General features: G+C 74.7%; 74 protein-coding genes, 3 pseudogenes and 2 riboswitches (2 of these 79 cut by a window edge). Of the genes and pseudogenes, 47 read left to right on the forward strand and 30 right to left on the reverse strand.

Annotated features, from left to right (window positions below):
- Positions 1–1,753: the 5' portion of a BTAD domain-containing putative transcriptional regulator gene (locus AB0O01_RS02560; protein WP_365310201.1), read on the reverse strand. Its footprint begins 1,490 nt before the window's first position; only the first 1,753 of its 3,243 coding nucleotides appear in the window; it begins with the start codon at positions 1,751–1,753; its stop codon lies beyond the left edge, outside the window.
- A 453-nt stretch (positions 1,754–2,206) separates the two neighbouring features.
- On the opposite strand from AB0O01_RS02560, the gene AB0O01_RS02565 reads away from it, so the two are divergent.
- The 4 genes from AB0O01_RS02565 (at position 2,207) to AB0O01_RS02580 (ending at position 5,544) form a co-directional block, all read left to right on the forward strand.
- Positions 2,207–2,857, forward strand: coding sequence for a M15 family metallopeptidase (locus AB0O01_RS02565; protein ID WP_365310203.1), 651 nt, complete (start codon positions 2,207–2,209; stop codon positions 2,855–2,857).
- Positions 2,858–2,926: 69 nt separating this feature from the next.
- Entirely contained in the window at positions 2,927–3,700 is a 774-nt protein-coding gene (locus tag AB0O01_RS02570) for a sigma-70 family RNA polymerase sigma factor (protein ID WP_365310205.1), read from the forward strand.
- A 139-nt stretch (positions 3,701–3,839) separates the two neighbouring features.
- The gene (locus AB0O01_RS02575) at positions 3,840–4,718 is read left to right on the forward strand and encodes an NlpC/P60 family protein (protein WP_365310207.1); all 879 of its coding nucleotides are present in this window, start codon (positions 3,840–3,842) and stop codon (positions 4,716–4,718) included.
- 55 nt (positions 4,719–4,773) lie between these two features.
- A complete protein-coding gene (locus AB0O01_RS02580) occupies positions 4,774–5,544 on the forward strand; it encodes a M23 family metallopeptidase (RefSeq protein WP_365310209.1) in 771 nt (256 codons plus the stop codon).
- A 103-nt stretch (positions 5,545–5,647) separates the two neighbouring features.
- Here AB0O01_RS02580 and AB0O01_RS02585 read toward each other — a convergent pair whose 3' ends face one another.
- Positions 5,648–6,037, reverse strand: a complete 390-nt coding sequence (locus AB0O01_RS02585) for a hypothetical protein (protein ID WP_365310211.1) — start codon at positions 6,035–6,037, stop codon at positions 5,648–5,650.
- 295 nt (positions 6,038–6,332) lie between these two features.
- Here AB0O01_RS02585 and AB0O01_RS02590 point away from each other — a divergent pair, with 295 nt between their 5' ends.
- Together AB0O01_RS02590 and AB0O01_RS02595 are read left to right on the forward strand one after the other, a co-directional pair.
- Positions 6,333–7,613 (forward strand): hypothetical protein, encoded by a 1,281-nt coding sequence (locus AB0O01_RS02590; protein ID WP_365310213.1) that lies wholly within the window; start codon positions 6,333–6,335, stop codon positions 7,611–7,613.
- 317 nt (positions 7,614–7,930) lie between these two features.
- On the forward strand, positions 7,931–9,097 hold the full coding sequence (locus AB0O01_RS02595; RefSeq protein WP_365310483.1) for a cytochrome P450: 1,167 nt from the start codon (positions 7,931–7,933) through the stop codon (positions 9,095–9,097).
- Positions 9,098–9,104: 7 nt separating this feature from the next.
- Here AB0O01_RS02595 and AB0O01_RS02600 read toward each other — a convergent pair whose 3' ends face one another.
- The 4 genes from AB0O01_RS02600 to AB0O01_RS02615 form a co-directional block, all read right to left on the reverse strand.
- On the reverse strand, positions 9,105–9,713 hold the full coding sequence (locus AB0O01_RS02600; protein WP_365310215.1) for a hypothetical protein: 609 nt from the start codon (positions 9,711–9,713) through the stop codon (positions 9,105–9,107).
- Positions 9,714–9,884: 171 nt separating this feature from the next.
- Positions 9,885–10,424, reverse strand: a complete 540-nt coding sequence (locus tag AB0O01_RS02605; protein ID WP_365310217.1) for a hypothetical protein — start codon at positions 10,422–10,424, stop codon at positions 9,885–9,887.
- Positions 10,421–11,875 carry a HAMP domain-containing sensor histidine kinase gene (locus AB0O01_RS02610; protein ID WP_365310485.1) on the reverse strand — a complete coding sequence of 485 codons (1,455 nt, stop codon included), beginning with the start codon at positions 11,873–11,875 and terminating at the stop codon, positions 10,421–10,423. The genes AB0O01_RS02605 and AB0O01_RS02610 overlap by 4 nt, the downstream gene beginning before the upstream one ends.
- Before the next feature lie 95 nt (positions 11,876–11,970).
- A complete protein-coding gene (locus tag AB0O01_RS02615) occupies positions 11,971–12,654 on the reverse strand; it encodes a response regulator transcription factor (protein ID WP_365310219.1) in 684 nt (227 codons plus the stop codon).
- 134 nt (positions 12,655–12,788) lie between these two features.
- On the opposite strand from AB0O01_RS02615, the gene AB0O01_RS02620 reads away from it, so the two are divergent.
- The 4 genes from AB0O01_RS02620 to AB0O01_RS02635 are packed head-to-tail and all read left to right on the forward strand — an operon-like array spanning position 12,789 to position 16,485.
- A complete protein-coding gene (locus tag AB0O01_RS02620; protein WP_365310221.1) occupies positions 12,789–13,430 on the forward strand; it encodes a hypothetical protein in 642 nt (213 codons plus the stop codon).
- Entirely contained in the window at positions 13,431–14,492 is a 1,062-nt protein-coding gene (locus tag AB0O01_RS02625) for a peptidoglycan-binding protein (RefSeq protein ID WP_365310223.1), read from the forward strand.
- Positions 14,489–15,250, forward strand: coding sequence for an ABC transporter ATP-binding protein (locus AB0O01_RS02630; RefSeq protein ID WP_365310227.1), 762 nt, complete (start codon positions 14,489–14,491; stop codon positions 15,248–15,250). The genes AB0O01_RS02625 and AB0O01_RS02630 overlap by 4 nt, the downstream gene beginning before the upstream one ends.
- Positions 15,247–16,485, forward strand: coding sequence for an ABC transporter permease (locus AB0O01_RS02635; RefSeq protein WP_365310229.1), 1,239 nt, complete (start codon positions 15,247–15,249; stop codon positions 16,483–16,485). Before AB0O01_RS02630 ends, AB0O01_RS02635 begins: the two co-directional genes overlap by 4 nt.
- An 18-nt stretch (positions 16,486–16,503) precedes the next feature.
- On the opposite strand, the gene AB0O01_RS02640 is transcribed toward AB0O01_RS02635, so the two are convergent.
- The 3 genes from AB0O01_RS02640 to AB0O01_RS02650 all read right to left on the reverse strand — a co-directional run bounded on the left by AB0O01_RS02640 (position 16,504) and on the right by AB0O01_RS02650 (position 18,458).
- The gene (locus AB0O01_RS02640) at positions 16,504–17,343 is read right to left on the reverse strand and encodes a (2Fe-2S)-binding protein (RefSeq protein ID WP_365310231.1); all 840 of its coding nucleotides are present in this window, start codon (positions 17,341–17,343) and stop codon (positions 16,504–16,506) included.
- The gene (locus AB0O01_RS02645) at positions 17,340–17,759 is read right to left on the reverse strand and encodes a (2Fe-2S) ferredoxin domain-containing protein (RefSeq protein WP_365310233.1); all 420 of its coding nucleotides are present in this window, start codon (positions 17,757–17,759) and stop codon (positions 17,340–17,342) included. Before AB0O01_RS02645 ends, AB0O01_RS02640 begins: the two co-directional genes overlap by 4 nt.
- Positions 17,760–17,821: 62 nt before the next feature.
- Positions 17,822–17,921, reverse strand: a riboswitch (cobalamin riboswitch).
- A gap of 192 nt (positions 17,922–18,113) precedes the next feature.
- Entirely contained in the window at positions 18,114–18,458 is a 345-nt protein-coding gene (locus AB0O01_RS02650; RefSeq protein ID WP_365310235.1) for a hypothetical protein, read from the reverse strand.
- Positions 18,459–18,887: 429 nt separating this feature from the next.
- Between AB0O01_RS02650 and AB0O01_RS02655 the strand changes: the two genes are divergently transcribed.
- From AB0O01_RS02655 to AB0O01_RS02690, 8 genes and pseudogenes are all read left to right on the forward strand, one after another.
- Positions 18,888–19,838: a hypothetical protein gene (locus tag AB0O01_RS02655; protein WP_365310238.1), complete on the forward strand. Its 951-nt coding sequence runs from the start codon at positions 18,888–18,890 to the stop codon at positions 19,836–19,838.
- Positions 19,835–20,857, forward strand: a complete 1,023-nt coding sequence (locus tag AB0O01_RS02660; protein ID WP_365310240.1) for a cysteine synthase family protein — start codon at positions 19,835–19,837, stop codon at positions 20,855–20,857. Before AB0O01_RS02655 ends, AB0O01_RS02660 begins: the two co-directional genes overlap by 4 nt.
- Positions 20,854–22,071, forward strand: a pseudogene (locus tag AB0O01_RS02665) (ATP-grasp domain-containing protein); the annotation flags it as partial. The gene AB0O01_RS02660 and the pseudogene AB0O01_RS02665, both read left to right, overlap by 4 nt.
- A gap of 425 nt (positions 22,072–22,496) precedes the next feature.
- Positions 22,497–23,852, forward strand: coding sequence for an MFS transporter (locus tag AB0O01_RS02670; protein WP_365310242.1), 1,356 nt, complete (start codon positions 22,497–22,499; stop codon positions 23,850–23,852).
- Entirely contained in the window at positions 23,849–24,598 is a 750-nt protein-coding gene (locus tag AB0O01_RS02675) for a class I SAM-dependent methyltransferase (protein WP_365310244.1), read from the forward strand. The genes AB0O01_RS02670 and AB0O01_RS02675 overlap by 4 nt, the downstream gene beginning before the upstream one ends.
- An 89-nt stretch (positions 24,599–24,687) precedes the next feature.
- A riboswitch (cobalamin riboswitch) is annotated at positions 24,688–24,814 on the forward strand.
- A gap of 96 nt (positions 24,815–24,910) precedes the next feature.
- Positions 24,911–25,921, forward strand: a complete 1,011-nt coding sequence (locus AB0O01_RS02680; RefSeq protein ID WP_365310246.1) for an ABC transporter substrate-binding protein — start codon at positions 24,911–24,913, stop codon at positions 25,919–25,921.
- Positions 25,922–25,923: 2 nt separating this feature from the next.
- Positions 25,924–27,000: an iron ABC transporter permease gene (locus AB0O01_RS02685; RefSeq protein ID WP_365310487.1), complete on the forward strand. Its 1,077-nt coding sequence runs from the start codon at positions 25,924–25,926 to the stop codon at positions 26,998–27,000.
- Positions 26,997–27,773, forward strand: coding sequence for an ABC transporter ATP-binding protein (locus AB0O01_RS02690; RefSeq protein ID WP_365310248.1), 777 nt, complete (start codon positions 26,997–26,999; stop codon positions 27,771–27,773). The genes AB0O01_RS02685 and AB0O01_RS02690 overlap by 4 nt, the downstream gene beginning before the upstream one ends.
- A 201-nt stretch (positions 27,774–27,974) precedes the next feature.
- Here the strand turns inward: AB0O01_RS02690 and AB0O01_RS02695 are convergent, their stop codons facing one another.
- The 4 genes and pseudogenes from AB0O01_RS02695 to AB0O01_RS02710 all read right to left on the reverse strand — a co-directional run bounded on the left by AB0O01_RS02695 (position 27,975) and on the right by AB0O01_RS02710 (position 32,629).
- Positions 27,975–28,925: a Ppx/GppA family phosphatase gene (locus tag AB0O01_RS02695; RefSeq protein WP_365310250.1), complete on the reverse strand. Its 951-nt coding sequence runs from the start codon at positions 28,923–28,925 to the stop codon at positions 27,975–27,977.
- A 103-nt stretch (positions 28,926–29,028) separates the two neighbouring features.
- Complete coding sequence (locus AB0O01_RS02700; protein WP_365310489.1) at positions 29,029–30,717, reverse strand: VanW family protein; 1,689 nt, start codon at positions 30,715–30,717, stop codon at positions 29,029–29,031.
- Positions 30,718–31,304: 587 nt separating this feature from the next.
- A pseudogene (locus AB0O01_RS02705) lies at positions 31,305–31,661 on the reverse strand (GntR family transcriptional regulator); the annotation flags it as partial.
- 2 nt (positions 31,662–31,663) lie between these two features.
- Positions 31,664–32,629, reverse strand: a complete 966-nt coding sequence (locus AB0O01_RS02710; RefSeq protein ID WP_365310252.1) for a DUF1648 domain-containing protein — start codon at positions 32,627–32,629, stop codon at positions 31,664–31,666.
- A gap of 351 nt (positions 32,630–32,980) precedes the next feature.
- Here AB0O01_RS02710 and AB0O01_RS02715 point away from each other — a divergent pair, with 351 nt between their 5' ends.
- Positions 32,981–37,234, forward strand: a complete 4,254-nt coding sequence (locus AB0O01_RS02715; RefSeq protein ID WP_365310254.1) for a molybdopterin-dependent oxidoreductase — start codon at positions 32,981–32,983, stop codon at positions 37,232–37,234.
- 21 nt (positions 37,235–37,255) lie between these two features.
- Here the strand turns inward: AB0O01_RS02715 and AB0O01_RS02720 are convergent, their stop codons facing one another.
- Both AB0O01_RS02720 and AB0O01_RS02725 read right to left on the reverse strand, forming a co-directional pair.
- Positions 37,256–38,401: a hypothetical protein gene (locus tag AB0O01_RS02720; protein ID WP_365310256.1), complete on the reverse strand. Its 1,146-nt coding sequence runs from the start codon at positions 38,399–38,401 to the stop codon at positions 37,256–37,258.
- A complete protein-coding gene (locus tag AB0O01_RS02725) occupies positions 38,283–39,380 on the reverse strand; it encodes an EamA family transporter (RefSeq protein WP_365310259.1) in 1,098 nt (365 codons plus the stop codon). The genes AB0O01_RS02720 and AB0O01_RS02725 overlap by 119 nt, the downstream gene beginning before the upstream one ends.
- Before the next feature lie 64 nt (positions 39,381–39,444).
- Between AB0O01_RS02725 and AB0O01_RS02730 the strand changes: the two genes are divergently transcribed.
- The 8 genes from AB0O01_RS02730 to AB0O01_RS02765 all read left to right on the forward strand — a co-directional run bounded on the left by AB0O01_RS02730 (position 39,445) and on the right by AB0O01_RS02765 (position 51,253).
- Positions 39,445–40,002: a MarR family transcriptional regulator gene (locus tag AB0O01_RS02730; RefSeq protein ID WP_365310261.1), complete on the forward strand. Its 558-nt coding sequence runs from the start codon at positions 39,445–39,447 to the stop codon at positions 40,000–40,002.
- Positions 40,003–40,749: 747 nt separating this feature from the next.
- A complete protein-coding gene (locus AB0O01_RS02735; RefSeq protein ID WP_365310263.1) occupies positions 40,750–41,949 on the forward strand; it encodes an acyl-CoA dehydrogenase family protein in 1,200 nt (399 codons plus the stop codon).
- A 76-nt stretch (positions 41,950–42,025) separates the two neighbouring features.
- On the forward strand, positions 42,026–43,717 hold the full coding sequence (locus AB0O01_RS02740; protein ID WP_365310265.1) for an ABC transporter substrate-binding protein: 1,692 nt from the start codon (positions 42,026–42,028) through the stop codon (positions 43,715–43,717).
- On the forward strand, positions 43,714–44,661 hold the full coding sequence (locus tag AB0O01_RS02745; RefSeq protein WP_365310268.1) for an ABC transporter permease: 948 nt from the start codon (positions 43,714–43,716) through the stop codon (positions 44,659–44,661). The genes AB0O01_RS02740 and AB0O01_RS02745 overlap by 4 nt, the downstream gene beginning before the upstream one ends.
- Positions 44,662–44,663: 2 nt before the next feature.
- Positions 44,664–45,551: an ABC transporter permease gene (locus tag AB0O01_RS02750; RefSeq protein ID WP_365310270.1), complete on the forward strand. Its 888-nt coding sequence runs from the start codon at positions 44,664–44,666 to the stop codon at positions 45,549–45,551.
- On the forward strand, positions 45,548–47,392 hold the full coding sequence (locus tag AB0O01_RS02755; RefSeq protein ID WP_365310272.1) for an ABC transporter ATP-binding protein: 1,845 nt from the start codon (positions 45,548–45,550) through the stop codon (positions 47,390–47,392). Before AB0O01_RS02750 ends, AB0O01_RS02755 begins: the two co-directional genes overlap by 4 nt.
- Positions 47,389–48,297, forward strand: a complete 909-nt coding sequence (locus tag AB0O01_RS02760; protein WP_365310274.1) for an alpha/beta fold hydrolase — start codon at positions 47,389–47,391, stop codon at positions 48,295–48,297. Before AB0O01_RS02755 ends, AB0O01_RS02760 begins: the two co-directional genes overlap by 4 nt.
- 130 nt (positions 48,298–48,427) lie before the next feature.
- Positions 48,428–51,253 (forward strand): LuxR C-terminal-related transcriptional regulator, encoded by a 2,826-nt coding sequence (locus AB0O01_RS02765; RefSeq protein ID WP_365310276.1) that lies wholly within the window; start codon positions 48,428–48,430, stop codon positions 51,251–51,253.
- A 233-nt stretch (positions 51,254–51,486) separates the two neighbouring features.
- Here the strand turns inward: AB0O01_RS02765 and AB0O01_RS02770 are convergent, their stop codons facing one another.
- From AB0O01_RS02770 to AB0O01_RS02785, 4 genes and pseudogenes are all read right to left on the reverse strand, one after another.
- A complete protein-coding gene (locus AB0O01_RS02770; protein WP_365310278.1) occupies positions 51,487–52,629 on the reverse strand; it encodes an LLM class flavin-dependent oxidoreductase in 1,143 nt (380 codons plus the stop codon).
- A 56-nt stretch (positions 52,630–52,685) separates the two neighbouring features.
- Positions 52,686–56,612 (reverse strand): annotated as a pseudogene (locus AB0O01_RS02775) (beta-ketoacyl synthase N-terminal-like domain-containing protein); the annotation flags it as partial.
- 16 nt (positions 56,613–56,628) lie between these two features.
- Positions 56,629–65,430 (reverse strand): type I polyketide synthase, encoded by an 8,802-nt coding sequence (locus AB0O01_RS02780; RefSeq protein ID WP_365310281.1) that lies wholly within the window; start codon positions 65,428–65,430, stop codon positions 56,629–56,631.
- A 167-nt stretch (positions 65,431–65,597) separates the two neighbouring features.
- A complete protein-coding gene (locus AB0O01_RS02785; protein WP_365310283.1) occupies positions 65,598–73,718 on the reverse strand; it encodes a type I polyketide synthase in 8,121 nt (2,706 codons plus the stop codon).
- A gap of 370 nt (positions 73,719–74,088) precedes the next feature.
- Between AB0O01_RS02785 and ccrA the strand changes: the two genes are divergently transcribed.
- From ccrA to AB0O01_RS02800, 3 genes are all read left to right on the forward strand, one after another.
- Positions 74,089–75,441 carry a crotonyl-CoA carboxylase/reductase gene (ccrA, locus tag AB0O01_RS02790; protein ID WP_365310285.1) on the forward strand — a complete coding sequence of 451 codons (1,353 nt, stop codon included), beginning with the start codon at positions 74,089–74,091 and terminating at the stop codon, positions 75,439–75,441.
- 69 nt (positions 75,442–75,510) lie between these two features.
- Positions 75,511–77,403: a fatty acyl-AMP ligase gene (locus tag AB0O01_RS02795; protein ID WP_365310287.1), complete on the forward strand. Its 1,893-nt coding sequence runs from the start codon at positions 75,511–75,513 to the stop codon at positions 77,401–77,403.
- Positions 77,404–77,441: 38 nt separating this feature from the next.
- Entirely contained in the window at positions 77,442–78,434 is a 993-nt protein-coding gene (locus tag AB0O01_RS02800; protein ID WP_365310491.1) for a beta-ketoacyl-ACP synthase III, read from the forward strand.
- Between the two features lie 29 nt (positions 78,435–78,463).
- On the opposite strand, the gene AB0O01_RS02805 is transcribed toward AB0O01_RS02800, so the two are convergent.
- Positions 78,464–79,309: an SDR family NAD(P)-dependent oxidoreductase gene (locus AB0O01_RS02805; protein WP_365310289.1), complete on the reverse strand. Its 846-nt coding sequence runs from the start codon at positions 79,307–79,309 to the stop codon at positions 78,464–78,466.
- Positions 79,310–79,554: 245 nt separating this feature from the next.
- Between AB0O01_RS02805 and AB0O01_RS02810 the strand changes: the two genes are divergently transcribed.
- The 3 genes from AB0O01_RS02810 to AB0O01_RS02820 all read left to right on the forward strand — a co-directional run bounded on the left by AB0O01_RS02810 (position 79,555) and on the right by AB0O01_RS02820 (position 82,522).
- Positions 79,555–80,766, forward strand: coding sequence for a transposase (locus AB0O01_RS02810; protein WP_365310291.1), 1,212 nt, complete (start codon positions 79,555–79,557; stop codon positions 80,764–80,766).
- A gap of 219 nt (positions 80,767–80,985) precedes the next feature.
- The gene (locus AB0O01_RS02815) at positions 80,986–81,819 is read left to right on the forward strand and encodes a methyltransferase domain-containing protein (protein ID WP_365310293.1); all 834 of its coding nucleotides are present in this window, start codon (positions 80,986–80,988) and stop codon (positions 81,817–81,819) included.
- Between the two features lie 58 nt (positions 81,820–81,877).
- A complete protein-coding gene (locus AB0O01_RS02820; protein ID WP_365310295.1) occupies positions 81,878–82,522 on the forward strand; it encodes a nucleoside/nucleotide kinase family protein in 645 nt (214 codons plus the stop codon).
- Positions 82,523–82,551: 29 nt separating this feature from the next.
- Here the strand turns inward: AB0O01_RS02820 and AB0O01_RS02825 are convergent, their stop codons facing one another.
- From AB0O01_RS02825 to AB0O01_RS02845, 5 genes are all read right to left on the reverse strand, one after another.
- Positions 82,552–83,799, reverse strand: coding sequence for a glucuronyl hydrolase (locus AB0O01_RS02825; RefSeq protein ID WP_365310297.1), 1,248 nt, complete (start codon positions 83,797–83,799; stop codon positions 82,552–82,554).
- Between the two features lie 153 nt (positions 83,800–83,952).
- Positions 83,953–85,386, reverse strand: a complete 1,434-nt coding sequence (locus tag AB0O01_RS02830; protein ID WP_365310299.1) for a dihydrolipoamide acetyltransferase family protein — start codon at positions 85,384–85,386, stop codon at positions 83,953–83,955.
- A gap of 15 nt (positions 85,387–85,401) precedes the next feature.
- Complete coding sequence (locus AB0O01_RS02835; RefSeq protein WP_365310301.1) at positions 85,402–86,370, reverse strand: alpha-ketoacid dehydrogenase subunit beta; 969 nt, start codon at positions 86,368–86,370, stop codon at positions 85,402–85,404.
- Positions 86,367–87,566 carry a thiamine pyrophosphate-dependent enzyme gene (locus AB0O01_RS02840; RefSeq protein ID WP_365310303.1) on the reverse strand — a complete coding sequence of 400 codons (1,200 nt, stop codon included), beginning with the start codon at positions 87,564–87,566 and terminating at the stop codon, positions 86,367–86,369. Before AB0O01_RS02840 ends, AB0O01_RS02835 begins: the two co-directional genes overlap by 4 nt.
- A 281-nt stretch (positions 87,567–87,847) precedes the next feature.
- Positions 87,848–89,002 (reverse strand): acyl-CoA dehydrogenase family protein, encoded by a 1,155-nt coding sequence (locus tag AB0O01_RS02845; RefSeq protein ID WP_365310305.1) that lies wholly within the window; start codon positions 89,000–89,002, stop codon positions 87,848–87,850.
- A gap of 206 nt (positions 89,003–89,208) precedes the next feature.
- On the opposite strand from AB0O01_RS02845, the gene AB0O01_RS02850 reads away from it, so the two are divergent.
- The 8 genes from AB0O01_RS02850 to AB0O01_RS02885 all read left to right on the forward strand — a co-directional run bounded on the left by AB0O01_RS02850 (position 89,209) and on the right by AB0O01_RS02885 (position 97,877).
- Positions 89,209–89,658: an Lrp/AsnC family transcriptional regulator gene (locus tag AB0O01_RS02850; protein WP_365310307.1), complete on the forward strand. Its 450-nt coding sequence runs from the start codon at positions 89,209–89,211 to the stop codon at positions 89,656–89,658.
- Positions 89,659–90,000: 342 nt separating this feature from the next.
- A complete protein-coding gene (locus AB0O01_RS02855; RefSeq protein WP_365310309.1) occupies positions 90,001–90,810 on the forward strand; it encodes a class II aldolase/adducin family protein in 810 nt (269 codons plus the stop codon).
- A 91-nt stretch (positions 90,811–90,901) separates the two neighbouring features.
- Positions 90,902–91,309: a RidA family protein gene (locus tag AB0O01_RS02860; RefSeq protein WP_365310311.1), complete on the forward strand. Its 408-nt coding sequence runs from the start codon at positions 90,902–90,904 to the stop codon at positions 91,307–91,309.
- Positions 91,310–91,376: 67 nt separating this feature from the next.
- Positions 91,377–92,303 carry an alpha/beta hydrolase gene (locus AB0O01_RS02865; protein WP_365310313.1) on the forward strand — a complete coding sequence of 309 codons (927 nt, stop codon included), beginning with the start codon at positions 91,377–91,379 and terminating at the stop codon, positions 92,301–92,303.
- Positions 92,304–92,599: 296 nt separating this feature from the next.
- Positions 92,600–93,571, forward strand: coding sequence for a cation diffusion facilitator family transporter (locus AB0O01_RS02870; protein WP_365310315.1), 972 nt, complete (start codon positions 92,600–92,602; stop codon positions 93,569–93,571).
- A gap of 130 nt (positions 93,572–93,701) precedes the next feature.
- Positions 93,702–95,462 (forward strand): ABC transporter ATP-binding protein, encoded by a 1,761-nt coding sequence (locus AB0O01_RS02875; RefSeq protein WP_365310317.1) that lies wholly within the window; start codon positions 93,702–93,704, stop codon positions 95,460–95,462.
- Positions 95,459–97,219, forward strand: coding sequence for an ABC transporter ATP-binding protein (locus tag AB0O01_RS02880; RefSeq protein ID WP_365310319.1), 1,761 nt, complete (start codon positions 95,459–95,461; stop codon positions 97,217–97,219). The genes AB0O01_RS02875 and AB0O01_RS02880 overlap by 4 nt, the downstream gene beginning before the upstream one ends.
- A gap of 67 nt (positions 97,220–97,286) precedes the next feature.
- Positions 97,287–97,877, forward strand: a complete 591-nt coding sequence (locus tag AB0O01_RS02885; RefSeq protein ID WP_365310321.1) for a cupin domain-containing protein — start codon at positions 97,287–97,289, stop codon at positions 97,875–97,877.
- A gap of 15 nt (positions 97,878–97,892) precedes the next feature.
- Here the strand turns inward: AB0O01_RS02885 and AB0O01_RS02890 are convergent, their stop codons facing one another.
- Both AB0O01_RS02890 and AB0O01_RS02895 read right to left on the reverse strand, forming a co-directional pair.
- Complete coding sequence (locus AB0O01_RS02890) at positions 97,893–98,588, reverse strand: alpha/beta fold hydrolase (RefSeq protein ID WP_365310323.1); 696 nt, start codon at positions 98,586–98,588, stop codon at positions 97,893–97,895.
- A gap of 204 nt (positions 98,589–98,792) precedes the next feature.
- A complete protein-coding gene (locus AB0O01_RS02895) occupies positions 98,793–101,858 on the reverse strand; it encodes a family 16 glycoside hydrolase (protein WP_365310325.1) in 3,066 nt (1,021 codons plus the stop codon).
- 379 nt (positions 101,859–102,237) lie between these two features.
- Between AB0O01_RS02895 and AB0O01_RS02900 the strand changes: the two genes are divergently transcribed.
- The 4 genes from AB0O01_RS02900 to AB0O01_RS02915 all read left to right on the forward strand — a co-directional run bounded on the left by AB0O01_RS02900 (position 102,238) and on the right by AB0O01_RS02915 (position 109,668).
- Positions 102,238–103,116 (forward strand): hypothetical protein, encoded by an 879-nt coding sequence (locus tag AB0O01_RS02900; RefSeq protein WP_365310327.1) that lies wholly within the window; start codon positions 102,238–102,240, stop codon positions 103,114–103,116.
- Positions 103,116–105,251 (forward strand): bifunctional serine/threonine-protein kinase/ABC transporter substrate-binding protein, encoded by a 2,136-nt coding sequence (locus tag AB0O01_RS02905; RefSeq protein WP_365310329.1) that lies wholly within the window; start codon positions 103,116–103,118, stop codon positions 105,249–105,251. Before AB0O01_RS02900 ends, AB0O01_RS02905 begins: the two co-directional genes overlap by 1 nt.
- Positions 105,252–105,317: 66 nt before the next feature.
- Positions 105,318–108,020, forward strand: a complete 2,703-nt coding sequence (locus AB0O01_RS02910; RefSeq protein ID WP_365310331.1) for a bifunctional serine/threonine-protein kinase/ABC transporter substrate-binding protein — start codon at positions 105,318–105,320, stop codon at positions 108,018–108,020.
- A 118-nt stretch (positions 108,021–108,138) separates the two neighbouring features.
- Entirely contained in the window at positions 108,139–109,668 is a 1,530-nt protein-coding gene (locus AB0O01_RS02915) for an alpha/beta fold hydrolase (protein WP_365310333.1), read from the forward strand.
- 152 nt (positions 109,669–109,820) lie between these two features.
- On the opposite strand, the gene AB0O01_RS02920 is transcribed toward AB0O01_RS02915, so the two are convergent.
- The 3 genes from AB0O01_RS02920 to AB0O01_RS02930 all read right to left on the reverse strand — a co-directional run bounded on the left by AB0O01_RS02920 (position 109,821) and on the right by AB0O01_RS02930 (position 113,455).
- Complete coding sequence (locus AB0O01_RS02920; RefSeq protein WP_365310335.1) at positions 109,821–112,208, reverse strand: excinuclease ABC subunit UvrA; 2,388 nt, start codon at positions 112,206–112,208, stop codon at positions 109,821–109,823.
- A 376-nt stretch (positions 112,209–112,584) separates the two neighbouring features.
- The gene (locus AB0O01_RS02925) at positions 112,585–113,001 is read right to left on the reverse strand and encodes a VOC family protein (RefSeq protein WP_365310337.1); all 417 of its coding nucleotides are present in this window, start codon (positions 112,999–113,001) and stop codon (positions 112,585–112,587) included.
- 10 nt (positions 113,002–113,011) lie between these two features.
- Complete coding sequence (locus AB0O01_RS02930; RefSeq protein ID WP_365310339.1) at positions 113,012–113,455, reverse strand: helix-turn-helix transcriptional regulator; 444 nt, start codon at positions 113,453–113,455, stop codon at positions 113,012–113,014.
- A 282-nt stretch (positions 113,456–113,737) separates the two neighbouring features.
- Between AB0O01_RS02930 and AB0O01_RS02935 the strand changes: the two genes are divergently transcribed.
- Both AB0O01_RS02935 and AB0O01_RS02940 read left to right on the forward strand, forming a co-directional pair.
- Positions 113,738–115,234 (forward strand): hypothetical protein, encoded by a 1,497-nt coding sequence (locus AB0O01_RS02935; RefSeq protein ID WP_365310341.1) that lies wholly within the window; start codon positions 113,738–113,740, stop codon positions 115,232–115,234.
- 80 nt (positions 115,235–115,314) lie between these two features.
- Positions 115,315–115,343 carry the 5' portion of an AAA family ATPase gene (locus AB0O01_RS02940; protein ID WP_365310343.1) on the forward strand. It continues 1,207 nt past the right edge of the window, so the window shows 29 of its 1,236 coding nt (coding positions 1–29); its start codon is at positions 115,315–115,317; its stop codon lies beyond the right edge, outside the window.

The following is a 115,343-nucleotide window of genomic DNA, read 5'->3' on the forward strand; positions in this document are numbered from 1 at the left end:
CCACGGCGTCCTCCGCCGCGTGTTCGCCGATGCCGAGGAGCGGTCCGGCGATCCAGGCCGCGAAGTCGGGCAGGTCCATCAGGGCCAGCCGGCGCAGGGCGCGCTGTTCCTGGGCGTCGAGGTCGGCGTAGCCGAGGCCGAGGCTCGCGCGGACCTCCAGGTCGCCCGCCCGGAGTTCGTCGAGGCGGCGGCGCTCGTCGCCGAGCCGGGCGGCGAGCCGGGCCGGGGTCCAGTGCGGGCGGGCGGCGAGCCGGGCACCGGCGATACGGACCGCGAGCGGCAGCCGGCCGCAGAGGGTGACGATCTCGGCGGCCCGGTCCCGTTCCAGGGTGGGACGGGTGGGGCCCGCGACCCGGGCGAGCAGATCCAGCGCCTCGGCCTCGGAGGGGACCCCCAGGTCGAGATGGGCGGCGCCCTCCAGGGCCATCAGCCGGCGGCGGCCGGTGACCAGGACGGCCGAGCCGCCGCCGGGTGGCAGCAGCGGGCGCAGCCGGGCCTCGCTGACGGCGTTGTCGAGGATGAGCAGGACGCGGCGGCGGGCGATGTGCGTGCGGTAGAGGCCGAGGAGGTCCTCCTCGTCGCGGGCCGGGGTGTCGGGGTCGATGCCGAGGGCGCGCAGCAGCCGGGCCAGGGCGTCGGCCGTCCGTACCGGTTCGGAGTCGGCGGCGCGCAGGTCGACGAAGAGCTGTCCGTCGGGGAAGAGGTCGGCGGCGCGGTGGCCGACGTGGACGGCGAGGGCGGTCTTGCCGGTGCCGGAGCGGCCGGAGATCACGCCGACCGGCGGGGCGGTGCGGCGCGGGTCGCGGACCTGTTCGAGGAGGGTGGTGGCCCAGGCGATCTGTTCGCCGCGCCCTATGAAGTCGGCCACGTCGGGCGGGAGCTGGGAGGGGACGGCGGGGCGGGCGGCGGGGCCGCCGGAGGGCCGGGCGGGGTCCTCGGACGGACCGGCCTGGGCGGGGACGCGGTCGGCGGTACGGGTGGGGCGGGGTGCGGCGGCCGTACCGAGCACGGCGGTGTCGGCGCGGAGCACGGCGTGGTGCAGGGCGCGCAGTTCGGGGCCGGGGTCGACGCCGAGTTCGCTGCGGAGCAGGCGGCGGCCCTCCTCGTAGCAGCGCAGGGCGTCGGCGGCGCGGCCGGTGCGGAACAGGGCGGTCATCAACTGGCCGCGCGGGCGTTCGCGCAGCGGGTGCGCGGCGACATGGGCGACGAGTTCGGCGACCAGGTCGGAGCGGCGGTCCAGGTCGAGTTCGGCGGCGAAGCGGAACTCCTCCGCTTCCAGGCGGAGTTCGGTCAGCCGCAGCGCCTCCACCCGGGCGAAGCCCTGGCCCAGCCCCTCCAGGGCGTCCCGGCCGTGCCACAGACGCAGGGCGGTGTGCAGGGTGTCGACGGCTTCCTCGGAGCGTCCGGCGCGGGCCGCGTCCCGTCCGGCGGCGCAGGCGGCGGCGAAGCGGCGGGCGTCCACGGCGGCGGGCGGGAACTCGGCGACATAGCCCGGGGAGCGGGTGCGGACGGCGTCGGCACCCTCCCAGCCGGCCAGGGCGCGGCGCAGTCCGGAGATGTGGGAGGCGACGAGGGCGCGGGCGGTGGCGGGCGGCTCTTCCTCCCAGACGAGATCCACCAGCCGTCCGGCGGAGAGCAGTTCTCCCAGATGGACGACGAGTGCGGCGAATATGGCGGTCGGTTTCGCACCGCCCAGCGGAATTCTCCGGCCGCCGCTCCACACCTCGACCGGCCCCAGCAGGCGAACGTCCACCGTGTCCCCCGACTTCACGTTCCCGCACGTCGGGGACAACATACCGGCCGGTGTGCACGGGCATGCCGAACACCGCGCCGCCGGTTTTCGGGTGGCGGCGCGGCCGGGACACGAAGTGGCCGAAAAGCGCTGGGTGTCCGGTGCTAATTCCTCCTCATTCGAAAAGGAGACTGTCCGATTTCCACGGTCCGGACGTTGACGGGACGATCGGGAACGGCACTCCGTATGAGCGAGTCGCGCAATCGGCCGGAAAGTCCGTGCGCGGCCAGAAAGCGTCCCCGCGAGGAGGCGCCCCCGCGAGGATTCCCCTCCGCACGGATTCCCCTCCGCGCGGAATCGCCCCCACGCGGAATCGCCCCCGCGGAATCGCCTCTGCACGGAAGCGCGGAGTCTTGGAAGGGCCCTACAGAGCTTCTGCATCGTTCTTGCAGAGCGCCCCGGCACGCTGTGAGCGTGACGGACATCATCCTGCTCTCGGATCCCCGGGTGGCCGCGACCGCGGTCGCCGACACCGGTGAACCCCTGGTCGACGTACGGGCGACCGCGGCGCTGCGGGTCGACGCGCGGAAGGCGGACGGCGACGGCTCCTACGCCCGGGTCCGGGCCGATGTGCTGCGCCGGCTGCTGCTCGCCCAGGGCGCGCTGCCCTCCGGCGTCCATCTGCTGCTGGTGGAGGGCTTCCGGCCGCCCGCGCTGCAACGCCGCTACTTCGAGGAGTACTCCGCGACCCTGCGCGCCGCGCACCCGCAGGCCGGGCCCGCCCGGATCCGCGAGCTGGCCAGCGCCTACATATCGCCGCCGGAGGTCGCCCCGCACGTCAGCGGCGGCGCGGTGGATCTGACGCTGTGCGCCGCCGACGGCACCGAACTCCCGCTCGGCACCGAGGTGAACGCCACGCCCGAGGAGAGCGGGGGACGCTGCCGCACCGGGGCGCCGGGCCTGGACGCCGGGGCCCGCGCCAACCGGGCGGTGCTCGGCCGGGCGATGACGGCCGCCGGGTTCGTCAACTATCCGACCGAGTGGTGGCACTGGTCGTACGGGGACCGCTACTGGGCGCTGCTCACCGCGGCACCCGCCGCCCGTTACGGACCCACCGACCACTAGCGGTCGGCCACTGGCACGGCACCACGGCCGGACCAGACAAGTACAGGCACGACAACCGGGGGAAACACCATGGAGAACACCTGCGTCGCGACGGCCATGACCATGCCGTCACCGACCACCGACCCGGCCGATCTGACCGGACCGGCCGCCGCGCGCCCACCCGGCGGACCGGCACCCCGCACCGCCGGGGCGGGCGCCGCCGCCGAACTGACCGACCCGATGACCGCAGCCGAGTTCGACGAGGCGTTCACCGCGGTGATGCCCCGGCTGCGGCGCCGGCTGCTGGCGCTGACAGGGAATCCGCACGACGCCGACGACCTGGTGCAGGAGACCTATCTGCGGCTGTCGCGCCGGGCCCGCTCCCGCACCCTGGTACGGCAGCAGCAGCCGTACGCGTACACCTGTGCGGCGGCGCTGAATCTGCTGCGTGATCTGTGGCGGCACCCCTCGCGCCAGGAGCGCTGCACGGACCGGCTGCCCGAGCGCGGCTGGGACGGCGGGTTCGCCCGGCGGGAGGCCGAGGCCGTGGCGACCGCGCTGCTGCGGGGGCTGTCGGCGAAGGAGGCGGCGGCCGTGATCCTGGTCGACATCGAGGGCCTCACGCACGACGCGGCGGCGCTGCGGCTCGGCGCCCACCGGGGCACGGTGCAGCGCAACCGGATGCGCGGACTCGCCAAGATCCGGGCCACCCTCCACGCATACGAACCGGCCGCCCCGGCCGTCTCCCCTGCGCAGGGCGCGGAGCCCGGCCCGACGGCGCGGACCGGACGGGCCGGGCGGGCTGGACAGGCCGGGCGGCCCGCGCCGGACACCCGGACCGGACCGACCACCCGTTCCCGGTGAACCGGACCGGACCGACCGACCACCCGTTCCCGGTGAACCGGCGCGCTCTTCCGGCCGGCGCGCCCTTTCGGCCGGCGCACTCCGCCGTGCCCCGCCGCGTCAACCCTTCGGCACTCGAACCACTTCAGGGGGAACCCGAATGCGCCGCACCACCCGTCGTATGGCGACGGCCATGGCCTCAGGGCTGCTGCTCGCCACCGCTCTGACCGGTACCGCCACGGCCACCGCCACCGAGGTCACTTCCGCCGCCGCTGCCGCTGCCGCTGACTGCCGCCCGCTGGCGGACGCCTCCGCGCAGGCACAAGCCATCATCGACGCCGCCTGCTCCCAGATCGGGGTGCCCTACTCCTGGGGCGGCGGTTCGATCCACGGGCCGACGTACGGTCAGGACTATCCCGGGGGCGGGCCGGGCGCCCACGACAGCCAGGTCAAGGGCTTCGACTGCTCGCACCTGATGCAGTACGCGGCCTGGCAGGGCGCCGGGATCGCGCTCCCGGAGGGGTCCTGGAACCAGGCCCGCTGGAGCGGGGCCACCGCCCGCTTCACCCGGGACCAGGGCCTCGGCCCCCTGGAGCCGGGCGATCTGCTGCTCTGGGCGAAGAACCCGGCCGACCTCGGCAGCGTCCATCACATCGCCCTCTACCTCGGCGGCGGCAGGATGGTCGAGGCCCGCGAGTCGGGCACCCCGGTGATGGTGAGCGACGTACGGCTCAACGCGCAGTTCGCGGGGGCCCTGCGGATCACCGGGGGCGAGGAGCCGCCCGCCGGTACCAAGAGGTTCATGACCTGGGGCACCGGGGTCGGTCTGCGGCCCGAGGCGAACACCCGGAAACCGGTGGTGGGGCGGCTGCCCGGACCCACCGCGGTGGACGTGCAGTGCCAGGCCCGCGGCGAACTGGTCAACGCCGAGGGTTACAGCAACGACGCCTGGTCGTATCTGCCGGCGTACCGGGCCTGGATCTCCAACATCTACATCGACGACCCGGCGGCCTGGCTGCCCGGCGTCCCCACCTGCTGACCGCACCGCGCACCGCACCGCACCGCATCCCACCCTGTTCGGAGGAGCTTTCGTCATGCGTGTACACCAGCGTTTCCTGTCCCTCGGGCTGCTCGCCGCCGCTGTGGCCGCGACGGCTCTCGTCCCGCTCACCGCCGGTACCGCCCAGGCCGCCCCCGCGGCCCCGTCCGGCTACGCCGGGTCCTGCCCGACGGCCGGAACGGTCACCCAGTGGTGGCACTCCGGCCACGACGGCGTCGACATCGCCAACAACCGCGGTACGCCGATCCACTCGACCGGCCCCGGTACGGTCATCGTCTCCGGTCCCGCCAGCGGCTACGGCCAGTGGATCCGGATCCGCCACGACGACGGCACGGTCACCGAGTACGGGCACATGTACGAGCGGCTGGTCTCGGTGAACCAGCGGGTGAGCAGTGGTCAGCTCATCGCGCGGATGGGGTCGGAGGGCGACTCCTCCGGCAACCATCTGCACTTCGAGGCGCACAGCTCCACCTCCAGCACCCGGGGCATGGACCCCAAGCCGTATCTCGCGGAGCGCGGGGTGGGGCTGCCGTGCACCCCGGGCAGCGGGACGCCCGGCACCAACTTCACCACCTGGGGCACCGGGGTGCGGGTCCGCGCCGACGTCAGGCTGAACGCGGCCGTGGTGCGCACGCTGACCGGGCCCACGCCGGTCTTCGTGGAGTGCCAGAAGCGCGGCGATGTGGTCAACGCCGAGGGCTACAGCAATGACGCCTGGGCGTACATCCCGGCGCTCGGCGGCTACATCAGCAACATCTACATCGACCACCCGTCGGCCTGGCTGCCCGGGGTGCGGGAGTGCTGAGCAGAGTTGAGCTGAGCTGAGCTGACGGAAGGGTGACGAGCCCACCCGGGGCCGGACGGCGACGACCCGTCCGGCCCCGGGTGCTGCGGGGTGGGGCGCCGGTTCAGTTCGCGCAGACGCCTACCGAGTCGGAGGGGTCCTGGCCGATGTTGACGTTGCCGCCCCAGACATAGACATCGCGGTACGGGCCGCCGGAGCCGATGACCGAGTCGTGGACGGTGCCGCGGTACCAGACGTCGGTGGTGTAGCCCCCGGCGGTGACGCGCTGCCCCCGGACGTAGCAGACCCCGTCCAGGTAGTACCGGTCGGTGGTGGGGCCGGTGTTGAGGACGGGTGTGTTCTGGGTGTTCGGCGCGGTACGCAGGTTGCTGTGGGTCTGGAGCGAGACATAGAACCCGGCGACGCCCGCGTGGGCGGTGGCGGCGAGGGCCGTGAGAGCGGCGGCGCCGACGGCGAGGGCGGTGGTGGCGCGGCGGAACGCGGTACGTGCCATGGGTGGGTGCTCCCTCTGGGGCGGGCCCGGGACCGGGCTGCGGACGGTACGGGGACGGACCCCGCCGGGCCGTCCGGGCACGGGCGGCGACGGCGTGCGGTCCGCACCCCGGGGACGGGCGGGGTGGGGCGGTCGTATGAGGGGGCCGTGGGCGGAGGCTTCATCCCGGGAATCGGTCTCTTCCGGGACGGGGGGCACCGGCCTCATACGGCGGGCCCGGTGCCCCCGTCCCGGGGACGGTGCGGGCACCACACCTCCCGCCCGCACCTCCCCCACCGACCCAGGGACGACGACCATGACCATGAGAATGCCGGGCGGGCCGAGCCTGCCGAGGGCGCTGAGGATGCCGAACATGCCGAGGGTGCTGAGGATGCCGGGCGGGACGAGGGTGCTGAGCGGCGCACGGGGTGTGCTGCGGGCGGCCGTGTGCGCCACCGTCCTCGCGGCCCTCGTCGGCGCCACCGTCTCCCCTGCCGTCCCTGCCTCCCCTGCCGCCCCTGCCTCCGCCGGGTCACCGGCGCCCGCGCGCGCGGCGCGGGCCGAGGTCCCGGCCGGGGTGACGGCGGGCGTCGCCGTCTTCGACCGGCGGACCGGCACCTTCACCGAACAGCTCAACCCGGGCGGTCGGTTCCGGTCGGCGTCGGTGGTGAAGCTGCTGATCGCCCTGGATCTGCTCTGGGGCCGCTCCCCCGACACCCTCCCGGCCGCCGACCGGGCCCGGATGGACAGCATGCTGCGCGGCAGCGACGACAGCGCGGCCAGCACCTTCTGGGCGGCCAACGGCGGTGGCGCGATCGTCGACCGGATGGTGGCGCGGCTCGGTCTGACCGACACCGCGCGCCCACCGGCCACCCACCCCGGTTACTGGGGCTACACCGCGCTGTCGGCCCGCGACACGGTCACGGTCTACCGGTACATCCTGGACACCGCCCCGGCGGCCGTCCGCGACCATCTGATGACCGCCCTGCGCGGCTCCACCCGCTGTGCCACCGACGGCTACGACCAGCACTTCGGCATCCCGGGCTCCTTCGAGCGCCCCTGGGCGGTCAAACAGGGCTGGTCGGGCTTCAGCTCGGGCGGCTGCACGACGACGGCGAACGCGACGGCCCGCACCGGCACCGGGACTCAGGCGTCCGAGGTGTCCGGTGCCGCGGACGTCGATCTCACCCGCCCCGCCCTGCACACCACCGGCGTCGTCGGCGCGGGCGACCGGACCATCGTCGCCGTCCTCACCCTGCACCCGGCCGGCACCGCCTACGGCCGCGCCCACACCGACATCGGGCGCCTGACCCGGTCGCTGAACGTCCCCGGCGCCACCCGCCCGTCCGGCACCTGGGTCGGCACCTGGGGCAGCGGCGTACGGGTGCGCTCGGGGACGACCACGGCGTCCGGCGCGCTGACCACCCTGCCCGCCGGGGCCGAGGTGCTGGTCGGCTGCCAGCGGCGCGGCCAGCAGGTGAGCGTTCCCCCGTACACCAATGACTGGTGGGCGTATCTCCCGCAGTACGGGGGCTATATGACGAACGTCTATCTGAGCGCGCCGGAGAACCAGGTGCCCGGAGTGCCGGTCTGCTGATCCCCTGATCCCCTGATCCCCGGCGCGGGCGGCGGGGGCGGCGCGTGGCCGGTTCTCCGCGCGCCCCCGGCACCTCCGCTTTCCCCCTCGCCGGGACGGGCAGGAACCTCCCAGCACGGCCCACCAAGGAGAGGGAGGTGCCGCTCGTGGGCGGCGACGACGGCGAGTTGGGCGGAACCGGTGCCACCGGAGCGGAGGCCCAGACGGACGGGGCGGAGGCAGCCGGGGCGGAGGCGAACCGGTCGGACGCGAACGGGGCGGAGCGGGGGTTCGGGTTCCGGCGGATCGAGCGCGGGGTGCCGTCCGCCGCGTGCCCGGTGGCGCACGGCGGGGACGGGGTCTGGGTGGTGCGCGGCTACGACGAGGCGCGTGCCGTCCTGCGCAGCACGGCGACCGTGCAGGCGGGGCTGGGCGTGGAGATGGTGTCGCGGTTGCCGTCGCGCGTCCGGCGGCCGGTGCTCTACCGGGACGGGCCCGAGCACCGTGAGCACCGGCGGCAGACGGCGCGGTTCTTCACCCCGCGCCGGGTCGACGAGCATTACCGGGAGACGATGGTCCAGGTCGCCGAGGAGCAGATCGGGCGGCTGCGCGCGGACGGCCGGGCCCGGCTTTCCGATCTGAGCTTCGAGCTGGCGGTGCAGGTGGCCTGCGCGGTCATCGGGCTGACCGACAGCCGCCCCGGGATCAAGGAGCGCCTGAACCGCTTCTTCCCGGAGCGGTTCGGCACCCCGGGCCTGACCAGTCTGCACGGCGTGTACTGGACAGTGCGCCAGAACACCAACTGGATGCGGATGTACGCCGGGGACGTCCGGCCCGCGGTACGCGCCCGGCGCCGGGTCCGGCGGGACGATCTGATCTCGCATCTCCTCGACGAGGGCTGCTCGACCACCGAGATCCTCGGCGAGTGCATCACCTTCGCGGCGGCGGGGATGGTGACCACCCGGGAGTTCATCAGCGTGGCGGCCTGGCATCTCTTCTCCGAGCCCGGGTTGCTGGCGCACTACCGGGCGGCGGACGAGCCGGGGCGGCTGGCGGTGCTCGGGGAGATCCTGCGGCTGGAGCCGGTCGTGGGCCTGCTCAGCCGCCGCACCACCGAGCCGCTGGACCTGCCCGGCGCCGACGGCGAGCGGGTGACGGTACCGGCCGGTGACCGGATCGACATCCTGCTCGACCACGCCAACGTCGACGAGCGGACCGTGGGTTCCCGGCCGCGCTGTCTGCGTCCGGGCCGGGCCATGGGGGACGGCGCCGGGGCACCGGGGCTGGCCTTCGGCGACGGCCCGCACAAGTGCCCGGGGCTGCATGTCGCGCTGCTGGAGACGGATGTCTTCCTGAGCCGGCTCCTGGCGCTGCCCGGCGTCCGGATGGCGAGCCCGCCGTCGATCGGCTGGATCGACGGCATCGGCAGCTATGAGCTGCGGGACTGTGTGGTGGAGGTGGAGATGGAGGTGGAGGTGGAGGTGGAGGTGGACGAGCGGGGGTGACGGGGGTTCAGGCCCGGGGCCCGCCGTCCCCGTCCCGCTCGCGGAGATGGCGCCAGACCCTCTCGCCGCGCGGTGAGAGCCGGTAGCCGGTGTCGAGGCTCTCGGTCAGACCGTGTTCCTTGAGGCGGCGGACGTCCGCCTTGAAGGGGAGGGTGTCGCGGTCGGCGCGGGCGGCGAGGTCGGCGGCCCGGGTGGCGGGGTGGTCGTGGAGGAGGCCGAGGACGGTCCGGGTCCAGGGGCCACGGGTGCTGCGGGCGTCGATGCCGTCGAGTACGGCGACGATCTCGGCGAGTGCCTCCGGGCCGAGGGCGGTGTCCTCGCGCAGGGCGGTGCGCGGATCGGCACCGGCCGGGCGGAGGGTGACGCGGTACAGGCGCCGGTCGTCGCCCGCGCGCTGGTCGGCGAGGAGGGCGGCCCGGTCCGGGTAGCCCGCGCGGCGGGCGTCGCGGGCGGTGACGGCGTCGGGGGCGACCGGTTCGACGGCCGTGACCTCGATCAGCCCGACGGCGGTGCGCAGCCGGGTCCCGGGGCGCACGGCGGGTCTGCGCCAACTGCGGAAGGCGAGATCGGCCGCACCGGAGGCGATCCTGTCGAGGGCTTCCCGGGTGAACAGCATCGACCGCTCCCGTCCGTGCCGTGCCTTTGGTGGGGAGGGTACGCCGGGGCGGGGTGGGGCGCCTGCCGTGCGGAGGGCGCGAGCCGGGCGCGCGGCGGCGGGCTCTCATCGAGGTATGCGGACAGCATCCGCTACGGGCGCGAGCCGGCGGGCTCCGAGCACGATCCCGACTCAGCCCCGGCCCAGGAAATCCGAGCAGATGTGGGTCGGTGCCGGGCCGGACCAGGGGCGTATCGTCACCCGGATGTCGTCGGTGCGGGTCGTGCCGCTGGGGTCGGCCATGGCGCGGGCGCGGGCCAGGCTGCACACGAGCTGGCCGGTGAGGTTGCGGTCCCGCAGGGAGGCGGGGTCGAGGGCGGGCGCCCCGATGTCGAGGGTGACCGTGCGGTCCCCGGTGCTCAGCTCGAAGGTGCCGCTCTCCAGCAGGGTGGTGAGGCCGGAGGCCCGTTCCGCCGGGGTGGGGCCGCTCATGAGGTACTTGAGGACACCGAGGAGGTCGTCGGGGTCGGCGGAGACGGGGATGTCGGGGCGGGAGACGGCTTCCAGGCGGCCGGACTGGGAGACGAAGTACAGCCGCAGCCCCTTGGTCAGTCCCCCGGCGGGATCGCCGCCGTCGAGGACGCCGGTGGGCTGGACTCCGCAGGCGCTGAGCGTGGCGGCGGCGAGGAGGGCCGTCCAGGCGGGGCGCGTGCGTCGGCGGGTCCGGGTCATGGGGTGGTCTCCTCGGCCGGGTGGAGCCAGGGCAGGTGGAGGGTGAAGACGGCACCGCCGCCGGGCCGGTCGGCGGCCTCGACGGTGCCGCCGTGCAGCCGGGCGTTCTCCAGGGCGATGGCGGTGCCCAGTCCGCTGCCCTCGGAGCGGGCGCGGGCGCTGTCGGCCTTGTAGAACCGGTCGAAGACCCGGGCGAGGACCTCGGGCGGCAGACCGGGGCCCTCGTCGGTGACGGTGAGGGTGACGCGGCCCAGGTCCCGGTCGGCGGTGAGGGTGACGGTCACCGGGTCGGCGCCGTGCCGCAGGGCGTTGCCGACGAGGTTGGCGACGGTGACATCGACGCGGACCCGGTCGACCGAGGCGCGCACGCCGTCGGGGAGGGCGGTGCGGACGCGGTCGGTCCAGCCGCGCAGGGAGAGCGTGGCGCGGACGGCTTCGGCGAGGTCGGTGTCCGCGAGGTGGAGGCGGGCGGCGCCGGAGTCGAAGCGGGACATCTCCATCAGGTCGTCGACGAGGCGGGTGAGCCGGGCGGTCTCGGCGCTGACCGTGCGGGCGGCGTGGGCCGCGTCCGGGGGCAGTCCGGCGGCCTCCTCGTCCAGCACGGTGACGACCATGGTCATCGCGGCGAGCGGGGTGCGCAGTTCGTGGGAGACATCGGCGACGAAGCGTTTGGCGCGGGCCTCCTGGTCGCGGAGTTCGCCGACCGAGCGTTCCAGGGCGTCGGCGGTGTCGTTGAAGTCGGCGGCCAGCAGGGCGAGTTCGTCGTTGCCGCGGACATGGGCGCGGGTGCCGAGGTCGCCGGTGGCGTGGCGGCGGGTGGCGCGGCCCAGTTCCCGGACGGGGCGCAGCACGGTACGGGCGGCGAGCAGGGCGAGGAGCACGGCGAGCAGGACGACGGGGGCGAGTCCGTCGCGGACGGCGGCGAGCAGACCGGCGGTGTCGTCGCGTTCCGCGTGCAGCGAGGTGATGGCGTAGACGTCGAGGCCGGAGGGGGCGCCGGTGTCGAGGGTGACGGGGGTGCCGAGGACGAGGTAGGGGCCGCCGCGCCACTCCACGCGCTGGAAGCTCAGCCGGTTGCGGGTGCGGACGGCCTCGCGCAGGGCGGGGCCGACGCGGGTGCGGTCGGCGCGGGCGTCGGAGGCGGCGGTCAGGGTGCGGTACTCGGCGACGACGACGGCGCCCCGGCCGAGGCCGTCGGCGAGGGTGGTGGCGAGGCGGGTGAGGGAGACCTCGTCGGGCGGGATGTCGAAGTCGGCGGCCACCTGCTCGATGCGCTGGCGGAAGTCGTCGCGGACGGCGTCCTGTTTACGCTGGAGCACGGCTGTCCGGTATTCGCGGTAGGCGAGCGCGGTCGCGGTCACCGCGCTGACGGCGGCGACCAGGACGAACGCGACGACGAGCCGGACCCGCAGCCCGCCGAGGCTCCGGCGGCGACGCGTGCAGGGCCGCACGGCACCGCCGCGCCCCGAGCCCTCCCGGCCCCTCTCGCGCGCCTTCTCGCGCCCCCTCCCCCACCCCCTCTTCACGGTCCTCCTCTTCACGGTCCTCACACCGGCCCGAACCGGTAGCCGAACCCGCGCACGGTCTGGATGTAGCGGGGCCTGGCGGGCACGTCCTCGATCTTGGCGCGGAGGCGGCCGATCGCCGCGTCGACCAGGCGGGAGTCGCCGAGGAAGCCGTGGTCCCAGACCGAGCGCAGGAGTTGCTCGCGGGTGAAGACCCGTCCGGCGGAGGCGGACAGCTCCAGCAGGACCCGCAGTTCGGTCGGGGGCAGGGCTATCCGGGTGCCGCGCTTGGTCACGGTGAGTCCGGCGCGGTCGATGACCAGCCCGCCGTGGTGCTCGCCGGGTGCCCCGCGGGTGGGTTCGGCGCGGCGCAGGGCGGCGCGGATCCGGGCCTCCAGCACGGGCGCGGTGACCGGTTTGACGACATAGTCGTCGGCGCCCGCCTCCAGGCCGCGCACGATGTCGGTGTCGTCGCCGCGGGCGGTGAGCATGATGACCGGGACGGTCGAGCCGGTGGCGCGCAGGCGCCGGCACACCTCGAAGCCGTCGATGCCGGGCAGCATCAGATCGAGCACGGCGATCTCGGCGGTGGCGGGGTCGGCGAGCAGGGCGAGCCCGGCCTCGCCGGAGGCGGCGGTACGGACCTCGTAGCCGTGCCGGCGCAGTACGAGTTCCATGCCGTCGCGCACGGAGACGTCATCCTCGATCAGCAGCACATGGGGCATGCAGCCGATTATGCGGGACGGTTTGCGCTGCTCAGAGCCCTGGTGGGGGGCCGGGGCGGTCGGGCGGCGCATTGTTACGCGTTCATCATGCGGCGATGGACGGGTCACCATGTGCGGGGCCGACGGTGGGGCGCATGACCACTCACCACACCTTCCACCGGCGCCCCCGGCTGCGGCTGGCCGCGGCGCTGGCGGTGCCGCTGTTCGCCTTCTCGGCCGCGTGCGGCGCCGGGGACGACGGGGCGGGGGGCGAGCCGATCGCCTCCGCCCCCGGCGAACCCGCCGGCGGGGGCGGCGGCCGGACCTCCGCCCCGTCGTCCCCGCCCGCCGCCGACAAGGGGGCGTTCTACGACGCGCAGATGACCTACGTCGAGTGCATGCGGACCAAGGGCGGCGTCAAGGACTTCCCCGATCCCCGGCTGAGCGGCTATCTCGACTGGGCGAAGATCGACGAGGTCGCAGACCCGGACGGCCGGGGCGAGGAGTACAAGGGCGGCAAGGACGCGGTGTGCTTCCCGGAGCTGTCCGAGGCGATGGCGCTGGAGCCGCCGCGCGATCCGCAGCGCGACTTCGAGTCGATGCTGGCGCACGCGAAGTGCATGCGGGACAACGGGGTCTCCCGGTTCACCAATCCCACGATGTCCGGCGGCGGGGTCATCCCCGGCGGCGACCCCAGCCCCGGCAGCCCGGTCATCGACCCGGACTCACCCGCGTACCGGGAGGCGCGCGCGGCCTGCAAGGACGAGCTGCTCGAAGGTCTGGACGGGATGCAGTAGATGCGGCACCGGAGGGGAGTGGGGATCGCGGGCGCCGCGGTGACGGTGGCGGCGCTGGGCGCGGTCGCGTACGGCGGGCGCGGCGGCGACGGACCGGACGCCGGGGGCGCGCTGCCGCCGGACACGGTCGCCGTCACCCGGACCGATCTGGAGCGGGCGAAGACGGTGGACGGCCGGATCGACTTCGCGCAGCGCCGCCCGGTCAGGGCGCCGGTGGAGGGCACGGTGACGGTGGCCGCGCGGGAGGGCACCACCGTCCGCCGGGGCCAGGCGCTGTACGAACTGAACGACAAACCGGTCACGCTGCTCTACGGCCCGGTACCGGCGTTCCGCGAGATGAGGGCCGGTGACCGGGGCAGTGACGTCCTCCAGTTGGAGCGCAACCTCGTCGCCCTCGGGTACGGGCGGGGGCTGTACGTCGATCCGCGCTACGACGAGGCCACGGCGGCGGCCGTCGAGCGCTGGCAGAGGGACCTGAACCGGACGCCGACCGGCCGGGTGGGCGCGGGCGATGTGGTGTTCCAGCCGGAGGAGGTCACCGTGGTGCGGGCGGACGCGGCACTCGCCGACCGGGTCGGCCCGGACACCGCCGTCCTGACCGTGGCGTCCACCCGGCCCGTCGTCCGGGCGCTGCTCGACCAGGCCGACGGGCCGCTCGCCGCGCGCGGGACGCGGGTGGAGGTGACCCTGCCCGGCGGGTCGGCGGAGCCGGGGGAGGTCGCGGGGACGGCCCGGCCGGAGGATCCGGAGGCCGCGGAGGCGCAGAACGGCATCACCGTGGAGATCGCCCTCGACGGCGGGGCCGACGCCGTCGAGGGCGAGGACACCGGGGTGAGCGCGAGCGTGCGGTTCGTCGGCGAGCGCCGCGAGGACGTGCTCGTGGTGCCGGTGGAGGCGATCGTCGCGCTGCGCGGCGCGGACGGCGGCTACGGCCTCCAGGTCGTGGCGGGCGGCACCGCGCGGATGGTGCGGGTCACCACCGGGATGACGGCCGACGGGCTGATCGAGGTGAGCGGTCCCGGGATCGCGGAGGGCACGGAGGTCGGGGTGGCCCGCTCATGAACGCCGCTCCCGCTCCCGCCCCGGTCGTGGAACTGCGCGGGGTCACCAAGGCGTACCCGGGCGGGGTGCACGCCCTGCGCGGGGTGAGCCTCGCCGTCGGGGCCGGTGAACTTCTCGCCGTCGTGGGCCCGTCGGGCTCCGGCAAGTCGACGCTGCTCCAGGTCGTCGGCACCCTGGACCGGCCCACCTCGGGCACGGTCCGGGTCGCCGGGCACGAGGTGGGCGCGCTCACCGACGCCCAGGTGTCGGCGCTGCGCGCCCGGCACATCGGGTTCGTCTTCCAGCACTTCCATCTCGCCGAGGGCGCGAGCGCGCTCGACAATGTGGCGGACGGGCTGCTGTACGCGGGTGTCCCGCGCGGGGCGCGCCGGGCTCGGGCCCGGACCGCGCTGGACCGCGTCGGCCTCGGCCACCGGCTCGGGCACCGCCCGTCCCGGTTGTCGGGCGGCGAGAAGCAGCGGGTGGCCATCGCGCGGGCGCTGGTCGGGGCGCCGCGCCTGCTGCTGGCCGACGAGCCGACGGGCGCCCTGGACAGTGCGTCCGGCCGGACGGTGATGGGGCTGCTGCGCGAACTGAACGCGGCCGGTACCACGGTCTGTGTCATCACCCATGACCCGGGCATCGCGGAGTCGCTGCCGCGCCGGATCCGGATGAGGGACGGCGAGATCGTCTCCGACACCGGCGCCGAAATTGTCTCCGACACCGGCGCCGAGATCGCCTCCGGCACCGGCGTCGAGGCTTCGGGGGAGGTCCGGTGACCGGGATTCGGGACCGTGCGCACCCGGCACCGCCTACGCCGCCGCCCCCGCCGCCCGAGCCGTCCCGTCTCCTCCCGGCCGATGTGCTGCGGCTGGGGGCGGTGGGGCTGCGGGCCCGGCGCTCCCGGGTGGTGCTGTCCGCGCTGGGCATCGCGCTCGGGATCGCCACGATGGTGGCGGTGGTGGGGCTGTCCGAGTCCAGCAGGGCGGATCTGATGGCCCGACTGGACCGGCTCGGCACCAATCTGCTGACCGCCGAGGTGGTCCCGGACACCGGGGGCCGGGAGGTGCGGCTGCCGAAGTCGGCGGTGGCGATGGTGGAGCGGATCGGGCCGGTCGAGCACGCCACCGCGACCGGTCAGGTCGACGCCCGGATCCGGCGCAGCGCGGTGGTGCCGCCGGAGCGGACGGCGGGGGTGACCGCGCAGGCGGCCCGCACGGATCTGCTGGCGGCGCTGGGCGCCCGGGTGGCGCGGGGCGTCTGGCTGGACCGGGCGAGCGAGCGGCTCCCGGTGACCGTCCTCGGGGCGCTGGCCGCCGAACGGCTCGGGGTGACCGCGCCGGGCGAGACGATCGTGATGAACGACGAGCGGATGGTCGTCGTCGGCATCCTGGAGCCGGTGGAACTGGTGCCGACGCTGGACCGGGTGGCCCTGGTCGGCTTCCCGGCGGCCGAGGAGTACTTCGGCTTCGACGGGCATCCCTCGATGGTGTTCGAACGGTCGCCGGACGCGACGGTCGACGACGTGCGGGAGGTGCTGGCACGCACGGTGAGTCCCGGCGCGGAGGGGTACATCAAGGTGTCCCGCCCCTCGGACGCGCTCGCCGCGAAGGCGGCCACCGACCGGGGCCTGACCGCCCTGATGCTGGGCCTGGGCGCGGTGGCGCTGCTGGTGGGCGGGGTCGGGGTGGCCAACACCATGGTGATCTCGGTGCTGGAGCGCCGCCCGGAGATCGGGCTGCGCCGGGCGCTGGGGGCCACCCGGGGCGCGGTGCGGGCGCAGTTCCTGATGGAGTCGCTGCTGCTGTCGGCGCTGGGCGGGGCGGCGGGCGCGCTGCTGGGCACGGCCGCCACCTACGGCTTCGCGCTCGCCCAGGGCTGGCGGCCGGTGGTCCCGCTCTGGGCCCCGGCGGGCGGTCTCGCCGCGACCCTGCTGATCGGGGCCGTGGCGGGTCTGTACCCGGCGGTGCGGGCGTCACGGCTGCATCCGACGGAGGCGCTGAAGGGGACATGACCTCCGGTCCGGCGGGGCTCAGCCACCCAGGCAGCAGTCACCGCACTTCGCGCCGGCCGGGGCGCGGTAGTAGAGGCAGCAACTGCGGCGGCGGAACGCCAGGTCGGGCCCGGTGAAGCGGCCCGTCCCGGCGAGCGGTTCCCGGGCGAGCAGCTCCCCGGCGAGGGCGGTGAGCCCGGCCCGCCGTTCGGGGTGGGCGGCCAGCAGGGCGCGGGCGGCCTCGGCCAGCGCGGACCCGGAGTTGCCGTCCAGCAGCCGGGGCGCGACCTTGATGTCCAGTCCGGCGGCGAACGCCCGCAGCGGGGCTGCCACTTGGTCGCCGAGGGCGGCGACGGGGTCGGGCAGTTGGTCGGCGTACCAGCCGGAGGGCCGCGCCAGGCGCAGTCCGGGCCCGTCGTCGGCCCGCTGCACGGAGATGAGGTCGAGGACGATGCCGTGCAGCAGGGCGCAGGCCAGCGCCGGGGACCACAGCCGGGCGGCGTGACCGAGGTGGGCGATGGAGACGCCGACGCGAGGTTCCCCGGTCCGGTGGCGGTCGGCGACCGCGCGCGCCAGATCGGCGAAGCCCCGGTCGTAGGACTCCTGGACGGGGTGCCAGCCGGTGGCGGGACCTCCGGTGGGGAGGCGGAAGAACCTGCCGAGGACGGAGACACGGGCGAGGGCGCGGACGACGGTTTCGGCGGGGGCGGAGGCGGAGGGGGGCGGGTCGAAGACGGGGGCGGGGGTGTGCGGGGCCGGGCCGTAGGCAGGGGCGTGGGCACAGGGGGGCGAGCCGGAAGCAGAGGCGCAGGCGCAGGGGGTCGAGCCGGAAGCAGGTGCGCAGGCGCAAGGAGCCGGGCCGGAATCAGCGGCGTTCACTCCTCCCCCGCCTCCCCGGCGGACGCCGTCGCCCCGCGGCGCGGTGGGTGGAAGACGTACAGGTCCAGGATCGGTGGGAGCGGGGTGACTCCGGGCCCGCCGGAGCGGACCCAGGTGAGGATGTCCTCCGTGGCGTCGGGGTCGTTCACCAGGCCCAGCCACACCGGGCGGCCCCCCGCCGCACGGCCCTCGGCGGACGGCTGGACGACCACCACATTGGCCTGGTCGCACACATCGAGGCAGTCGGAGATCCGGACCGGGGCGCCGGAGCGCAACCGGGCGGTCTGGGCGGCGTGGTCGACGCCGGTCACCTTGGGGCTGCCGCAGCAGCAGTCGCGGCAGACGACGATCCGGCAGGGCGCCGGTCGCGCGGGGTCGGTGGTGCGGGACGGCCGCTCGGCCGGTGTCGTGGCCACGCCACGCCCTCCCTCTCTCCGGGGAGATCCGCCCCGGGGTTCGTCGAGGAGGCGACAGCGTCGGGTGTCTGGCTGCCGGAGCGGGCACCCGGCGGCGGGTGGGCCGGGGTGCGCGCTGCGGTCACAGTGGCGGGACCGCGCCGGATTCTCACCGGCTTCCCCGGACCGCCGTCGCCTGGTTCGCGATCATCATCGCATCCGGGCGGGCGGTGTCCCAGAGGGCCTCGGGGCGCGGGGCGGCCGGAAGGTGATTCCCGGGCGGTGGTGACGGCCGCGGTGCCGTGGCACACCGGCGCCCCGGCGCAGGGCGCGGCACCCCTGGAGCGGATGCCGCGCCGACCGGGGCGAGGGGTCTCAGATCCGTGCCGACCGGGTCGGCCAGAGGGTCCGGGCCGGGGGCGCAGTGGGGCCCAGTTCGCCGACGGCCACTCCGGTCAGGGTGGCTCCGCCGCCGGCCCGTACCGCCGCCACCACCGCCTGGTGCAGGGCGCGGCTGTGCTCCTCGGTCGGGCAGCGCACCGGGCTGCCGACCAGGGTGAACCAGTCGGAGGTCCCCGTGTACTGGACGGTCACGTCGACCTCGGTGCCGTCCCAGGTGGTGTGCACGGTGAGATCGCCCTGGACGACTCCCGACTCGTCGGTGTCCACACCGCCCCGGCCGCTGAAGACGCCGGGGGTGGTCCACGATGCCCAGGCCATGGCCTCAGCCTCCTTCTCGGTCGCCCCCTGCCCTCCAGTGTGCTCCCGATCGGCGGGTAAGAGGTGGATCTCACCTGTGGCCGTTACCCGGCGGGTACGGGGGCACGTGTCGCCGCCCCTTGCCCCGGAATGGACTAGTCCAATCCCGATGACCGGGGCCCGTTCCGGACAATCCACACCCACCGCCCCACATGCCCCGCACGTCACACACTCCCCATGAGTACCACGGTGACCAGCCACATCACCGAAACCGACAACCTCACCGTCCTCGCCCGCATCAGGACAACCGACCGCATCAGGACAACCCTCCGATGCACTCCTGACGCAGCCGTATCACCCCGCTTACGCTCGTGAGAGCCGCCCGGCGTACGTCCGCCGCACCTCGCTCCCGGTCGCGGTCAGGGCTCGGACCAGGAGGGGGAACCCCAGGTGACCACGCGAGTGCCCGTCGCCGGGGCGGATCCGTCCCGGTCGGCGCCCGGCCCGGCCGGGGACGAGCAGGAGGCCCGGCGGCCGGTGACCCGTACCGTCTCCGGGGTCTGTCACGGCACGCTGGGCGAGCTGTACCAGGGGCCGCTGGCGGCCGGGCCTGCGCCGGACATCGCGCTGGTGTCGTTCCCCGTCGACCGGCACTCCTGGGTGCACTTCACCCCGGACCCCGCCGCCCCGGACGGGCCGGTCGCACTCGGGGCGAAGGCCACCGCCGCGGCCGGGCTGTTCCTGGACCGGTTCGGGCTGGTCCTGCCGCGTGGCCGCTGGAGCGCCCACTCCGATCTGCGGGTCGGGGTGGGGATGGCGAGTTCGACCGCGGACATCGTGGCGACCCTGCGCTGTCTGTTCCGGCTCTTCGCCCTGCCCTACGACCTGGAGGCGGTGCTCGCGGTACTGGCCCGGATCGAGCGCGCCGACAGCGTGTTCCTGGACGAGTTCGCGCTCCATCTCAGCGCCCGGCACCGGGTGGTGCGCCGCCTCGGGACCGGACTCGGCTTCCACACCGCCTACATCACCGAGCCCGGCACCGTGGACACCGCCGCGGTCACCGAGCCGCTGCTCGCCCACTACCGGCGCCGGGGCGCCGCGTACGAGCGCTGTCTCGACGCTCTGCTGAAAGGGTTCTCCTCCGGTGATCCCGGGGCGGTGGCGCGGGCGGCGACCGCCAGTGCCGCGCTGTCCCAGGAGGTGCTGCCCAAGGGGTCCTTCGACGCCGTGCTCGCGCACCGGGAGCGGTTCGGCGCCGACGGGGTCTTCGTCGCCCACACCGGCTGTCTGATCGGCTATCTCTTCGCACACCGCCCCGGCCCCGACCTCAAGTCGGACCTGTCCGCGTTCTTCCACTCGCTCGGCCACCAGTGCTCATTCGCCCAAGGAGGCTACGGGTGATCCACCCCCACATCGCCGACGCCCTGAAGGTTCCCGACCTGGTACGGCTCACCGACGGCCTGGTGCTGATCCGGTTCGAGTCGATGAAGATCTACTCGGCGCTCGCCGCCGTCCGCCGCCTGCTGGAGCGGGGCACGATCCGCCCCGGCCAGACCCTCCTCGACAGCTCCAGCGGGATCTACGCGTACGCCCTGGCGCTGGCCTGCCACCGCTACGGACTGCACTGCCACATCGTCGCCTCCACCACCGTCGACACCACCACCCGCGCCCAGTTGGAGGTGCTCGGCGCCACCGTCGAACAGGTGCGGCCGTCCCGGAACCTGAAGCTGGACCAGGAGCTGAGGGTGCGGCGGGTGCGGGAGATCCTCGCCGCCCGGCCCGGCACCCACTGGATGCGCCAGTACCACGACGACGTCCACTACCTCGGCTACCAGGAGGTCGCCGACCGGATCCGCGCCGCCTTCCCGGACCGGCCGCTGAGCGTGGTCGGCGGGGTCGGCTCGGGGGCGTCCACCGGTGGGATCACGGAACGGCTGCGGGCCTTCGACCCGGCGGTGCGGCTGGTCGGCGTCCAGCCGTTCGGCAGTGTCACCTTCGGCAGCCAGGACCATCACGACCCGGAGGCGATCATCGCCGGGATCGGCTCGTCCATCGTCTTCGACAATGTCCGCCACCATCTCTACGACGCCCTGCACTGGCTGGACTTCACCCACGCCATGGCCGGGGCGGTCGCCCTGCTGCGCGACCACGCCGTGTTCGCGGGCCTGTCCACCGGCGCCGGGTATCTGGCCGCCGGGCACGAGGCGCGCCGCCACCCCGACCGGCTGCATCTGGTGATCGGCGCCGACACCGGGCACCGCTATGTGGAGCGGGTCTTCGCGCGGCACCGGGAGGCGCTGGCCCCGGCCGCGCTGAAACCCGTCGAGATCACGCACCCCGAGGAGCTGGCCATGCCGTGGTCCACCATGGCCTGGCAGCGCACCCCCTGCCCCGCCGCGTGGAAGGAGCGGGCGGCATGAGCGTCGTCCTGCTGGAGTCCCTCACCTTCGGACTCGGTCATCTGGTCCGCGCCGCCGACGCGCTCGGCGAGCGGCTGGTCCTGCTCACCCGGGACCCCGCCTACTACGCCTGGGAGCTGGAGCAACTGCCGCCCGGCGCGCTGGACGTGGTGGAGACCGACACCTTCGATGTGGAGGGCGTGGCCGGGCGGCTGCGCGCGGTGCCGGAGCTGCGCGGGCTGATCAGCTCCACCGACACCTGGATGCTGGTCGGTGCCGAACTCGCCGCCCGTTTCGCCCTCCCCGGCCTCGACCCGGACGTCCTGCGGCTGACCCGCGACAAGGCGGCCGTCCGCACGCTGCTGCACACGGCCGGGCTGTCCCGGGGCCGGGCGGTCACGGCGGACGCGGGGGACCTGCGGGAAGCGGTTCTCAAGGAGATCGGGCTGCCCGCCGTGCTCAAGGACTCGGCGGGCACCGGCAGCCAGAACGTGTGGCTGGTGCGGGACGAGGCCGAACTGGACACCGCGCTCGCCGCGTCGGCCGGGGCGGCGGAGCGGCGGGCGCTGAAGGGGCGGATCTTCGCGGAGCCGTACGTCGGCGGGCCGGTCTACAGCGCCGAGACCCTCACCTGGGCGGGCCGGACCCGGCTGCTCGGGGTGTCCAGCCGGCTGATGTCGCCGGAGCCGTACTTCCGGGAGGAGATCACGGCGTTCCCGGTGGCGTTCCCCGAGGCACGGCGGACGGCGCTGGAGGGGTGGCTCGACGCGCTGCTGGCCGCCGTCGGCTACACCGACCGGTTCGCGCATGTGGAGTTCGTGCTGACCGACGACGGGCCGGAGCTGGTGGAGATCAACCCCCGCATCGGCGGCGCCCTGGTCGGCGAGGGGCTGTGCCGGGCGCTGGGGGTCAATGTGTACGAGGCGATGGTCGAGGCCGCGCTCGGCCGGCGCCCCGGGCTGATGGACGCCGACCCGCCCGGCGGTCCCGCGGTCGCGTTCGTGCTGGGCTATCCGGCGGCGCCCGGGGTGTTCACGGGGGTCGCGGGGCTGGAGCGGCTGGCGGCGCTGCCGGGGGCTCCCGCCTGGTACCCGGTGAAGGCGGTCGGCGACCCGGTCGAGCACCTCGCGGACAGCCGGGGCTACGCCGGGATCGTGTACGCGGAGGCGGAGACGGCGGAACTGGCCACCCACCGGGCGGTGGCCGCCGCGAACGGGGTACGGGTGCTGACGGAGGCGTTCCCGGGTCCGGGTTCCGGATCCGGTCCGGGTCAAGGTCAAGGTCCGGGTGCGGGTGCGGGTGCGGGTCCGGGTCTGGGTTCCGGTCCAGGTCCGGGTTCCGGCCCCGGCTCCGGTCTGGGTTCCGGCCCCGGTTCGGGTCAAGGCCCCGGTTCCGGTCCGGGTCAAGGTCCAGGTCCAGGTGCGGGTCCGGGTCTGGGTTCCGGCCCCGGCTCCGGTCCGGGTTCCGGCCCCGGTTCGGGTCAGGGCCCCGGCCCCGGCTCCGGTCCGGGTCAAGGTCCAGGTCCGGGTTCCCGTCCCGGTTCCGGTCCGGGTCCCGGTCAAGGTCCCGGTTCCGGTCAAGGTCCGGGTCCAAGTCCCGGTCCAGGCACCGCTCCCAGTTCCGGGCCCAGTTCCGGGCCCGGTTCCCGGGTGGCCGGCGGATGAGTGCGGTGGTTCCGGGTGGGCGGTGGCTCGCCGCCCTCTCCGGGCCCCTGCGTTTCCTCCTGCTCAGCTCGTTCCTGATCCCGCTCGGCAGTTTCATGGTGCTGCCGTTCATGTCGGTGTTCCTGCACGAGCGGCTGGGGATGGGGCTCGGCACGGTCGGGGTGGTGCTCGCGGCGGCGGCGCTGGTGCAGTTCTCCGGCGGGATCGCGGGCGGGGCGCTGGCCGACCGGATCGGGCTGCGCCGCACGATGCTGTGGGCGCTGGTGATCCGCACGGCCGGGTTCCTCGGCATGCTGGCGGCGCTGCGCTGGCCGCCGCTGGCGGTCCCGGCGCTCATCCTGACCTGCTGCGGGGCGGCGCTGTATCTGCCCGCCAACAAGGCGTATCTGGTGCACGGGGTGGCCGAGGAGCGCCGACCGGCGTTCCTGTCGGCGGGCAACGCGGCACTCAACGCCGGGATGGCGGTCGGTCCGCTGGTCGCCGGGCCGTTCGTGCTGTCGGCGCCGGGCGGGCTGTTCGTCGCGGTGACCGCGCTGTTCGCGCTGGTCACCCTCGGGCACACGCGGCTCCCCGCGGTCGGCGAGGGGCGGCCGGGCGGGGTGCCGGGCGGGCTCCTGACCGGGATCGCGGCCCTCCCCTTCGCCGCCAACGTCCTCGCCTTCTACCTCTACTTCCACTTCCAGCACTTCCTGGCGGTGTACGCGGTCGAGCGGGCGTCGACCGAGTTCTACAGCCTGGTGCTGCTGCTGTGCTTCGCCCTGGTGATCGTCGTCCAGCCGCTCGCGTCGGACCTGATCCGCCGGATGCCGTACGCGCTCGCCCTCGCGGTCGGGTTCGCCGGGCTGGCGGGCGGGCTCGCGGTGCTGGCGGTCGGCAGCCGTCCGGCGCTGCTGGCGGGCGGGGCACTGATCACGCTGGGCGACATCGTGCTGTTCCTCAAGAACGACCTGGAGGCGCTGGCCCGCAGCCCACGCTCCGACGCGGTGGTCTTCGGCCAGCAGCGGCTGGCGGCCGGGCTCGGCGCGGGCGCGAGCGGGGTGGTCGGCGGCCAGCTCTACGGACTCGGCGAACAGGCCGGGAACCCTGGCGCGTTCTGGCTGCTGGCCGCCGCCCAGTGCCTGCTGCTGCCCCCGCTCCTGCTGACCCTGCGCCGCCGCCCCCGGCCCACCGGGGCGATCCCCACCCCCACCAAGGGGACCCGGGCCCCCGCCACGGCCCAGGAGGCCCAGACCCCCTCCCCCACCAAGGGGACCCGGACCCAGGAGACCCGGACCCAGGAGATCCAGGCCCAGGAGACCCGGGCCCAGGGGACCGAGTCCCCCACCCCCACCAAGGAGACCGAACCCTCATGACCCGGACCGGCGGCTTCCAGGACGACGACTTCTGGTCGGAGTTCCATGACTTCCTCTTCTCCGAACAGCGCCGCACCCAGGCCGCCGAACTCGTCGCGGACTCCCCGCTGCTGGCCTTCCCGCCCGGCTCGCGCGTCCTGGACCTGTGCTGCGGTGCCGGGGTGTTCACCGTGCCGCTGGCCCTGGCCGGTCACGCCGTGACCGGGGTGGACCGCAGCGCGCCCCTGCTGGACCGGGCCCGCGCGCGGGCGGCGGAGGCGGGCGCCGAGGTCACCCATGTCCGTGCCGACGCCCGCGCGTACTCCGCGCCCGGCGCCTTCGACGTCGTCCTCAATCTGTTCACCTCGTTCGGCTACTTCGAGGACCCGGCGGACAACGCGCGGGTGCTGCGCACCCTGTACGACTGCCTGGTGCCGGGCGGCACGCTGGTGCTGGACCTCGCGGGCAAGGAACTGCTGGCCCGCCGGGTGACGCCGCCGAAGGTGGTGCGGCGCGGGGAGGATCTGATGGTGCAGACGGACACCGTGCTGGACGACTGGGCGCGGCTGCGCAGCGACTGGGTGCTGGTGCGGGGCGAGCGGGTGACGCGGGCGACCCTGGTGTGGTTCGTGTACAGCGCGGTGGAGCTGCGGCGGCTGGCCGAGGAGGCCGGGTTCGGCCGGGTGGAGATCTTCGGCGGCTTCGACGGCCGCCCTTACGACGAGGAGGCGGAGCGGCTGGTGCTGCGGGCGGTCCGCGAGGCGTAAGGGGTCCGGTGGGGCGCGGGGTGTGACATGCCCGACCTTTGACCAGGGCCGGACGGAACGTAGGATCACGAGGTCAACACCGCGACGGGAATCAGGAAGCCGGTGCGAGTCCGGCACGGTCCCGCCACTGTGACCGGGGAGTGCACCCTTCGGCATGCCACTGCGCGCGGCGCGGGAAGGCGGGGGGAGAACGTCGATCCGGGAGTCAGGACACTGGCCTGTCGCGGGCCCGTTCCGAGGAGCGCGGACTCCCCAGGAGGCTTCACCGTGTACGACGGCCCGTTCCGTCCCCCGCTGTCCACCCCTGCCCGTATGCCTGCCCGTATGCCCGCCCGGGTCGCGGCGCTCGCCCTGTCGGCGGTGCTGCTCGCCACCGGCTGCGGCGCCTCCGGCGAGCAGGCCACCGATCCGAAACCGTCCGGCACCTCGGCCGCTTCGGCCGCCGGTTTCCCCCTCACCGTCGAGAACTGCGGGGTGACGACGACCTACGACGCGCCGCCCGAGCGGGTCGTCACCATCCACCAGCACCCGGCGGAACTGCTGCTCGCGCTGGGCCTGAAGGACCGGATGGCCGGCACCGCGTTCCCCGACTCGGCGGTGCTGCCCGAACTGCGGGCCGACTTCGAGGCGATCCCGGAACTGGCCGAGAAGGAACCGTCGTTCGAGACGGTCCTGGAGGCCGAACCCGACCTGGTCTACGGCGGCTACGGCAGCGCCTTCGCCGACAACGAGGGCCGCTCCCGGAAGGCGTTCACCGACGCGGGCATCGACACCTACCTCAACCGCGAGTACTGCGCCGAGAACCAGTCGGTGACCATGAAGGACACCTACGACGAGATCCGCACCGTCGGCGACATCTTCGGGGTGCCGGAGCGGGCGGACGACCTGATAGCCGAGCTGGAGGGCCGGGTGGCGAAGGCGACCGCGGCCGTGCGGGGCGCGGATCCGGTGCCGGTGTTCGTGTACGACAGCGGCGACAAGTCGGCGTTCACGGCGGGCGGCAAGGGGCTGGGCAGCGAGCTGATCCGGCTGGCGGGCGGCGAGAACGTCTTCGCCGACCTGGACGAGGTCTTCGGGGACGTCTCCTGGGAGCAGGTCGTCGAGCGCAGGCCCGAGGTCATCGCGATCTACGACTACGCCGGGGCCGGGAGCGTCGAGCGGAAGAAGGAGTTCCTGCTGGCGCAGCCCGCCCTCGCGGACGTACCGGCCATCAAGAACCGGCGCTTCACGGTGCTGCCGCTGACCGCCGCCCTGGTCGGCATCCGGTCGGCGTACGCGGTCGAGGACCTGGCGCCCGCGCTGCACCCGGAGCGCTTCGAGTGACGGTGCCCGTCGCCGACCGGGCCGGGGCGACGGGGCGGCGGCTGACCCTCGCCGGGACGCTGCTCGCCCTCACCCTGCTCCTGCTGGTCTCCCTGACGGCGGGGCTGGCGATCGGCTCGGTGCGGGTCCCGCCGGGGCAGGTGTGGGGGATCGTCACCCACGCGCTGGGCGCGGGCTGGGTCGAGCCGGACTGGTCCGGGGCCCGGGAGACCATCGTGCTGGACGTGCGGGCGCCGCGGGTGCTGCTGGGCGCGGTGGTCGGCGCGGGGCTCGCGGTGGTGGGAACGGCGATGCAGGCCCTGCTGCGCAATCCGCTGGCCGAGCCCTATCTCCTCGGGGTGTCCTCGGGGGCGTCGCTGGGGGCGGTCATGGTGATCGTGTTCGGACTGACCGTGCTGGGGCCGGTGTCGCTGTCGGGGGCGGCCTTCGCGGGCGCCCTGGGGTCACTGCTGCTGGTGTACGCCACCGCCCGCACCGGCGGCCGGATCACCTCCGTACGGCTGGTGCTGGCCGGGGTGGCCATCGCGGCGGTGCTCACCGCGGCGATGAATCTGCTGCTGCTCACCGCCGACCGGGGCAACCAGGCGCGCGAGGTGCTGGCCTGGACGCTGGGCGGGCTCGGCGGGGTCAACTGGAACACGCTGTGGCTGCCGTCCGCCGCGCTGGGCCTGGGGATCGCGGTGCTGCTGGCGCAGGCCAGGAATCTGAATCTGCTGCTGGCGGGTGAGGAGGCGGCGACCACGATGGGGCTGGACGTGGCCCGGTTCCGGGCCCGGATGTTCGTGCTGCTGTCGCTGGTCACCGGGGTGCTGGTGGCAGCGGCCGGGCCGATCGGCTTCGTCGGCCTGATGCTGCCGCACGCGGTGCGGCTGCTGGTGGGCGGCGACCACCGCCGGGTGCTGCCCACGGCCGCGCTGGGCGGGGCGGTGTTCCTGGTCTGGGCCGATGTGGCGGCCCGGACGGTGGCCGCGCCGCTGGAGATCCCGGTCGGGGTACTCACGGCGCTGTGCGGCGGACCGTTCTTCCTGTGGCTGATGCGCCGGGACGCCCGGCGCGGTACGGATCGAGGAGGGGCATGAGCCCGGCCGAACTCGTCGTGGACACGGTCACGCTCAGCGCGGGCGCCCGGCGGCTGGTGGAGGAGGTGTCGCTGCGCGCCGGGCAGGGCGAGGTGATCGGCCTGGTCGGCCCGAACGGCAGCGGCAAGTCCAGTCTGCTGCGGGCCGTGTACCGGGTGCTGCGCCCGGCCTCGGGCACGGTCCGGGTGGACGGGGCGGACGCCTGGACGCTGCCGGTGCGGCGGCTGGCCCGGACGGTGGCGGCGGTGGTGCAGGAGGCGGGCGCCGACTTCGATCTGACGGTGCGTGAGGTGGTCGCGATGGGCCGCACCCCGCACAAACGCCTCCTGGACGGCGACACCGGGGACGATCTGCGCCTGATCGCCGACGCGCTCGACACCGTGGACGCCGCCGCGCTCGCCGACCGGCCCTTCGACCAGCTCTCCGGCGGTGAGCGGCAGCGGGTGCTGATCGCCCGCGCGCTCGCCCAGCAGCCGGCGCTGCTGGTGCTGGACGAGCCGACCAACCATCTCGACATCCGCCACCAGCTCGCCGTCCTCGCCGCGCTGCGGGACCTGCCCGCCACGGTCCTGGTCGCCCTGCACGACCTCAACCTGGCCGCGTACTACTGCGACCGCCTCTACGTCCTCCACGAGGGCCGCGTCACGGCCTCCGGCCCACCCACCGAGGTCCTCACCCCCCACCTCCTGGCCAAGGTGTACGGCGTACAAACCGAGGTAACCATCCACCCCCGAACCAATTCCCCCCAGGTGACCTTCCTACCGACAACATGAACCCACCCCCCAACCATGGGCCCGGCAACCTGCACACCTGAGAGGGCCCGGCAACCTGCGCACCTGAGGGGCGCGGGGAACTGCGCGAAGAGCGACCCCAACCCGCACCCACCCACTCCACCCAGCCACCCCCCACCCAGGGGCGCGGGGAACTGCGCAAAACCCCCACAACCCGCACCTACCCACCCACCCGGAGCCCCCCTACCCGGTAAAAGAATCCCCCCACCACTCCGGCCCATCCTCCAAGTACCGCAACAAAATCCCCTCCCGCAGCGCCCACGGGCACACCGCGAGCGTCTTCAGCCCGCTGAGCTTCATCGCCGTGTGCCCCACGATCGCCCCGGCCAGACTCTGCCGCGCCCGCGGAGCCGAGATCCCGGGCAGTTCCCCACGTTCACCGGCGGGCAGCGCCCCCAGCCGGTCGATGGCGGAGCGCAACGCACCGCGGGCCACCTCCCGCTGGACGAACGGACCGTGGCGCCCCGGCGCGGCCCCGCACAGCCGGGCCAGTTGCTGGAAGGTCCGTGAGGTGCCGACGGCGGTGTGCGGATGCTCCCAGCGGATCCGTGCCCCGGCGTCGCGCAGTTGGTGGCGCACCTCGCGGCGCAGGGCGAGGATGTCGGCCGGGGCGGGCGGGTCGGTGTGGGCGAGGAAGTCGTCGGTGAGCCGTCGCGCGCCGAGCGGCAGGGAGATCGCGAAGTCCGGCGTGCGGCCCCGGCCGAAGGCCACTTCGAGGGTGCCGCCGCCGATGTCGAACAGGGCCAGCGGCCCGGCCCGCCAGCCCATCCAGCGCCGGACGGCGAGGAAGGTCAGCTCGGCCTCCAGTTCGCCGGGCAGGACGCGCAGACCGACCTCGGCGCGGTCCCGGACGGCGGCGAGCACCTCGGCGCGGTCGGGGGCGTTGCGGACGACGGCGGTGGCGAAGGCCAGCGGGCGCGGGGCGCCCCAGCGGGCGGCGGTCCGGGCGGCCCTGGCCACGGACTGCACGAGCTGTTCGGTGGCCGCCTCCCCGAGCGCCCCGCCCGTCCCGACCTGTTCGGACAGGCGCAGCTTCCATTTCGCGGTGTGCACGGGGAGCGGTACCCCGTCCTTGGTGTCCGCGACGACCAGCCGCACGGTGTTCGAACCCGCGTCAATCACACTCAGCCTCATCGGCGTTGCGTACCCGGAGCGGCTGCGGTGATGCGTGCACCTGTGCGGTTTTGACGCGCTCTGCCCGGAACCGGCCCGGGGCGGGGCCGGTTCCGGGCGGGTGTCAGGCGTCGCAGGTGACCTCGTCACGGGGCGTGTAGCGGGTGTTGAAGGTCTCCCGCTTGACCTCCTGGCCGCCGTTCTTGAAGACCCGGTCGACGGCGACATCGAACCCTTCGAGCGGGGTCTGCGGGACGCACTGGTCGGCGGCGCCCTCGCGGGTGCCGGGCTCGACCACGTTGGTGCGGGGGCCGGTGACCGACTCGACCTCGTCGTACTTCTTGGTGCCGTAGAAGCTGACGGTGATGGAGGTGTTGGTGGCCTTGGCGTCGATGTACAGCGCGTTGCCGGAGTCGTTGCGGAACTTCAGGTCGAGGCTGCCCCAGGCGACGGTGGCCTCGCGGCCCTCGGGGTAGCGCTCGATGTAGAAGGAGTGGGCCCCGTACTCGACCGGGTCGACGCCGGCGAAGAAGACGGCGTTGAAGACGGTGGTGGCGACGGCGGAGACACCGCCGCCCGCGGCCCGCTCGAACCGGTCGTTGTTGATGATGATGCCCTCGACGAAGCCGTTGGCCTCGGTGCGCTCGCCGACCGTGCCGTTCATGCTCCAGGTGTCGCCGGGCAGGACGACCGATCCGTCGATCAGCTCGGCGGCGCGGCCGATGTTGGTGATGCGGTACGCCTCGGGCTCGAAGTTGACGGTGAAGGTGGACATCTGCTCCTTGATGCCCAGCTCGTCGAGGTTGTCGGCGGACAGCTCGGGCTCGACCTCCTTGACGGCGACGGCGCCGGTGCGGGCGGTGGAGCCGGACTTGGTGAGCAGCGGCTGTACGGCGTCCTTGAGGGCCTGGGCGGTGACCTCCTGGCCGGACTGGCCGCCGGAGGCCACGACGACCCGGCCGCCCTCCAGGCGCAGCTTGGCGTTCTCGGGCTTGTCGGTGGCCTGGGCGAGGCCGCTGGCGACCGCGGGGTCGGCGAGGAGTCCGGCGCCGTCGAGGGTGGGGACGAGCTTGTTCGCCTTGTCGGGCTTCACGCTGAGGTGCTCGCCGAGCACGGCCGGGGTGATCTCGACGCGTCCGGCGCCGGTGGTGAGGGTGACGGGGCCGGACATCGCGGGTTCGGCGAACTCGTTGAGGAGCCGGTCGACCTCGGCCGTGCCGACCTTGGGGTCGGTGGTGTCCACGGGGAGCCGGACGGGTTCGGCGACGGCGCCGGGGGTGACGGAGGAGAGGGGGCCGACGGCGTCGTCCACATTGAGCCGGCGGCCGGTGACCGGCTCGACCTGGGTGGTCTCGCCCTGCTCGAAGCCGACGGAGCCTTCGCGGGCCTTGCGGTCGTGCTTCTTCGCCAGGTCGGTGAGGGCGGCGCGGGTCTTGTCCCGGTCGACGGCGACGACGGGTTCGACATCGCGGTCGGCGCTGGTGAAGAGGCGGCCGATCACGGTGAACGGGTCGTTGCCCGAGCGGGCGGCCTCGGTGACGGTCTCCTCGCTGTTCAGGGTGAGACCGGCGGTGCGGGCGTCGACGGTCGCGGACTCGTCGCCGACCCGCACGGGTATCGGCTCGGCCCACTGCTCCGCGAGGCCCTTCTCCAGCGCCGCGCGCGCCTCGGCGCGGTTCATTCCGCCGATGTCGACGCCGCTCACCCGGACCCCGTCCGGGACGTCGTCACCGGCGGTGAGCAGGCCCACGAGGTAGAGCCCGCCGAAGCCGACCCCGGCCGCCGCTCCCGTGACGAGCGCGGCCCGGCCTATTCGGCGGCGGGCGGCCCGTGAGGCGTCGGCGGTGCCGTCGGTGTCGGCGGGCTGGCCGGCGGGGGCTGAGCGAAGCACGGGCTCTCCTCGTCTGTGGCGGTCACGGCGGCGGGTGGTCGGGGGTCGCCGTCGCGGCGCCCGGCCCTCTCCGGAGAGACGGCCGGGCGCGGGTGATGATATGAGAATCTATGTGGTGATTCCGTAAGCTCCCTCACCGGCCCCCTGGAAACCGGCCACCGCACCGGTCACCTGGGGCCTCCTGGGACACGTCCCCCACCGGTCCCCGCCTGGGACTTCTGGGACACCGCGCGCCCCGTGCCGCGGCGGCACCCGGCGGCACCTCGCGGTTTCCGGGGCCGGTCTCCGCGGCCCCGCGTCGGCCTCCGGCAGCCCCCGGCGACATCGGGCCGGTCTCCGTCGCCCCCACGGCGCTCCCTGCCACCTCACCGGTCCCCCGGTCACCGGTCACGGGCCGCCGTGCCGACGCCGTCGGCAGCACTGGAGCCGCTGGAACTGCGGGCACCACCGGCCCCGTCGGCCCCCTCGGCACCCCCGCCCGCCCCGTCGCCCCGGCCGGAGGCCCCCGTGCCGCCCAGTCCCGCCCGTACGACCGTCAGGAACTCCTCGTCGCTGAGGCCCAGCTCCCGGGCCTGGCCGATCAGGGCGCGCACGCCCTCGGTGAGCCGGGCCCGGCCCGGGGCGTCGGGCGCCGCGGTGATCACCGCCCCGCGCCCCCGGCGCAGCTCGATCAGGGACTCGTCGCGCAGCCGCTGGTAGCCGCGCAGGACGGTGTGGACATTGACCCCCAGCGACTCGGCGACCTCGCGGGCGGGCGGCAGCCGCTCCCCCGGGACCGCCGTGCCGTCGGCGATGGCCCCGCGCACACAGGCGGCGATCTGCTCGCCCAGCGGCACCGGCGAGCCGGGCCGTACCCGGAACAGCATCCCTAGTCACGCTCCCCGGCACGTCCTCCGGCACGCCGCTCGACCAGCGCGTTGAGCAGCGCGGCGGCGGTGGCCGGGTCGTCGACGGTGACGACGTACTCGCGTCCGGCGGTGGTGCGGACCGCGAGCGCGTCCCCGGAGCGCAGGACCACTCCGCGCCGGTCCGGCCGTATCCGGTAGCCCCAGCCGCCGAAGTCGCCGACGGCGTCGACACGGACGGACGCGGCGCCGGTGATCCCGGTGAGGGGGACGGTGAGGCGGGGCCGGGGCAGCAGGGTGGAGGCGACCGTGACGCCTCTGCGGTCGACGGTGACCCGGATCGCGGCGAAGGCGGCGCAGGCCAGGCCCAGGACGATCAGTGCGGCGCCCAGCGGCCAGGGCCCGAGCAGCAGCGCGAGGGGACCGCCGAGCGCGACGGCGAGGGCGGGGAGGAGCAGCGGGCGGGACAGGACCGTACGGCTCCAGGCCGCCGTCTCCCCGTCGGCCAGCGGCAGCGGGGGGACCGGCGCGGCGGGGGCGCGGTCCGGTCCGGCGTCGACCAGCCGCCAGGCGACGGCGGCGGTGGTGAGGCCCGCGAGGAGGAGCACGGCCAGGTGCCACAGGGGCAGCCGGGCGGCGGCCGGGTCGGGGGCGTCCAGGTTGACCAGGACGGTGACGACCAGCGGATAGCCGAGGGTGACGGCCGTACCGGCGCCGATGGCCGCGGTCAGCCGGGCCTTCGCGCCGCTGTCGGCGGCTGCGGTGAGCACGGTGAAGAGCACGCCCAGCGCGATGAGCAGACCGCCGCCGGACCAGAGGGCGGCGGTGCGGCTCATGAAGCCGTCGGCGCCGCCGCGGCCGGAGAAGTGGGTGGCGAGTTCGCCGGGCAGCCGGTCGTACCCGGCGAGGAACACCCCGAGGTAGGCGGCGGTGGCCAGGCCGAAGGGGACGGCGGGCAGGGCCGCGGGGCGGCGGAGGGTGGCGGTCATGGGACTCCCGTCCTGGTGAGGGCGGTGTGCGGGTCGCGTTTCCGCGCGGAGCGTGTCTCTGCGGATCGCGTTTCTGCGGAGCGAGGTGCCCCGCCGCAAGTTGTTCGCATTGAAGTAGAACAATATAAGCACAGGGACAGGGGGCGGGTCGAGCCCCGGCCGTGATCGCCTCTCCACCTGATCACCTCTCCACCTGATCGTCTCTTTCGCCTCCTCGCCTCCTCGCCTCACAGCCCCGTCCGGCGCCAGGTGCGCGCGCCGTAACCCCCGTCGTTCCCGGTGCGTGACGGAACGGAAATTCGCTCTCCGTACGGTGCCGGGGACGGCGTACGCAGCGCATGTGGGGGTTCAGTGGGAGCCGGTTCGGCCAGGGACAGTGTCCGTACGGTCTGCTCGTACTGCGGGGTCGGCTGCGGGGTCGTGCTGGAGCTGGACCGGGACCCCGCCGACGGGCGGCGCCGGGTGGCGCGGGCGAGCGGGGACCGGGCGCACCCGGCCAACGCGGGACGGCTGTGCACCAAGGGCGCGACCGGTGCCGACCTGATGGCGGCGCCGGGCCGGCTCGGCACCGCGCTGACCCGGCCCGAGCGGGGCGCCGAGCCGGTCGCGGCGGACGTCGGCGAGGCCGTCGCCCTGGTCGCGGGGCAACTGCGGGCGATCCTGGACGCGCACGGGCCGGACGCGCTGGCCCTGTATGTGTCCGGGCAGATGTCGCTGGAGGCGCAGTATCTGGCGAACAAGCTGGCCAAGGGGTTTCTGCGGACCCAGCACATCGAGTCGAACTCCCGGTTGTGCATGGCGTCGGCCGGGACCGGCTACAAGCTGTCGCTGGGCGCGGACGGGCCGCCCGGCTCGTACCAGGACTTCGATGACGCGGATGTGTTCCTGGTGATCGGCTCGAACATGGCCGACTGCCACCCCATTCTCTTTCTGCGGATGATGGACCGGGTGAAGTCGGCCGGGGCCCGGCTGATCGTGGTCGACCCCCGGCGCAGCGCCACCGCCGACAAGGCCGACCTCCATCTCCCGGTCCGCCCCGGCACCGATCTCGCCCTCCTGAACGGGCTGCTGCATCTGCTGGTCGCGGGCGGGCACACCGACGACGGCTTCATCGCCGAGTTCACCGAGGGATGGGACGCGCTGCCCGGCTTCCTGGACGACTACCCGCCCGCCCGGGTCGCGGAGATCACCGGTGTCCCCGAGGCCGATCTGCGGCGGGCCGCCGAGTGGATCGGCACCGCCGGGAACTGGATGAGCTGCTGGACCATGGGCCTCAACCAGTCCACGCACGGCACCTGGAACACCAACGCCCTGGTCAATCTGCATCTGGCGACCGGCGCGATCTGCCGTCCGGGCAGCGGCCCGTTCTCGCTCACCGGCCAGCCCAACGCGATGGGCGGACGCGAGATGGGCTACATGGGACCCGGGCTGCCCGGTCAGCGGTCCGTGCTGGCGGCGGACGAACGGGCCTTCGTGGAGGAGCTGTGGGGCGTCCCGGCCGGGTCGCTGCGCGCCGAGGCGGGGCGGGGCACGGTCGAGATGTTCGAGCGGATGGCCGCCGGGGACATCAGGGCGTGCTGGATCATCTGCACCAATCCGGTGGCGTCGGTCGCCAACCGCGCGACCGTCGTCGCGGGTCTGGAGGCCGCCGAACTGGTGATCACCCAGGACGTGTTCGCCGACACGGAGACCAACGCGTACGCGGATGTCGTGCTGCCGGCCACGCTGTGGGCGGAGTCGGAGGGGGTGATGGTCAACTCCGAGCGGAATCTGACCCTCGTCCCGGGTGCCGTCGACCCGCCGGGGCAGGCGCTGCCGGACTGGCGGCTGATCGCCGAGGTGGCCTGCGCGATGGGGTACGCCGAGGCGTTCACCTACACCTGCGCCGAGGAGGTCTTCGAGGAGCTGAAGCGGGCCTGGAACCCGAAGACCGGCTGGGATCTGCGCGGGGTGACCTACGACCGGCTGCGCGCCACCCCCGTACAGTGGCCGGCCCCGGCCCCCGACGGCCCGGACCGCAACCCGGTCCGCTACCTCAACGACGGAATCAGCCAGACCCTGCTGGAGCGTTCCGACGGCAGCCGCCCCCGGCTGGCCTTCCCGACCCCCGACGGACGGGCCCGGTTCTTCGCCCGCCCGCATCTCCCGCCCGCCGAACTCCCCGACAACGCCTACCCGTTCGTCCTGAACACCGGCCGTCTCCAGCACCAGTGGCACACGCTGACGAAGACCGGGAAGGTCGCCAAGTTGAACAGGCTCAACCCCGGCCCGTTCGTGGAGATCCATCCCGAGGACGCCGCCGCGCTGGGCGTGAGCGAGGGCGACCCGCTGGAGATCGCCTCCCGGCGGGGCCGGGCCGTGCTGCCCGCCGTGATCACCGACCGGGTGCGGCCCGGCGACTGCTTCGCGCCCTTCCACTGGAACGACCTGTTCGGCGAGCACCTCAGCATCAACGCCGTCACCAGCGACGCCGTCGACCCGCTGTCCTTCCAGCCCGAGTTCAAGGTGTGCGCGGTCGCCCTGACGCCGATACCCATGACGGCCGTGGCACCCCGCCCGGCGCACCCGGCGCGGACGACACCGCTCACCGCGACAGCGCCCCCGGCGACCACCGGCGCCGCCTTCCCCGTCCCCCTCCCCGCGCTCGCCGAGCTGTTCGGCATCGCCGGGGAGGCGCCCGCGCCGCTGAGCGAGCCCGAGCGGCGGTATCTGTCCGGGTACCTCTCCGGACTCGTCGCCGCTCCCCCCGACGGGCGGGTCCCCGTCCTCCCGCCGGGCGCGCCCCTCGCACCGGACCACGCCCTGTGGGTCGACGGTGTCCTGGCGGGCCTGTACTCCCGGGCCGCGGACACCCCCGTACCCGAGGAGGCGCCCGCGCCGCCCGCGCGCCGGCTGCTGGTCCTCTGGGCCTCCCAGACGGGCACGGCCGAGGAGTTCGCGGCCGGGGCCGCCGCCCGGCTCGCCGTGACCGGCCGGACCGCCGAGCTGCTGCCGATGGAGGAGGCGGCCCCGGCCCTCCTCACGGGCGGCGGTCCCGGCACGGATCTCCTCCTCATCACCAGCACCTTCGGCGACGGCGACGCCCCCGACAACGGCTCGGCGTTCTGGCGGGCCCTGTCCGCGCCGGACGCGCCCCGCCTGGACGGCACCCGTTACGCGGTACTCGCCTTCGGCGACTCCGGGTACGCCGACTTCTGCGGTCACGGACGGCGGCTGGACGAACGCCTCGACGCCCTCGGCGCCACCCGGCTGGTCCCCCGCGCCGACTGCGAACCGGACTTCGAGGAGACGGCGGGGCACTGGCTGACCGAGGTACTCACCGCGCTCACCCCACTCACCGGGCCCACCCTGCCCACCGGGCCCACCGAGCCCGTCGCACCCATCACGGACCCCGGCACCCCGCCGCCCGCGCCACCACCCACCCCCGGCACATCCGCACGCCCCATCGGACCCACCGGACCCACCGGACCCGCGGCTCCCACCACCCCCACCAAGTCCTCCCCCTTCGCCACCCTCCTCGTGGGCAACCGCCTCCTGAGCCTGCCCGGCTCGGGCAAGGAGGTCCGGCAGTTCGCCTTCGACACCCGCGACGGCGAACTCCCCTACGACGCCGGGGACGCCCTCGGCGTCTGGCCGGTGAACGGCCCCGGACTGGTCGCCGAGTGGCTCGCGCTCACCGGCCTGGACCCCGACGAGCCGGTCGACCTGGGCGGCCCCGCCCCCCTGCCCCTCGAAGAGGCGCTGCGCACCCGCCTGGACATCACCCGGGTCGGCGCCGGGCTGCTGCGGTTCGTGACCGAACGGACCGGCAACCACGCCCTCAAACGGCTGCTGCGCCCCGACAACAAGGACGCGCTGGCGCAGTGGAGCTGGGGCCGCCAGGCCGCCGATGTCCTCGCCGAGTTCCCGGTCCGCGCCCCGGCGGCCGAGTGGGCGGGGGTGCTGCGGCGCCTGACACCCCGGCTGTACTCGATCTCGTCCAGCCCGCTCGCCCACCCCGGCGAGGTACGGCTCACCGTGTCCGTCGTCCGCTACGACGGCAGCCGGGGGCGGGTACGGGCCGGGGTCTGCTCGGCGTACCTCGCCGATCACGCGGACGACGGGCCGGTCCAGGTGTTCGTCCAGCGCGCACCGCACTTCCGGCCGCCTGCCGACCCCGCCGCACCCATGATCATGGTCGGGCCGGGGACGGGGGTGGCGCCCTTCATCGGTTTCCTGGAGGAGCGCCGGGCCCTCGGGCACTCCGGCCCCAACTGGCTCTTCTTCGGCGAACAGCGCCGGGCCACCGACTTCTACTACCGCGAGGAACTGGAGGGGTACCGGAACTCCGGCCATCTGGACCGCCTCGACCTCGCCTTCTCCCGGGACCAGCGCACCAAGGTCTACGTCCAGGACCGGATGCGCGAGCACGGCCCCCGCCTGTGGCAGTGGCTCCGCGACGGCGCCCGCTTCTACGTCTGCGGGGACGCCGGGCGGATGGCCAAGGACGTCGACCGGGCCCTGCGGGACATCGTCGCCGCCCACGGCGGCATGGACCCGGACGAGGCATCGGCGTACGTCCGCCGCCTGGCGGCGGACAAGCGGTATGCGCGGGACGTCTACTGAGCGGACCGGGGAACGGCGTCCCTACGGGACTTCTCCGGCGTTGGCCCGCTCGACGCGGGTGAGGAGCAGGTCGGCGAGGCCGAGGACACGGGTGGTCCGCCGCCCCGTCGGATCGTCCAGTTGGTGCGCGACGCCGATGAAGGGCCCTTCCCGGAAGAGCAGCGACCGGTTGACATACCGCGCCGTCGGCACGGCCCCGGTGTCCCCCGGGTCCATGGCGAGACCCTGGCTCTCCTCGCCCCGCCGCGCCAACTCCACCTTGACGAACGTCGGCACCCGGACCTGTTCGATGTCCTCGACGATGTCGGCGTACGCGCGGTGGGCGGCGGCGGGGTCGGGGAACGCCAGGACCAGGAACTCGGCGCGGTTCTCCCCCTCGTTCTCGCCCCGGGCGAAGGTCACCACGCCGACCGCCGTGGCGGTCCGCTCGCACTCCGGGGCCCTCTCGCACAGGGAGAGCCCGGCCGCCGACGCCCGGACCTCGGGCCGGTCGGCCCAGGGGTACTCCCCGGCGTCCAGGCTGGCGCGGTCCGGCAGGATCCGGCGGACGGTCTCGGGCGTGGGCGGCAGCGCGGCGGCGGGGGCGGGGGCGGCGGAACTCACGGAGGCCGAACCCGCGGGGGCGGGGTCCGCAGGCGCGGACCCCGGTGGCGCGGACCCCGGTGGCGCGGACCCCGGTGGCGCGGCGGACGGTGAGTCCTCCGTGGTGTCGAGCAGCCGCACCCCTCCGTAGACCGCGAGCACGACCACGAGCAGGGCCAGGACGATGACCGCGCCGAGCGTCGTCCGCCCGGCGGAGGTGTTGTTGACGGTCAGCGGGCCCAGCGCGATCTGGGTGCGGGCCACCCTGCTGCCGGTGATCACCACACTGCCCGTGGCCCGGACCTCCGGTGCGCGCAGATGCAGGGCCAGGGTGCGAGCGAGACCGGGGTCCGAGGTGACCTCCTCCCGGAGCACCGCCTCGGCCTCCTCGCGCGCGGCGGGGTCGTCCGGCCCGGCGTCCAGCCCGGTCAGGGCCGCCCGGCCGCGCTCCGATGCCCCGAGCCGCTCACGCACCACCTGGGCGACCGCCGCCCCCGCCTGCTCCCCCACTCCGGTCGCCGCACCGGTCACGGCCGCCGCCAGCACCCCGACCGCGATCGTGGCCAGCTCCCCCGGGTCCACCATGTCCTCCCCCGTCGCTCCCGGCGATACGGAGGCCATGGTCGCCCCTGACGGCACCGGCGGCACAGGGTTCGGACGGAGTGTCCCGGACATTCTCCCGGTGGGGCGGCCGGGTCAACTCGCGGGACGGGAACGGCCGTTGTCGGGGTGCCCCCAGCAGGACGCCCCCCAGTACCAGCGCCAGCCCGCACATCTGCTGTGCCGTCAGATCGTCTCCGGCGACGGCCGTGCCCAGCAGGACCCCGGTGACCGGATTGAGGAGCCCTATCAGTCCGACCGTGCCCGCGGGCAGCCGGCGCAGACCGGTGAACCAGGCGACGAAGGCCAGCGCGGTGGCGATCAGGGCGACATAGGCGAACGCCAGGAGGGCCGGGGCGGAGAGGGCGGGCGGCGGGCCCTCCACGACGGCGGCGACCGGGAGGAGCAGGATCCCTCCGGCGGTGAGCTGCCAGGCGGTGGCGGCGAGCACATCGGCGCCGTCGCTCCAGCGCTTGGCGAGGAGGTGCCCGAAGGACGACACCAGGACGGCGGCGGCCGAGGCCGCGATCCCCGCGAGACGCGCGCCGCCCTCCCCGGTGAGCAGCATCAGGGCGACCCCGCCGAGCCCGATCACGGCGCCGAGCAGATGGGCGCCCCGGGGCCGTTCGGCGACCAGGGGCCAGGCGATGAGCATCATCGTCAGCGGGGACACCGCCATCACCGTGGCGGCGACACTCGTCGGGAGCAGTTGGGACGCGGCGTAGACGAGGACGAAGAAGACGCTCATGTTGAGCAGGCCGAGGATCGCCGACCGCCACCACCAGGCCCCGCGCGGGCGCCGCCGGGCCACCGCCAGCAGCACCAGTCCTGCGGGCAGCGCGCGCAGCGCGGAGCCGAGCAGCGGGCGGTCCGCCGGGAGGTACTCATGCGTGACGTAGTAGTTCGTCCCCCAGGCCACCGGGGCCACGGCGGTCAGGGCGACCCAGCGCAGATTTCCTTCCATGGAAGGTACTATAGCTTCCCAGGAAGCTATCGAGCCGTGGAGAGACGAAGGGCGGCAGGGAGCCATGGACAGGGATCCGGCGGCGGGCGCGCCGCTCGACCAGGTGGGCCGTATCCAGGCCGAGTGGGGCCGGGAGCGGCCCGATCTGGACGTGGGGCCGCAGGGTGTGATCGGGCGGCTGCACCGGCTGGCCGGGCGGCTCACCGCCGAACTGACCCTGGTGTACGGGAGATACGGGCTGAGCGAGGGCGAGTTCGACGTGCTGTGCGCCCTGCGCCGGGCCGGGGAGCCGTACGAGCGGGCGCCGGGCGAGCTGGCCGCGCACACCATGGTCACCACGGGGGCGATGACCAAGCGGATCGACCGGCTGGAGCGGGCCGGGCTGGTCACCCGGCGGCGGGCCGCCGACGATCAGCGCGGGCGGATCGTCGCCCTGACCCGCCCCGGCCGCGAGCTGATCGACCGGGCCTTCGGCGAGCACATGCGCAATGAGCACCGCCTGCTGGAGCTGCTCACACCGGTCGAGGCGGCGGCCCTGGAGGCGCTCCTCAGGGAGTGGCTCGGCCGCCTGGACGACCCCCCGGGCGACCGGACCCCGGACCCCGGGACCCCGGGCCGCTAGGACTCCTCCCCCGGCACGCTCCACACCCGCACCCGCAGCGACCCCCGTCCATGCACCCCCTCCCGGCACCCTTGATCAAAACTGGGAACACCCACCGCCCATGGCCCGCACCGGAGGCGCACAAGGGACATACCACAGGAAACCACTCCCCCGAGCGTCGACCGAAGCGGGCATGCGGGCCCGGTCCGGCCCCGGAAGGGCGCTCGGCGGGCCATCGATCGCGCGGTGCGATCAGCCGTGATCAGAAATCGGCATTGGACGTGACAGGTGATCATCCTGCATGCTCACAAGCATGTTCGGGCCTGAGACTGCGACGGATTTCGGCCGGTGTGCCGCCGATGCGCTCCGCCTTGGCCGCGGTGATCTTCTGCTGCCCTGTCTGACGCAGTGCCGCGTCGTGGACTTCGGCAGGGTCAAGTCCACGAGCTGTCGCTGATCCCTCTCGCCTTCTTCGCCTTCCTCTCCTTTCCTCACTCTGCTCCCCGCCTCCGGTCGCGCCGCCCTGCCACGGTGAGCCCGACCGCGCGGGGCGGCTCGCGGGCCACCGCCCGCGCTCTCTGACACGGTTCTCCCGCCGCTCCCCCACGGTCGCGCCCGGCCCCGGCCGGGCGCCTCCGGTGGGCCGTGTCGTCGTCCCCCGCTCCGCTCACCCCCGGTGGCCGGAGCGTCACCCGACACCAAGGACACGCCCATGCCTGTGGCCCCCGCGCCCGCCGTCCCGACCCGCCTCGCTCCCGCGGGGGCGTCATGACCGCCACCACCCCCGCCCCGGCCGCCTCCCCCGATGTGGAGGCGCCCCGGCTGCCCGGCTTCGACCTCGGCCGGCTCGACGAGGTGAGCGCGGCGCTCGCGGCCCGTGCCCCCGAGTACGACCGCAGCGGCGCCTTTCCCCGCGCATCCCTCCAACTGGTCCATGACGCGGGGCTGCTGACCGCCGGTGTCGATGCCCGGTACGGGGGTCCGGGCGGATCGTTCACCGACATCACCAGGATTCTGCTGGCGCTGGGGCGCGGGGACCCCTCGGTCGCGCTGATCGCCGGGATGACGATCGTCCCGCATCTCCTCCAGACCCGCGGTCCCTGGCCCGAGGAGCTGTACCGGCGGGTGCTGGCGGAGTCCGCGCTGCGCCCGACACTGCTCAACCACGCGCGGGCCGAACCCGAACTGGGCTCCTCCACCCGGGGCCTGCCCGCGACCACCGCCCGGCGCACCGCGCACGGCTGGTCGGTGACCGGCCGCAAGCGGTATGTCACCGGCTCCGAGGGGCTGAGCTACTTCCTGGTGTGGGCGGCGACGGACGAGCCGGAGCCGCGCGTCGGGACGTTCATCGTCCCGGCCGGTACCCCCGGCATCGAGGTCGTGCCGACCTGGCACCAGCTCGGTATGCGCGCCACCGGCAGCCACGAGGTGCAGTTCACGGATGTCGAGATCCCCGCCGACCACATCCACGAACTCGCCCCGCCCGGCGCCGGTCCCGCCCCGGGCACCCTGCCCGGCAGTGTGACGCTGCTGCTGTCGTCGGCCCTGTACCTCGGGGTCGCGCGGGCCGCGCAGAGCGCCGTGCACTCCTTCGCCCACACCCGGGTGCCGTCCGCGCTGGGCCGTCCGCTGGCCACCACCGGGCGCTTCGAGCGCGGGGCGGGCGAGATCGAGACCCTGCTGACCACTGCCGAGCAGCTCATCTTCGGTGTCGCCGGGCAGGTCGACCGGGGTGAGAGCGTCCGCGGCCTCGACGCGCTCGCCGCCAAGGTGGTCGTCGTCCGGCATGTCACCCGTGCCGTCGAGACGGGGCTGCGGCTGCTCGGCAATCCGGGGCTGGCCCAGGACAACCCGCTGGAGCGGCACTTCCGTGACATCCAGTCGGCCGGGGTGCACGCCCCCGGCGAGGACGCCGTGCTGCCGCTGGTCGGCGCGGCGGCCCTGGCGGTGGGGCCGCCCGATGCCTGACCCCGGCCCACTCCCGCCCCCGACCCCGTACCCCGTCGATCCGTCGCCCGGCCCCGCTCACCCCAGAGGTACCGCCATGCGCCCGCGTTCCCGCCCCGCCCCCTCCTCTCGTCCGTCCCGTCGCGTCCGTCCGGTCCGGCGGATCGCGGCGGCGGTCGCCGGACTGCTGCTGCTCACCGCCTGCTCGTCGGGCGGTGGCAGCGGCGGCGGCTCCGGCTCGGACACCCCGGTCCGGGGCGGCACGCTCACCACCGCCGTCGACACCGAACCGGTCTCGTGGGACGTGCACGCCAGCACCCAGGACATCACCGCCGAGATCCAGCGGCAGGTGGTGGACTCCCTGGTCGCCCAGGACTCCGCCGGGAAGTTCCACCCCTGGCTGGCCACCGAGTGGGAGGTGTCGGACGACTACCGGACGTACACCTTCGAGCTGCGCGACGATGTGACCTTCACCGACGGGACGGCCTTCGACGCCGCCGCGGTGAAGGCCAACTTCGACCACATCGTGGCCGACTCCACCAAGTCGCTGTACGCGGTCAATCTGCTCGGCCCCTACACCGGCACCGAGGTCGTCGGCACCCACACCGCGAAGGTCAGCTTCTCCGAGCCGTTCGCCCCGTTCCTCCAGGCCGCCTCCACGCCCTATCTGGGCTTCTACTCCCCCGACACCCTGAAGTCGGACGCGGGCAAGCTGGCGGCGGGCGGGCCGGTCAATGTCGGCAGCGGGCCGTTCCTGTTCAGCGAGTACACCAAGGGCCAGTCGGCGGTGCTGACCCGCAACCCCGACTACGACTGGGCGCCCGCCACCGCCGCCCACACCGGCCCCGCCCATCTCGACAAGCTGGAGTTCCGCTTCCTGCCCACCGCCTCGGTCCGCTCCGGCGCGCTGACCAGCGGCCAGGTCCAGGTCGCCAAGGCCATCCCGCCGCAGAACGTGTCCACGGTCAAGGCGGCCTCCGGCTTCGAACTGCTCACCCGGCAGAACCCGGGCGGCAACTACAACCTGTGGCTCAACGGCTCCCTCGCCCCCTTCGACGACCAGCGGGTCCGTGAGGCCGTGCAGCGCGGCATCGACATCGACACCAATGTCGAGACGGTCACCTTCGGCCAGTACCCGCGCGCGTGGTCCCCGATCAGCCCCACCACCCCCTACTACGACAAGACGCTGGAGGGGAGCTGGCCGCACGACCCGGAACTCGCCGGGCAACTGCTGGACGAGGCGGGCTGGACCGCGCGGGACGCCGACGGCTACCGCACCAAGGGCGGCAAGCGGCTGACGATCGAATGGCCCCAGTTGTCCATCCAGGCCACCCGCGAGGGGCGTGACGTGCTCGGGCAGGCCGTCCAGGCGGACCTCAAGAAGATCGGCGTCGAGGTGCAGCGCCCCAGCCTCGACCTCGGCACCTACAACACCGAGGTGTACGGCGGGCAGGCGCACATCGTCGATCTGAGCTGGCCCCGGTTCAGCCCGGACGTGCTCTGGCTGTTCCTGAACTCCGGCAGCGCCCCGGCCGAGGGCGGCATCAACGCCACCTTCGTCCAGGACGACCAGCTCGACGCCTGGACCGACGAGGGCCGGGCCACGCTGGACGAGCAGGTGCACGCCGAGGTCTATCCCGAGGTGCAGCAGCGGGCCATCGACCTCGCCCTGGTCGTGCCGGTCTACACCCAGGTCTCCCTGGTCGGCACCGCCACCGCCGTGGGCGGTCTGACGTTCAGCGCCAGCAACTGGCTGACGTACTACGACGCCTGGCTGGACGAACGGTGAAGCGGCTCCCGGCGGCCCGTCTCGCGCGGGCCGCGGTGACCCGGCTGGGCTCGGCGGTCGCCGTGCTCGCCGGTGCCGCCACCCTCGCCTTCCTGGCGCTGCGGCTCATCCCCGGCGACCCGGTGTCCGTGCTGCTGGGGCCGTCCACCGCGGGCACCCCGGAGGTACGGGCGGAGATCCGCCGGGAGTACGGCTTCGATCTGCCGGTCGCCGAGCAGTACGTCCGGTATCTGGGGCGGCTGGTGACCGGCGACCTCGGCGAGTCCTACCAGCTCCAGCGCCCGGTGTGGGAGCTGATCAGGGATCAGCTCGTGCCGACCCTCCAACTGGCGTCCGCCGCGCTGCTGCTGGCCGCGGTCCTCGCGGTGCTGTCCGCGGTGGCCACGGCGGGACGGCGGCCGGGGCTGCGGGCGGTGGCGTCGGTGGCGGAGCTGGTCGCGGCCTCCACCCCGGCCTACTGGGTGGGGATCGTGCTGCTGACGGTGTTCTCGTTCCGGCTCCCGGTGTTCCCGGTGGCCGGGGCCGACGGGTTCGCCGCGCTGGTGCTGCCGGCGGTGACCCTGGCGCTGCCGCTGACCGGGGTCATGGCACAGGTGCTGCGGGAGGGACTGGAGGCGGCGCTCGGCCAGCCGTTCGTGGTCACCGCCCGTTCCCGGGGCGCCGGCCAGTGGGCGGTGCGGCTGCGGCACGCGCTGCGGCACGCGGCCGTACCGCTGCTCACCCTCACGGGCTGGCTGACCGGTTCGCTGATCGGCGGGGCGGTGCTGGTGGAGACGGTGTTCGGGCGGCCCGGCATCGGCTCGCTGGTGCTCCAGGCCGTCACCGCCAAGGACATGCCGGTGGTGATCGGTGTGGTGCTGCTGTCGGCGCTGGTGTTCGTCGTGATCTCCACCGTGGTGGATCTGCTGTACCCCGTTGTCGACCCACGGCTCAGGAGCGCGTGACCATGGCCACCACCCTCGTCCCCGAACTCGGCCCGAAACCCGCCGCCGCCGTGTCCGCCCCGGCACGGCGGCGGCGCCAGCCCGGACCGCCGGTGAGCGTGCTGCTCGCGGGCGCGCTGCTGCTGCTGGTGCTGCTGGTGGCGGTGGCGCCCGGCCTGTTCACCAGCGGCTCGCCCACCGCGACCGATCCCCCGGCCGCGCTGCGCGGCCCCGGCGCCGGAGCCTGGCTCGGCACCGACCAGCTCGGCCGCGACCTCTACACCCGCATCCTGTACGGGGCCCGCCCCTCACTCCTGCTGGGGTTCGGCTCCACGGTGCTGTCGGTCGTGCTGGGCGCGGCGTTCGGGCTGGCGGCGGCGCTGGGCGGGCGGGTCGCCGACCAGGTGCTGATGCGGCTGGCGGATGCCCTGCTGGCGCTGCCCGCGCTGCTGCTGGCGCTGCTGATCGTGGCGGTGCTGGGGGCGGGCACGGTCAATGTGATGCTGGCGATCGGGATCGCGTTCGTCCCCGGGTACGCCCGGCTGGTGCGGGCGGAGGCGCTGGTGGTGCGGCGCTCGGGGTATGTGGAGTCGGCGGTGGCGCTGGGGCTGCCGCGGCGGACGATCGTGCTGCGCCATGTGCTGCCGAACGCGCTGGCGCCGCTGCTGACGCTGGCGGCCGTCGGGTTCGGCACCGCGCTGATCTCGGCGTCGGGGCTGAGCTTCCTGGGGCTGGGTCCGGCGGCGCCCTCGCCCGAGTGGGGGGCGCTGCTGTCCGCCGGGCGGGACTTCCTCCAGACGGCGTGGTGGATCGGGGTGTTCCCGGGGGCGGCGGTCACGGTGACCGTCATCGCCGTGAACGTGGTGGGCCGTCATGTCCAGGAGCGCTTCACCCGGAGGTCGGCGCGATGAGTACCGAGACCGCGGTCGCGCGGGAGCCGTTGCTGAGCGTCGAGGGCCTGGACGTGACGTTCGGGCGCGGTGACGGTGTCCGCGCGGTGCGGGACGTGTCGTTCACGCTGCGGCGGGGCGAGTGCCTGGCGGTGGTGGGCGAGTCGGGGTCGGGCAAGAGTGTCACGGCCCGCACCCTGCTGGGGCTGACCGGGGCGGGGGCCCGGGTGCGGGCGCGGCGGCTCGCGTTCGACGGGACCGACCTCACCTCGCTGTCCGAACGGGAGTGGCGGGCGGTGCGGGGGCGGCGGATCGGGCTGGTGCTCCAGGACGCGCTGGTCTCGCTGGACCCGCTGCGGACGGTGGGCGCCGAGATCCGCGAGACGCTGACCACCCATGGACTGGCCCGGGGCGCGGCGGCGGCGCAGCGGACGCTGGCGCTGCTGTCGGACGCCGGGGTCCCGGACCCCGCGCGGCGGGCGGCCGAGCATCCGCATGAGTTGTCGGGCGGGCTGCGGCAGCGGGCGCTGATCGCGTCGGCGCTGTCCGGGGCGCCGGAGCTGCTGGTCGCCGACGAGCCGACGACGGCCCTCGATGTCACCGTGCAGGCGCAGATCCTGGATCTGCTGGGGCGGCTGGTCGGCGCCGGTACGGGGCTGCTGCTGATCAGTCACGATCTGGCGGTGGTGGCGCGGCTCGCGGACCGGGTGGCGGTGATGTACGGCGGCCGGATCGTCGAGCAGGGGCCGGCCCGGGACGTCCTCAAGGATCCCCGGCACCCCTACACCAGGGCGCTGCTGGCGGCCGTCCCCACCTTCGCCGCCAAGGGCGGCCCGCTGTCCGTCCCGGCCCCCCGCGACGGCCTCGCCCCCGGCCCCGGTGGCTGCCCGTACGCGGCCCGCTGCCCGGCCGCCGACAGCCGCTGCCGTACGGAACTGCCCGCGCCCCGGCCGGAGCCGGGAAGCCCGCTGGTGCTGTGCTGGCACTCGGGGGCGGCTGTCGCCGTGTCCCCGCCGGAACGCCGGGGCATCACCGCCCCGCAGGCTCCTGGCGCCGGGGCGGCGCCCGAACTGCTCGATGTGCGGGGGCTGGTCAAGCGGTTCCGGTCGGCGGACGGGGCGGTGTACACGGCGGTCGACGACGTGTCGTTCCGGATCGCGGGCGGGGAGACGCTGGGGCTGGTCGGGGAGTCGGGGTCGGGGAAGTCGACCACCGCCCGGATGGTGCTGGGGCTGACCGAACCGGACGCGGGGACGGTGCGGTTCGAGGGCGAGGCGTGGAGCGGGGTGCCGGAGCGGGAGCGGCGGGGGCGGCGGACCCGGATCCAGGTGGTGCACCAGGATCCGCTTGGCTCGTTCGACCCCCGGCACAGTGTGCGGCGGATCCTCGGCGAGGCGGTGGCGCGGGCCGGGGTGGCGCGGGGCCGGGCGCGGACGGCCCGGGTCGCCGAGCTGCTCGACCAGGTCGGGCTGCCGGCCGCGCTCACCGAGCGGCGCCCGCTGGAGCTGTCGGGCGGTCAGCGGCAGCGGGTGGCGATCGCGCGGGCGCTGGCCACCGGGCCCCGGCTGATCGTCTGCGACGAACCGGTGTCGGCGCTGGACGTGTCGATCCAGGCGCAGGTGCTGGATCTGCTGGCGGAGTTGCGGCGGGAGCTGGGGCTGGCGCTGCTGTTCATCTCCCACGACCTGGGTGTGGTGCATCACGTCAGTGACCGGGTCGTGGTGATGAAGGACGGGCGGCTGGTGGAGTCGGGGCCGGTCGGGCAGGTGTTCGCCGACCCGGCGCATCCCTACACCCGGGAGTTGCTGACCTCGCTGCCCCGCCCCGAACGGACCCCGGAAGGGCAAGAATCACGGACATGACCGTTCCTGTGGACCACCCCGACACCGACCGCTGGCTCCGCGCCTTCCACCCGTCCCCGGCGGCGGCCGTCCGCCTGGTGTGCTTCCCGCACGCCGGGGGGTCGGCCGGCTACTTCCGGCGCCTTTCCGAACTGCTCCACCCCGGGGTGGAGGTATGGGCCGTGCAGTACCCGGGGCGGCTGGAGCGGCGGGGCGAGGCCCAGTTCACCGAGATCGAGCCGCTGGCCGACGCGGTGACCGCCGTGCTGGAGCCCTCCTGGGGCGAGGAGCCGACGGCGTTCTTCGGGCACAGCATGGGCGCGGTCGTCGCCTATGAGACGGCCCGGCGGCTGACCGCCTCGACGGGCACCGGTCCGACCGCGCTGTTCGCGTCGGGACGGCGGGCCCCGTCCGCGGTCCGGGAGACCGAGCGGCTGCACCTCGCGGCCGACGACGAACTGACCGCCGAGATCGTCCGGCAGGGCGGCACCCCGCCGGAGCTGCTGGCCGAGCCCGATCTGCTGGCGATGATCCTGCCGACGCTGCGCGGCGACTACCGGGCCATCGAGCGCTACCGCCATCGCCCCGGCCCCCGGATCACGGCCCCCGTCACGGTCCTGACCGGCGCCGGGGACGACAAGGTGACCCCCGAGGAGGCCCGTGCCTGGCACCACCACACCGACGGCCCGACCGAGGTCCTCACCTTCGAGGGCGGCCACTTCTTCCTCGCGGACCACGCGGAACGGATCGCGGAGGTGATCCGGACGCGGTGGGACGGCGGGGCGGGCCGGGAGGCGCGTCCTCCGGCCGGGGGGACGGGCGCCGGAGGGACGGGCGCCAGGGGATCGGGGACCGAGGGGACCGGAATCGGAGGGACCGGGACCGGGGGGACCGGGGTCAGAGGAGCGGGGGCGCGACCGGCCTGAGGGCGGGGCCCGGACGGGCCCGCCCCGGTGCCGCTGTGGACTGTGCCGAGCCCGGCGCGGAGGTCAGCGCAGCCCTCCGCGTCATGTACGACGCCACCGAGCGATGTCGGATGGGGAGCGAGCTGTGGTCATGGTGGAACGCGAGGGTCAGGTGACGCGACTGCGAGAGCTGCTGGCGGGCTGTTGCTCGGGCGTCGGCGCGGTGGCCGCGCTCAGCGGTCCGGTCGCCGGCGGCAAGACGGAACTCCTCCATGTGCTGGGCGAACTGGCGGCGGCGGCCGGGGCCGTCGTCCTGCACGCCACGGCCCGCTGCTCGGAACGGGACGTCGAACTGGGGGTGATGGGCCAGATCTTCCGCCACCAGCAGTTCTCCGCCGCCGAGCGGGAGCGGGCGCTCCGCCCCTACGAGCCCGGCGGGGCGCTGGCCGCCTGCGACGCCGATCTGCTGGCCCACCGGCCCACCCCGGCCCGGGTCAGCCAGGTGCACTGGCAGTTGCTGCGGGCGCTGTCGGAGCGGGCCCCGGTGGTGGTGATCGTCGACGATGTGCACTTCGCGGACGCGGCGTCGCTGGACAGCCTCATGTACGTGGGACGGCTGCTGCGCAGCACACGGGTGCTGCTGGTGGTGGCCGAGCGGGACGCGGCGTCGGGGGCGGGCACCACGGAGCTGTCCTGGCGCACCTCGCTGGTGCGGCAGCGGCATGTGACCCGGCTGCGGGTACGGCCCCTGTCGCCGGCGGGCACCGGGGAACTCGTCGGCGAACTGGTCGGCCCGGGGCTCGACGCCCGCCCCTGGCACCGGCTCAGCGGCGGCAACCCGCTGCTGCTGCGGGCCCTCGCCGAGGACCATCACGACCGCGTGGCGGCCGGGGCGCCGGGACCCGGACTGCCCGGCGCGGTGCAGCCGCTGCCGGGCGAGGAGTACGGGCGGGCCGTGGACGCCTGTGTCCGGCGGGTCGGCGAGGAGTACCGGGACACGGCACGCGCGCTGGCGGTGCTGGACGCCTCCGGCTCGTCGGCCCATCTGGCGGGGCTGACGGGCCGTCCGGCGTCCGCGCTGGCCGGGACGCTGGCGGCGATGGACGGGCTGGGCTTCCTGGACGCGGGCCGGTTCCGGCATCCCGCCGCCCGGACCGCCGTCCTCGCCGGGATGCCGGCCGCCGAACGGACGCTGCTGCACCGGGCCGCCGCCCGGCTGCTGCACTCCGCCGGGGAACCGGCGCCGGTGGTGGCCGTGCACCTGGCGGCGGCCCGGCACAGCGCCGAGCCCTGGGCGTACGCGGTGGCGCTGGAGGCGGCGCGGGAGGCGCTGCACCGGGACGACACGGCGTTCGCGGAGGCGTGCCTCGACGTGGCGGAGGCGGCGGCGACGGACGAGGACCGGCGGGCGACGGTGACCGTGCTGCGCAGCCTGGTCGACTTCCGTACCGACCCCGACACCGCCTGCCGGCGGCTGCGTCCGCTGGTCGCGGCGCTGCGCGAGGGGCGGCTGCCGGGCTGCCAGATCGTGCCGCTGCTGGGGCGGCTGCTGTGGACCGGCGGCAGCGACGAGATCCTGCTGGCGCTGCGGCGGCTGGAGCGGTCGGCGGATCTGCTGGACGCCCGGCAGAGCGCCGAGTACCAGGCCGTACGGCACGGCCTGTCGGCCTCGCATCCGGCGCTGCTGCCCCGGCCGGTGGCCAGGGCCCGGACCTCGCCCCGGGCACTGCTGCGGACGCCGGACGGGCCGGCGCCGCGGATGTCGGGGGTGCTGAACCGGCTGCTGCGGTCGGGCCCGGGACCGGACGCGGTCCGCAGCGCCGAACTGGTGCTCCAGACCACGCCGCTGGACGACACCAGCTTCGAGACCGTGCACCAGGCGCTGTCGGTGCTGGTCTACGCCGACCGGCCGGATCTCGCGGCGCCCTGGGCGGAGCGGCTGGCGCGGGAGGCCGCCCGGCGCGATGTCCCCACCTGGCAGGCGCTGTTCGCGGCGCTGCGGGCGGAGGCGGCGCTGCGGCAGGGGGAGGTGCGGCTCGCGGAGCGGTGCGCCCGGCAGGCGCTGGGGCTGGTGTCGGTGCGCGGCTGGGGCGCGTTGATCGGCTCGCCGCTGGCGACCCTGGAACTGGTCGCGGCGGCGACCGGCCGTGCGGAGGCGGGCGGTCCCCCCGTGGCGACCCTGCCCGAGCAGTTGTACGAGACCCGGTTCGGGGTGCAGTACCTCCACGCGCGGGGCCGCTGGCGGCTCTCGGTGAATCTGCTGCACGGGGCGCTGGACGATCTGACGCGCTGCGGGCGGCTGATGCGGGAGTGGGACATCGACCTCCCCGCGTTCGTGCCGTGGCGCGGTGACGCGGTGACCGCGCTGCTGCGGCTGGGCCGGACGGAGGAGGCCCGGCGGCTGGCCGTCGAGCAGGTGGCGATGGTGCCGGTGAGCCAGCCGAGGGCGCGCGGAATCGCCCTGCACTCGGCGGCGTCGGTGGCGGACTCCCGGCGCCGGGCGGCGCTGCTGCGGGAGTCCGCCGATCTGCTGGAGGGCGCCGGTGACCGGCTGGAACTGGCGCGGGTGCTGGTGGATCTGAGCGAGGTCCACACCCGGGCGGGCCAGCGCGGGCGGGCCCGGATGGTGGCCCGGCAGGCGCTGGACATCGCCGAGGAGCAGGGCCTCGTCCCTCTGGCCCGGCGGCTCGCGGCGGGGGAGGCGCCGCCGGTCCGGCCGGAGCGCGGCGGCCCGCACCGGGCCGGGGCGCTGAGCGGCTCCGAGGCCCAGGTCGCGGCGCTGGCGGTGGCCGGGCTGTCCAACCGGGAGATCGCCGAGAAGCTCTTCATCACGGTCAGCACGGTGGAGCAGCATCTGACGCACACCTATCGCAAGCTGCGGGTGAAGGGCCGGGCGGATCTGCCGCTGTCGCTGCTGGGGGCGGTGGAACACGGCCCCCAGGAACGGGCGTCGGCACGGGCCGGGGGGCATCCCTGATGCGGGGCGCCCTTGGGGGCGGGTGCCCGTGACACCGCGTGCCCCTGACACCGGGCGCCCCTGGCCCCGGGTGTCCATAGCACCGGGCTCCCTTGGGGCCGGGCTCCAGCACCGGGGGTGCCTTTGGCGCCAAGCTGCCGTGGGGCCGGGCCTCTTGAGAACCCGGCGCCCGGCAACCCCCTCGCCGGGGTGTGGCACCACACCACCACACCACCTCACCCCGGACGGGACCGTCACACCGTCCGCGGCGCCAGCCCCAGCAGGCCGCGCAGGGTGTCGGCCTCGTAGGCGGTGCGGAACGCGCCGCGGGCCTGGAGTTCGGGCACCAGGGCCCGGGTGACGGCGGTCAGGTCGTCCGGCAGCGCGGCGGGCCGCAGCCGGTAGCCGGAGATCCCGGCGCGCTGCCACTCCAGCAGCAGATCGGCGACCTCGCCGGGGGTGCCGACGGCGATATGGGCGTCGGAGGTGAACGGGCCGCCGTGGGCCTCGTCCAGCCGGGCCCGGCGTTCGGCGGCCCGGCCGGGCTCGGTGTCCAGCAGGACCACCAGGTCGGCGAAGACGTGCACGGTCTCGTCGGCGCGCCCGGCGGCGCTCTGCGCGGCCCGGATCTCCGCGACGGTGGCCGCGGCCTCCTCGGCGCTGTGCGGGGTCACGGACACCACGTCGGCGGAGCGGGCCCCGTAGCGGAAGGGCAGGCTGATGTGGGCGAGGGTGAAGATCAGCGGGTGGCCCTGCGGAGCGGGCGGGGCCAGGGCGGGGCCGTCCAGGGTGAGCCAGTCCCCGGCGGTCCCGCCGAGCGGCTCGATCGCGGTGAAGCTGCCCTGCGGGTCGGGGTCGGCGGGGGCGAAGCGTCCGGGGGCGAGAGCGCGCAGTTCCTTCTCGTCGGACACCCCGTCCCACAGCGCGCGCACCACCCGGACCAGGTCGGCGGCCCGTTCGAAGAGTTCGGCCATCGGCCGCTGCACCTCGGGGGTGAACAGTTCGTCCAGGTTGATCGGCCGGGCCGGGGTCACCTGGGTGCGCCAGCCGGCCCGGCCGCCGGTGAGCTGGTCCAGGGTGGCCACGGCGCGCGCGATGTGCAGGGGCTGGGCGCGGTCGAGGACGGCGGTGGGCACGATGCCGATGTGCTCGGTGCGCCCGGCGAGGGCGGCGGCGACCAGCAGGGCGTCCAGCCTGTGGGCGAGCGGTCCGGCCGCGGGGCGCCGGGGCGGGTCCTCCAGGGTGACGAAGTCCAGCAGTCCGTGCTCGGCCTCCCGTACGAGCGCGGTCCAGTGCTCCGGCCCGTAGGGGTTGCCGTCCGGGGCGGCGGCCCCGGGGTGCCAGCCGGCTCCGTCGAGCGCGACGGCGAGGTGGAGGGGACGGGGCGGGGTGGTCATGGCGGGGTGTGCTCCCTTTTGCGGTGTCCAGTACGGGGATGGGCGGCCGGTGGTGGTCACCGGTCGAGCGCGGCGAGCCAGTCCGCCACGGCCGACGCCGTGGTCGGTGCGTGCTCCTCCAGGACGGAGAAGTGGTCGCCGGGGATGTCGGCCGTGGTGTGCGGGAGCCGCCAGAAGGCGCGGGTGTCCGGGACCGGCCCCCCGGGACCGGGGTCCGGCCGCTCCGGCGTGCCGGGCAGCGGCTGCGTGGCCCGCAGCAGCAGCGTCGGGGTGGTGACCGGGCGGGGCTGCCAGGGGCCGAAGGTGCGCAGATAGCCGCCCATGGTGGTCAGCCCGTCGTCGCTCAGGCCCAGTTCGAACGCGTCGAAGCGGTCGACCATGCCGTTGATCATGGCGGGCATCCACCACTCCATGCCGGGCAGGGACGCCGTGTCCATGGGGTAGGTGTCGACCATCGCCAGGCCCGACGGCACGGCCCTGCCCCGGCGTTCCAGCTCCTCGGTCACGGCGTGCGCGACACAGCCGCCCAGGGACCGCCCGAGCAGGGCGAACGGCCGGTCCCCGACGAGCCGTTCGACCGCGTCCGCCTGCATCGCGACGAAGGTGTCCGCCGAGTCCGGCAGCCCGCTGCCCGGCGCGTACCCGGGCGCCGGTACGGCGAGGACGTCCCGGTGCCCGTCGAGGGCGCGGCCGAAGCGGGCGTACTCGTGCGGGCCGGACAGCGCGGTGAGCGCGGGGAAGCAGACCAGTGCGGTGGGCGCGGCGCCCTTGGCCAGGACGACCGGCGCGTCGGCGTGCCGGGCGGCACCGGCCGCGGTGAAGGTCTCCCGCAGCCGCGCGGCGGCGACGATCACCTCGGTCGCGGCGCCGGTCTCCCCGGCCCCGCACAGCCGCAGATACACCTCCGTCAGCGGCCCCTGCCGCTCCCCGGCACCGGGCCCCGGCCGGTCGCGCAGCAGGTCGCCGAGGTGGGCGGCGAGGGCGCGGGGCGTCGGGTGGCGGATGGTGAGGGCGCCGCCCAGCGGCAGCCCGGTGGCGGCGGCGAGCCGGGCCCGCAGTTCGACGGCCGACAGCGAGTCGAGCCCGGCCTCCACGAACGGCCGCCCCTCCGCCACCTCGTCCGCCGTCGCGTACCCGAGCACCCCGGCCGCCCGGGTCCGGACGAGGTCCAGCAGGGCGGCGTCGAGGGCGGGTCCGGTGAGCCCGGCGGCGGTCCAGTCCGGCCCGGCGTCGGACGCCTCCGGGTCCGGGGCGGGCAGGGCCTCGGCGGTGGCGCGGGTCAGGGTGGCGTCAAGCCAGTGCCGCCGTCGCTGGAAGGGGTAGGTCGGCAGGTCGGCCGGGCGCGGGGCGAGCCCTTCGAAGGCGGCGGGCCAGTCCACCGCCACGCCGTCCGCGTGCAGCCGCCCCACCGCCGACAGCAGCGTCCGGACCTCGGGGCGGCCCGCGCGCAGCAGGGGCGCGAGCACCGGCCCGTCGGCCAGGGCGTCACCGGCCAGCGCGGTGAGCACGGCGTCCGGGCCGACCTCCACGAACCGGGTGACGCCCAGCGCGCGTGCCGTGCGCAGGACGTCCAGGAACCGGACGGGTTCACGGGCGTGGCGGGCCCAGTGGTCGGCGGAGCCCAGCTCGCCGTCGTCGGCGAGGGCGCCGGTGAGATCGGAGATCACGGGGAGGGCGGCGGGCCGGAAGTCGGCCGCCTTCGCGGCCCGGCGGAAGTCGTCCAGCATGCCGTCCATGTGCGGGGAGTGGAAAGCGTGGCTCACCCGCAGCCGGGCGGTCCGGCGGCCCCGGGCACGGAACCCGGCGGCGACGGCGAGGACGGCGTCCTCGTCGCCGGACAGCACGACCGAGCGGGGCCCGTTGACGGCGGCGACCGCCACCCCCTTCCCGGCCGCGTCCCTCACCTCCTCCCCCACCTCCTCCTCGCTCGCCTCCACCGCCACCATCGCCCCGCCCTCCGGCAGGGCCTGCATCAGCCGCCCGCGCTCGGTCACCAGTCGGGCCGCGTCGGGCAGATCGAGGACCCCGGCCGCGTGGGCGGCGGCCAGCGCGCCGACCGAGTGCCCGGCGACGGCGTCGGGCCGCACCCCCCAGGACTCCAGCAGCCGCAGCAGGGCGATCTCGACGGCGAAGAGGGCGGGCTGCGCGTACGCGGTGCGGTCGAGGAGAGGGCCGTGCTCCGGGGACAGCACCGCGTCCCGGACGGAGGGTCCGGCCCGGTGCTCGTCGAGGGCGGCGGTCACCTCGTCGAAGGCACGGGCGTAGGCGGGGAAGCGGGCGTACAGCTCCCGGCCCATGCCCGTGCGCTGGCTGCCCTGGCCGGTGAAGAGGAAGGCGGTGCGGCCGGGTTCGGTGGCGGGCTCACCGGCCCCGGTGGTGAGGTCGCGGAGGGCCGCGAGGGCCTCGGCGCGGTCGGCGGCGACGACCAGGGCGCGGTGGCGGTGGGTGGTGCGCCGGGTGGCCAGGGACCAGGCCACATCGGCGGGCCGGGCCTGCGGACGGTCCTCCAGGAGCCGGGCGAGCCGGGCCGCCTGGTCGCGCAGGGCGCGGGGGGAGCGGGCGGAGAGGGGCCAGGGCAGGACGGCGTCGTCCGGGTGTCCGCCCGCCTCGTCGGGTGCCCCCTCCTGCGGTGCCTGCTCCAGGATGATGTGCGCGTTGGTGCCGCTGACGCCGAAGGCCGAGACCCCGGCCCGGCGCGGACGGTCGCCGGACGGCCAGGGGCGGGCCTCGGCGAGCAGGCGCACGCCGCCGTCCGACCAGTCGACGTGGGGGGTCGGGGTGTCCGCGTGCAGGGACTTGGGGAGGGTGGCGTGGCGCAGCGCCTGGACGGTCTTGATGACGCCCGCGACCCCGGCCGCCGCCGCGGTGTGCCCGATGTTGGACTTGAGGGAGCCCAGCCACAGCGGTTCACCGGCGGGGCGGTCGCGGCCGTAGACCCCCTGGAGGGCCTGGATCTCGATGGGGTCGCCGAGGGTGGTGCCGGTGCCGTGGCCCTCGACGGCGTCCACCTCGCGCGCGGTGAGTCCGGCGTCGGCGAGGGCGCGGCGGACGACGCGCTGCTGGGCGGGGCCGTTGGGGGCGGTGAGGCCGTTGGAGGCGCCATCCTGGTTGACCGCCGTACCGCGTACCACGGCCAGGACGGGGTGGCCGAGGCGGCGGGCGTCGGAGAGGCGCTCCAGGAGCAGCAGTCCGGCGCCCTCCGCCCAGCCGGTGCCGTCGGCGGCGGCGGAGAAGGCGCGGCAGCGGCCGTCCGGGGACAGCCCGCGCTGGCGGGAGAAGGCGACGAACCCGGCCGGTGTCGACATCACCGTCGCCCCGCCCGCGAGGGCCAGTTCGCACTCCCCGCCGCGCAGCGCCCGCACCGCCAGATGCAGCGCCACCAGCGACGACGAGCAGGCGGTGTCCACGGTCACCGCCGGGCCCTCGAAGCCGTAGGTGTAGGAGAGGCGGCCGGAGGCGACGCTGGCGAGGTTGCCGATGCCGAGGTGGCCCTCCAGTTCGGCGGGGATCCGGTCGAGGCGGGTGTGGTAGTCCTGCCCGGCCAGGCCGACGAAGACCCCGGTGCCACTGCCGCGCAGGGCGGCGGGGTCGATCCCGGCCCGTTCGAACGCCTCCCAGGACGTCTCCAGCAGCAGCCGGTGCTGGGGGTCCATGGCGAGCGCCTCGCGCGGGGAGATCCCGAAGAACTCGGCGTCGAAGTCGGCGGCGTCGTAGAGGAATCCGCCGTGCCGGGCGTAGCTGGTGCCGGGGTGGTCGGGGTCGGGGTCGTAGAGGGCGTCCAGGTCCCAGCCCCGGTCGTCGGGCCAGGGGCCGATGGCGTCGCCGCCCCGGGCGACCAGGTCCCACAGGGTCTCGGGCGAGTCGACCCCGCCGGGCAGGCGGCAGCCCATGCCGACGACGGCGATGGGCTCGCGCAGCGCCGACTCCAGCCGGTCCAGTCGGCGGCGGGCCTCGCGGCTCTCGTCGAGCGCGCGGCGCAGATAGCCGCGCAGCTTGTCCTCATCGGCCACGATCGGTCTCCTCGGTGTCTTCCGTCCCGGCGTCGAGCAGGGCGAAGAGTTCGTCGTCGGTCGCCGACTCCAGGTCGGGTTCGCCGCTCCAGCGGGCGGCCAGGGTCCGCAGCCGGGCGGCGAGTGCGGGCAGGTCGGGGTCGTCGGGCGCGGTGCCCTCCAGCAGGGCGAGGACGTCCCGGGCCGGGCGGTGGGTGCCGGGGTCGGGGTCGGGCGGGGGGAGCAGGGTGGTGAGGTGGGCGGCGACGGCGGCCGGGGTGGGATGGTCGAAGACCAGGGTCGCCGGGAGCCGCCGGTCGAGGGCGGCGGCCAGCCGGTTGCGCAGATCGACGGCGGTGAGGGACTCCAGGCCGAGATCCTTGAACTGCCGGTCGGCGGCGACCTCCGCCGGGTCGTCGTGGCCGAGGACCTCGGCGGTCTGACGGCGGACCAGATCGGTCAGGGTCGCGGTGCGGGCGGCGGGCGGGAGGGCGGCGAGGCGGTCCGTCAGGGTCTCGGCGGGGGCGGCTGCCTCCGGTGCCCCCGGTATCGCCGGGGCGGGGGCGGCGGGGGCGGGCAGGGCGTCGAGCCAGTAGCGGCGGCGGCGGAAGGCGTAGGTGGGCAGGGCCACCCGGCGGGGGTGGCGCCCGGCGAACGCCGGGGTCCAGTCGACCGGTACGCCATGGGTGTGCGCCACGGCGAGGGAGGCGAGGAAGCGGTCCGGTCCGCCGTGGCCGCGCCGCAGGGTCTCGGTGACGGCGACCTCGGGGACGTCCGCCGCGTCGACGGTGTCCTGGATGCCGCCGGTCAGCACCGGATGCGGGCTGACCTCCACGAACAGGGTGCGGCCCTTGGCCACCAGGTCCTGGACGACCGGCGCGAACCGCACGGTCTGCCGGATGTTGCGGTACCAATAGGTGCCGTCCAGCTCACCGGGCCCGGCGACCGAGCCGGTGACCGTGGAGTGGAGCGGGATCCGGCCCTCGCGCGGGGTGACGAAGGCGAGCCGGGCGAGGAGTTCGTCCTTCGCCTCGTCGATCACCGGGGAGTGCCCGGCGACCGTGGCGGCCCGGATCCGCTTGGCGCGTTCGCCGCGCAGCGCGCACTGGGCGAGGAGTTCGTCCAGGGCGTCGTCCTCGCCCGCGACGACCACGGCGGACGGCCCGTTGACCGTCGCCACGGACAGCCGTCCCGGCCAGGCCGCGATCCGCTCCTCCACGTCGTCCAGCGGCAGCGCCAGGGAGGCCATCCCGCCCCGGCCGACCAGCGAGGCGAGGATACGGCTGCGTTCGACGACGATCCGGGCCGCGTCCGGGAGGGTGAGGATGCCGGCGACGCAGGCCGCCGCCACCTCGCCCTGGCTGTGCCCGACCACCGCGTCCGGGCGCACCCCGTACGCCTCCCACTGCGCGGCCAGCGCCACCAGGACGGCCCACAGGGCGGGCTGGGCGACCTCGACCCGGTCCAGGGCCGGCGCCCCCGGCCGTTCGCGCAGGACGTCGGTCAGCGACCAGTCGAGATGGGGCGCGAGGGCGGCGGCGCACGCCTCGACGCGGGCCGCGAAGACCGGGGAGGCGTCCAGGAGTTCCCGGGCCATGCCGGGCCACTGGGAGCCGTGCCCGGGGAAGACGAACACCGTCCGGATGCCTTCGGCGGCGGTGCCCCGGACCAGGTTCCCGGCGGGCTCGCCGCGCACCAGGGCGGCGAGGCCCTCGGCGGCGCCCGCGCGGTCGGCGGCGACGACGACCGCGCGGTGGTCGAAGAGGGGACGGTGGGCGAGGAGGGTGTGGGCGATGTCCGGGGCAGGGTCGGTGTCCGGGGCAGGGTCGGTGTCCGGGGCAGGGTCGGTGTGCGAGGCGGGGTCGGTGTCCGGGGCGGTGGTGAGGGAGGCGAGGAGGCGTTCGGCCTGGGCGGCGAGGGCGGCGGGGGTGCGGGCGGAGAGGATCCAGGGCAGCGGCCCGGCGGCGACGCCCTCTTCCGTCTGCGCCGGGCTCTGGGCCGGGCCTTCCCCGGTCCGCGCCGGGTTCTCCGCCGGGCCTCCCCCGGTCCGCGCCGGGCTCTGTGCCGAGCCCTCCCCGGTCCGCGCCCGGCTCTGTGCTGTACCACCCTCCGTCCGCTCGGCGTCCTCGACCGTGACCCCTTCGAGGACGACATGCGCGTTGGTGCCGCTCACGCCGAACGACGAGACCCCGGCGCGCCGGGGCACACCCTCGCCCGCCGGTTCCCAGGCCCGCTGCTCCGTCAGGAGCCGTACGCCGCCGGTCTCCCAGTCGACGTCGGGGGACGGCCGGTCGACGTGCAGGGTGCGGGGCAGTACGCCGTGCCGCATGGCCTGCACGGTCTTGATGATCCCGGCGACCCCGGCGGCGGCCTGGGTGTGCCCGATGTTGGACTTGAGGGACCCCAGCCACAGCGGCCGGCCGGCGGGCCGGTCGCGGCCGTACGCGGCGAGCAGGGCCCGTGCCTCGATGGGGTCGCCGAGGGTGGTGCCGGTGCCGTGCCCCTCCACAGCGTCCACCTCCTGGGGGGACAGTCCGGCGTCCGCGAGGGCCTGCCCCACGACCCGCTGCTGGGCGCTCGCGCTGGGCGCGGTCAGTCCGTTGGAGGCGCCGTCCTGGTTGACCGCCGTGCCGCGCACCACGGCCAGGACGGGGTGCCCGTGGCGGCGGGCGTCGGAGAGCCGCTCGACGAGGAGCAGGCCCACGCCCTCGGCCCAGCTCGTGCCGTCGGCCCCGGCGGCGTACGCCTTGACCCGGCCGTCGGGGGCGAAGGCGCGGTGCCGGGAGGTGGCGACCATCCCGGACGGCGAGGCCATCACCGCGACCCCGCCCGCGAGCGCGAGTTCGCACTCCCCGGCGCGCAGCGCCCGCACCGCCAGATGCAGCGCCACCAGCGACGACGAGCAGGCGGTGTCCACGGTCACCGCCGGGCCCTCGAAGCCGTAGGTGTAGGAGACGCGGCCGGAGGCGACACTCGCGGCGCTGCCGTTGTGGAGGTAGCCCTCCAGCTCGGGCGGCAGGGTGTGCAGCCGGGAGGCGTAGTCGTTGTACATGACGCCGACGAAGACCCCGGTGGCGCTGCCGCGCAGGGTGGCGGGATCGATCCCGGCGTGTTCGAACGCCTCCCAGGAGGTCTCCAGGAGCAGCCGCTGCTGGGGGTCCATGGCGAGGGCCTCGCGCGGGGAGATCCCGAAGAAGTCGGCGTCGAAGTCGGCGGCGTCGTGCAGGAATCCGCCGTGCTGGGTGTAGGTGCGGCCGGGGCGGTCGGGGTCGGCGTCGTAGAGGGCCTCGTGGTCCCAGCCGCGGTCGGTGGGCCAGGCGGTGATGGCGTCGCCGCCCCCGGCCACCAGGTCCCACAGGTCGTCGGGCGAGGCGACCCCGCCGGGCAGCCGGCAGCCCATGCCGACGATGACCACGGGGTCGTCGTCGGCGGGCGCGGTGCTCACCGCGGCCGGGGCGGGGGTGTCGTCCCCGGTGCCCAGCATCTGGGCGAGCAGATGGCGGGCGAGGGCGTTCGGGGTGGGGTGGTCGAAGACCAGGGTGGGCGGGAGCCGCAGTCCGGTGGCGGTGGCGAGCCGGTTGCGGAGTTCGACGGAGGTCAGCGAGTCGAAGCCGAGGTCCTTGAAGGCCCGGTCGGCGGCGACGGCCGTGCGGTCGTCGCGGCCGAGGACGGTCGACGCCTCGGCTCGCACCAGCGCGGTCACGGTCTCCTCGCGGTCCCCCGGTCCGAGGGCGCGCAGCCGGTCGGCGAAGGGGGTGCCGGAGGTCCCGGTCCCGGTCCCGGCCGTGGCGGGGACGGCGGGGCGCCGGGTCCGTACGACGTCCCGCAGGACCGCCGGCAACTGGGCGGGGTCGGCGCCGTGCAGGGGGGCGAGGGGGACAAGGAGGGGGGCGTCGGTGGTGGTGGCCGCGTCGAAGAGGGCGAGGCCCTCGGGGGTGGTGAGCGGGCGGGTGCCGTGGCGGGCGTTGCGCCGGTGGTCGGTGTCGCCCAGATGCCCGGTCAGTTCGCCGCTCTGCTCCCACAGTCCCCAGGCGAGGGAGGTGGCGGGCAGGCCCTGGGCGCGGCGGTGGGCGGCGAGGGCGTCCAGGAAGGTGTTGGCGGCGGCGTAGTTGGCCTGGCCGGGGACGCCGAGGATCCCGGCCGCCGAGGAGAACAGCACGAACGCGGTGAGGTCGTGGTCCCGGGTGAGGTCGTGGAGGTGCCAGGCGGCGTCGGCCTTGGGACGCAGGACGGTGTCCAGCCGCGCGGGGGTCTGGGCGGCGAGGGTCCCGTCGTCGAGGGTGCCGGCGGCGTGGACGACGGCGGTCAGCGGGTGGTCGGCCGGGATGGCGTCCAGCACGGCCGCGAGGGCGTCCCGGTCGGCGGCGTCGGCGGCGGCGACCGTGACGGCGGCCCCGAGGCCGGTGAGCGCGGCGACCGTCTCGCCCGCGCCCGGTGTCCGTGCGCCCCGGCGGCCGGTCAGCACGAGGTGCCGTACACCGTGGGCGGTGACGAGGTGACGGGCGATCAGCCCGCCCAGCAGCCCGAGGCCGCCGGTGATCAGTACGGTTCCGCCGGGCGCGGCGAAGGGGCGGGCGGGGGCCGGGGTGGCCCGGGTGAGGCGGGGGACGTGGGCATGGGGGCGTTCCCGGGCCGGTCCGGAGCCCGGTGCGGGCGCGCGCAGGGCGAGTTGGTCCTCGCCCGTCGCCGCGGCCGGGGTGAGCAGCGCGCGGGCCTCCTCGGAACCGTCCGTGTCGGCCAGCAGCAGCCGCCCGGGGTGTTCGGACTGGGCCGTGCGCAGCAGCCCCCAGACGGCGGCGGCGGCCGGGTCGGGCGCCTCCCCGTCGACGGACACGGCCCGCCGGGTGAGCACACCCAGCCGCACGCCGTCCGCGCCGGGGCGGGCCAGCCAGTCCTGGACGAGGGCGAGGACCCGGCGGAGCACGTCCCGCGCGGCGGCCGGCGCGTCCTCGTCGTCGGCCCGGGGCACCTCGTACCAGACGGTCTCCGGGACCGGGCGGGCGGCGGCGAGGGTCTCCGCGATCCCGGCGGGTCCCTCCGGGCCGAGGAAGAGCGGCGGCCCGGCCCGGTCGGGCAGCGGGACGGGCCGCCAGGCCAGGGTCAGCGGCGGGAGGCCGGTCCCGGCGGCGAGCCGGTCGGCCGCGACGGGCCGGTACGACAGGGCGGCCACGGAGATCACGGGCGCGCCGGACGGGTCGTGGGCGGCGAGGGAGAGTCCGCCGCCGGCGGTGGGGGCGAGCCGGACCCGCAGGGTGTGCGCGCCCGAGGCGTGCAGCCGGACGCCGGTCCAGGCGAAGGGGAGCAGGGCGCTGCCGGGCCCGGCGGCGGACGTGTCGGAGGTGAGGGCGGTGGCGTGGAACCCGGCGTCGAGGAGGGCCGGGTGGAGTCCGTACCGTCCGGCCGCCGTGCTCTCCTCCTCGGTGAGGGTGATCTCGGCGAAGACCTCGGTGCCGCGCCGCCAGGCCGCGCGGACGCCCTGGAAGCGGGGGCCGTACAGGACGCCGGAGTCGGCGAGGCGGTCGTAGAGGCCGTCGAGCGGGAGGGGGGCCGCGCCGGGCGGGGGCCAGGTGCCGGGCGGGTCGGCGGGGGTGCTGGTGGCGGGGGTGGTGGCGCGGGTGAGGGTGCCGGTGGCGTGCCGGGTCCAGTCGGCGGTGTCGTCGGCGCCCTGGGGGCGGGAGTGGACGGTGAGGGTGCGGCGGCCGTCGTCGCCGGGGGCGGTGACGGCGACCTGGAGGTCGACGGCGTCGGCGGCGGGCAGGACGAGGGGGGTCTCGATGACGAGTTCGTCCACGGTGTCCGCGCCGGTCTCGTCGGCGGCGCGCAGGGCGAGTTCGAGCAGGGCGGTGCCGGGGACGACGGTCCGGTCGAGGACGGTGTGGTCGGTGAGCCAGGGGTGGGTGCGGGCGGCGAGTCGGCCGGTGAGCAGGAGGGTGCCGCCGGTGGCGGGGCGCAGGGCCGCGCCGAGCAGGGGGTGGCCGCCGGGGCGCAGTCCGAGGCCGGTGGCGTCGGTGGGGGCGGTGGCCGGGGCGAGCCAGTAGGGCTGCCGCTGGAAGGGGTAGGTGGGCAGATCGGCGACGCGGGGGCCGTGGGGCGGCAGGACCGGCGTCCAGTCGACGGCCGCCCCGTGGACGTGGGCGTGTCCCAGGGAGGTGAGGAGGCGGGCGGGGCCGCCGTCGTCGCGCCGCAGCGATCCGGTGACGGTGACGGATGCCGCGCCCGCCGCCTCGGCGGTGTCCTGGACGGCGGTGGTCAGCACGGGGTGCGGGCTGGTCTCCACGAAGAGGTCGTGGCCGTCGGCGAGGAGCCGCCGGACCGCCGGTTCGAACAGGACGGTCCGGCGCAGGTTGGTGTACCAGTACGCGGCGTCCATGGTGGCGGTGTCGAGCCAGTCGCCGGTGACGGTGGAGAGGAGCGGGATCCGGGCGCGGCGCGGGGCGACGGGGGCGAGGGCGTCGAGCAGCCGGTCGCGGATGCGTTCGACCTGGGGGCCGTGGGAGGCGTAGTCGACGGCGATCCGGCGGGCGCGCACCCCGTCCCGTGCGCAGACGGCGAGGAGTTCGTCCAGGGCGGTGTCCTCGCCCGCGACGACCACGGCGGACGGCCCGTTGACCGTCGCCACGCCGATCCGGGCGGCCCAGGGGGCGAGGAGTTCCGTGGCCCGGTCCAGGGGCACCGCCAGCGACACCATGCCGCCGCCGCCCGAGAGTTCGAGGATGGCCCGGCTGCGCAGCGCCACCACCCGGGCCGCGTCCTGGAGGGAGAGGGCCCCGGCGATCTGCGCGGCGGCGATCTCGCCCTGGCTGTGCCCGACCACGGCGTCCGGCCGGACCCCGTACGCCTCCCAGAGCCGGGCCAGGGACACCATCACCGCCCACAGCGCGGGCTGGACGACATCCACCCGGTCGTGGCCGGGGGCGCCCTCGGTGCCGCGCAGGACGTCGGTCAGCGACCAGTCGGTGAAGGGCTCGAGGGCGCGGGCGCAGTCGGCGACGGAGGCGGCGAACACCTCGGAGGTGTCGAGCAGGTCCCGGGCCATGCCGGGCCACTGCGAGCCCTGCCCGGGGAACACGAACACGGTCCGGGGGTCGGTCCCGGCGCTCGCCCGGACGACGCCGGGCGCGGGCAGTCCGGCGGCGAGGGCGTCGAGGCCGGTGAGGACGGTCTCCCGGTCGGCGCCGACGACCACCGCGCGCTCCTCCAGCGCGGCCCGCCCCAGGGCGAGTTCCCGGGCGACGGCCGGGAGCGGCGCGGGCGGCCCGGCGCGCAGCCGGGCGGCGAGGGCGGCGGCCCGGGCGGTGAGGGCGGCGGGGGTGCGGGCGGAGAGGACGAGGGGGAGCGGCAGGGGGGCGGTGGGGGGCGGGGTGGTCTCCCGGTCGGCGGGCGGGTCCTCGGGTGGCTCCAGCGGGGCCGGGGCGTCCTCGGGGGCCTGCTCCAGCAGGATGTGGGTGTTGGTGCCGCTCATGCCGAACGCGGACACCCCGGCCCGGCGGGGCCGTCCGGTCTCCGGCCAGGGGCGGTGCCGGGTCAGCAGGGAGACCGCGCCGGACGCCCAGTCGACGTGCGAGGACGGCTCGTCCACGTGCAGGGTCCGGGGCAGTTCGGCGTGCTGGAGCGCCTGCACCATCTTGATGACCCCGGCGACTCCGGCGGCGGCCTGGGTGTGGGCGAGGTTGGACTTGACCGAGCCGAGCCACAGCGGCTGTCCGTCGGCGCGCTCCTGGCCGTAGGTGGCGAGCAGGGCCTGTGCCTCGATGGGGTCGCCGAGCCGGGTGCCGGTGCCGTGCGCCTCGACGGCGTCGATCTCGGCGGGGGTGAGGCGGGCGTCGGCCAGGGCCTGGCGGATGACGCGCTGCTGGGCGCTGCCGTTGGGGGCGGTCAGTCCGTGCGAGGCGCCGTCCTGGTTGGCGGCGGTGCCCCGGATCACGGCGAGCACCCGGTGGCCGTTGCGGCGGGCGTCGGAGAGCCGTTCGACGAGGAGCAGGCCGACGCCCTCGGACCAGCCGGTGCCGTCGGCCGCCCCCGCGAACGCCTTGCACCGCCCGTCCGGGGACAGCCCGCGCTGCCGGGAGAACTCCACGAAGGTCGACGGTGTCGTCATCACCGTCACCCCGCCCGCGAGGGCGAGATCGCACTCGCCGCCGCGCAGCGACCGCACGGCCAGATGGATCGCCACGGACGACGCCGAGCAGGCGGTGTCGACGGTGAGGGCGGGGCCCTCGAAGCCGAAGGTGTAGGAGATCCGGCCGGAGGCGACGCTGGCCGCGTTGCCGGGGAGGATGTAGCCCTCCAGGTCCTCGGGGACCTGTCCGGGTGGTGGGGCGTAGTCGTTGCCGTTGGTGCCGATGAAGACGCCGGTGCCGCTGCCGCGCAGGGTGTCGGGGCGGATCCCGGCGCGTTCGAAGGTCTCCCAGGCCGTCTCCAGGAGCAGCCGCTGCTGGGGGTCGACGGCCAGCGCCTCGCGCGGGGAGATCCCGAAGAAGTCGGCGTCGAAGGCGCCGGGCGCGGCGAGGAAGGCGCCCCGGCGGGTGCTGGAGGTGCCGGGCGGGCCGGACGATCCGTCGGTGCCCGGGGCGAACAGCGCGCCGAGGTCCCAGCCCCGGTCCTCGGGGAAGTCGCCGACCACCTCGCCACCCTCGGCGACCAGCCGCCACAGGTCCTCCGGCGAGTCGACGCCGCCCGGGAAGTGACAGCCCATGCCGACGACCGCGATGGGCTCCCGGTCGCTCTGCTCGGCCTCGCGGAGCCTGCCCCGGGTCGCGTGCAGCTCGGCGGTGACCCGTTCCAGGAGGTGCCGCATGCGGCTGTCGTTCATGAATCCACCCTTCGTGCGCGGTGCCGCTCGGGAAGTGCCGAGCCGGTGTCAGGGGATGCCGGGCCGGCGTCGGTGAGGTGTGGGGGCCGGGGTCGGCTTCGGTCTCTTGCCGGGGTCGGCCTCGGGCCGTTGCCGGGGTCGGCATCGGTTCGATGCCGGGGTCGGCGTCAGGAGATGCCGAGTTCCTTGCCGATGAAGTCCATGAGTTCGTCGTCCGTGGCGGCGGAGAGCGCGTCGGAGACATCCCCCGGGTCCTCCGCCGCCGGTACCTTCTCCGGTACCTGCTCCGCCGCCGGTGCCTCCGGCTCCGGTGGGGCCAGCCGCTCGTACAGGAGGTCGGCCAGGGCGCGCGGGGTGGGGTGGTCGAAGACGACGGTGGTGGGGAGGTTGAGGCCGGTGTGCCGGTTGAGGCGGTTGCGGAGTTCGACGGTGGTGAGGGAGTCGAAGCCCTGTGCCTTGAAGCCCCGGTGGACATCGACGGAGTCGGCCGGCCGGCCGCCCTGCACCTCGGCGACCTGGGTGCGGACGAACCGCAGCAGCAGACGCCGCCGCTCGTGCGCGTCCCGGGCCGCCGACAGCTCGGCGGCCAGCCCGGCCCGCTGCTCCGGCTCCCCGGAGCCGTGCCCGGTGTCCGGTCCCCCGGCGACCAGTTCTTCGAGGAGGGGGTGGGCGCGGAGCGCGGCGAGGGCGGGCCAGTCGGCGCGGCAGACGACGACATGGGTCTCGTCCCGGTCGAGGGCCCGTCGCAGGGCGCGCAGGGCGCCCTCGGGGGCCATGGGCAGCAGCCCGCGCCGGGCGACCCGCCCGCTCTCCTCCCCGGCGATCCCGTCGCCCGCCCACAGCCCCCAGGAGACGGAGGTGGCCGGGAACCCGGCGGCCCGCCGCCGCTGGGCGAGGGCGTCGAGGCAGGCGTTGCCGGGGGCGTAGTTGGCCTGTCCCGGGGTGCCGAGGACGCCGGTCGCCGAGGAGAACAGCACGAACGCGCTCAGGTCGAGGTCCCTGGTGAGGTCGTCCAGGTGGCGGGCGCCGAGCGCCTTCACCCGGAGCACCCGGTCGAGACGGGCCGGGGTGAGGGCGTCGAGCGGGGCGTCGTCCAGGACGGCGGCCGTGTGGAACACGGCGGTGAGGGGGTGCTCGGGCGGCACGGCGGCGATGACCCGGGCGAGGGCCGCGCGGTCGGCGACATCGCAGGCGGCGAGGGTGACCCGGGCGCCGAGGGCGGTGAGTTCGTCGCGCAGGGCGGTGGCGCCGGGCGCGTCGGGGCCGCGCCTGCTGAGCAGCAGGAGGTGGCCGGCGCCCCGGCGGGCCAGGTCGAGGGCGGTGTGGCGGGCGAGGGCGCCGGTGCCACCGGTGATCAGGACCGTGCCGGTCGGCCGCCATCGCCGGGCGGGGCGGCCGTCGTCGGGGGCGGGGACGAGCCTGCGGGCGAGCAGCCCCTGCGGGCGGACGGCGAGTTCGGCCTCCCGGTGACGGCCGGTCAGGGCGGTCACGACCTGCGCGGCGGCGCGGGCGTCGGCCCGCTCGGGCAGGTCCACGATCCCGCCCCAGCCAAGGGTCTCGGTGGCGGCGACCACGGCGAGCCCCCAGACGGCCGCGCCGCCCGGGTCGGGCGCCCCGTCGTCGTCGGGGCCGGTGGTGACGGCCCTGCGGGTGAGCGTCCAGAGGGGTCCGCCCCCGCCGCCCGTGTCCCATGCCTGGGCGAGGGCGGTGGTGGCGGCGAGGCCGCGCGGCAGGGCGGGCAGCGCCGGGTCGGCGGCGGTGTCCAGGGCGAGCAGGGACAGCGCCCCGGACACCGGCCGGTCCGGGTCCCGGCCGACGGCCTCGCCGAGCAGCCGGGTCAGCGAGGCCCGGTCGGCGCCGTCCACCGGCACCGCGACCCGCTCCACCCGCGCCCCGGCCCCGGTGAGCGCCCGCTCCAGCAGCGGACCCCATCCGTCCGCCGCCCCCTCGGTCCCGAACAGCAGCCAGCGGCCCCGGAGTTCCCCGGCCGGTACGGCGACCGGCTGCCAGCGCACCCGGTGCCACCAGCCGTGGCTCTCGTCGTCCCGCCCGTCCCGCCAGGCGGCCAGCGCGGGCAGGACGGCGTCCAGGGCGGCGCGCTGTCCGGTCCCGGTGAGTCCGAGCGCCCCGGCGAGGTCGGAGGCGTCCCCGCGCCGGACGAGGTCCCAGAAGCGCTCGTCGCCGGGGGCGGGCCGGGGCGCGGGCGCCTCGATCCAGTGGCGGCGGCGCTGGAAGGCGTAGGTCGGCAGGATGGTCCGGCTCGGTCCGGGGCGGCCCAGGACGGCGCTCCAGTCGACCTCGGCGCCCCGGGTGTGGACGGTGCCGAGCGCGGTGAGCAGGGTCTCCGGCTCCGGGCGGTCCCGGCGCAGGACGGCGGCGAGGGCGGGCGGGGGGGTGTCGTCGCCGTCCGGGGCGGCGGGCAGCGCCTCCTGGGCCAGCGCGGTGAGCACCGCGTCCGGACCCAGCTCCAGATAGGCGGTCACCCCGTCCGCCGCCAGCGCCCGTACGGTGTCCAGGAAGCGGACGGTGCCCCGCAGGTGGGCGGCCCAGTGGCCGGACGGCAGGGGCCGGTCCCCGGTGTGGAGGGTGGCGTCGAGGGCACTGAGCAGCGGGGTGTGCGGGGGCCGGGCGGTGAGGCCGTCGGCGAGCCGCCCGAACTCCTCCGTCACCGGGTCCATCAGCGGCGAGTGGAAGGCGTGGCTGGTGCGGAGCCCGCGGACGCGGCGGCCCCGGGCGCGGAAGCGTTCGGCGACGGCGAGCACCTCGGGCGCGGTCCCCGAGATCACCGTCGCCGAGGGCCCGTTGACGGCGGCGATCCCGACGTGGTCCGTCATCCCGGCGAGCGCGTCCCGCACCTCGTCCTCACCGGCCTCCAGGGCGGCCATCGCGCCGCCGTCCGGCAGGGCCTGCATCAACCGGCCCCGGGCGGTGACCAGTGCCGCCGCGTCGGCGAGGGAGAGGGCGCCCGCGCAGTGGGCGGCGGCGAGTTCACCGATCGAGTGCCCGGCCACCACATCGGGCCGCACCCCCCAGGACTCCAGCAGCCGGAACAGCGCCACCTCCAGGGCGAACAGGGCGGGCTGGGTGGTGCGGGTGCGGTCGAGTTCCCGGGCGGCGTCGGCGGTCTGCGCGAGGAGCGTCTGCCGGAGCGGGGCGGCGGACGCGGGGCGGTGGGCGTCGAGCGCGGCGCAGATCTCGTCGAGCGCGGCGGCGAAGACGGGATGAGCGGCGTACAGCTCCCGTCCGGTGCCGGGGCGTTGGCTGCCCTGGCCGGTGAAGAGGAAGGCGAGCTTGCCGGGGGCGGTGGAGCGGCCCCGTACGACGAGTGCCGTCCCCTCGCCGTCCCGGCCCGCGGGGAGGTCCGCCCCGCCGCCGGGCAGGGCGCCGACGGCCGCGCGCAGGGCGGAGGGGTCACGGCCGACGACGACGGCCCGGTGCTCGAAGCGGGGTTTGCGGGCGAGGGCGTGGGCGATGTCGGCGGGGGTGAGGTCTCGCGGGGCGAGGTCGCCGGGGGTGAGGTCTCCGGGGGCGGTGGCGGGGGTGCCTGCCTCGGCGAGGGCGGTGGCCAGGCGGGCGGCCTGGTCCTGGAGGGCCTCGGGGGTGCGGGCGGAGAGGATCCAGGGGACGGGGAGGGGGATGGGGGCGGGGGCCGGTGTGTCCGGGGAGGAGGTACCGGCGTCCGCCGGGGATGCCCCGTCAAGGCCCCCCTGCGATGCCCCGGAGTCCACCTGGGGCGCCTCTTCCAGGATCCCGGAGTCCTCCGGGGGTGCCTCTTCGAGGATCAGGTGGGCGTTGGTGCCGCTGATGCCGAAGGCGGAGACGGCGGCGCGGCGGGGTCGGCCGTCCGGGGCCGCCCAAGGGGTGGTGCGGGTGAGCAGTTCGACCGTACCGGCGCTCCAGTCGACGTGCGGGGTGGGGCGGTCGATGTGGAGGGTCGCGGGGAGCGTCCCGTGGTGCAGGGCCTGCGTCATCGTGATGACGGAGGTGATCCCGGCGGCGGCCTGGGTGTGGCCGATGGCGGACTTGAGGGAGCCGAGGCGCAGGGGCCGGTCCGGGGACCGTTCGTGGCCGTAGGTCCGCAGCAGGGCGCGGGCCTCGATGGGGTCGCCGAGGGTGGTGCCGGTGCCGTGGGCCTCGACGGCGTCGATGTCGTGCGGGGTGAGCCGGGCGTCGGCGAGGGCCTGCCGGATCACGCGTTCCTGCGCGGGCCCGTTGGGGGCGGTGAGGCCGTTGCTGGCGCCGTCGGAGGTGACGGCGCTGCCCCGGATCAGGGCGAGCACCCGGCGTCCGGCGCGGCGGGCGTCGGACAGCCGTTCCAGCAGGACCAGCCCGACGCCCTCGGACCAGGCGGTACCGTCGGCGGCGGCGGCGAACGGCTTGCACCGGCCGTCCGGGGCCAGCCCGCGCTGGCGGCTGAACTCCGTGAACATCCCGGGCGTCGCCATCACCGCCGCCCCGCCCGCGAGGGCGAGCCCGCACTCGCCGGAGCGCAGCGCCCGCACCGCGAGATGCAGCGCCACCAGCGACGACGAGCAGGCGGTGTCGACGGTCAGCGCGGGCCCTTCGAGGCCGTAGGTGTAGGCGATCCGGCCCGAGGCGACGCTGACGCCGGAGCCGGTGAGCCGGTATCCGGCGCCGGTGCCGGTGGCCTCGTGCAGCCGGGGGCCGTACTCCTGCTGGGAGGCGCCGACGAAGACCCCGGTCGCGGTGGCGCGCAGTGCGGCGGGGTCGATCCCGGCCCGCTCCAGCAGTTCCCAGGATGTCTCCAGGAGCAGCCGCTGCTGCGGGTCCATGGCCTCGGCCTCGCGCGGGGTGAGCCCGAAGAAGTCGGCGTCGAACCGGTCGGCGTCGTGGAGGAAACCGCCGCGCCGGACGGTGGAGCGGCCCGGCCGGTCGGGGTCGGGGTCGTAGAGGTCCTCGTCCCAGCCCCGGTTGACGGGGAAGGCGCTGGTGGCGTCGGTGCCGTCGAGCAGGAGCCGCCAGAGGTCCTCGGGGGTGCCGGCTCCGCCGGGCCAGTGGCCCGCGGTGGCGACGACGGCGATGGGGTCGTCGGCGTCGGCGGCCACGGGCGCGTCGGCCGTCGCGGGGGGCGGGGCGGTCAGATGGGCGGCGAGGGCGAGGGGGGTGGGGTGGTCGTAGACGAGGGTCGGCGGCAGTTCGGTGCCTGCGGCGCGCGAGAGCCGGTCGGCGAACTCCACCGCGCCCAGGGAGTCCATCCCCAGCGCCTTGAAGGTGCGGGCCGGGTCGACCTCGTGGGCGGAGGGGAGCCCGAGCACCTCGGCGGCGGCGGCCCGGACGAGGGCGAGCGGGTCGGCGGGGCGGGCCGGGGGCGGGGTCGGGGTGACAGTGGTCGGCGTATCCGGCGTCTCTGCTGTGTCCGGCGTCTCCGGCGGGGCGGTGGGCGGGGCCGCCGGGGTGACAGTGGTCGCTGGCGCGTCCGGCGTCTCCGGCAGCGCGGTGGGCGGGGCCGCCGCGAAGTGGTACGGCTGCCGCTGGAAGGCGTACGTCGGCAGCGGCACCCGGGGGGCGGGCCTGTCCCGGCCCCCGTGCCCGCCCCTGTCCCTGTGCTCATCCCCGTCCACGTCCCCGGTCCAGTCCGTCTGCGTCCCCGTGACGTGGAGTTCGGCGAGGCCGGTGAGCAGGGAGAGGCGTTCGTCGCGGGCGGGGCGCAGGAGGGGGACGGCGGTGGTGGCGTGCCCGGCGGTGGAGGTGCGGGTGAGGGTGGTGAGGACGTTGCCGGGGCCGAGTTCCGCGTAGTGGGTGATGCCCTGCGCGGCCGAGCGCAGGACGGCGTCGTGGAAGCGCACGGGGCGGCGGAGGTGTTCGGCCCAGTAGTCGGGGGAGGTGAGTTCGGCGGGGGTGGCAGGGAGGCCGGTCAGGTCGGAGAGGACGGTGAGGGCGGGCGGGCGCAGGGTGAGGGTGGCGGCGGTCCGGCGGAAGGCGTCGGCCGCGCTGTCCATGTGCGGGGAGTGGAAGGCGTGGCTGACCGTCAGCCGCCGGGTTCTGCGGCCGAGTCCGGCGAAGTGCGCGGCGACCTGTCCGGCCGCGTCCCGGTCCCCGGAGATCACGATCGCGCGCGGTCCGTTGACGGCGGCGAGGGCGAGCCTGCCGGGGTGGTCGGCGAGCAGGGGGGCGGCCTCGTCGGCGGTGGCCTCGACGGCGATCATCGCGCCGTCCGTGCGGGCCTCCTCCATGAGCCGGCCCCGGGCGGCGACGAGGGTGACCGCGTCGGGGAGGGTGAGGACCCCGGCGGCATGGGCGGCGGTGAGTCCGCCGATGGAGTGGCCGAGGACGGCGTCGGGGGCGGGCAGGTGCCGGGCGAGGAGCCGGAACAGGGCGGTGCCCAGCGCGAACAGGCCCGCCTGGGTGTAGCGGGTGCGGTCCAGGAGCGCGGCGTCGGGGGTGCCGGGGGCGGCGAACAGGACGTCCCGCAGCGGCCGGTCGAGGTAAGGCCCGAACAGGTCGCAGACCTCGTCGAGCGCCTCGGCGAAGGCGGGGGTCGTGGTGTAGAGGCCCTGTCCCGCGCCGGGCCGCTGGCTGCCCTGCCCGGGGAAGAGGAAGGCGAGGGCGGCGGGCGGGGTGGGCGCGGGGGCGCGGCCCTGTACGGCGGCCGGGGCGGGTTCGCCCGCGGCGAGGGCGTCCAGGGTGTGCAGCAGGTCCTCGCGGCCGGTGCCGAGGGCGACCGCGCGGTACGGGAAGTGGGTGCGGGTGGTGGCGAGCGCGTGGCCGACGGCGTCGGGGGCCAGTGCGGGCCGGGCGCGGAGGTGCGCGGCGAGCCGCCCGGCCTGGGCGCGCAGCGCGGCGGGGGTGGCGGCGGAGAGGGGCCAGGGGGTGAGGGGGGTGGCTTCCGGGGTGTCCGGGGTGGGGGCGGTGCTCGCCGCCGTGGGCACGGGGGGCGGCTCCGCCAGCAGGACATGGCAGTTGGTGCCGCCCATGCCGAACGAGCTGACCCCGGCGATCAGCGGTCGCTCCGGGTGCGGCCAGGGCTCCCGGGTGACCGGGATCCGCAGGCCCAGTTCGGCGAGCGGGATCCGGGGGTGGGGTATCTCGTGGCCGAGGGTCGGGGGCAGTGCGCGGTGGCGGAGGCCGAGCAGCGTCTTGAGCAGTCCGGCGACTCCGGCGGCGCCCTCCAGATGGCCGATGGTGGCCTTCACCGACCCGACCGCCAGGGGCTGTTCGGCGGGCCTGCCGGTGCCGTACACCGCGCCGAGCGCCGCCGCCTCCACCGGGTCGCCCACGGGGGTGCCGGTGCCGTGCAGTTCGACGTACTGCACGGCGTCCGGCGCGATCCCGGCGTCACGGAGCGCGGCGCGCACCACGTCCTGCTGGGCCTCGGCGCTGGGCACGGTGAGGGCGTCGGTGGCGCCGTCGTTGTTGACGGCGCTGCCGAGGATCACGGCGTGCACCCGGTCGCCGTCGGCGAGGGCGGCGGCCAGGGGTTTGAGAAGAACGAGGCCGCCGCCCTCGCCGCGGACATAGCCGTTGGCGCGGGCGTCGAAGGGGTGGGAGCGGCCCTCAGGGGAGAGTCCGCCGAAGCGGGCGGCGGCCGTGGTGCTGTCGGGGGCGAGGTTGAGGTTGACGCCACCGGCCAGGGCGAGCGCGCAGTCGCCGTCACGGACGGCGCGGTGGGCCAGGTGGAGGGAGACCAGGGCGGAGGACTGGGCGGAGTCGACGGTGAGGCTGGGGCCGCGCAGTCCGAGGGTGTAGGAGACGCGGTTGGCGAGCAGGCCCCGGTTGAGTCCGGTGAGGGTGTGGCGGGTGAGGGGGGCTGCGCCGGGGCGGTGGCGCAGGGTGGCGTAGTCGTGGGCCATGGCGCCGAGGTAGACGCCGACGGGGGTGCCCGCGAGGGCGGCGGGCACGATCCCGGCCTCTTCGAGGGTCTCCCAGGCGAGTTCGAGGACGAGCCGCTGCTGCGGGTCCATCTCGGCGGCCTCGCGCGGGGCGATCCCGAAGAAGGCGGCGTCGAAGCGGTGGACGTCGGGGAGGAATCCGCCGGGGACGCCGTCCCGGGGCTCACCGGGGAGACCGGGGCCGGGGCCCGTGCCGGAACCGGGAACGCCGGGGCCAGTGCCGGGGCCGGAACCGGGAACGCCGGGACCGGGAACGCCGTCCCGGGGCTCACCGGGAACTCGGCTACCACCCCCGGCCCCGCCCCCCGCATCACGCCCCTTCGGCGCCGGCCCGATCGCGCTCGCCCCGCCGCTCAGCAGGTCCCAGAAGGCGTCCGGGTCGGGTGCGCCGGGGAACCGGCAGGCCATTCCGATCACGGCGACGGGAGTGGTGGTCATCCTTCTCGCCGACCCCTTTCCAGCTTGCTCGACATTCCGGACGGGACAATTTCCCGCTGCATCCATCCCGTTGCCGCCGATGATTCACCAGGCACCGGAATTCGCCCGGCACTTCACCGGATCCGCGTCCCCATTCTCGCCGCACGGAATTCGCCGGGCCCACCCCTACCCTCCCCCTAGAACCCCACCCCACCGCCCCGGCCAGGCATTTCAGCCACCGGCCCGGACCACCCCCACCCCCGCCCACCCCCCGGTAAGCCTTTTCCCCGACCCCTACCCCTACCCCCGGCACTTAGGGGTTCCGGTACAGAAATGGCCCACCCTAACGTCGGTGACAAACAAGGACCGGACGCAGAGAGAGAAGCCACCCATGGACGCATTGACGGAAGCGGTTGTGCGGGGTGCCTCCGCCGAGGAACTCGAACGGGCGCCGGTCCCGGCGGATTTCACCGCCGCCCATATCCGGCAGGAGGACACCGGGATCTTCGACGGCGAGGCGGATCCGGACGTACGGCGTTCGCTGCGGGTGGGCCGGGTGCCGATGCCGGCGCTCGCGCCGGACGAGGTGCTGGTGGCGGTGATGGCCAGCTCCATCAACTACAACACCGTCTGGTCGGCGACGTTCAAGCCGGTGTCGACGTTCGGCGCGCTCAGGCGGTTCGCGCGCGGCGGCGGGTATCCGGCCCGGCACGACCAGCCGTACCAGGTGGTGGGGTCGGACGCGGCCGGGGTGATCGTGCGGACCGGGGCGGGGGTGCGGCGCTGGAAGGTCGGTGACCATGTGGCGGTGAACGCGGCCGTCGTGGACGACCAGGACCCGGTGACCCACCACGACGGGATGCTCGGCGCCGACCAGAAGGCGTGGGGCTATGAGACCAACTTCGGTGGTCTGGCGCACTACACCGTCGTCCGGGCCAGTCAGCTCCTGGCCAAGCCGGGGCATCTGACCTGGGAGGAGACGGCGTGCGTGCCGCTGTGCGGGGGGACCGCGTACCGGATGCTGGTCAGTGACCGGGGGGCGCGGATCAAGCAGGGTGACATCGTGCTGATCTGGGGTGCGACGGGCGGGCTCGGGGCGTTCGCCGTGCAGTTGGTGAAGAACGGCGGGGGCATTCCGGTCGGGGTGGTCAACTCCGAGGAGAAGGCGAAGCTGCTGGCGCGGCTGGGCTGCGATGTGGTGATCAACCGCACGGAGATCGGGATCGGCGGCGAGGTCGCGGCCGGCGCGGACACGGTGGACCGGGCCAAGCGGCTGGGCCGGGCGATCCGGGCGGAGCTGGGCGAGGATCCGCATGTGGTGTTCGACCATGTGGGCCGGGCGACCTTCGGGATCTCGGTGATCGTGGCCCGGCGCGGCGGCACGGTCGTCACCTGCGGGTCGAGCACCGGCTACGAGCACTCCTTCGACAACCGCTACTTCTGGATGAACCTCAAGCGGATCGTGGGCAGTCACGGCATGAATCTGAACGAGGCCGCCGAGATGATGCGTCTGGTCGGGCTGGGCGCGGTCGCGCCGGTGCTGTCGGAGGTGTATCCGCTGGCGGAGGTCGGCGAGGCGGCCCGGCTGGTGCAGACGAACCGGCACACCGGCAAGGTCGGCGTGCTCGCGCTGGCCCCCTCCCCCGGCCTCGGGGTCACGGACCCGGCCACCCGTGCCGCGCTCGGCGAGGAACGGCTCGGCCCGCTGCGCTCCGCCACCCCGCAGCCGGCCGCCGTGGGCTGAGCGCCCGCGCGCCGCGGACTTCGCCGCCCCCGCTCAGGTTTTGGACAGCGAGAAGAGGACCGACCACCCATGACCGCCCCCACCGCCCCCATCACCCCCATCACCCCCACCCCCCGAACAGCGGGAGCGCTGCCCACGCTCCCCGAGGTGCTGCGGCAACGCGCCCTGACCCGCCCCGACGGCACCGCCTATGTCTTTCTGCGCAACGGCGAGACCCCCGAGCGCTCGCTGACCTACCGTCAGCTCGACGAGAGCGCGCGGGCGCTGGCCGCGGGGCCGCACCTCGCCGCCCCACCGGGTACCGAGCCGGTCACCGTCCCACCGGGTACGGAGCCGGTCACCGTCCCGCCGGGTACCGAGCCGGCCGCCGCCCCGCCCGGTACGGAACCGGCCGCCGTCCTCCTCTACCCCTCCGGCCCGGATTTCGTCTCCGCTCTCCTGGCCTGCATGTACGCGGGGGTGGCGGGCGCCCCCGTGCAGGTGCCCTCCCGACTGCGGGGAGTGACCCGGCTGCGCCGCATCGCCGACGACGCCGGGACGGCCACCGTCCTGACCACGACGGCCGTCAAGCGCGATCTGGAGGAACGGTTCGGCGACACCCCGCAGCTCGCCGGGCTCACCCTGGTCGCCACCGATGTACCGACCGCCCCGGCGCCCCGGGACTGGACCCCTCCCCCGGTCGCGGAGGACGGGATCGCCCTGCTCCAGTACACCTCGGGCTCGACCGGCGACCCGAAGGGTGTGCGGGTCACCCATGCCAACTTCCGGGCCAATGTGGCGGAGACGGAGCTGCTGTGGCCGTGCCGGGCGGACAGCGCGGTCGTCAACTGGCTGCCGCTCTTCCACGACATGGGCATGCTGTTCGGGGTGGTGCTGCCGCTGTGGGCGGGCATCCCGGCGTATCTGATGAGCCCGGAGGCGTTCATCCGGCGGCCGGGGCGCTGGCTGGAGGCGATCTCCCGGTTCCGGGGCAGCCACACGGCGGCGCCGAGCTTCGCGTACGAGCTGTGTGTGCGGGACGCGGCGGGCGGGCTGCCGGAGGGGCTGGACCTGTCGTCGCTGCGGGTGGCGGCGAACGGGGCGGAGCCGGTGCGGTGGAGCACGGTCAGCGCCTTCACCCGGGCGTTCGCCCCGGCCGGTTTCCGCTCCCGGGCGATGTGCCCCGGTTACGGTCTGGCGGAGAACACCCTCAAGGTCACCGGCAGCCCGGAGGACCGCGAGCCCACCCTGTTGCCGCTGGACGCGGAGGCCCTGCGCGCGGGCCGTGCCCGGCCGCTCGCCGTACCGGACGGTCCGGACGGTCCGGGCGCGGAGGTGGTGCACGCGGTGGGGTGCGGTACGACGGTGGGGGCGTCGGAGGTCCGGATCGCCGACCCCGGCACGGGCGCCGGGCTGCCCGAGGACGCGGTGGGCGAGATCTGGGTGTCCGGTCCCTGTGTCGCCGACGGCTACCACGGCCGGGCCGAGGAGAGCGCGGGGACCTTCCGGGCCGAGCTGAGCGGCGAGGAGCACCGGGGCACCTGGCTGCGCACCGGGGATCTGGGGTTCCTGCACGCCGGGGAGCTGTTCGTCACCGGCCGTCTGAAGGACGTCATCATCCGCAAGGGCCGCAACTTCTACCCGCAGGACATCGAGGCGTCGGCGGAGGGGGCCGATCCGGCGCTGCGGCCGAACTGCGCGGCGGCGTTCTCGGTGGACGACGGCTCCGCCGAACTGCTGGTGCTGGTGGTGGAGGCCGACGGCCGCGCGCTGCGCGACGGGGGCCCGGAGGGGCTGCGGGAGCGGGTGCGGGAGGCGGTGCGGGAGGGCCAGCGGCTGGTGCCCGACGCGGTCGTCCTGGTCCGGCGGGGGGCGCTGCCGAAGACGTCGAGCGGGAAGGTGCAGCGCCGGGAGACCCGGCGCCGGTATGTGGAGGGCGAGTGGGGGTCGGTGGCGGTGGCCGGGATCGGGGTGGCCCGGTGACCGGCGCCGGGGAGCGGGCGGACGGGCCGCTCGGGACCCTGCGCGCGGCGCCGTCCCGTCCCGGTGCCCGGGTGCTCGGGGTGGGTGCCTACCGGCCCTCCCGGGTGGTGTCCAACGCCGAGGTCGCCGGGGCGATCGACTCCAGCGACGACTGGATCCGGCGCCGGTCGGGAATCGTCACGCGGCGGTTCGCGGCGCCGGACGAGACGGTGGTGGAGATGGCGGCGACGGCGTCGCTGAAGGCGCTGGCGCAGGCGGGGGTGGCGCCGGAGACGGTGGACGCGGTGCTGCTGGCGTCGATGTCGGTGCTGGAGCAGTCGCCCCCGGCGGCGCCCAGGCTGGCGCACCGGATCGGCGCGGCCGGGGCGGGCGCGGTCGATGTCGGCGCGGCCTGCGCGGGCTTCGTCCACGCGCTGGCGACGGCCGACTCGCTGATCCGGTCCGGCACCGCCCGGCATGTGGTGGTGGCCGGTGCGGAGCGGATGTCGGACATCGTGGACCCGGCGGACCGGGGGACGGCGTTCCTGTTCGGGGACGGGGCCGGGGCGGTGGTGGTGGGCCCGGCCGACGAACCCGGTATCGGGCCGGTGGTGTGGGGCTCGCAGGGCGACCGGCACCCGGCCATCGCCCACTCGGCGCCCTGGCCGGTGCGGGGCGCCCCGGCCGCCGGAAGCGTCCCGACCCTGCGGATGGACGGTCCGGCGGTGTTCCGGTGGGCGGTGGCGACCGTGCCGAGGGCGGCGCGGGCGGCCCTCGCGGCGGCCGGGGTCACGGTGGACGACCTGGCGGCGTTCGTCCCGCACCAGGCGAATCTGCGCATCATCGACGCGGCGGCGGCCCACCTGTCCCTGCCGGACCATGTCGCCGTGGCCCGGGACGTGGTCGATACGGCGAACACCTCGGCGGCGTCCGTACCGCTGGCGATGGAGGCGCTCATCGCCCGGGGCGCGGTGCCCCGCCGGGGTCTGGCGCTGCTGGTCGGTTTCGGCGCGGGCCTGTCGCACGCGGCGCAGGTGGTGCGGCTCCCGTGACCACCCGCACCCGGCGAAGGCGCGGGGGGTCAGTCCAGCCAGGGCCCGGTGAACGACTGGACGGCGGAACCGTCGAGGTCGGCCAGCTTCACGGCGGCGAGGGTGCGGGCCGCGTCGGAGGTCTGCACCCGGAACGGCGGCCGTTCGGCGTCCAGGGCCGCCACCACGACGGCCGCCGCCTCGTCCGCGCTCTGCGCCTGCTCGAACAGCCCGGCGGTGGCCTCCAGGTAGGACTTGAACGCCGCCTCGTAGGGCCCGGCCGACTCGACGAGCCCGGGGACGGAGGGGGCGAGCCGGGCGACGAACTCACTGGCCACGGGGCCGGGTTCCACGACGGTGACGCTCACGCCGGTCCGCGCGGCGACCGGTGCCAGCGACTCCAGGAACCCTTCGAGGGCGAACTTGGCGGCGCAGTACGCCTCGTTGAAGGGCTGTCCGATCAGTCCGCCCAGGCTCGACACCGCGATCAGCCGCCCCCCGCTCGCCCGCAGATGCGGCAGCGCCGCCCGGGTCAGCTCGACCGCGCCGAGGAAGTTCGTCTCCAGGACGGCCCGGAAGGCGTCGACGCCGATCTGCTCGACGGTGCCGAGGCGGCCGACCCCGGCGTTGCTCACGACGGCGTCCAGCCGCCCATGCGTATCGACGGTCTCCCGGATCGCGGCGGCGACGGACTCCGGTTCGGTCACGTCCAGCCGGACGGTCCGCAGTCGCTCACCCACCCCGGCGGCGCCGGCGGCGGCACGCAGCGCGTCGCCCCGGGCCGGGTCCCGGAGGGTGGCGACGACCCGGTACCCGGCGAGGGCGGCGCGCACGGCGGTGGCGAGGCCGATCCCGGAGGAACTGCCGGTGACGAGGACGGTACGGGGATGGGTCATGAATGTCTCTCCTGCTGGGGTGGGCGGGGCGCGTAGACGGCACGGTGCCACCGCCGCGAAGCCGGGCCAACCCCTAGATCCCGGCCCCCATCCCCAGCTTCGGACCGCTTCCCCTCCACCCCTTGACAGACCACCGAGCCCCCCACCGAAGCTGACAGGCACCCCGGCCCCCCAAGGATCCCCAATACGGAACACAGAAAGTCAAGTGATCGTGATTACTTATCAGTTGGTGCTAGCTTGCGGCCATGAGACCGGTCTTTGACATCATCGCGCTGCGCAGTCTCGTGGCGGTGGCGGACGAGGGCGGGTTCCGCCGGGCGGCCGAGTCCCTGACCCTGAGTCAGTCCGCGGTGAGCCAGCATGTGCGGCGGCTGGAGAAGACCCTGGGCCGCCCGGTGGTGGAGCGCAGCGGACGCACCACCCGGTTCACCCCGGCGGGCAGACTGCTGCTCGACGAGGCCCGCTGGATACTCGGCGTGCACGACGAGGCCGCCCGGCGGCTGCTCGGCGCCGAGCCCACCACCGTCGTCATCGGCTCCGCGGAGCACGCCGCCGACCAGATCCTGCCCAGCGTCACCGAGGCCGTCCAGCGCACCCTGCCGCGCTGCCAGGTCCGCTTCCGCATCGACCGCTCGGCCCGGCTGGTGGAGGCCGTGGACCGCCGGTCGGTGGATGTGGCGGTGTATGTCACGGAGGCGGTCGCCGTGGGCGGTACGCCGGTCGGCGGGCTGCCGCTGAAGTGGTACGCCGCGCCCGACTGGAGCCCGCCGCCCGCACCGGCTCCGGTACCGCTGGCCGCGATCGAGGAGCCCTGCGCGGTCCGCCGCCAGGCCCTGGAGGTCCTCTCCGCGCACGCCATCCCGGCCTCGGTGATCTGCGAGGCGGGCTATCTGACCGGCGTCCTGGAGGCCACCCGCGCCGGACTCGGAGTGGCCCTGCTCGCGGCCACCGCCCGGGGGTACGACGGACTGGTCGAGTACGCGGGTCTGCCCCGCTCCCCCGCGATCCGGATGAGCGCGCACGCCCGGCCGGGCGCGGCCCCGGCGATGGTGAGCCACGTGGTGGAGACCGTCCGCGCACTCCTGGACGGCCTCGACACCCCGCCACCCCTCCCCACCGCGGACGATCTCACGGACGCCCAGTGGGAGGCGGTCGAGCCACTGCTCCCGGTCGGCGAACGCGGCCCGTACCCCGAGGGCCTGCGGGCCCAGTTCGACGGGGTGCTGTGGCGCTTCCGCACCGACAGCCCCTGGCGCACCATGCCGGACCGCTACGGCGCCTGGCAGACCGTCCACCACCGCTTCCGCCAATGGGCGGGAACAGGCACCTTCACCCGCCTCCTCACCTCCCCACCCCCCGGCGCCCCGGCCACCCACCCCGACTGGACAACAACCTTGCGCAAGGCAGCAGAAGAGGAACAATCCTTACAATCCCACCCCGACCGAACGCCCCAGTAACCCCGGCCAAGGCTTCCAACAGAGCCGAGGACAGACACCCAACGACGCCGGGACACTTCCAACCAACGCGAGGGCAAGGCTTTCAGCAACGCCGGAGACGGTCCCAACAAACGTAAGCACAAGGCTTTCAGGGGCGCGGGGAACTGCGCGACCAGCCACCCGCGACCCGCACACACCCACACACCCCCGACCCGGCCCCCGAAGTGCTTGACTGACCCCATGCCGACCCCCTCACCCACCTCCTCCCCCTCCCCCACCCCCTCCCTGGGCGTCCCCCGCCCCGACCAGGCCGCCTACATGCTGCGCGCCGCGGAGCGGGACGCCGGACGGGCCTACAAGGCGCGGTTGCTCGATCTGCTGGACGTCCGTGCCGGGCACACCGTGCTGGACCTCGGGTGCGGTCCCGGGACGGATCTCCCCGCGCTGGCCGATCGCGCCGGGGCGCGGGGCACGGTCATCGCCGTGGACCGGGACCCGGACATGCTGGCTCGGGCGCGGGAACGGACGGCGGGCCGGGCCGGTGTGGAGTTCCGGGCGGGCGACGCGCACGATCTGCCGGTGGCGGACGGTGCGGTGGACCGGGCCAGGACCGACCGGATGCTGATGCATGTCGCCGACCCCGCGCGGGTGCTCGCCGAACTGCGTCGGGTGACCCGGCCCGGCGCGCGGATCGGGCTGGCCGAACCCGACTGGGACACGCTGGTAGTGGACTCCGAGGACCTGGAGACGAGCCGCGCGTTCACCGGGTACACCACCTCGGTGGCGGTCCGGAACGCGACGATCGGGCGGTCGCTGCCCCGGCTGGCCGAGCGGGCGGGGTTCCGGGTGGAGACGGTGTTCACCGAGACCCCGCACTTCGGGAAGGTCGAGGACGCCGACTACGCGCTGGGCCTCGGCCGGAACATGGAACGGGCCATCGCGGAGGGCCGGGTGACCGAGGAGCGGGGGCGCCGCTGGTTCGCCGGGCTGTCGCAGGGGCCGTTCTTCGCGTCGTTCACGCTGGTGGCGGTGGTGTGCGTGCGGCCCGGGGACGCGAGCGGCGGCGCGCGGTGAACGGCTGCGGCCGACTCAGGGCCAGGGTGGTGCCGGTGGCGGTGGCGGTGGCGGTCCGATGACGGGTCGGCAGCGCCCCGTGGTCGGCGCCGACATCGATGCGCTCGCCGCCCGTGCCCGTGCCCTGGCGGCCGGGTCGCCCCGGACCGTGATCGGGCTGGTGGGCCCGCCGGGCGCCGGGAAGAGCACCCTGGCCGAGGCGCTCGTGACCGCGCTCGGCCCCGCCACCGCCGCCCTCGTCCCGATGGACGGCTTCCATCTCAGCAACGCCGTCCTGGAGTCGCTCGGCCGCCGGGACCGCAAGGGCGCCCCGGACACCTTCGACGCCGCCGGGTATGTGGCCCTGCTGCGGCGGCTGCGCGCGCCCGGCCCCGAGGTGGTGTACGCGCCCGCGTTCCGCCGGGATCTGGAGGAGTCGATCGGCGCCGCCGTCGCCGTCCCGCCGGCCGTCCCCCTGGTGATCACCGAGGGCAACTACCTCCTCCTGGACACCCACCCCTGGCGCGAGGTCCGGGCCCTGCTGGACGCCGCCTGGTATCTCCAGTTGGACGACCGCGTCCGTCTGGAGCGGCTCGTCGACCGGCACATCGCCCACGGCAAACCCCCGGCCGCCGCCCGCGCCTGGGCCGGGGGCAGCGACCGGCGCAACGCGGAGACGGTCGCCGCGTCGGCCCACCGGGCGGATCTGGTCGTCCGCATGTGAGACACCGGGCGCGGATCGGAGGTCATCCGCTACGGCAGGGACAGATCGATCGCCCGGTCGACCGCGGCCGGGCGGAGCACCCGGAGGATGCCCTCCAGCAGGTAGTAGTCGGCGTAGGGCAGGGAGATCTCGATGCCGTCCTCGGCGCGGCGGTTGCGGGTGCAGCGGGCGACCACCGCGTCCGCGCGGGCCGACCCGCGGGTCAGACAGGTCAGGGACAGCGCGGTGAGGATCCGGATCGCGGTCTGCCGGTAGGAGTCCCTGCCGGTCGCGGCGGCCAGGTCGAGCAGCCCGCACGCCATGACGGCCCCGGCGGAGGCGTCCTTGATGTCGTACGGCTGCTGCGGCGAGCGGTAGTCCCACACCGGGACGTGGTCGGCGGTCAGCGCGCCGATCGCGTAGTCGGCGAGACGGCGGGCGGTGGTAAGGAACTGCGGGTCGCCGGTGCGGCGGTAGGTGGTGGTGAAGCCGTACAGGCCCCATGCCTGGCCGCGTGACCAGCAGGAGGTCGGGCTGTAGCCCTGGACGGTGTCCGGGCCGATGGGGGCGCCGGTGTCCGGGTCGAAGTCGTGGACGTGCGGGGTGGAGCCGTCGGCGCGCAGGAAGTACCGCTGGGTCGTGCGCGCGTGCGCGACCGCGATGTCGAGGTAGGCGCGGTCGCCGGTCTGTTCGGTGGCGAAGGCGAGCAGGTCGAGGTTCATCATCGTGTCGATGATCACCCGGCCCGCGTTGTTCGGGTCGTCGAGGCCGCCCCAGGCACGCAGGAACCGGCCGCGCGGGTTGTAGCGCCGGATGAGGGTGTCGGCGGCGCGCAGGGCGCCGGTGCGCCAGGTGTCGTCGCCGGTGAGCCGCCAGGCGGTGACCCAGGAGGGGGAGAAGAGGAAGCCCAGGTCGTGGGTGGTGGTGTCGTGCTGGCGGGGGGCGAGCCCGCGCGCCGCGTCGAGGGCGAGGGTCCGGAAGGAGTCGTCGTCGCTGTGGAGGTACGCCATCCAGAGGGTGCCGGGCCAGAAGCCGCCCACCCAGTCGCCGTTCCGGGAGTACGTCCACTTCTCGAACCTCGTCCCGACCGGGAAGCCGCTCACCCCCGGCGCGACGGCCCGCAGTTTCTCCACCGCGTAGTCGGCGGCGGAGCGCAGGACCGCGTTCCGCTCGGTCCCGCCCCCCTGCGGGGCCGGGACCTGGTCACCGGCCCCCGCGGCGACGGCGGGGGCCGGTAGGGCGGTGGCCGCCGTGGCGGCGGCCGTGACCGAGAGAACCGTGCGTCGGGGGATGCTCATGGGTGTCCTCCCACAGGGCGGTACCACGGAGACGGAGCCGGAGCCGTCGGGTCGGGCGATTTTGGCATGGCCCTCACCGTGGAGTACACCCATGTGCGCGATGTTCAGACATGTGAACATCGGTGAACATCGGGACGCGTCTCGCTCAGGGGCTCAGAGCATCGCCAACCCCGGGTCGTGCAGCACCGCGCCGATGTCGGCGAGGAGTTGGGAGCCCTGCTGTCCGTCGATCAGCCGGTGGTCGAAGGAGAGCGCGAGCTGGGTCACCCAGCGCGGTTCGATGCGCTCCGCGCCGGACGCGTCGGTCACCACCCACGGGGTCCGGCGGATGGCGCCCATGGCGAGGATGGCCGCCTCCCCCGGGTTGATGATCGGGGTCCCGGTGTCGACCCCGAACACCCCCACGTTGGTGATGGTGATCGTCCCGTCCGTCATCGACTGCGGAGTGGCCCGGCCCGACCTGGCCATGCCCGTCAACTCGGCCAGCCCCTCGGCCAGTTGGCGCAGGGAGAGCTGATCGGCCCCCTTGATGTTGGGCACGATCAGTCCGCGGTCCGTGGCCGCCGCGATCCCCAGGTTCACATAGTGCTTGAGGACGATCTCCTGCGCAGCCTCGTCCCAGCTCGCGTTGGCGTCCGGTGTGGTGCGCAGCGCCAGCAGCAGGGCCCGTGCCACGAACAGCAGCGGGGTGACTCTCAGCTCCCGGAACTCACGCCGGGCAGCGACCGTCTCCCGCAGCCGCATGGTCGCCGTCACGTCCACGGTCATGAACTCGGTGACATGCGGCGCGGTGAACGCCGAGGCGACCATCGCGGCGGCGGTGTGCTTGCGCACCCCCCGGATGGGGATTCGGGTCTCGGTGCCGGGGGCGGCACTCACCGGCCGGGGCGCGGGCGCCGCCGGGGACCCCGCTTCCGCCGCGCGGCGGACGTCGTCACGGGTGACGGTGGCGCCGGGCCCGGTCGGGGTGACGGTGGTGATGTCCACGCCCAGGTCCTTGGCGAGCTTGCGGACCGGGGGTTTGGCGGCGGTGCGCTCGGTGGGCACGGCTGCCGCCGGGGCTGCGGGGACTGCCGGGGCTGCGGGGGCTGCGGCGGATGCCGTGGCAGGTGCCGGGGCCACCGGCACCGGGGCCGGGGCGGGCGCCGGGGCAGGGACGGCGGGGGCCAGGGGCGCCGCAGCCGGAGCGGCGGAGGCCGAGGGCGTCGTACCGCGTCGGCGGCGTCGGCCGCCACCACCCCCCTCCCGCGGACCGTAACCCACCAGCATGGGCTCCCCATCACTGTCCGCACCGCCACCGCCACCGCCACCGCTGCCGCCGCCGGAGGGCGGGGCGGCGGACGGGGAGTCGGTGGCGATGGTGATCAGCGGCCGGCCGACCGGCAGGGTCTCGCCCTCGGCGGCGTGCAGGACGGCGACCACTCCCGCGTAGGGGGACGGCAGTTCCACCGCCGCCTTGGCGGTCTCGACCTCGACGAGGGTCTGATTGACCTCGACGGTGTCACCCACCTTCACGGACCACTGGAGGATGTCGGCCTCGGTGAGTCCCTCACCGACATCGGGGAGCAGGAAGACGTGTTCGGACATGGTGACCGCTCCTCTCTAGTAGCTCAGGCTGTGGTCGAGGGCGTCGAGGATCCGGTCGACCCCCGGCAGCCAGTCGGACTCCAGCCGGCTGGGCGGGTACGGGGTGTCGTATCCGGTGATCCGCAGGACCGGCGCCTCCAGATAGTGGAACTCCTCCTGCTGGATCCGGGCGGCCAGTTCGGCGCCGAACCCGTGGGAGAGGGACGCCTCATGGGTGATCAGCGCCCGCCCGGTGCGGTGCACCGACTCCCGTACGGTGGTGATGTCCAGCGGGGACAGACTGCGCAGGTCGACGACCTCCAGGCTGCGGCCCTCCTCGGCGGCGGCGTCGGCGGCCTCCAGGGCGAGGGCGACCGTCGGGCCGTAGGCGATGAGGGTGGCGTCGGTGCCGGGGCGGACGATCTGCGCGCGCTCGAAGGGCGGCGGGACGGCGTCGGTGACCTCGCCCTTGTGCCAGTAGTGGCGTTTGGGTTCGAGGAAGACGACCGGGTCGTCGGCGGCGATGGACTGCCGGATCAGGTCGTAGGCGTTCTGCGGGGTGGAACAGGTGACGACCTTCAGGCCCGGCGTGTGCGCGAAGTAGGTCTCGGGGGACTCGGAGTGGTGCTCGATGGAGCCGATGCCGCCGCCGTAGGGGATGCGGATGGTCACCGGCAGGGTGATCGTGCCGCCGGAGCGGTGCCGGAGCTTGGCGAGCTGGGTCACGATCTGGTTGACCGCCGGGAAGACGAACCCGTCGAACTGGATCTCGCACACCGGGCGGTAGCCGCGCATCGCGAGCCCGATCGCGGTGCCGACGATGCCCGCCTCACCGAGCGGGGAGTCGACGACCCGCTCCTCCCCGAAGTCCTTCTGGAGACCGTCGGTCACCCGGAACACCCCGCCGAGACGGCCGATGTCCTCACCGATCAGCAGCACCTTGGGGTCGCTCTCCAGCGCGCTGCGCAGCCCGTTGTTGAGGGCCTTGACCATGGAGATCTTCATGACGTGGTGACTCCGTTCTCGCGACCCGCGTTCTCACGGCCCGCGCTCTCCTGACCCGCGCTCTCCTGGCCCGCGTTCTCCTGGCCCGACGCGACGAAGTCGAGGTGCTCGGCGAGCTGGCGGCCGAGTTCGTCGGTCGGGGTGGTGTGGGTGTGGGTGAAGGGCGAGGACGGGTCGGGGCTGGGCAGCTCACGGCAGCCGGCGCGCATATGGGCGGCCATCGCCTCCTCCTGGTGCTCGATGTCGGCGAAGAACGCCTCGTCGGCCAGCCCGCCCGCGGTCAGATACCGGCGCAGCCGGTCCAGCGGGTCCTTGGCGGCCCACGCCTCGTCCTCGCTGGACGGCCGATAGCGGGTGGCGTCGTCGGCGGTGGTGTGGGCGTTGACCCGGTAGGTGACCGCCTCGATGAGGGTGGGTCCGCCGCCGGAGCGGGCGCGGTCGAGGGCGTCGGTGGTCGCGGCGAGGGTGGCCAGGACGTCGTTGCCGTCCACCGTGACCCCGGGGAAACCGAATCCGGCGGCGCGCTGGGCGACCGGGACCCGGCTCTGGACGCGGAAGGGGGCGGAGATGGCCCACTGGTTGTTCTGGCAGAAGAACACCACCGGCAGGTTCTGCGCGGCGGCCCACAGGAACGCCTCGTTGGTCTCGCCCTCGCTCAGCGCCCCGTCCCCGAGGAAGACCAGGACGGCGCTGTCCCGGCTGTCGTCACCGGTGCCGACGGCCCCGTCCCGCACCAGGCCCATGGCATAGCCGACGGCGTGCAGGGTCTGGGCGCCGATGACCAGGGTGTAGAGGTGGAAGCGGGTCTCGAAGGGGTTCCAGCCGCCGAGCGTGGAGCCCCGGAAGAGGCCGAGCAGGGCGACCGGGTCCAGTCCCCGGCAGCGGGCCACCCCGTGCTCCCGGTAGGTCGGGAAGACCATGTCCTGGTCCCGGAAGGCGTGCGCGGCCCCGATCTGGGCGGCCTCCTGACCGCGCAGCGACGGCCACATGGCCAGCTCCCCCTGACGCTGGAGCGCGATGGCCTCCGCGTCCAGCCGGCGGGCCAGTGCCATGTCCCGGTAGAGGGCGAGGAGATCGGCCCCGGCGGGCACGGTGAGCCGGTCGTCGGACTCCAGCACCCCCTCGGGCGACAGAAACTGAATCGGTCCGTCCGCCGGACGTACGGCTGCGGCGGACTTGGCTGTCTTTCGTGGCATCGCGGCTCTCGTTTCGGATACGGGGTCGGGGCGGGGGGTGACGGGGGTGGGGGCATGAGGGGGAAATGGGTCGGCGCCGGTCGACCGGGCACCGGCAGGACAGGGCCGGGATGATCGACCGGCGCCGGGTCAGGGGGGTGACGGGGAAGAGGCGAGAAACCGAGCCGGTATCCCCACCCGGCGGACAACCCGGCGGACAACCCGGCGGACAACCCGGCGGACAACCCGGCGGAGGACCCGGCGGACAACGCCGCGAGTCACCCGGTGATGCAGCGGGCGCGTCACCCGGCGGGGGACGCGGCCAACTGCCTGCTGATCACCAGCCGCTGGATCTGATTCGTGCCCTCGAAGATCTGGGTGATCTTCGCCTCCCTCATCAGCCGTTCGACCGGGTGGTCCAGCACATAACCGGCGCCGCCGAGCACCTGGACCGCGTCGGTGGTGACGGCCATCGCCGCGTCCGTGGCGGTGAGCTTGGCGATGCTGGCCTGCCGGGTGAAGGGCAGGCCGGCGTCCTTGCGGCGGGCGGCGACCAGATAGGTGGCGCGTGCGGCCTCGACCCGGGCGGCCATGTCGGCGAGGAGGAAGCCGATGCCCTGGTGGTGGATGATGGCCCGCCCGAAGGTCTGCCGCTCCCGGGCGTACGCGACGGCGTAGCTCAGCGCGGCCTGTGCGATGCCGACGGCGACCGCGGCGATCCCGAGCCGTCCGGAGTCGAGCGCGGACAGGGCGATGGCGAGGCCCTGACCGGGCTCGCCCACCAGCCGGTCGGCGGGGATCAGGGCGTCGTCGAGTCGCACTTCGGTGGTGGTGGAGCTGCGCAGCCCCATCTTGCGCTCCGGGGGCGAGGCGGTCAGCCCGGCGGTGCCCGCGTCCACATGGAAGCAGGAGATCCCGTTGCGGGCGTCCGGGGAGGTGCGCAGGAAGACGGTGTAGAAGTCGGCCTCGCCGCCATGGGTGACCCAGGCTTTGGTGCCACGGGCGGTCCAGCCGTCCGGTCCCTGGGTGGCGGAGGCGCGCAGGGCGCCCGGGTCGGACCCGGCGTGGGCCTCGGAGAGCGAGTAGGCGCCCAGGGCCCGGCCGCTCAGCATGTGCGGCAGCAGCGCGGCCCGCTGGCTGTCGGAGCCGTAGGCGGTCACGGGGTGGCAGGACAGGGTGTGCACACTCATCCCGACGCCGACCGCGGCCCAGCGCGCGGCGATCTCCTCCAGCACCTGGAGGTACACGGTGTACGGCTGGCCCCCGCCGCCGGTCTCCTCGGGGAACGGCAGGGTGAGCAGCCCGATCTCGCCGAGCAGGGTGAACACCTCGCGCGGGAAGACACCCTTCTCCTCGAACTCCCCCACCCGCGGGGCGAGTTCCTTGTCGGCGACATCGCCGACCAGCTCCAGCAGGTCGTGTGCCTCTCTGGACGGCAGTTCGCGTTCCACTCTCACGGCGCGGCCCTCTCCTGTCGCGCGGCCGGTCCCACCCGCGCACTCGTCCGGGTCGCCCCGGTGTCCCTGTGGACGACCACGTTCGGTACCCACCCCGAGGGGCCGCAATTAACCTGCACGGAAATTGACGCGCACGCAAAGAATCCGACGTACAGTCCGGGAAGCGCGCACAAAACCGGCGCCCCGCGATCTCCCGAGGTGGACCCATGCCCAGCACCGAGCATGTCGACGGCGTCGACAGCATGATCATCGACCTGCTGGTGCAGGACGGCCGGCGGACGGTCACCGAGATCGCCGAGCAGGTCAGCCTCTCGCCCTCCGCGGTGAAGCGGCGGATCGACCGGCTGGAGCGGGTCGGGGTCATCGCCGGGTACACGGTGATCCTCGACCACAACAAGCTGGGGTCCGGTTTCGAGGCGTTCGTGGAGCTGCGGTTCGCGGGGGACGTCAAGGTCGAGCTGATCACCATGGCCGCGACCAGCGTCCCCGAGGTCCTTGAGGTGTTCACGGTGGCGGGCGACCCCGACGCGCTGGTGCGGGTGCGGGTGTCGGGGGTGCAGCATCTGCGCGATGTCATCGACCGGCTCCGCCGCTCGGGGCCGGTGATCGGCACGAAGACCCTGATGGTGCTGGGGGCGTGGCGCCGGGACGGCTGATCCCCTCCGGGGGGTGGGGCTCGGGGGCGGCTGCCTCTCCCGGGGGTAGGGCGCGGGGACCTGGCGGGGACGGCTGCCGATGGGGGCGTGGCGCCGGGACGGCCACCCCCTCCCGGGGCGAGGCTGGGGAGGCGATCGTCAGCACCCCTCGATTTTGCCCATCAGGCACATTCCATTGCCTCCCGGGTTGACTTCTCCCGTCCGCTCGGCGCACGCTGAGGAGGCTCCGCACGTGTGGAGCCACCGAGCCGCCGGGCTCCCGGGGCCCAGGGCCGCTCCCGTGTCGGGGGCCGCGCGCCACCGGGACATCAGCCCGCATCAAGGACAGGGAGGCATGAGCGCATGTCCGTGTCGACGCACAGCTCCGACGCCGGGGACCTGGAAGACATCGGCGAGCTGGACATACCCCAGTTGGCGGACGTGAAGGACTCGGTGGAGGCCGAGCGGCAGCACCGCAAGGCACAGCTCGCCATCGCCTTCCGCGTCTTCGCCCGCTACGGCTTCGACGAGGGCATCGCCGGCCACATCACCGCCCGCGACCCGGAGTTCCCCGACCGCTTCTGGGTCAACCCGTACGCCGTCCACTTCTCCCGGATCAAGGTGAGCGATCTGCTGCTCATCGACGAGGAGGGGCAGGTCATCGAGGGCGGCAAGCGGACCAACAAGGCGGCCTTCTGGATCCACTCCTCGATCCACCGGGCCCGCCCCGATGTGACCGCCGTCTGCCACGCCCACACCATCCACGGCCGGGCCTTCGCCTCACTCAACAAGCTGCTCGACCCGATCGTCCAGGAGTCCTGCGCCTTCGCGGGCGACCATGTGCTGTTCGACGAGTACAAGGGCCTGGTGCTGGAGAAGGCCGAGGGCGAGCGGATCGCCGAGCGGCTCGGGGACGCCCGCGCCGCGATCCTGCGCCACCACGGGCTGCTGACCGTCGGCCGGTCCGTGGAGGAGGCCGCGTGGTGGTTCATCACCATGGACCGGGCGGCCCAGATGCAGTTGCTGGCCGACGCGGCGGGCACCCCCCGGATCATGAGCGACGAGGAAGTACGGCTCGCCCACCGCCAGTTCAGCAACGCCAACATGGCCCGGCACAACTTCAATCTGCTCGCCGAACTGGTGGTGGACGAGGAGCCGGACGTCCTGAAGTGACACCGCCACCGGCGCCCTGAACATCTGACGGACACACCCGCGCCCCGCACCCTCGCCACCGAACTCACCCTCACCCCAGCCGGAGACCGCCATGTCCATCCAGCGCCTGAACCCCGCCTCCCTCGCACCCCCGATCCAGGGCCTCTACAGCCATGTGGCGACCGGCCGGGGCCGGTTCGTCGCCATCGCCGGGCAGGTCGCCCTCGACGCGGACGGGCGGTTGGTCGGTCCCGGGGACCACGAGGCCCAGGCCGAGCAGGTGTTCCGCAACTTCCGGGCCGCTCTGGAGGCGGCGGGCGCCACGCCGGACCACCTGATCAAGAACACCATCCATGTGGTGGGCCACAAGCCGGAGCTGATCGGCCCCGTCTTCGCCGCGGGGGCGCGGGCCTTCGACGGCGCCTGGCCGGCGTCGGCCAGCACCTTCGTGGGTGTGGAGGCGCTCGGCATGCCGGAGTGGCTGATCGAGGTCGACGGCTTCGCCGTGGTCCCGGACTGACCCCGAGCCCCCGCGCTCATCCCTGCCCACCTCTCCCTCTCCCGCATCCTCGACAAAGGGGTCCCTGATGCCGCTCCTCCCCGGCGTGCAACGCCTCATCGACATGGCCTCGGACGGTCCCTCGCTCGCGGAGGTGCCGATCGAGGTGGCCCGTACCCGGCTCGATGCCATGTCGGCCGCCTTCGGTCCGGGTGATCCGGTCGGCGCCACCGCCGAGGTGGACATCCCGACCCCGGCGGGCAGCCTCCGCGCCCGGGTCTACCACCCCCGGGAGACCCCGGAACTGCCGCCCGCGCTCTACTTCCACGGCGGCGGCTGGTCGGTCGGCGGACTCGGCACCGGCGACGCCTTCTGCCGCAAGCTCACCGCCCGCGCCCGGGGTGTGGTGGTCAACGTCGACTACCGGCTCGCGCCCGAGCACCCCCACCCCGCCGCCGTGGAGGACGCCCTCGCCGCCGCGGCCTGGCTGTACGGCGACCCCGCCCTCAACCCCGAGGGGGCGGGCATCCTGGTCGTCGGGGACAGCGCGGGCGGCAATCTCGCCGCGGTCGTCGCCCAGGAGTCCCGCACCACGGCCGACTTCGACGTGCGGGCCCAGCTACTGCTCTGCGCCGCCGTGAATCTGACGCACCGCGAGGGTTCGTACCAGGATTTCAGCAAAGGCTACTTCGTTAGCATCAGCGAATTCGAGCACTGGATCAGCCTCTACGCGCCGGGCCGGGATCTGGCGGACCCACGGCTGTCGCCGGGTGCCGCCACCGAGTTGGCGGGCATCCCGCCTGCCCTGGTCGTCACCGCCGAGTACGACCCGCTCCGGGACGCCGGGGAGGCGTACGGACGGGCGCTGCGCGAGGCGGGGGTGGACGCCTCCGTCCTGCGGATCGAGGGGCAGGTCCACGACTTCCCGGTCCTCGGCGACCTGATCCCCGAGGGGGATGCGGCGGTCCACACCCTGGCCGAGCACTGGCGGACGCTCGTCCTCACCTCGCCCTGAGCACCGACCCACCGACCCACCAGCCCACCGGCCCATCGACTGACCCCGCACCCCGACACGAGGCGGCCGTCGCGCGTTTCCGCGACGGCCGCCTCGTCATGTGCCCGGCCGGGCGACGGCTCATGAAATCGGTTATCACAAGCCACCCGCACAAGCAAATAAAAGTTCGGCCAAGAGTGGACTTCCTGGTCAGTGACCAAGTACTCTCGGAGGCGCACGCGCTGTCGCTCCATCGCATTCCGCGCATGGGCGCTTCCGCGCTTCCGCAACCTCCGACAGACCGAGGTACTTTCCCCATGGGACACTCACACGGGCACAGCCATGGCCACAGTCACGGACAGGGGCACGGCCACAGCCACGGCCCCGCCGCCGACGGCGCCTCCGGCGGCAACTCCCGGCGCCTTCTGGTGGCGTTCTGCATCACCGCCACGATCCTGGTCGCCGAGTTCGTCGGCGCGGTCATCACCGGCAGCCTCGCACTGCTGGTGGACGCGATCCACATGCTCACCGACGCGGCCGGGCTCGGTATGGCACTGCTGGCCGCGCGGATGATGACACGTCCGCCCACCACCAAGCGGACCTGGGGCTTCGCCCGCGCCGAGGTGCTCTCCGCGCTGGGGCAGTCACTGCTGCTGCTCGGCATGGGTGCCTACGCCCTGTGGGAGGGTGTGGGACGGCTGTGGGAGCCGGCCGAAGTGCCGTCCGGCAGCCTGCTGATCTTCGGCATCATCGGCCTGGTCGGCAACGCGGTGGCGATCGTCGTGCTGGTCGGCAGCCGCAGCTCCAACCTCAATCTGCGCGCCGCGTTCCTGGAGGTCATCAATGACGCCCTGGGCTCGGTCGCCGTCATCATCAGCGCCATCGTGATCGCCACCACCGGCTGGGCGACCATCGACACCCTGGTGGGTCTGCTGATCGCCGCGCTCATCGTGCCGCGCGCGATCACCATTCTGCGCAGCTCGGTGCGGGTGCTCATGGAGTCGACCCCCCGGTCCCTGGACCTGGACCAGGTCCGCACCCATCTGCTGGGCTACCCCCGGGTGGTCGCGGTCCACGATCTGCACGCCTCCGAGGTGGGCACCGGGCTGCCGGTGCTGACCGCCCATGTCGAGGTCGAGGAGTCCTCCTTCCGGGACGGGCACGCGGTCGTCCTGCTGGAGGAGCTGCGCCAGTGCGTCGCCGAGCACTTCCCGGTCCGGCTGGAGCATGTCACCTTCCAGCTCGAACCGGCGGGCTTCGGCGCCCGAGAACACCTCGCCCACCCCTGACCCCCACCTCACTGCCCCCTCACCACCACTCATTCACCCCGGTGGAGTTCCCGTGCCCGACACACCCTCACCCTCAGCCTCACCCGAAGACTCACCCTCCCCCGACCCGACCGCCGCACCGACCGCCCCGATGACCGTCCAACTGGACGCCCTGCGGAGGGCGTTGCGGCCGGTGGCCCGGCCGCTGGCCGGTGCGGCGGCCGTGGAGACCCTCGCCGCCGTGGCGAGTGTCGCGCCCGCGCTGCTCACCGTCGACCTGGCGGCCGAGCTGCTGCGCCCACCGGCCGACCGGTCCGCCGTGTGGACACTGGCCCTCGCCCTGGTGGCCTGTCTGGTCGTCCACGCGCTGTGCTCGTCGCTGGCGCTGGTCCTCACCCATCTCATCGACGGCCGGCACCAGTGGCGGCTGCGGACGGCGCTCGCCGCGAAGCTGGGCCGGCTGCCGCTGGGCTGGTTCTCGGCGCATCACGCCGGCCAGGTCAAGAAGATGCTCCAGGACGACACCCACGCCATCCACTACGTCGTCGCCCACGCGATTCTCGATCTGGTCTCCGGCCTGGTCGTGCCGCTGCTGGCGTTCGGTTACCTCTTCTCGGTGGACTGGCGGCTGGCGCTGGTGACCCTGGCGCTGCCGCTCACCTACTTCGCGGTGTTCGGGGCGCTGCTGGCGCGCGATCCGCGGGCGGTGGAGGAGCAGGCGCACAGCGCGGGGGTGCTGGCCGGGCGGGTGGTGGAGATCTTCGACGGGATCCAGGTCATCCGGGCGTTCGGGCGGGCGGGTTCGGCCCACCGCCGCTACACCGAGGCCGTGGACGACCACACGGCCCGGCTGGAGGCGTGGCTGGGCCCGCTCACCCGGGTGCAGGCGGCGCTCACCGTGCTGCTCCAGCCGATCACGTTCCTGCTGGTGGTGCTGGTGAGCGGGGCCGCGTTCCTGACGGCGGGGTGGATCGAGCCGCTGGCGCTGCTGCCGTTCCTGCTGCTGGCGCTCACCATGGGGACCCCGGTCGTGCGGCTGGGCAATGGGGTCTCGGCGCTCCAGGAGGCCGCCGCCGCGGCGCTGCGGCTGCGGCGGACCGAGGAGTTGCCGGAGGTGGCGGAGCCCGCCCGGCCCGGTCCTCGCCCGGTCGGCCCGCAGGAGGTGGTCTTCTCCGGGGTCTCCTTCGGCTACGGCCGGGGCCGGGACGCGGTCACCGATGTCAGTTTCCGGCTGCGCCCCGGCACGATCACCGCGCTGGTCGGCCCGTCGGGCGCGGGCAAGTCGACGCTGGCCAAGCTCCTCCCCCGGTTCCACGACCCCCGCAGCGGGGTCATCACCCTCGGCGGCGTCCCGGTCACCGACCTGGCGACCGCCGACCTGTACCGCACGGTCGGCTTCGTCTTCCAGGACGTACGGCTGCTGCACGCGTCCGTGGCGGACAACATCCGGCTCGGGCGGCCCGAGGCCACGGACGACCAGGTGCGGGCGGTCGCGCGGGCGGCGTCGATCCATGACCGGATCCTGGCGCTGCCGAGGGGATATGACTCGGTGGTCGGCGCGGACGCCCGGTTCTCCGGCGGTGAGGCGCAGCGGGTCGCCATCGCGCGGGCGCTGCTCGCGGACGCGCCGGTGCTGGTGCTGGACGAGGCGACGGCGATGGTCGACCCGGAGTCGGAGGCGGCGATCCAGCGGGCGCTGTCGGTGCTGGCACAGGGCCGCACGGTGCTGATGATCGCGCACCGGCTGCACACGGTGACCGGCGTCGACCGGATCCTCGTGGTGGACGACGGCCGGGTGGTGCAGTCCGGCACCCATGCCGAACTGAGCGCGGTGGAAGGGCTGTACCGGCGGATGTGGGAGGCCGGCGAGGGCTCCCTGGACCGCCACCCGGGTCAGGAGGCGGCGGCGTGATCGGCCAACTGCTCGCGATCGTCGGCGAGGACAAGCGCCCGGCGTTCCACCGCTTCCTGTCCCTGACGGTCGCGTTCTGTCTGCTCCAGGGGCTGGGTTTCCTCCTCATCCTGCCGACGATGAACGCGGTGTTCGAGGGGGACACCTCCGCCCTGTGGACCTGGCTGATGCCGCTGATCGGGGTGGCGCTCGGGGCGATGGTGCTGAACTACCGGGCGTCCGTGCAGGGCGTGGAGCTGACCTTCGCCATCGGGGAGCGGCTGTACCGGCGGATCGGGGACCACATCACCGCGCTGCCGCTGGGCTGGTTCGGGCCGGAGCGGGCCGGTCAGGTCTCCCGGACGATCATCGGCAGCAGTCAGCAGGTCACCCTGGTCCTCGGGTTCCTGATGCTGCCGTTCGTGAGCGGCTTCCTCACCCCGGCCGTACTGACGGCGGGGCTGCTGATCGTGGACTGGCGGATCGGTGTGGCCTTCGTGGCCGCGATCCCGTTCCTGTACGGCGCGGACCGGCTCGGCAGGCTGTTCCGGCGGCGCGGGGACGGCGGTGTCGACCGGGCGGCGGCGCGGGCCGACGCGCGGGTGATCGAGTACGCGCAGGCGCAGTCGGTGCTGCGGGCCAACGGGGCGGTCGGGGACGCGAACCGGGCGCTGGGGGCGGCGTTGCTGGCGCAGCGCCGGGCGAGTGCGCGGCAGTTGGTGACGACCGTGCCGGGGTCGGTGATCTTCCGGGTGGCGGTGCAACTGGTGCTGCTGCTGGTGATCGTGGCGATCGTGCCGCGGGCGCTGGGCGGGGAGCTGCCGGCGGGGACGGCGGTGGCGCTGATCGCGGTCGCGGCCCAGTTCACCGCGTCGGTGGGGACGCTGTCGGATCTGGCGGGCGCGATCCGGCTGGCCCGGTCGTCGCTGCGCCGGATCAACGACATCCTGACCGCGCGTCCGCTGCCGGTGCCGGAGGTGTCCGCGGTGCCGTCCGGCCCGGCGGAACTGCGGTTCGAGAACGTGCGGTTCGACTACGGGACGGGGCCGGAGGTGCTGGGCGGTGTGTCGTTCACGGTCCCGGCGGGGACGACCACGGCCGTCGTGGGTCCGTCGGGGGCGGGCAAGAGCACCCTGATCAAGCTGGCCGCCCGGTTCCACGATGTGACCGGCGGTGCCGTCACCCTGGCCGGGCACGATGTCCGGGACCTCACCCTGCCGGCGCTGATGGATCAGGTGTCGCTGGTGCTCCAGGACGTCTATCTCTTCGACGACACCATCTGGGAGAACATCCGGGTGGGCCGGGAGGGCGCGAGCGACGCGGAGGTGCGGGAGGCGGCCCGGATCGCCCGGGTCGAGGAGATCGCCGGGCGGCTGCCCGACGGCTGGCACACCCGGGTCGGCGAGGGCGGGCACAGTCTGTCCGGGGGTGAGCGGCAGCGGGTGTCGATCGCCCGCGCGCTGCTGAAGAACGCGCCGGTGATCCTGCTGGACGAGGCGACCAGCGCGATGGACCCGCTGAACGAGGCGGCGTTCCTCCGGGGCCTGGCCGGGGTCACGGAGCGCCGGACCGTGCTGGTGGTGGCCCACCGGCTGTCCACGATCCGCTCCGCCGACCGGATCCTGTTCCTGGCCGACGGTCATGTCGCCGAGTCCGGCACCCATGAGGAACTCCTCGCGGCCGACGGCCCGTACGCGGCCTTCTGGCGCCAGCGCACCAAGGCCACGTCGTGGTCGCTGGCCCGGACGCCCCTCCCGGCCCCGGGCCTGCGGCCATGACCCGCACCCACCGTCGATTTGCCAGTTCGGCAAGATGTTTTGCCTACAAGACGTGTATGTTACGGGCATGGCGCACGAGAACGAGGTAGACACCTGGGTCGGCCACCGGCTGAGGGATCTGCGCAGCGAGCGGGGACTCACCCTGATGACGCTGTCCGAGCAGACCGGGATCTCCGTCACCCATCTCTCCCGGCTGGAGAAGGGCCACCGGCAGCCGTCGATCGGGAGCCTGCTCCAGATCGCCCGGGTGTACGGCCTCTCGGTGAGCGAGCTGATCCAGGAGCAGGAGCTGGAGGACTACCACCTCGTCCGGGCCGCCGACGCGCAGACCCACCCCGGGCAGGACGGGCACTACACCGTGCTGAGCGGTCCGGGGTCGACGATCGCGGTGATCCGGGTCGAGGTGGAGCCCGGCCGCTCCATCAAGGACGCCCGGCACGGGGGTGAGGAGTGGCTGCACGTGGAGAAGGGCGAGGTGGTCTTCCGGCTGTCCGGCAAGGACATCGCGCTGAGCGCCGGGGACTCCATCCACTTCGACTCGGCCAAGGTGCACCGGCTCACCAACAAGGGGGACACCCCCGCCACGGTGCTGGTCGCGTCGACGGCGGCGACGACTCCGATGCACCACCCGGTGCCCTCGGCGAAGTCCCGGCGCTGACCGCGTACCGGCCGCTCAGGCGAGCTTGAGCAGCTCGGCGGCGAGGACCCCGGGCTCGATGAGCACCTCGGCGTGGCTGACCTCGGTGAGGGTCACCAGCTCGAAGCCCCGCTTGACCGCGTCGGCGGCGGTGTCGTCGAAGAACTGCTGGGCCGCGCAGTGGATGTAGGTCACCGGGGTGCGCTCCAGGACCTCGTCACCGCCGGGCAGCAGGGGTTCGGAGTGGGTGAGGCGGGGCATCGGGGTCAGATTCCGCTCCATCCAGCTCGCGCCGTCCTCGTCGGCGCCGAGCGCGCGCGGGTCCAGCGGGGCGACCTGCCAGTCGGGGCCGCCCTCGGGGGGTACGAAGGCGTCCTGGAGCCAGGGCAGGAGGCTGAACGCGGAGTCGCCGCCCACGGGCGCGAAGGCATCGACGTAGACCATCCGTCCGATGCGGTCCGGGGCCAGGGCGGCGGCTCCGGTGATGACCATGCCGCCGTAGCTGTGGCCGACCAGGACGGCCCGGTCGACGTCCTCGGCGGCGAGGAGGTCGGCGACCTCGCGGGCGTTGGCGTTCACCCCGGTCCCGGGGCCCGCGTCGGCCAGCTTCTCGCCGAAGCCGGTGAGGGTCGGTGCCAGGACCCGGTGACCGGCGTCCTCCAGCAGCGGTCGCATCCGGTCCCAACACCAGCCGCCGCCCCAGGAACCGTGAATCAGCACGAACGTCGCCATCTTGCTCTGCCTCCCGCGAGTTTCGGGCCCCTGCGGTCCGAGTGAACACAGCATTGAGCGAGCGAGCCATCCGGTCAACCCGTAGGGCGATTTCTTTTGCCTAACAGGCAACGTCCCGAGTTCCGGGCAGCCCCCCGCCCGGCACGGGTGAGGGCCCCGGCGTCCGCGGATCGCCGGGGCCCTCGCCCTCCCACCACCGGCCGGTCACCCCAGGGGCTGGATCCAGATGTCGCGGTAGCGGACCTTGTTGCCGTGGTCCTGGAGGCGGACCGCGCCCGTGGCGGCGCCCTCCGGGATGGACCCGCCGGTCGGGCCGGTGACGGCCACGTCGTCGTGGACCTTGACGCCGTTCCAGACCAGGGTGACCCGGGCGTCCTCGGTCTTCGTGCCGTCGCCGCCGTAGCGGGCGGCGCGGAAGGTGAGGTCGTAGGACTGCCAGGTCTCCGGGGCCGTGGCGGCGTTGTGGTCGGCGGCCTTCTGCTGGTAGATCGCGGCGGCCTCGTTCGCGGCGAGCCTCGGGACGCCGAATGAGTCCAGGATCTGGATCTCGTAGCGCTCCTGGAGGTAGACGCCGCTGTTGCCGCGGTCCTGGCCGGTCACGTCGTCCGGCAGCCTGGGCACCCGGAACTCCACGTGCAGTCGGTAGTCGCCGAAGGACTGCTTGGTGCGGATGTCACCGCAGCAGACCTCGACCGCGCCCTCGGCGGCACGCGGCCAGGCGACCGCGCGGCCGTCGGTGTGCTGCCACTGGGAGAGGCTGCCGTCCTCGTCGAGGAGGTCGATCCGCTCGCCGGGCCGGTTCAGGTGGATCATGTCGAGGTTGACATGGCCGTCGTCGCCCTCGTCATGGCGGTAGGTGAGGGTGTTGGCGCCCTTGCGCAGGGTCAGGCGTTCGGTGTGGGTGGCCCAGGTGGACCAGGAGCCGGTGGACGGCAGCGCCGTTTGGCGGACCTTCTCGCCGTTGACGTAGAGGCTGATCTTCTTGGTGCCGGTGAAGGGGTTCGGGCCGTTGGCGTACCGCAGGCCCACGTCGTACGCGCCCTTCTTGGCGGTCTCCACCTGGAAGGTGGTGGTGGCGCCGACGGTGCCGTAGTTGTCCACGAAGCCGCCGCCGGAGAAGCCCTTGTGCTCGGTGTCGATCCCGGCGCCGCCGGACAGCTTGGCCTCCTCCGCCTCGTACTCGGTGGGGGCCGACCGGTCGCCGGGGATGGCGTTGAGGGTGTACCAGGCCTCGGTGCTCCACAGGGCCTCGCCGCTCGCGGCGGTGAAGGGGCGCGGGGAGCGGACATGGACCACCCGGTCGGCGCGCAGCCCCGGGATCTCCAGCCGGACCTGGGTGCGGTCGCGGGAGACGGACGCCCCGGCGACGGTGAGCGGCTCCTCGTCGATCTTGGGGCCGCCGTACTGCGGGGTCGGCGAGTAGCGCCACTGCCTGACCTCGTAGCTCTGGGCGAGGCGCTGGGCGATGCGGTCGACGGTGGCCGGGGAGAGGGGCTGGGTGTACGTGAGGACGAAGCCGTCGTCGGTGGCCCGCATGGAGTGGATGTCGAAGGCGCTGGTGCCGTTGGGGGTGAGTTTCTGGAGGCCGAAGCGGAGTTTGCCCTCCTGGCCCCAGTTGCCCTCGGCGCCCAGACCGCCGGTGTAGAGCGCGCCGTCGGGGCCGACGCTGATCCGGTTGACCCCGGCCTCCAGGCCCTGGGTGTGGCGGAAGACCGCGCCCTGGTACGCGCCGTCGACCTTCTCCAGGCTGGCGCGCTGGAGCCCGCCGTAGGTGACATCGCCGAACAGCAACTGTCCGGCGAAGGGGCCCTTCTTCAGGGTGAGCGGGGTGCTGGGCGAGTTGGCTATCTCGTTCTGCGGCAGCCACAGCACCGGCTTGGTGACCGGCTGGGCGTCGAAGCGGCCGGGGACGGCGGTGGTGCCGTCCTGGGCGCGGGTGTAGTGGTTGAAGAAGCGGTCCTTCTCGATCTGCACCAGCTTGGACGCGGGGAGCCAGCCGCCCTGGTTGTCGGTCACGAAGATCTCGTTCTTCGGGCCCCAGCCGATACCGTTGGGGGTGCGCAGCCCTCCGGCGAGATAGGTGACCTTGCCGGTTTTGCGGTCGACCTTGACGGTGGTGCCGCGGTCCTTGACGGGCTGGGGGTCGGTGGTGGCGCCGCCGTAGTTGATGGCGACGGAGAGGTTCAGATAGAAGCTGCCCTTGTCGTAGAGCAGTCCGAAGGCGAACTCGTGGAAGTTGCCGCCGTAGGGCCAGGAGGCGACCGTGCGGTAGGTGTCGGTGACCTCGTCGCGGTCGGTGTCGGCCAGCTCGGTCAGCCGGTGTTTCTCGGACACGTAGAGCCTGCCGTCGACGTACTTGATCCCCATCGGCTCGCGCAGTCCGGAGGCGACCTTCTTGGCCTTCACCTTGTCGGGGCCGGTGGCGCCGGTGACATTGCTGAGGAGGTACACCTCGCCGTCGGTCTGCTGGCTCTCGCCCCAGGTGGCGACGGCGAGCCGGCCGTCGGGCAGCCAGTCCATCGCGGACACCTTGGGCTCGAAACCGGCCGGGCGCAGATCGGTGAGGGTGTAGTTCGGGTGGACCCCGGCGAGCGGGAGTCCGTCGCCGGGGCTGTCCTGGCCGCTGACGCACTCCTTGCGGCCGGGCGCGGTCACCCGGACCACTCCGGCGTCGCTGCTCAGCGCGGAGGTGGGGACGACGGTGAAGCCGCTCGCGCCGGGCGGCTTCCACTGGAGGGTGAGCCGCTGGCCGCCGCCCGCCTCGAAGTGCTCCACGCGCAGCGGGTGCAGGCCCGCGGTCAGTTGGGCGGTGCCGTCCTTGGGTTCGGCGGCGTGCAGTCCGTCGTGGTCGATGACGAGCCGGTCGCCGATGAGCAGCCGGGAGCCGTCGTCGCTGATCAGCCGGAAGTCGTAGGAGCCGTCGGCGGGGATGTCGAGATATCCGAGGGCCTGGCTCATGAAGTTGTCGGCCAGGCCGAAGTCGGCGTCGGAGGACCAGTCGACGGCCGGCATCAGCTTGTCGACGTTGGGGGTCTGGCCCTCCTTCAGCTCGCAGAGCTTCTTCAGGGGCGCCTGGAGGTCGAACACCCGCAGGGTGACGCCGGGTTCCTGGGGCGGGATGTCGGCGGCGGCCCGGACGGGGCTGTGCGCGGGGGCGGTGCGGGCCTCGGGGGTGTCGGCGGCGGCGGGCGCGAAACCGCCCGCGACGAGCAGGGCGAGCACAACACCCGCCGTGCGTCTGGAGAGGCGGCGGTACGCCTGTGATCTCACCGGTCTCACATGTCCTCCTGGCACTGAAGGGGCGAAAGAGGGCGACTCGGCCGAGACACTAGGGACTTTCCCTCAGCCGGTCCATACTTCATCCACAGAGAGTCAAAAGTCTTTTGACAGCCGACAGAAGAAGCACGGATTCCGGTTCCACCCCGACAGCACCCGCCAACTGCTCCCCTGAAGAGCCGTGTTCTGTCGCACGGGGATACGATTCGGTCGGCGTCGCGGGCCGGACACTCCCACCCGGATCCCGGGAACCGCACGACGCCCCGCGAGCATCGCTACAGGCGCGGACCGGCGCCGGGGGCGTGCGGACGCACGGGGGACATCACACGGGGACACACGGGGTGCACCACATATGACGCAGAGGGCGGGGACCGTGACGTATCGAAGAGCACGGCTGGGATGGGGGGTCCTCGCGGTGTGCGGGGTACTGCTGGCCGGCTGCACCGGAGGCGGCGGGGACGGGACCGGGACCAAGGGCGGCGGCCCGTCCGGCACCGGGGTGACCACCCCCTCGCCGGACGCCGACCAGACGCCCGCACCGGAGCTCCTGGAGGCGGATCCGGACAAGCAGCCCACGACGACCGCCGAGGGCCGCGCCCTGGTCGCGAAGCTGAGCGCGGGAACGGATCTGTTCGCCGCCGGGGTCGAGAAGGCCGACCCGTACGAGAGCGACCCGAGCCGCTGGGCGGTGCTCGGCGAGGACTGCGTCTGGCAGCGCGAGCCGCTGCCGGAGAGCGTACTGGCCACGCTCACCCGGCACTTCGAGGTGCCGGAGGCCGGTGGCAAGGGCCTGGTGCGGATCTCCTCGACCGTGACCGTGCACCGGACGGCCGACGAGGCGGGCTGGGAGCAGGCCGGGATGCTGGAGGAGGCCGTCGGCTGCGGCGAGCAGGTCCTCTCCGGCGGCGAGCGCCTCACCGGGCTGATCTCCCTCGCCTCCCGCTGGGGCGAGGGCAACAACATGTTCAGCGAGGACTCCCTGGTCGAGACCGGCCAGTGCGTCAGCGAGGAGCACGGCGGGCCCTACGAGTACTGGTGGTCGCAGGCCACCTTCGGCCCGGTGACCGCGGCGACCTCGGTGTGCGGAGGGAAGGGCTACAGCCAGCCGGAACTCACCGCGCTGGTCGAGAAGGCGCTGCCGCGGATCCTGCTGCGCGCCCAGGAGGAACTGGGGCGCCCGGCCGAGGGCAAGGACGGCTCGGCGTCACCGGCACCGGCCGCCACCGGCTCCGCCGCCGAGGGGGACAAGTGATGGAACGGCTTCTTCCCACCGACCCGTCCCGGCTCGGCACCCACCGGCTGCTCGGCCGGCTCGGCGCGGGCGGCATGGGCGTGGTGTACCTCGCGCGCGCCGAGAACGGCGATCTGGCCGCCGTGAAGGTGATCCAGCCGGAGTTCGCCGAGGATCCCGCGTTCCGGGCCCGGTTCCGGCGCGAGGTCACCTCCGCGAGCCAGGTGCACAGCCCCTGGGTGGTGCCGGTGCTCGGCGCCGACCCGGAGGCCGAGTCGCCCTGGCTGGCCACGGCGTTCGTCCCCGGCCCGGCGCTGGCCGAGGCCGTACTGACGTTCGGCGCGCTGCCGCCGCGGGCGGTCCGGGTGCTGGGCAAGGTACTGGCGCGGGCGCTGGCCGCGGTGCACGCGGCGGGCCTGGTGCACCGGGACCTCAAGCCGGGCAACGTCCTGCTCGCGATGGACGGGCCCCGGCTCATCGACTTCGGCATCGCCCGCTCCACCGCCGAGGGCGCCACCGAACTCACCTCCGCCGGGGTCGTCGTCGGCACCCCCGGCTTCCTCTCCCCCGAGCAGGCGCGCGCCCGGGACATCGGGGCGCCCAGCGATGTGTTCTCGCTGGCCTGCGTCCTCGCCTACTCCGCCACCGCCCGCCCGCCGTTCGGCACCGGCGCGGTGGACGCCCTGCTCTACCGCACGGTCCACGACGAGCCCGATCTGTCGGGCATCACGGACGAGGTGCTGGGCGATCTGCTCCGGCGCTGTCTGGCCAAGGACCCCGCCGAGCGGCCCACCGCCGCCGAGGTGGACGCGGCCCTGGTGGAGGACGCCCCGCAGGGGGCCATCGACTGGCTGCCCGACCCGGTGGTGGCCCTGGTCGCCGAGCGCTCCCAGGCGCTGCTGGCCCTGCCCGGCATCGAACCCACCCTGGTCCCCGGCGGTCCCGCCGCCCCGGGGCGGCGGCCCGGCAGGCGCCGGTTCCTCGCCCTCGCGGGGGGCGCCGCCGCCCTGCTCGCGGCCGGGGGCGGCACCGCCGTGTGGGCGTCCCGGCGCGACAGCGGCGACGACACCGCCGCACAGGACACCGGCCCGACCCGGGTCATCGGGGTGCACGCCGACCTCAGCGGCCCCCAGAAGACCTTCGGCACCGCCCAGGAGCGGGCGGCCCGGCTGGCGGTGGAGCAGTTCAACGCCGCCGAGAAGAAGCCGTTCACGCTGGTCCTGGACGTGGTCGACGACAAGGGCGAGCCCGCCCGCGCCGACGCCGCGGCCCGCCGGTTCACCGGCCGCGAGGAGGTCGTCGCCGTCCTCGGCCCCACCGGCTTCGCGTCGACCCAGGCGTCCATGGCGGTCTACGAGAGCGCCCGGCTCCCGGTGGTCACGGTGTCCGAACTGTCCCTCGCCGCGTCCCAGTCCGCACTGGTCCAGTCCCCGGAGTGGTACTACCGGGCCGCGCCCATCGCCCCGTACACCGCCTACGGCACGATGCTCGCGATCCAGGCCGCCGGAGGCCGGGCACCCGGCCTGCTGATCGACCGGGCGGGCGGCATCACCGGCTACGAGATGACCACCCTGGCGCGGGGCGCAGCCGTCGGCCTCTCCATGGACCTCTACACCCGGGTCGTCCCGGACTTCGCCGACCCGGTCTCCGTACTGGACGACATGTTCGGCAACGGCATCGACTCCCTGTACTACACCGGCACACCGCAGCGCGCCGCGTCGGTGGCCCGCGCACTCGCCGAACGGGACTTCGACGGGGTCCGGTTCCTCGACATGGGCTCGGCCACCGACGCCTTCATCCAGCAGGCGGGTCCGGCCGCCGAAGGCTGGCAGGCGCTCATCTCGTTCGCCGACCCGGGCGACGAGCGGCTGGAGACCTTCACCACCGCCTACCGCGAGCGCTACGGCGACGCGCCCGCGCACACCGGGGCGGAGGCGTACGACGCCGTCCGGCTGATCGCCAACCGGCTCTCCTCGCTCGACCCCGACGGCGGCCGGGACGAACTGGGCAGCGCGCTGTCCGCATCCCGCTACCAGGGGCTGACCGCGCTGCTCGCGTTCGACGAGTACCACTACCTGGACGCCGCGCAGGTCCCGCACTACGCGGTCGAGGGCGGCCGGTTCCGCCATGTCCGCCTGGTCGAGCTGCCGACCTGACCGGCGCCCGCCCCGGTGGGGGTCTCCTGCACGACGGATTCGCGAACGCACGGCGAGGATCGAGGAATGCGCGCACTACGGCCCGAGGACCCGGAGACGCTGGGCGGGCACCGGCTGCTCGCCCGGCTGGGCAGCGGCGGCATGGGCACGGTCTATCTGGCCCGCGCCGCCGACGGGGCGCCCGTCGCCCTGAAGGTGATCCGGGCCGAGTTCGCCGCCGACCCGGCGTTCCGGGCCCGCTTCCGCCGCGAGGTGCGGCTCGCGAGCGGGCTCTCCGGGCGCTGGGTGGTGCCGGTGACGGCGGCCGACACCGAGGCCGCGGCGCCCTGGCTGGCCACGGCGTTCGTCGCCGGGCCCGCGCTGGGGGAGGCGGTGGCGGCGGTCGGCGCGCTGCCGGGCCGCACGGTCGCCGTCCTCGGGGCCCGGCTGGCGCGGGCGCTGGCCGAGGTGCACCGGGCGGGCCTGGTGCACCGGGACGTCAAACCCGGCAACATCCTGCTCGCCCTGGACGGGCCCCGGCTCATCGACTTCGGCATCGCCCAGGGCGCGGGCGTGACCGTGCTCACCGCGCCGGACATGGTGGTCGGCACCCCCGGCTACCTCGCCCCGGAACAGGCCCGCGCCTCGGCGGGCGAGGTGGCGGCACCGAGCGATGTCTTCGCCCTGGGCTGCGTGCTCGCGTACGCGGCGACCGGGCGGCGCCCGTTCGGCACGGGTGACACCAGCTCGGTGCTGTACCGCACGGTCCACGAACCCCCGGACCTGGCGGGCCTGGACACGGCCGTCCCACCGGCCCTGGCGGCCACGATCACGGCATGCCTGTCCAAGGATCCGACCCGCAGACCTACGGCGGTACGGCTGGCGGAGGTGTGTGAAGGGGCGGAGGGGGACGCCGGGTCCGGGGTCGGTGGGGACGCCGGGTCCGGGGTCGGTGGGGACGCCGGGGCTGGTGGGGGCTCCGGGCCCGGCGCGGAGGGGGACCGGCTCGCGGGGTCGGCCTTCCCGGCGAGTGACGATGCCGGCGGCGGCGCGCGGGACGGTACACCCCCCGACTCACCCGGGAGCACCCCGGACCCCCGCGCCCAGGACCCCCGTACCCCCCACTCCCGTACCCCGAGCCCCCGCACCCCCGACCCGCGCGCCGCGGGCTGGCCGTCGGCCGGTTCGAGGTCGGCAGGCGGTGCGGCGTCGGCAGGGGGATCGGCGCGGGCAGGGGACTCAGCGCAGGCAGGGGGATCGGCGCGGGCAGAGGGCTCGGCGCAGCAGGCAGAGGGCTCCGCGCGGGCGGGCGCCACGGAGCCACCCCCGCCCCCATATCCGCACCCGCACCCGCACCCAACGCCTCCCCCCGGTCCCCCCGCCCCCGGCACCGCACCCCCGGTCGAGGACGCGATACCCCCCACCGTCCCCGGCCACTGGCTGCCCCCCGAGGTCGTCCGCCTCGTCGCCGACCGGTCGGCCCGGGCGCTCGATCCGCCGCCGCGGGCCCCGGCCGCCGAGCCGGAGACGCTCGCCCCCGGCGACCGGGTGCCCACCCGGCGCCGGGCGCTGCTGATCGGCGGCTCGGCGTTCGCCGCGGTCGCCGCCTCCGGGACGGCCGCCGCCGTTCTGCTGCTGCGCGGTGAACCGTCGGCCGAGAGCACCGCGGCCCGGCCGCCGACCCGGACGATCGGGTTCCAGGGGGATCTGTCGGGGGCTCAGAAGGCCCTCGGCAGGGCCCAGGAGCGCGGGGCGCGGCTCGCGGTCGCCGAGCACAACGCCCGCAAGGACATCGCCTTCCGGCTGGCGCTCGCCGTGCACGACGACCGGGGCGAGCCGGGGCGGGCAGGGACGATCGCCCGGGAACTGGTGGACGCCGGTGAGGTGTGCGCGGTGATCGGCCCGACCGCCACCGAGGCGGTACGGGTGGCGGCGCCGCTGTTCGACGGGGCGTCCATGCCGTTCGTGCTGGTCTCGGCGGATCCCGACGCGTCCGGTCTGTCCCCGGCGACGAGCCGCACCCTGGTGCTGACCAGAGCGCCGTCGGCGTACCGCGCGCTTCCGTTGATCAGCTATCTCACCAACGCCCGCAACAGTCACCGCACGGCGGTGCTGGAGGACGAGGCCGGGGGCACCCTGGCCCGGGAGATGAGCCGGGATCTGCGGGAGGCGGTGCCGAACGGGGACGACGGCGGCACGGTCACCGTGTACCCGGTCGACGCCGGCGCGGACGGCTTCGGGCCCGCCGTGCGCGAGGCGCTCGCGGCGCGGGCGGACGCCATGGTCTACGCCGGTACGTCACCGGCACGGGCGGCGGCCTGTGCCCGCGCGGTCGCCGGGGCCGGGTTCACGGGGGCGCGAGTGGCGTTCGAGGCGGTCCTGCGGCCCGAGTTCCTGGAGGAGGCGGGGGACGTGGGCGCGGGCTGGGTGTTCGGGGCGTCCTGGTCCGAGGCGCAGTCGATGGGCTCTCCGGGGGCGCGGGCGTTCACCGCCGCCTTCCGCGAGCGCTACGACGCGGCGCCGGGCCGCTGGGCGGCCGAGGCATACGACGCGGTGGGGCTGCTGACCCGGGCGCTGGGCCCGTTCGGCTCGCGGGCGACGGTGCGGCCGGGTGAGGTGGCGGAGCGGGTCTTCGTGTCGTCGCACGAGGGAGTGGCGAAGCCGCTGCGGTTCACGAACGACGGGACGCATCTGCTCCAGTTGCAGCAGTCGGGGTTCCTTTACCGGGCGCAGGACGGCCGGTTCCGCTTCCTGGGCCGCTTCGACCAGGTGATGAAGGAACCGAAGTGACCGGCGTCGGGCCGGACTTGCCGTCGTCCTGCGATCGCCGGGGGTGGGGTTAACCCCCGGCGGAATCCGGGGGATGCCCGCAAAGTGGCGGAATGCCCCATCGGCCTAGCGTGTGCGCATGCGGACGACAACACGAATGCACCTGGCCGTCGCCGGGACGGCAGCCCTGGTGTGCGGGGCCACCGCCCTGCCCGCCTCGGCCGCCGAACCGGCGGACGGCCTGGACCGGTACTACTCCCAGACCCTCGACTGGGGCACCTGCGCCCTCGGCCCCGACGACCCGACGGGCCGGGAACTCGACGCGGCGGGCGCCCGGTGCGCCGACCTCACGGTGCCGCTGGACTACGCCGACCCCGACGGACGCACCCTCACCGTCGCCGTCTCCCGGCTGGCGGCCTCCGACCACGAGGGGCGGGTGGGCCCGCTGTTCCTCAACGACGGGGGACCCGGCGCGGCCGGTCTGGGCATGCCGCTGACCGTCGGCCGGGCGATGGGCGAGGTGGCGGACAGCTACGACCTGATCGGCGTCGACCCGAGATTCGTCGGCCGCTCCGCCCCGCTCGACTGCGGCTGGGACATCGGTACCTCGATCTTCTCGGCGGGCGCGGACCGGGCCGCGTTCAAGGAGTCGGTGGCCGTCCAGCGCGAGCTGGCCGACCGCTGCGAACGCACCAACGGGGATGTCCTGCCGTATGTGACCACCCGCAACACCGCCCGGGACATGGATGTGCTGCGGGGCGCGCTGGGCGAGCGGAAGATCTCCTATCTCGGTTACTCGTACGGCAGTTACCTCGGCCAGGTCTACACCCAGCTCTTCCCGGGCCGGACCGACCGGATGGTGCTGGACGGGGTGCCGTCGCCCGCCCAGTACAGCCAGACGCTGCTGGCGGGCAATGAGCGGGTGGCGCAGGACGCCCTGCGGGCCTGGGCGTCCTGGGCCGCCGAGCGGCACGCCACCTACGGTCTGGGCGCCACCCGCGCCGAGGTGCTGGCCACGGTGGACCGGGTCCTGGACGCGGCGGCCGGGGAACCGCTGCGGATCGGGGACTTCACCGTGGACGAGCACTTCGCTCCGCTGGTGTTCTTCATCCCGCTGGGCAGCGATCTGGAGGAGAACCGGGCCGCGCTCGCCGAGATGGCGGTGACCATGGTGAAGGCCGCCGACCGGGAGCCCGATGTCCGGCCCGGCCCGGTGCTGGAGGAGCTGCTCACCTTCATGCTGACCGGTCAGGCGGCGCCACAGGCCAGTGTCCAGACCGCCATCATCTGCGGGGATGTCGCCGAGCGGCGCGGGATCAACAGCTACTGGAAGGCCGTCCGGTCGGCCCGAGCCGTCTCCCCCCTGACCGGGCCGATCGCCAACAACATCTCGGCGTGCGAGTTCTGGGACGCCCCGGTGGAGAGGCCGACGGTGATCGACAACGATGTACCCGCGCTGCTGGTCAACGCCACGGGCGACACCCGGACCCGCTACGAGAGCGCCCAGCAGGTGCGGGCGCAGTGGCCCTCGTCCCGGCTGGTCACCGTGGCCGGTGCCCGGCAGCACGGGATCTTCGGCGAGTACGGCAACGCCTGCGCCGACCGGCAGGTGAACACCTATCTGGACACGGGCAGGCTGCCGTCCGGGGATGTCACCTGCCGGAAGTAGCGCCCGGGGGCGATGGGGGGAGGGGGGAGGGGGGAGGGGGGAGGGGCGGACCAGTGGATGAGAGGTGGTCTGCCCCTCTCCCGATGGGTCTACCCCTCTCCCCCGACGGGTCTGCCCCTCCCCCGCCCCGGGTCTGCCCCTCCCCCGCCCGGTCAGCCGCCGACGTACTGCGCCAGGTGCTCCCCGGTGAGGGTGTCGCGGCGGGTGATCAGTTCGGCCGGGGTGCCCTCGAAGACGATCCTCCCGCCGTCGTGTCCGGCGCCGGGGCCGAGGTCGATGATCCAGTCGGCGTGGGCCATGACCGCCTGGTGGTGCTCGATGACGATGACGGACTTCCCGGACTCCACCAGCCGGTCCATCAGCCCGAGGAGATGGTCGACATCGGCGAGATGCAGACCGGTGGTCGGCTCGTCCAGGACATAGACGCCGCCCTTCTCCGCCATGTGCACGGCCAGCTTCAGCCGCTGCCGCTCACCGCCGGAGAGGGTGGTGAGGGGCTGGCCGAGGGTGAGATAGCCGAGGCCGACATCGACCAGCCGCTCCAGGATCTTGTGCGCGGCGGGCGTCCGGGCCTCGCCGTCGGCGAAGAACCGCTCGGCCTCGGCGACCGGCATCCCCAGCACCTCGCTGATGTCCCGGCCGCCGAGGTGGTACTCCAGCACGGCCGCCTGGAACCGCTTGCCCTCGCAGTCCTCGCAGGTGGAGGCGACGCTCTGCATGATGGCCAGGTCGGTGTAGATCACCCCGGCGCCGTTGCAGGTCGGGCAGGCGCCCTCGGAGTTGGCGCTGAACAGGGCGGGCTTGACGCCGTTGGCCTTGGCGAACGCCTTGCGGATGGGCTCCAGGAGTCCGGTGTAGGTGGCCGGGTTGCTGCGCCGGGAGCCGCGGATGGCGCTCTGGTCGACGGAGACCACGCCCTCCCCCGCCGGGATCGATCCGTGGATCAGCGAACTCTTGCCGGATCCGGCGACCCCGGTGACCACGCAGAGCACCCCGAGCGGGAGGTCGACATCGACGCCCTGGAGGTTGTTGGCCTTCGCGCCGCGGATCTCCAGGGTGCCCTTGGGTGCGCGCAGGGTCTCCTTGAGCCGGGCCCGGTCGTCGAGGTGGCGGCCGGTGACGGTGCCGCTGGCGCGCAGGCCGTCGACCGAGCCCTCGAAGCAGACCGTGCCGCCGCCGGTACCGGCGCCGGGGCCGAGGTCCACGACATGGTCGGCGATGGCGATGGTCTCCGGCTTGTGCTCCACCACCAGCACGGTGTTGCCCTTGTCGCGCAGGCGCAGCAGCAGGTCGTTCATCCGCTGGATGTCGTGCGGGTGCAGTCCGACGGTGGGTTCGTCGAAGACATAGGTGACATCGGTGAGGGAGGAGCCGAGGTGGCGGATCATCTTGACGCGCTGGGCCTCGCCGCCGGAGAGGGTGCCGGAGGGCCGCTCCAGGGAGAGATAGCCGAGGCCGATCTCCTCGAAGGAGTCCAGGGTGTGCTGGAGCTTGGCGAGCAGCGGGGCGACCGACGGCTCGTCCAGGCCGCGGATCCAGCGGGCGAGGTCGCGGATCTCCATCGCGCAGGCGTCGGCGATGTTGATGCCCTTGATCTTCGAGGAGCGGGCCGCCTCGGCGAGCCGGGTGCCGCCGCACTCGGGACAGTCGGTGAAGGTGACCGCGCGCTCCACGAAGGCCCGGATGTGCGGCTGCATGGCTTCCTTGTCCTTGGACAGGAAGGACTTCTGGATCTTGGGGATCAGGCCCTCGTAGGTGAGGTTGACCCCGTTGACCTTGACCTTGGTGGCCTCGCGGTGCAGGAAGTCCTGCATCTCCTGCGGGGTGAAGTCGCGGATCGGCTTGTTGGGGTCGAGGAAGCCGGACTCGGCGTAGACGCCGACCGTCCAGACGTTGTCCGACTTCCAGCCGGGGATGGTGAAGGCGCCCTCGGCGATCGACTTGGAGTCGTCGTAGAGCTGGGTGAGGTCGATGTCGGAGACCTTGCCGCGGCCCTCGCAGTTCGGGCACATGCCGCCCGTGCGGGAGTAGGTGGCCTTCTCCGCCTTGGCCTTGCCGCCGCGCTCGACGGTGATGGCGCCGCTGGCGCGGACCGAGGGCACATTGAAGGCGAAGGCGCCGGGCCCGCCGATGTGCGGGGTGCCGAGGCGGCTGAAGAGGATGCGCAGCATCGCGTTGGCGTCGGTGGCGGTGCCGACCGTGGAGCGCGGGTCACCGCCCATACGCTGCTGGTCGACGGTGATCGCGGTGGTCAGACCGTCGAGGACGTCGACCTCGGGCCGGGCCATGGTGGGCATGAAGCCCTGGACGAAGGCGCTGTAGGTCTCGTTGATCAGCCGCTGCGACTCGGCGGCGATGGTGTCGAACACCAGGGAGCTCTTGCCCGATCCGGAGACCCCGGTGAACACCGTCAGCCGGCGTTTGGGGATCTCGATCGTGACGTCCTTCAGATTGTTCTCCCGCGCGCCGTGGACCCGGATCAGGTCGTGGCTGTCGGCGGCATGCGACTCGGGCGACTGCGAGTCCGTCGTCTTGGCCATGGTGTGTCGTGTCTCCCACTGTCGACGCGAGCGGCCCGCGCGGTCGGGTGCGGCGCGGGCACGGTCGCGGATGGTCCTGTTGTTCGCGGGAGCGACCGGACCTGACCGGTCGTCGCCGGGCACACCCGGCCCCGGCCTCTCCCCGCCGTACGGCCCCGTCCCGTACGGTCCGATCGGTGGCGCGCGGCCTGACGTCGCCTTCGCCGTCCCCCTCCGGCGCCGTCTGTCCGGTTCCGGCCCACCCCGATCGGTAGGCCAGGGTAACCGCAGCCGGTCATCAGGTCGTGCGCCGTGCCCCGAGGTACCCGCGGGTGGGCCGGTACAGGCACCCGTACAGGGCACCGGTACGGGACACCGACCGTTCCCCCGGCTCCCCTCACTGCTTCTGCTGGATGCGGATCATGTTGCCCGCCGGGTCGCGGAACGCGCAGTCGCGGACGCCGTAGGGCTGGTCGGTCGGCTCCTGGACGACCTCGGCGCCGGCCTGGAGCCGGTCGAAGGTGCTGTCCACGTCGTGGGTGGCGAGGACGAGGCTGGCGAAGGTGCCCTTGGCCATCATCTCGGTGATGGTGCGCTTCTCGTCCTCGGTGACGCCCGGGTCGGCGCCCGGCGGGAAGAGCACGATGTTGATCTCGGGCTGTCCGGTGGGGCCCACGGTGATCCACCGCATGCCCTCGTATCCGACGTCGTTGCGGACCTCGAAACCGAGGGTGTCCCGGTAGAAGGCGATGGCCGCCTCCGGGTCGTCGTGCGGGAGGAAAGTGGCGTGAATGCTGATGTCGATGGTGTCCATGGCGTTCACGCTAACCGCGGGCCGGGACCGCCGCTTCTCGATTCCTGACCGGTCTGGTGACCTGCTTGGCGACACAGGACGGGATGCCCTCGGTGGCGCTCCCGGTCTGCCGCCGGTAGACACTGGGCGGCACTCCGACCAACTCCGTGAAGCGGGTGCTGAAGGTGCCGAGCGAGGAGCAGCCGACGGCGAAGCAGACCTCGGTGACACTGAGGTCGCCGCGGCGCAGCAGCGCCATGGCCCGCTCGATCCGGCGGGTCATGAGGTAGCTGTACGGCGACTCGCCGTAGGCCCGGCGGAACGCGCGGCTCAGATGCCCCGCGGACAGGTGCGCGCCCCGCGCGAGGGCCTCCACATCGAGCGGCTGCGCGTACTCCCGGTCTATCCGGTCCTTGACGCACCGCAGCCGAGCGAGGTCCCGCAGGGACTGGTCGGGGGCGGGTCGACTGGTCATGCCGAAATACTACGACCGCGCACTGACATCGGCCCTGACCTGCGCATTTCCCTCCAAGACCGGACCATGACCACAGGCGGGCCGCACCGTGACCACAGGCAGGCCGCACCACGACCCCGGGCGGGCCGCACCACGACCCCGGGCGCGCCCGGGGCGCCCGCACGGCGGCAACCCCCGGCAGAAAACTCCCTCGCCGTGCCCCGGTCAACACGCTAGGCTCCCCGCGATGAAGACTCTCTCCCTTTCCAGATTGGGGGTCCCGTCCACGCCAGGTGAGTGCTGATGCTCACCGACCACGTGGACGAGGATGTCCGGAACACGTTCTGGCCGCGCGTGCGTGAGTTCGCCGTGCCGCCTTCCATGATCGAGACAGCGACCGCCCGGCGGCTGGCCGGGGACTGGGCGGGGGCGTGTGCCGCCGCCCGGGTCGATGCCGATCTCTCCGTCCGCTTCCTGGCCCGCTCGCACGGGCGGGACCTCGCGGCCCGCCTCCGGGACGATCTGCGGCATCTGGCGCCAGACCTGCTGCGCTGGCACCTGCCGAGGATCGCGCCCGACGGGGTGCTCAGACCCGGGCTGACCGTCGCCCTCGCGCGCTACGCGCCCACCCCGCTGTATCTCGTGGCGCGTACCGTGCCCGCCTGGGCCGACTCCGGTCAGCGGATCACCCTCACGGTGTGGGACTCCTCCGGCACCGGCGGCACCCCCGGCCCGCACCGCCTCCACCCCCACCCCCGCCCGCACCCCCGGTTCCGGCTGGATCTGCACCGGCATCTGTGGGATGCCCGCAGAGCCGGTGAGCTGGCCGCCCGGTCGGCACCGGGGGTGCTCGGCGACGGGTACGCCGAGGTGCTGCGGGGCGTACCCGGCGCGCACCGGCTGGCCGTCGGGCGGTGGGGCGACGAGGCCCGGCTGCTGCTGCGTGCCCTGGGGCGGCGGGACGACGAGGCGGTGCTGGTGCGGGCCGGTGGCGGGCACCGGTTCCTGGTGGACACCGGCGGCCGGGTCGATCCCGTCGGCGCGGTGCGGGGCGGCGTGCACGTCCCGATGCTGCCGGACGCCGCGGTCTGGGTGCCGCCCGATGTGGAGCTGCTGCGCACGGGCGCGATCGACGCCGGGCGGCTGCATCCGCTGGTCGCCGCCGCCCTCGCCCCCGGGCCGCCTCCGTCGACCGGCGCGCCCCCGACCGACCCAACCGGCCTGTCCGGCCCAACCGGCCCAACCGGCCTGCCCCGCATGCCCGGCCCAACCAGCATGCCCGGCATGTCCGGCCCGACCGGCATGCCCGGCCGGGACGCCGGGCCCCGGCGCGTGGAGTGCCGGGGCGCTGCGCACCGGATCGGGCTGGTCGACGGGGTGCTCGTACCGTTCGACCACGATCCGGACGAGATCCGGCGCGAGGAGTTGCTGGCCGCGCTGACCGGCACACCGCTGCCCTGCCTCCAGGTCATCGACCGGGCCCATCGCGACCCCGAATGCCTGCCCGACGTACGGGAACGGCTGCGCCACGGTGATCTCGACGGGGCGCTGACCGTCGTCGAGGACCTGCTCGGCCCGGCGGCCTCGATGCGGGACGGCGCGCTGCGCGAGGCGCTGGAGTCGGCGGCACGGCAGCGGATCACCTACGGACTGTTCCGCGCCGGCCTCGGCGGTCCCCGGGAGCCCGGCCCGCCCGGCCGGGACGCCGGCCCCCGGGAGGCGTCGCGCCCGCCCGGACCTCCCCGGCGCCCGGCCCGGGACGAACGCCGCAGCCGCCCGCGCCTGGCACAACTCCCCTGAATCGGCTCGACCCCCCTCCCTGTCTCCCCCCGGTGTGCCCGCGTGCACGCACCGGCCCGACACCCCTTTGGTGATGCCCCATGTCCTCTTCGTCCTCCTCCGCCCCGCC

It is taken from the genome of Streptomyces sp. NPDC093252 (assembly GCF_040683675.1).
Taxonomy (GTDB): Bacteria; Actinomycetota; Actinomycetes; order Streptomycetales; family Streptomycetaceae; genus Streptomyces.

Bases quoted from the DNA above. Each gene is read 5' to 3' on its own strand.
- AB0O01_RS02870 (WP_365310315.1), top strand. From the start codon at position 92,600: ATGGGACACTCACACGGGCACAGCCATGGCCACAGTCACGGACAGGGG.
- AB0O01_RS02850 (WP_365310307.1), top strand. From the start codon at position 89,209: ATGCCCAGCACCGAGCATGTCGACGGCGTCGACAGCATGATCATCGAC.
- AB0O01_RS02720 (WP_365310256.1), bottom strand. From the start codon at position 38,401: ATGGTGGACCCGGGGGAGCTGGCCACGATCGCGGTCGGGGTGCTGGCG.
- AB0O01_RS02730 (WP_365310261.1), top strand. From the start codon at position 39,445: ATGGACAGGGATCCGGCGGCGGGCGCGCCGCTCGACCAGGTGGGCCGT.
- AB0O01_RS02625 (WP_365310223.1), top strand. From the start codon at position 13,431: ATGCGGCACCGGAGGGGAGTGGGGATCGCGGGCGCCGCGGTGACGGTG.
- AB0O01_RS02785 (WP_365310283.1), bottom strand. From the start codon at position 73,718: ATGACCACCACTCCCGTCGCCGTGATCGGAATGGCCTGCCGGTTCCCC.
- AB0O01_RS02725 (WP_365310259.1), bottom strand. From the start codon at position 39,380: ATGGAAGGAAATCTGCGCTGGGTCGCCCTGACCGCCGTGGCCCCGGTG.
- AB0O01_RS02710 (WP_365310252.1), bottom strand. From the start codon at position 32,629: ATGACCGCCACCCTCCGCCGCCCCGCGGCCCTGCCCGCCGTCCCCTTC.
- AB0O01_RS02925 (WP_365310337.1), bottom strand. From the start codon at position 113,001: ATGGACACCATCGACATCAGCATTCACGCCACTTTCCTCCCGCACGAC.
- AB0O01_RS02795 (WP_365310287.1), top strand. From the start codon at position 75,511: ATGACCGCCCCCACCGCCCCCATCACCCCCATCACCCCCACCCCCCGA.
- AB0O01_RS02935 (WP_365310341.1), top strand. From the start codon at position 113,738: ATGCTCACCGACCACGTGGACGAGGATGTCCGGAACACGTTCTGGCCG.
- AB0O01_RS02835 (WP_365310301.1), bottom strand. From the start codon at position 86,370: ATGAAGATCTCCATGGTCAAGGCCCTCAACAACGGGCTGCGCAGCGCG.
- AB0O01_RS02905 (WP_365310329.1), top strand. From the start codon at position 103,116: ATGGAACGGCTTCTTCCCACCGACCCGTCCCGGCTCGGCACCCACCGG.
- AB0O01_RS02580 (WP_365310209.1), top strand. From the start codon at position 4,774: ATGCGTGTACACCAGCGTTTCCTGTCCCTCGGGCTGCTCGCCGCCGCT.
- AB0O01_RS02740 (WP_365310265.1), top strand. From the start codon at position 42,026: ATGCGCCCGCGTTCCCGCCCCGCCCCCTCCTCTCGTCCGTCCCGTCGC.
- AB0O01_RS02735 (WP_365310263.1), top strand. From the start codon at position 40,750: ATGACCGCCACCACCCCCGCCCCGGCCGCCTCCCCCGATGTGGAGGCG.
- AB0O01_RS02930 (WP_365310339.1), bottom strand. From the start codon at position 113,455: ATGACCAGTCGACCCGCCCCCGACCAGTCCCTGCGGGACCTCGCTCGG.
- ccrA (WP_365310285.1), top strand. From the start codon at position 74,089: ATGGACGCATTGACGGAAGCGGTTGTGCGGGGTGCCTCCGCCGAGGAA.
- AB0O01_RS02605 (WP_365310217.1), bottom strand. From the start codon at position 10,424: ATGACCCGGACCCGCCGACGCACGCGCCCCGCCTGGACGGCCCTCCTC.
- AB0O01_RS02680 (WP_365310246.1), top strand. From the start codon at position 24,911: ATGCCTGCCCGTATGCCCGCCCGGGTCGCGGCGCTCGCCCTGTCGGCG.
- AB0O01_RS02840 (WP_365310303.1), bottom strand. From the start codon at position 87,566: ATGCCACGAAAGACAGCCAAGTCCGCCGCAGCCGTACGTCCGGCGGAC.
- AB0O01_RS02855 (WP_365310309.1), top strand. From the start codon at position 90,001: ATGTCCGTGTCGACGCACAGCTCCGACGCCGGGGACCTGGAAGACATC.
- AB0O01_RS02820 (WP_365310295.1), top strand. From the start codon at position 81,878: ATGACGGGTCGGCAGCGCCCCGTGGTCGGCGCCGACATCGATGCGCTC.
- AB0O01_RS02675 (WP_365310244.1), top strand. From the start codon at position 23,849: ATGACCCGGACCGGCGGCTTCCAGGACGACGACTTCTGGTCGGAGTTC.
- AB0O01_RS02620 (WP_365310221.1), top strand. From the start codon at position 12,789: ATGACCACTCACCACACCTTCCACCGGCGCCCCCGGCTGCGGCTGGCC.
- AB0O01_RS02695 (WP_365310250.1), bottom strand. From the start codon at position 28,925: ATGAGGCTGAGTGTGATTGACGCGGGTTCGAACACCGTGCGGCTGGTC.
- AB0O01_RS02765 (WP_365310276.1), top strand. From the start codon at position 48,428: ATGGTGGAACGCGAGGGTCAGGTGACGCGACTGCGAGAGCTGCTGGCG.
- AB0O01_RS02760 (WP_365310274.1), top strand. From the start codon at position 47,389: ATGACCGTTCCTGTGGACCACCCCGACACCGACCGCTGGCTCCGCGCC.
- AB0O01_RS02805 (WP_365310289.1), bottom strand. From the start codon at position 79,309: ATGACCCATCCCCGTACCGTCCTCGTCACCGGCAGTTCCTCCGGGATC.
- AB0O01_RS02570 (WP_365310205.1), top strand. From the start codon at position 2,927: ATGGAGAACACCTGCGTCGCGACGGCCATGACCATGCCGTCACCGACC.
- AB0O01_RS02575 (WP_365310207.1), top strand. From the start codon at position 3,840: ATGCGCCGCACCACCCGTCGTATGGCGACGGCCATGGCCTCAGGGCTG.
- AB0O01_RS02690 (WP_365310248.1), top strand. From the start codon at position 26,997: ATGAGCCCGGCCGAACTCGTCGTGGACACGGTCACGCTCAGCGCGGGC.
- AB0O01_RS02650 (WP_365310235.1), bottom strand. From the start codon at position 18,458: ATGGCCTGGGCATCGTGGACCACCCCCGGCGTCTTCAGCGGCCGGGGC.
- AB0O01_RS02670 (WP_365310242.1), top strand. From the start codon at position 22,497: ATGAGTGCGGTGGTTCCGGGTGGGCGGTGGCTCGCCGCCCTCTCCGGG.
- AB0O01_RS02615 (WP_365310219.1), bottom strand. From the start codon at position 12,654: ATGCCCCATGTGCTGCTGATCGAGGATGACGTCTCCGTGCGCGACGGC.
- AB0O01_RS02600 (WP_365310215.1), bottom strand. From the start codon at position 9,713: ATGCTGTTCACCCGGGAAGCCCTCGACAGGATCGCCTCCGGTGCGGCC.
- AB0O01_RS02830 (WP_365310299.1), bottom strand. From the start codon at position 85,386: ATGTCCGAACACGTCTTCCTGCTCCCCGATGTCGGTGAGGGACTCACC.
- AB0O01_RS02885 (WP_365310321.1), top strand. From the start codon at position 97,287: ATGGCGCACGAGAACGAGGTAGACACCTGGGTCGGCCACCGGCTGAGG.
- AB0O01_RS02755 (WP_365310272.1), top strand. From the start codon at position 45,548: ATGAGTACCGAGACCGCGGTCGCGCGGGAGCCGTTGCTGAGCGTCGAG.
- AB0O01_RS02630 (WP_365310227.1), top strand. From the start codon at position 14,489: ATGAACGCCGCTCCCGCTCCCGCCCCGGTCGTGGAACTGCGCGGGGTC.
- AB0O01_RS02810 (WP_365310291.1), top strand. From the start codon at position 79,555: ATGAGACCGGTCTTTGACATCATCGCGCTGCGCAGTCTCGTGGCGGTG.
- AB0O01_RS02750 (WP_365310270.1), top strand. From the start codon at position 44,664: ATGGCCACCACCCTCGTCCCCGAACTCGGCCCGAAACCCGCCGCCGCC.
- AB0O01_RS02815 (WP_365310293.1), top strand. From the start codon at position 80,986: ATGCCGACCCCCTCACCCACCTCCTCCCCCTCCCCCACCCCCTCCCTG.
- AB0O01_RS02890 (WP_365310323.1), bottom strand. From the start codon at position 98,588: ATGGCGACGTTCGTGCTGATTCACGGTTCCTGGGGCGGCGGCTGGTGT.
- AB0O01_RS02920 (WP_365310335.1), bottom strand. From the start codon at position 112,208: ATGGCCAAGACGACGGACTCGCAGTCGCCCGAGTCGCATGCCGCCGAC.
- AB0O01_RS02915 (WP_365310333.1), top strand. From the start codon at position 108,139: ATGCGGACGACAACACGAATGCACCTGGCCGTCGCCGGGACGGCAGCC.
- AB0O01_RS02590 (WP_365310213.1), top strand. From the start codon at position 6,333: ATGACCATGAGAATGCCGGGCGGGCCGAGCCTGCCGAGGGCGCTGAGG.
- AB0O01_RS02865 (WP_365310313.1), top strand. From the start codon at position 91,377: ATGCCGCTCCTCCCCGGCGTGCAACGCCTCATCGACATGGCCTCGGAC.
- AB0O01_RS02860 (WP_365310311.1), top strand. From the start codon at position 90,902: ATGTCCATCCAGCGCCTGAACCCCGCCTCCCTCGCACCCCCGATCCAG.
- AB0O01_RS02780 (WP_365310281.1), bottom strand. From the start codon at position 65,430: ATGAACGACAGCCGCATGCGGCACCTCCTGGAACGGGTCACCGCCGAG.
- AB0O01_RS02875 (WP_365310317.1), top strand. From the start codon at position 93,702: ATGACCGTCCAACTGGACGCCCTGCGGAGGGCGTTGCGGCCGGTGGCC.
- AB0O01_RS02770 (WP_365310278.1), bottom strand. From the start codon at position 52,629: ATGACCACCCCGCCCCGTCCCCTCCACCTCGCCGTCGCGCTCGACGGA.
- AB0O01_RS02585 (WP_365310211.1), bottom strand. From the start codon at position 6,037: ATGGCACGTACCGCGTTCCGCCGCGCCACCACCGCCCTCGCCGTCGGC.
- AB0O01_RS02910 (WP_365310331.1), top strand. From the start codon at position 105,318: ATGCGCGCACTACGGCCCGAGGACCCGGAGACGCTGGGCGGGCACCGG.
- AB0O01_RS02825 (WP_365310297.1), bottom strand. From the start codon at position 83,799: ATGAGCATCCCCCGACGCACGGTTCTCTCGGTCACGGCCGCCGCCACG.